Source organism: Enterobacter sp. PL_is511 (assembly GCF_055816065.1).
In genome coordinates this window covers 688,774-801,111 of record NZ_JBVPGP010000024.1, presented here as the reverse complement: position 1 = coordinate 801,111, position 112,338 = coordinate 688,774, and the positions used below count along the sequence as shown (strand labels likewise).

109 protein-coding genes, 2 tRNA genes, 1 pseudogene and 1 riboswitch (2 of these 113 cut by a window edge) are annotated in these 112,338 nt (G+C 56.9%); of the genes and pseudogenes, 54 read left to right on the top strand and 58 right to left on the bottom strand.

Annotated features, from left to right (window positions below; all coding sequences use genetic code 11):
- The 4 genes in view from hpxW to hpxZ are tightly spaced (at most 9 nt apart) and all read left to right on the top strand, a layout consistent with a single transcriptional unit that may run on beyond the window.
- Positions 1–1,085 carry the 3' portion of an oxamate amidohydrolase gene (hpxW, locus tag AC0TN7_RS19200; RefSeq protein ID WP_473702356.1) on the top strand. Its footprint begins 499 nt before the window's first position, so the window shows 1,085 of its 1,584 coding nt (coding positions 500–1,584); its start codon lies off the left edge, out of view; it ends in the stop codon at positions 1,083–1,085.
- Positions 1,086–1,094: 9 nt separating this feature from the next.
- Positions 1,095–1,283 carry an oxalurate catabolism protein HpxX gene (gene hpxX / locus AC0TN7_RS19195; protein ID WP_095442423.1) on the top strand — a complete coding sequence of 63 codons (189 nt, stop codon included), beginning with the start codon at positions 1,095–1,097 and terminating at the stop codon, positions 1,281–1,283.
- Positions 1,280–2,677: an AtzE family amidohydrolase gene (locus AC0TN7_RS19190; RefSeq protein ID WP_267216731.1), complete on the top strand. Its 1,398-nt coding sequence runs from the start codon at positions 1,280–1,282 to the stop codon at positions 2,675–2,677. Before hpxX ends, AC0TN7_RS19190 begins: the two co-directional genes overlap by 4 nt.
- Positions 2,674–3,060 carry an oxalurate catabolism protein HpxZ gene (hpxZ, locus tag AC0TN7_RS19185; RefSeq protein WP_023311059.1) on the top strand — a complete coding sequence of 129 codons (387 nt, stop codon included), beginning with the start codon at positions 2,674–2,676 and terminating at the stop codon, positions 3,058–3,060. Before AC0TN7_RS19190 ends, hpxZ begins: the two co-directional genes overlap by 4 nt.
- A gap of 115 nt (positions 3,061–3,175) precedes the next feature.
- On the opposite strand, the gene puuE is transcribed toward hpxZ, so the two are convergent.
- The 3 genes and pseudogenes from puuE to AC0TN7_RS19170 form a co-directional block, all read right to left on the bottom strand.
- The gene (puuE, locus tag AC0TN7_RS19180; protein WP_417927196.1) at positions 3,176–4,108 is read right to left on the bottom strand and encodes an allantoinase PuuE; all 933 of its coding nucleotides are present in this window, start codon (positions 4,106–4,108) and stop codon (positions 3,176–3,178) included.
- A pseudogene (locus AC0TN7_RS19175) lies at positions 3,996–4,864 on the bottom strand (aspartate/glutamate racemase family protein); the annotation flags it as partial. The gene puuE and the pseudogene AC0TN7_RS19175, both read right to left, overlap by 113 nt.
- On the bottom strand, positions 4,864–5,580 hold the full coding sequence (locus tag AC0TN7_RS19170; RefSeq protein ID WP_417927195.1) for a GntR family transcriptional regulator: 717 nt from the start codon (positions 5,578–5,580) through the stop codon (positions 4,864–4,866). The gene AC0TN7_RS19170 and the pseudogene AC0TN7_RS19175, both read right to left, overlap by 1 nt.
- Before the next feature lie 144 nt (positions 5,581–5,724).
- Between AC0TN7_RS19170 and AC0TN7_RS19165 the strand changes: the two genes are divergently transcribed.
- Both AC0TN7_RS19165 and guaD read left to right on the top strand, forming a co-directional pair.
- The gene (locus tag AC0TN7_RS19165) at positions 5,725–7,221 is read left to right on the top strand and encodes an NCS1 family nucleobase:cation symporter-1 (protein ID WP_008499855.1); all 1,497 of its coding nucleotides are present in this window, start codon (positions 5,725–5,727) and stop codon (positions 7,219–7,221) included.
- A gap of 99 nt (positions 7,222–7,320) precedes the next feature.
- Positions 7,321–8,640 carry a guanine deaminase gene (gene guaD, locus AC0TN7_RS19160; protein WP_473702355.1) on the top strand — a complete coding sequence of 440 codons (1,320 nt, stop codon included), beginning with the start codon at positions 7,321–7,323 and terminating at the stop codon, positions 8,638–8,640.
- Here guaD and uraH read toward each other — a convergent pair.
- Positions 8,620–8,943: a hydroxyisourate hydrolase gene (gene uraH, locus AC0TN7_RS19155; RefSeq protein ID WP_048989885.1), complete on the bottom strand. Its 324-nt coding sequence runs from the start codon at positions 8,941–8,943 to the stop codon at positions 8,620–8,622. The genes guaD and uraH overlap by 21 nt on opposite strands.
- A complete protein-coding gene (uraD, locus tag AC0TN7_RS19150; RefSeq protein WP_473702354.1) occupies positions 8,940–9,434 on the bottom strand; it encodes a 2-oxo-4-hydroxy-4-carboxy-5-ureidoimidazoline decarboxylase in 495 nt (164 codons plus the stop codon). Before uraD ends, uraH begins: the two co-directional genes overlap by 4 nt.
- 239 nt (positions 9,435–9,673) lie before the next feature.
- Here uraD and hpxO point away from each other — a divergent pair, with 239 nt between their 5' ends.
- The 3 genes from hpxO to AC0TN7_RS19135 are packed head-to-tail and all read left to right on the top strand — an operon-like array spanning position 9,674 to position 12,827.
- Positions 9,674–10,828, top strand: coding sequence for an FAD-dependent urate hydroxylase HpxO (hpxO, locus tag AC0TN7_RS19145; protein WP_420278030.1), 1,155 nt, complete (start codon positions 9,674–9,676; stop codon positions 10,826–10,828).
- Positions 10,829–10,842: 14 nt separating this feature from the next.
- Entirely contained in the window at positions 10,843–11,880 is a 1,038-nt protein-coding gene (gene hpxD / locus AC0TN7_RS19140; RefSeq protein WP_473702353.1) for a molybdenum cofactor-independent xanthine hydroxylase subunit HpxD, read from the top strand.
- Between the two features lie 11 nt (positions 11,881–11,891).
- The gene (locus AC0TN7_RS19135) at positions 11,892–12,827 is read left to right on the top strand and encodes a PDR/VanB family oxidoreductase (RefSeq protein ID WP_473702352.1); all 936 of its coding nucleotides are present in this window, start codon (positions 11,892–11,894) and stop codon (positions 12,825–12,827) included.
- 140 nt (positions 12,828–12,967) lie between these two features.
- Here the strand turns inward: AC0TN7_RS19135 and AC0TN7_RS19130 are convergent, their stop codons facing one another.
- Genes AC0TN7_RS19130 through AC0TN7_RS19120 form a run of 3 tightly spaced genes read right to left on the bottom strand, consistent with a single transcriptional unit; the run spans position 12,968 to position 17,287 of the window.
- On the bottom strand, positions 12,968–14,158 hold the full coding sequence (locus tag AC0TN7_RS19130; protein WP_024908237.1) for a glycoside hydrolase family 88 protein: 1,191 nt from the start codon (positions 14,156–14,158) through the stop codon (positions 12,968–12,970).
- A 13-nt stretch (positions 14,159–14,171) separates the two neighbouring features.
- Positions 14,172–15,452, bottom strand: a complete 1,281-nt coding sequence (locus AC0TN7_RS19125) for an oligosaccharide MFS transporter (protein WP_473702351.1) — start codon at positions 15,450–15,452, stop codon at positions 14,172–14,174.
- Positions 15,449–17,287 carry a DUF2264 domain-containing protein gene (locus AC0TN7_RS19120; RefSeq protein WP_417927189.1) on the bottom strand — a complete coding sequence of 613 codons (1,839 nt, stop codon included), beginning with the start codon at positions 17,285–17,287 and terminating at the stop codon, positions 15,449–15,451. The genes AC0TN7_RS19125 and AC0TN7_RS19120 overlap by 4 nt, the downstream gene beginning before the upstream one ends.
- 228 nt (positions 17,288–17,515) lie before the next feature.
- Here AC0TN7_RS19120 and AC0TN7_RS19115 point away from each other — a divergent pair, with 228 nt between their 5' ends.
- Positions 17,516–18,370, top strand: coding sequence for an AraC family transcriptional regulator (locus AC0TN7_RS19115; RefSeq protein WP_417927188.1), 855 nt, complete (start codon positions 17,516–17,518; stop codon positions 18,368–18,370).
- A 76-nt stretch (positions 18,371–18,446) separates the two neighbouring features.
- Here AC0TN7_RS19115 and cobT read toward each other — a convergent pair whose 3' ends face one another.
- Genes cobT through AC0TN7_RS19010 form a run of 21 tightly spaced genes read right to left on the bottom strand, consistent with a single transcriptional unit; the run spans position 18,447 to position 35,552 of the window.
- Positions 18,447–19,502, bottom strand: coding sequence for a nicotinate-nucleotide--dimethylbenzimidazole phosphoribosyltransferase (cobT, locus tag AC0TN7_RS19110; RefSeq protein WP_048989896.1), 1,056 nt, complete (start codon positions 19,500–19,502; stop codon positions 18,447–18,449).
- 11 nt (positions 19,503–19,513) lie between these two features.
- Positions 19,514–20,122: an alpha-ribazole phosphatase gene (gene cobC / locus AC0TN7_RS19105; protein WP_248273042.1), complete on the bottom strand. Its 609-nt coding sequence runs from the start codon at positions 20,120–20,122 to the stop codon at positions 19,514–19,516.
- A gap of 3 nt (positions 20,123–20,125) precedes the next feature.
- Positions 20,126–20,884 carry an adenosylcobinamide-GDP ribazoletransferase gene (gene cobS, locus AC0TN7_RS19100; protein WP_061715598.1) on the bottom strand — a complete coding sequence of 253 codons (759 nt, stop codon included), beginning with the start codon at positions 20,882–20,884 and terminating at the stop codon, positions 20,126–20,128.
- Positions 20,875–21,426 carry a bifunctional adenosylcobinamide kinase/adenosylcobinamide-phosphate guanylyltransferase gene (cobU, locus tag AC0TN7_RS19095; protein ID WP_024908230.1) on the bottom strand — a complete coding sequence of 184 codons (552 nt, stop codon included), beginning with the start codon at positions 21,424–21,426 and terminating at the stop codon, positions 20,875–20,877. The genes cobS and cobU overlap by 10 nt, the downstream gene beginning before the upstream one ends.
- On the bottom strand, positions 21,423–22,946 hold the full coding sequence (locus AC0TN7_RS19090; RefSeq protein ID WP_417927187.1) for a cobyric acid synthase: 1,524 nt from the start codon (positions 22,944–22,946) through the stop codon (positions 21,423–21,425). Before AC0TN7_RS19090 ends, cobU begins: the two co-directional genes overlap by 4 nt.
- Positions 22,943–23,761, bottom strand: coding sequence for an energy-coupling factor ABC transporter ATP-binding protein (locus tag AC0TN7_RS19085; protein ID WP_248163827.1), 819 nt, complete (start codon positions 23,759–23,761; stop codon positions 22,943–22,945). The genes AC0TN7_RS19090 and AC0TN7_RS19085 overlap by 4 nt, the downstream gene beginning before the upstream one ends.
- An 11-nt stretch (positions 23,762–23,772) precedes the next feature.
- Positions 23,773–24,450 (bottom strand): energy-coupling factor ABC transporter transmembrane protein, encoded by a 678-nt coding sequence (locus AC0TN7_RS19080; RefSeq protein ID WP_024908227.1) that lies wholly within the window; start codon positions 24,448–24,450, stop codon positions 23,773–23,775.
- Complete coding sequence (locus AC0TN7_RS19075; RefSeq protein WP_047040056.1) at positions 24,437–24,718, bottom strand: energy-coupling factor ABC transporter substrate-binding protein; 282 nt, start codon at positions 24,716–24,718, stop codon at positions 24,437–24,439. The genes AC0TN7_RS19080 and AC0TN7_RS19075 overlap by 14 nt, the downstream gene beginning before the upstream one ends.
- Position 24,719: 1 nt before the next feature.
- Positions 24,720–25,457: a cobalt ECF transporter S component CbiM gene (gene cbiM / locus AC0TN7_RS19070; RefSeq protein WP_024908225.1), complete on the bottom strand. Its 738-nt coding sequence runs from the start codon at positions 25,455–25,457 to the stop codon at positions 24,720–24,722.
- On the bottom strand, positions 25,454–26,167 hold the full coding sequence (locus AC0TN7_RS19065; RefSeq protein WP_024908224.1) for a cobalt-factor II C(20)-methyltransferase: 714 nt from the start codon (positions 26,165–26,167) through the stop codon (positions 25,454–25,456). The genes cbiM and AC0TN7_RS19065 overlap by 4 nt, the downstream gene beginning before the upstream one ends.
- Positions 26,164–26,958, bottom strand: a complete 795-nt coding sequence (cbiK, locus tag AC0TN7_RS19060) for a sirohydrochlorin cobaltochelatase (protein WP_473702350.1) — start codon at positions 26,956–26,958, stop codon at positions 26,164–26,166. The genes AC0TN7_RS19065 and cbiK overlap by 4 nt, the downstream gene beginning before the upstream one ends.
- Before the next feature lie 10 nt (positions 26,959–26,968).
- The gene (locus AC0TN7_RS19055) at positions 26,969–27,754 is read right to left on the bottom strand and encodes a cobalt-precorrin-6A reductase (protein ID WP_024908222.1); all 786 of its coding nucleotides are present in this window, start codon (positions 27,752–27,754) and stop codon (positions 26,969–26,971) included.
- A complete protein-coding gene (locus tag AC0TN7_RS19050; protein WP_024908221.1) occupies positions 27,751–28,476 on the bottom strand; it encodes a precorrin-3B C(17)-methyltransferase in 726 nt (241 codons plus the stop codon). Before AC0TN7_RS19050 ends, AC0TN7_RS19055 begins: the two co-directional genes overlap by 4 nt.
- Positions 28,476–29,531, bottom strand: coding sequence for a cobalt-precorrin 5A hydrolase (cbiG, locus tag AC0TN7_RS19045; RefSeq protein WP_463726884.1), 1,056 nt, complete (start codon positions 29,529–29,531; stop codon positions 28,476–28,478). The genes AC0TN7_RS19050 and cbiG overlap by 1 nt, the downstream gene beginning before the upstream one ends.
- On the bottom strand, positions 29,512–30,285 hold the full coding sequence (locus AC0TN7_RS19040) for a cobalt-precorrin-4 methyltransferase (RefSeq protein ID WP_024907721.1): 774 nt from the start codon (positions 30,283–30,285) through the stop codon (positions 29,512–29,514). The genes cbiG and AC0TN7_RS19040 overlap by 20 nt, the downstream gene beginning before the upstream one ends.
- Complete coding sequence (locus AC0TN7_RS19035) at positions 30,278–30,847, bottom strand: decarboxylating cobalt-precorrin-6B (C(15))-methyltransferase (RefSeq protein WP_024907722.1); 570 nt, start codon at positions 30,845–30,847, stop codon at positions 30,278–30,280. Before AC0TN7_RS19035 ends, AC0TN7_RS19040 begins: the two co-directional genes overlap by 8 nt.
- On the bottom strand, positions 30,837–31,442 hold the full coding sequence (locus AC0TN7_RS19030) for a cobalt-precorrin-7 (C(5))-methyltransferase (RefSeq protein WP_024907723.1): 606 nt from the start codon (positions 31,440–31,442) through the stop codon (positions 30,837–30,839). The genes AC0TN7_RS19035 and AC0TN7_RS19030 overlap by 11 nt, the downstream gene beginning before the upstream one ends.
- On the bottom strand, positions 31,436–32,575 hold the full coding sequence (gene cbiD, locus AC0TN7_RS19025) for a cobalt-precorrin-5B (C(1))-methyltransferase CbiD (protein ID WP_208763717.1): 1,140 nt from the start codon (positions 32,573–32,575) through the stop codon (positions 31,436–31,438). Before cbiD ends, AC0TN7_RS19030 begins: the two co-directional genes overlap by 7 nt.
- Positions 32,572–33,204, bottom strand: coding sequence for a cobalt-precorrin-8 methylmutase (locus tag AC0TN7_RS19020; RefSeq protein WP_463726886.1), 633 nt, complete (start codon positions 33,202–33,204; stop codon positions 32,572–32,574). Before AC0TN7_RS19020 ends, cbiD begins: the two co-directional genes overlap by 4 nt.
- A gap of 12 nt (positions 33,205–33,216) precedes the next feature.
- A complete protein-coding gene (cbiB, locus tag AC0TN7_RS19015) occupies positions 33,217–34,176 on the bottom strand; it encodes an adenosylcobinamide-phosphate synthase CbiB (protein WP_473702349.1) in 960 nt (319 codons plus the stop codon).
- Positions 34,173–35,552: a cobyrinate a,c-diamide synthase gene (locus AC0TN7_RS19010; protein ID WP_473702348.1), complete on the bottom strand. Its 1,380-nt coding sequence runs from the start codon at positions 35,550–35,552 to the stop codon at positions 34,173–34,175. The genes cbiB and AC0TN7_RS19010 overlap by 4 nt, the downstream gene beginning before the upstream one ends.
- Before the next feature lie 100 nt (positions 35,553–35,652).
- Positions 35,653–35,828, bottom strand: a riboswitch (cobalamin riboswitch).
- A 453-nt stretch (positions 35,829–36,281) separates the two neighbouring features.
- Between AC0TN7_RS19010 and AC0TN7_RS19005 the strand changes: the two genes are divergently transcribed.
- Positions 36,282–37,148 (top strand): L-threonine kinase, encoded by an 867-nt coding sequence (locus AC0TN7_RS19005; RefSeq protein ID WP_473702347.1) that lies wholly within the window; start codon positions 36,282–36,284, stop codon positions 37,146–37,148.
- On the opposite strand, the gene AC0TN7_RS19000 is transcribed toward AC0TN7_RS19005, so the two are convergent.
- Genes AC0TN7_RS19000 through cobA form a run of 3 tightly spaced genes read right to left on the bottom strand, consistent with a single transcriptional unit; the run spans position 37,140 to position 39,671 of the window.
- On the bottom strand, positions 37,140–37,787 hold the full coding sequence (locus AC0TN7_RS19000) for a precorrin-2 dehydrogenase/sirohydrochlorin ferrochelatase family protein (protein WP_248273056.1): 648 nt from the start codon (positions 37,785–37,787) through the stop codon (positions 37,140–37,142). The two genes, AC0TN7_RS19005 and AC0TN7_RS19000, sit on opposite strands and share 9 nt — an antisense overlap.
- 4 nt (positions 37,788–37,791) lie before the next feature.
- Positions 37,792–38,862 (bottom strand): threonine-phosphate decarboxylase CobD, encoded by a 1,071-nt coding sequence (cobD, locus tag AC0TN7_RS18995; RefSeq protein WP_473702346.1) that lies wholly within the window; start codon positions 38,860–38,862, stop codon positions 37,792–37,794.
- Between the two features lie 38 nt (positions 38,863–38,900).
- Positions 38,901–39,671 (bottom strand): uroporphyrinogen-III C-methyltransferase, encoded by a 771-nt coding sequence (cobA, locus tag AC0TN7_RS18990; protein WP_048989926.1) that lies wholly within the window; start codon positions 39,669–39,671, stop codon positions 38,901–38,903.
- A gap of 518 nt (positions 39,672–40,189) precedes the next feature.
- On the opposite strand from cobA, the gene glmS reads away from it, so the two are divergent.
- From glmS to cobO, 10 genes are all read left to right on the top strand, one after another.
- On the top strand, positions 40,190–40,639 hold the full coding sequence (gene glmS, locus AC0TN7_RS18985; RefSeq protein ID WP_024907732.1) for a methylaspartate mutase subunit S: 450 nt from the start codon (positions 40,190–40,192) through the stop codon (positions 40,637–40,639).
- Positions 40,639–42,027 carry a methylaspartate mutase accessory protein GlmL gene (glmL, locus tag AC0TN7_RS18980; protein WP_024907733.1) on the top strand — a complete coding sequence of 463 codons (1,389 nt, stop codon included), beginning with the start codon at positions 40,639–40,641 and terminating at the stop codon, positions 42,025–42,027. Before glmS ends, glmL begins: the two co-directional genes overlap by 1 nt.
- A gap of 18 nt (positions 42,028–42,045) precedes the next feature.
- Entirely contained in the window at positions 42,046–43,491 is a 1,446-nt protein-coding gene (locus tag AC0TN7_RS18975) for a methylaspartate mutase subunit E (RefSeq protein WP_024907734.1), read from the top strand.
- Complete coding sequence (locus AC0TN7_RS18970) at positions 43,491–44,732, top strand: methylaspartate ammonia-lyase (RefSeq protein WP_463726889.1); 1,242 nt, start codon at positions 43,491–43,493, stop codon at positions 44,730–44,732. Before AC0TN7_RS18975 ends, AC0TN7_RS18970 begins: the two co-directional genes overlap by 1 nt.
- A gap of 3 nt (positions 44,733–44,735) precedes the next feature.
- Positions 44,736–46,106: an acyclic terpene utilization AtuA family protein gene (locus tag AC0TN7_RS18965; RefSeq protein ID WP_473702345.1), complete on the top strand. Its 1,371-nt coding sequence runs from the start codon at positions 44,736–44,738 to the stop codon at positions 46,104–46,106.
- Positions 46,103–46,420 (top strand): DUF4387 domain-containing protein, encoded by a 318-nt coding sequence (locus AC0TN7_RS18960; RefSeq protein WP_370883916.1) that lies wholly within the window; start codon positions 46,103–46,105, stop codon positions 46,418–46,420. The genes AC0TN7_RS18965 and AC0TN7_RS18960 overlap by 4 nt, the downstream gene beginning before the upstream one ends.
- Positions 46,421–46,585: 165 nt before the next feature.
- Positions 46,586–47,878 (top strand): dicarboxylate/amino acid:cation symporter, encoded by a 1,293-nt coding sequence (locus AC0TN7_RS18955; RefSeq protein ID WP_024907738.1) that lies wholly within the window; start codon positions 46,586–46,588, stop codon positions 47,876–47,878.
- 54 nt (positions 47,879–47,932) lie between these two features.
- A complete protein-coding gene (glsA, locus tag AC0TN7_RS18950) occupies positions 47,933–48,934 on the top strand; it encodes a glutaminase A (protein ID WP_370883917.1) in 1,002 nt (333 codons plus the stop codon).
- A gap of 72 nt (positions 48,935–49,006) precedes the next feature.
- Positions 49,007–50,659, top strand: a complete 1,653-nt coding sequence (locus tag AC0TN7_RS18945) for a class I fumarate hydratase (RefSeq protein WP_473702344.1) — start codon at positions 49,007–49,009, stop codon at positions 50,657–50,659.
- 9 nt (positions 50,660–50,668) lie between these two features.
- Complete coding sequence (gene cobO, locus AC0TN7_RS18940; protein ID WP_024907741.1) at positions 50,669–51,271, top strand: cob(I)yrinic acid a,c-diamide adenosyltransferase; 603 nt, start codon at positions 50,669–50,671, stop codon at positions 51,269–51,271.
- A gap of 47 nt (positions 51,272–51,318) precedes the next feature.
- On the opposite strand, the gene AC0TN7_RS18935 is transcribed toward cobO, so the two are convergent.
- A complete protein-coding gene (locus AC0TN7_RS18935; protein ID WP_048989940.1) occupies positions 51,319–52,224 on the bottom strand; it encodes a LysR substrate-binding domain-containing protein in 906 nt (301 codons plus the stop codon).
- A gap of 463 nt (positions 52,225–52,687) precedes the next feature.
- A tRNA-Ser gene (locus AC0TN7_RS18930) sits at positions 52,688–52,775 on the bottom strand.
- Between the two features lie 277 nt (positions 52,776–53,052).
- Between AC0TN7_RS18930 and AC0TN7_RS18925 the strand changes: the two genes are divergently transcribed.
- The 5 genes from AC0TN7_RS18925 (at position 53,053) to AC0TN7_RS18905 (ending at position 58,094) form a co-directional block, all read left to right on the top strand.
- Positions 53,053–54,189 (top strand): D-alanyl-lipoteichoic acid biosynthesis protein DltD, encoded by a 1,137-nt coding sequence (locus AC0TN7_RS18925; protein ID WP_417927695.1) that lies wholly within the window; start codon positions 53,053–53,055, stop codon positions 54,187–54,189.
- A 128-nt stretch (positions 54,190–54,317) separates the two neighbouring features.
- Positions 54,318–55,436, top strand: coding sequence for an MBOAT family O-acyltransferase (locus AC0TN7_RS18920; RefSeq protein ID WP_024907744.1), 1,119 nt, complete (start codon positions 54,318–54,320; stop codon positions 55,434–55,436).
- On the top strand, positions 55,433–56,866 hold the full coding sequence (locus AC0TN7_RS18915; protein WP_473702343.1) for an AMP-binding protein: 1,434 nt from the start codon (positions 55,433–55,435) through the stop codon (positions 56,864–56,866). The genes AC0TN7_RS18920 and AC0TN7_RS18915 overlap by 4 nt, the downstream gene beginning before the upstream one ends.
- 17 nt (positions 56,867–56,883) lie before the next feature.
- Entirely contained in the window at positions 56,884–57,102 is a 219-nt protein-coding gene (locus AC0TN7_RS18910; protein ID WP_008499867.1) for an acyl carrier protein, read from the top strand.
- A 155-nt stretch (positions 57,103–57,257) separates the two neighbouring features.
- On the top strand, positions 57,258–58,094 hold the full coding sequence (locus AC0TN7_RS18905) for an alpha/beta fold hydrolase (protein WP_473702342.1): 837 nt from the start codon (positions 57,258–57,260) through the stop codon (positions 58,092–58,094).
- A 106-nt stretch (positions 58,095–58,200) separates the two neighbouring features.
- Here AC0TN7_RS18905 and AC0TN7_RS18900 read toward each other — a convergent pair whose 3' ends face one another.
- Positions 58,201–58,458, bottom strand: coding sequence for a YjhX family toxin (locus AC0TN7_RS18900; protein WP_021240841.1), 258 nt, complete (start codon positions 58,456–58,458; stop codon positions 58,201–58,203).
- A gap of 314 nt (positions 58,459–58,772) precedes the next feature.
- Here AC0TN7_RS18900 and AC0TN7_RS18895 point away from each other — a divergent pair, with 314 nt between their 5' ends.
- On the top strand, positions 58,773–59,177 hold the full coding sequence (locus AC0TN7_RS18895) for a GNAT family N-acetyltransferase (protein WP_024907748.1): 405 nt from the start codon (positions 58,773–58,775) through the stop codon (positions 59,175–59,177).
- A gap of 65 nt (positions 59,178–59,242) precedes the next feature.
- On the opposite strand, the gene AC0TN7_RS18890 is transcribed toward AC0TN7_RS18895, so the two are convergent.
- Both AC0TN7_RS18890 and AC0TN7_RS18885 read right to left on the bottom strand, forming a co-directional pair.
- Positions 59,243–59,330, bottom strand: a tRNA-Ser gene (locus tag AC0TN7_RS18890).
- Between the two features lie 130 nt (positions 59,331–59,460).
- A complete protein-coding gene (locus AC0TN7_RS18885) occupies positions 59,461–61,089 on the bottom strand; it encodes an ABC transporter substrate-binding protein (protein WP_473702341.1) in 1,629 nt (542 codons plus the stop codon).
- Positions 61,090–61,359: 270 nt separating this feature from the next.
- Here AC0TN7_RS18885 and yccA point away from each other — a divergent pair, with 270 nt between their 5' ends.
- Positions 61,360–62,019, top strand: a complete 660-nt coding sequence (gene yccA, locus AC0TN7_RS18880; protein WP_023335168.1) for an FtsH protease modulator YccA — start codon at positions 61,360–61,362, stop codon at positions 62,017–62,019.
- A 56-nt stretch (positions 62,020–62,075) separates the two neighbouring features.
- On the opposite strand, the gene AC0TN7_RS18875 is transcribed toward yccA, so the two are convergent.
- Together AC0TN7_RS18875 and AC0TN7_RS18870 are read right to left on the bottom strand one after the other, a co-directional pair.
- The gene (locus tag AC0TN7_RS18875; protein ID WP_024907750.1) at positions 62,076–62,552 is read right to left on the bottom strand and encodes a hypothetical protein; all 477 of its coding nucleotides are present in this window, start codon (positions 62,550–62,552) and stop codon (positions 62,076–62,078) included.
- Complete coding sequence (locus AC0TN7_RS18870; RefSeq protein WP_157188871.1) at positions 62,549–63,322, bottom strand: winged helix-turn-helix domain-containing protein; 774 nt, start codon at positions 63,320–63,322, stop codon at positions 62,549–62,551. The genes AC0TN7_RS18875 and AC0TN7_RS18870 overlap by 4 nt, the downstream gene beginning before the upstream one ends.
- A 300-nt stretch (positions 63,323–63,622) precedes the next feature.
- Here AC0TN7_RS18870 and AC0TN7_RS18865 point away from each other — a divergent pair, with 300 nt between their 5' ends.
- From AC0TN7_RS18865 to tusE, 6 genes are all read left to right on the top strand, one after another.
- Positions 63,623–64,369, top strand: coding sequence for a fimbrial protein (locus AC0TN7_RS18865; protein ID WP_050597748.1), 747 nt, complete (start codon positions 63,623–63,625; stop codon positions 64,367–64,369).
- A 75-nt stretch (positions 64,370–64,444) separates the two neighbouring features.
- Positions 64,445–64,951: a CS1 type fimbrial major subunit gene (locus AC0TN7_RS18860; protein ID WP_021240847.1), complete on the top strand. Its 507-nt coding sequence runs from the start codon at positions 64,445–64,447 to the stop codon at positions 64,949–64,951.
- 72 nt (positions 64,952–65,023) lie between these two features.
- A complete protein-coding gene (locus tag AC0TN7_RS18855) occupies positions 65,024–67,741 on the top strand; it encodes a TcfC E-set like domain-containing protein (protein ID WP_473702340.1) in 2,718 nt (905 codons plus the stop codon).
- Position 67,742: 1 nt separating this feature from the next.
- Positions 67,743–68,900 carry a CfaE/CblD family pilus tip adhesin gene (locus AC0TN7_RS18850; RefSeq protein ID WP_417927173.1) on the top strand — a complete coding sequence of 386 codons (1,158 nt, stop codon included), beginning with the start codon at positions 67,743–67,745 and terminating at the stop codon, positions 68,898–68,900.
- Between the two features lie 10 nt (positions 68,901–68,910).
- The gene (locus AC0TN7_RS18845) at positions 68,911–69,462 is read left to right on the top strand and encodes a LuxR C-terminal-related transcriptional regulator (RefSeq protein WP_023617861.1); all 552 of its coding nucleotides are present in this window, start codon (positions 68,911–68,913) and stop codon (positions 69,460–69,462) included.
- Positions 69,463–69,530: 68 nt separating this feature from the next.
- Complete coding sequence (gene tusE / locus AC0TN7_RS18840; protein WP_008499913.1) at positions 69,531–69,860, top strand: sulfurtransferase TusE; 330 nt, start codon at positions 69,531–69,533, stop codon at positions 69,858–69,860.
- Here tusE and yccX read toward each other — a convergent pair.
- From yccX to AC0TN7_RS18825, 3 genes are read right to left on the bottom strand one after another with little or no spacing between them, the layout of a single operon-like run.
- Positions 69,857–70,138, bottom strand: a complete 282-nt coding sequence (gene yccX, locus AC0TN7_RS18835; protein ID WP_024907755.1) for an acylphosphatase — start codon at positions 70,136–70,138, stop codon at positions 69,857–69,859. The two genes, tusE and yccX, sit on opposite strands and share 4 nt — an antisense overlap.
- A gap of 11 nt (positions 70,139–70,149) precedes the next feature.
- Positions 70,150–70,938 carry an AraC family transcriptional regulator gene (locus AC0TN7_RS18830; RefSeq protein WP_032649118.1) on the bottom strand — a complete coding sequence of 263 codons (789 nt, stop codon included), beginning with the start codon at positions 70,936–70,938 and terminating at the stop codon, positions 70,150–70,152.
- Positions 70,939–70,948: 10 nt separating this feature from the next.
- On the bottom strand, positions 70,949–71,506 hold the full coding sequence (locus tag AC0TN7_RS18825) for a kinase inhibitor (protein ID WP_248273072.1): 558 nt from the start codon (positions 71,504–71,506) through the stop codon (positions 70,949–70,951).
- 174 nt (positions 71,507–71,680) lie between these two features.
- Here AC0TN7_RS18825 and rlmI point away from each other — a divergent pair, with 174 nt between their 5' ends.
- Entirely contained in the window at positions 71,681–72,871 is a 1,191-nt protein-coding gene (gene rlmI, locus AC0TN7_RS18820) for a 23S rRNA (cytosine(1962)-C(5))-methyltransferase RlmI (protein WP_248163791.1), read from the top strand.
- 60 nt (positions 72,872–72,931) lie between these two features.
- On the top strand, positions 72,932–73,249 hold the full coding sequence (hspQ, locus tag AC0TN7_RS18815) for a heat shock protein HspQ (protein WP_008499919.1): 318 nt from the start codon (positions 72,932–72,934) through the stop codon (positions 73,247–73,249).
- 37 nt (positions 73,250–73,286) lie between these two features.
- Here the strand turns inward: hspQ and AC0TN7_RS18810 are convergent, their stop codons facing one another.
- A complete protein-coding gene (locus AC0TN7_RS18810; RefSeq protein WP_008499920.1) occupies positions 73,287–73,700 on the bottom strand; it encodes a CoA-binding protein in 414 nt (137 codons plus the stop codon).
- A gap of 173 nt (positions 73,701–73,873) precedes the next feature.
- Between AC0TN7_RS18810 and csgI the strand changes: the two genes are divergently transcribed.
- Complete coding sequence (csgI, locus tag AC0TN7_RS18805) at positions 73,874–74,536, top strand: curli synthesis inhibitor (RefSeq protein ID WP_061715624.1); 663 nt, start codon at positions 73,874–73,876, stop codon at positions 74,534–74,536.
- Positions 74,537–74,616: 80 nt separating this feature from the next.
- Positions 74,617–75,075, top strand: a complete 459-nt coding sequence (gene mgsA, locus AC0TN7_RS18800) for a methylglyoxal synthase (protein WP_024907760.1) — start codon at positions 74,617–74,619, stop codon at positions 75,073–75,075.
- Between the two features lie 58 nt (positions 75,076–75,133).
- On the opposite strand, the gene helD is transcribed toward mgsA, so the two are convergent.
- Positions 75,134–77,188, bottom strand: a complete 2,055-nt coding sequence (gene helD, locus AC0TN7_RS18795) for a DNA helicase IV (protein WP_024907761.1) — start codon at positions 77,186–77,188, stop codon at positions 75,134–75,136.
- 123 nt (positions 77,189–77,311) lie between these two features.
- On the opposite strand from helD, the gene AC0TN7_RS18790 reads away from it, so the two are divergent.
- Together AC0TN7_RS18790 and yccS are read left to right on the top strand one after the other, a co-directional pair.
- Positions 77,312–77,758 (top strand): YccF domain-containing protein, encoded by a 447-nt coding sequence (locus AC0TN7_RS18790; protein ID WP_032649128.1) that lies wholly within the window; start codon positions 77,312–77,314, stop codon positions 77,756–77,758.
- 19 nt (positions 77,759–77,777) lie between these two features.
- Positions 77,778–79,940: a YccS family putative transporter gene (gene yccS / locus AC0TN7_RS18785; protein ID WP_157188863.1), complete on the top strand. Its 2,163-nt coding sequence runs from the start codon at positions 77,778–77,780 to the stop codon at positions 79,938–79,940.
- Here yccS and AC0TN7_RS18780 read toward each other — a convergent pair.
- The gene (locus tag AC0TN7_RS18780) at positions 79,897–80,523 is read right to left on the bottom strand and encodes a TfoX/Sxy family DNA transformation protein (protein WP_023311030.1); all 627 of its coding nucleotides are present in this window, start codon (positions 80,521–80,523) and stop codon (positions 79,897–79,899) included. The two genes, yccS and AC0TN7_RS18780, sit on opposite strands and share 44 nt — an antisense overlap.
- Before the next feature lie 217 nt (positions 80,524–80,740).
- On the opposite strand from AC0TN7_RS18780, the gene sulA reads away from it, so the two are divergent.
- Complete coding sequence (gene sulA / locus AC0TN7_RS18775; RefSeq protein ID WP_024907764.1) at positions 80,741–81,250, top strand: SOS-induced cell division inhibitor SulA; 510 nt, start codon at positions 80,741–80,743, stop codon at positions 81,248–81,250.
- Between the two features lie 354 nt (positions 81,251–81,604).
- Positions 81,605–82,660 (top strand): porin OmpA, encoded by a 1,056-nt coding sequence (gene ompA / locus AC0TN7_RS18770; protein WP_024907765.1) that lies wholly within the window; start codon positions 81,605–81,607, stop codon positions 82,658–82,660.
- 66 nt (positions 82,661–82,726) lie between these two features.
- Here ompA and matP read toward each other — a convergent pair whose 3' ends face one another.
- A complete protein-coding gene (matP, locus tag AC0TN7_RS18765) occupies positions 82,727–83,179 on the bottom strand; it encodes a macrodomain Ter protein MatP (protein WP_008499929.1) in 453 nt (150 codons plus the stop codon).
- A gap of 186 nt (positions 83,180–83,365) precedes the next feature.
- Between matP and AC0TN7_RS18760 the strand changes: the two genes are divergently transcribed.
- Positions 83,366–85,126, top strand: a complete 1,761-nt coding sequence (locus tag AC0TN7_RS18760) for an AAA family ATPase (protein WP_024907766.1) — start codon at positions 83,366–83,368, stop codon at positions 85,124–85,126.
- 68 nt (positions 85,127–85,194) lie between these two features.
- On the top strand, positions 85,195–85,713 hold the full coding sequence (gene fabA / locus AC0TN7_RS18755; RefSeq protein ID WP_008499931.1) for a 3-hydroxyacyl-[acyl-carrier-protein] dehydratase FabA: 519 nt from the start codon (positions 85,195–85,197) through the stop codon (positions 85,711–85,713).
- A gap of 71 nt (positions 85,714–85,784) precedes the next feature.
- Here the strand turns inward: fabA and rmf are convergent, their stop codons facing one another.
- The 6 genes from rmf to rlmKL form a co-directional block, all read right to left on the bottom strand.
- Positions 85,785–85,952: a ribosome modulation factor gene (rmf, locus tag AC0TN7_RS18750; RefSeq protein ID WP_013097261.1), complete on the bottom strand. Its 168-nt coding sequence runs from the start codon at positions 85,950–85,952 to the stop codon at positions 85,785–85,787.
- A gap of 256 nt (positions 85,953–86,208) precedes the next feature.
- A complete protein-coding gene (pqiC, locus tag AC0TN7_RS18745) occupies positions 86,209–86,775 on the bottom strand; it encodes a membrane integrity-associated transporter subunit PqiC (RefSeq protein ID WP_024907767.1) in 567 nt (188 codons plus the stop codon).
- Entirely contained in the window at positions 86,772–88,412 is a 1,641-nt protein-coding gene (gene pqiB / locus AC0TN7_RS18740; RefSeq protein WP_061715628.1) for an intermembrane transport protein PqiB, read from the bottom strand. The genes pqiC and pqiB overlap by 4 nt, the downstream gene beginning before the upstream one ends.
- Before the next feature lie 4 nt (positions 88,413–88,416).
- Positions 88,417–89,670 carry a membrane integrity-associated transporter subunit PqiA gene (gene pqiA / locus AC0TN7_RS18735; RefSeq protein ID WP_024907769.1) on the bottom strand — a complete coding sequence of 418 codons (1,254 nt, stop codon included), beginning with the start codon at positions 89,668–89,670 and terminating at the stop codon, positions 88,417–88,419.
- Positions 89,671–89,683: 13 nt separating this feature from the next.
- The gene (locus AC0TN7_RS18730; protein ID WP_061715629.1) at positions 89,684–91,591 is read right to left on the bottom strand and encodes an ABC transporter ATP-binding protein; all 1,908 of its coding nucleotides are present in this window, start codon (positions 91,589–91,591) and stop codon (positions 89,684–89,686) included.
- 12 nt (positions 91,592–91,603) lie between these two features.
- The gene (gene rlmKL / locus AC0TN7_RS18725; RefSeq protein ID WP_008499936.1) at positions 91,604–93,712 is read right to left on the bottom strand and encodes a bifunctional 23S rRNA (guanine(2069)-N(7))-methyltransferase RlmK/23S rRNA (guanine(2445)-N(2))-methyltransferase RlmL; all 2,109 of its coding nucleotides are present in this window, start codon (positions 93,710–93,712) and stop codon (positions 91,604–91,606) included.
- Positions 93,713–93,810: 98 nt separating this feature from the next.
- Between rlmKL and AC0TN7_RS18720 the strand changes: the two genes are divergently transcribed.
- A complete protein-coding gene (locus AC0TN7_RS18720; protein ID WP_463726894.1) occupies positions 93,811–94,920 on the top strand; it encodes a YcbX family protein in 1,110 nt (369 codons plus the stop codon).
- On the opposite strand, the gene zapC is transcribed toward AC0TN7_RS18720, so the two are convergent.
- Positions 94,917–95,459 carry a cell division protein ZapC gene (gene zapC, locus AC0TN7_RS18715; protein ID WP_023311020.1) on the bottom strand — a complete coding sequence of 181 codons (543 nt, stop codon included), beginning with the start codon at positions 95,457–95,459 and terminating at the stop codon, positions 94,917–94,919. The two genes, AC0TN7_RS18720 and zapC, sit on opposite strands and share 4 nt — an antisense overlap.
- A gap of 166 nt (positions 95,460–95,625) precedes the next feature.
- Complete coding sequence (pyrD, locus tag AC0TN7_RS18710; protein WP_463726895.1) at positions 95,626–96,636, bottom strand: quinone-dependent dihydroorotate dehydrogenase; 1,011 nt, start codon at positions 96,634–96,636, stop codon at positions 95,626–95,628.
- A gap of 248 nt (positions 96,637–96,884) precedes the next feature.
- Between pyrD and ssuE the strand changes: the two genes are divergently transcribed.
- From ssuE to ssuB, 5 genes are read left to right on the top strand one after another with little or no spacing between them, the layout of a single operon-like run.
- A complete protein-coding gene (gene ssuE / locus AC0TN7_RS18705; RefSeq protein ID WP_023335146.1) occupies positions 96,885–97,460 on the top strand; it encodes an NADPH-dependent FMN reductase in 576 nt (191 codons plus the stop codon).
- Complete coding sequence (locus AC0TN7_RS18700) at positions 97,453–98,415, top strand: aliphatic sulfonate ABC transporter substrate-binding protein (protein ID WP_473702339.1); 963 nt, start codon at positions 97,453–97,455, stop codon at positions 98,413–98,415. Before ssuE ends, AC0TN7_RS18700 begins: the two co-directional genes overlap by 8 nt.
- The gene (gene ssuD / locus AC0TN7_RS18695; protein WP_024907776.1) at positions 98,412–99,557 is read left to right on the top strand and encodes an FMNH2-dependent alkanesulfonate monooxygenase; all 1,146 of its coding nucleotides are present in this window, start codon (positions 98,412–98,414) and stop codon (positions 99,555–99,557) included. The genes AC0TN7_RS18700 and ssuD overlap by 4 nt, the downstream gene beginning before the upstream one ends.
- 9 nt (positions 99,558–99,566) lie before the next feature.
- Entirely contained in the window at positions 99,567–100,358 is a 792-nt protein-coding gene (gene ssuC, locus AC0TN7_RS18690; protein ID WP_023311016.1) for an aliphatic sulfonate ABC transporter permease SsuC, read from the top strand.
- Positions 100,355–101,125 (top strand): aliphatic sulfonates ABC transporter ATP-binding protein, encoded by a 771-nt coding sequence (ssuB, locus tag AC0TN7_RS18685; RefSeq protein ID WP_090417511.1) that lies wholly within the window; start codon positions 100,355–100,357, stop codon positions 101,123–101,125. Before ssuC ends, ssuB begins: the two co-directional genes overlap by 4 nt.
- A gap of 49 nt (positions 101,126–101,174) precedes the next feature.
- Here ssuB and pepN read toward each other — a convergent pair whose 3' ends face one another.
- Positions 101,175–103,787: an aminopeptidase N gene (pepN, locus tag AC0TN7_RS18680; RefSeq protein ID WP_420277999.1), complete on the bottom strand. Its 2,613-nt coding sequence runs from the start codon at positions 103,785–103,787 to the stop codon at positions 101,175–101,177.
- A 254-nt stretch (positions 103,788–104,041) separates the two neighbouring features.
- Between pepN and pncB the strand changes: the two genes are divergently transcribed.
- From pncB to aspC, 4 genes are all read left to right on the top strand, one after another.
- Entirely contained in the window at positions 104,042–105,244 is a 1,203-nt protein-coding gene (pncB, locus tag AC0TN7_RS18675; RefSeq protein WP_473702338.1) for a nicotinate phosphoribosyltransferase, read from the top strand.
- 166 nt (positions 105,245–105,410) lie between these two features.
- Positions 105,411–106,811: an asparagine--tRNA ligase gene (gene asnS, locus AC0TN7_RS18670; RefSeq protein ID WP_024907781.1), complete on the top strand. Its 1,401-nt coding sequence runs from the start codon at positions 105,411–105,413 to the stop codon at positions 106,809–106,811.
- A gap of 606 nt (positions 106,812–107,417) precedes the next feature.
- Positions 107,418–108,578 carry a porin gene (locus tag AC0TN7_RS18665; protein ID WP_282439303.1) on the top strand — a complete coding sequence of 387 codons (1,161 nt, stop codon included), beginning with the start codon at positions 107,418–107,420 and terminating at the stop codon, positions 108,576–108,578.
- Between the two features lie 184 nt (positions 108,579–108,762).
- Positions 108,763–109,953, top strand: a complete 1,191-nt coding sequence (gene aspC / locus AC0TN7_RS18660; protein WP_473702337.1) for an aspartate transaminase — start codon at positions 108,763–108,765, stop codon at positions 109,951–109,953.
- A 49-nt stretch (positions 109,954–110,002) separates the two neighbouring features.
- Here aspC and AC0TN7_RS18655 read toward each other — a convergent pair whose 3' ends face one another.
- The 3 genes from AC0TN7_RS18655 to ldtD form a co-directional block, all read right to left on the bottom strand.
- Positions 110,003–110,650, bottom strand: a complete 648-nt coding sequence (locus AC0TN7_RS18655; RefSeq protein ID WP_473702336.1) for an MBL fold metallo-hydrolase — start codon at positions 110,648–110,650, stop codon at positions 110,003–110,005.
- A gap of 20 nt (positions 110,651–110,670) precedes the next feature.
- Entirely contained in the window at positions 110,671–111,222 is a 552-nt protein-coding gene (mepK, locus tag AC0TN7_RS18650; protein WP_023335137.1) for a peptidoglycan L,D-endopeptidase MepK, read from the bottom strand.
- 174 nt (positions 111,223–111,396) lie between these two features.
- Positions 111,397–112,338, bottom strand: the 3' portion of a protein-coding gene (ldtD, locus tag AC0TN7_RS18645) for a L,D-transpeptidase (RefSeq protein ID WP_090417519.1). The gene runs 882 nt beyond the window's last position; 942 of the gene's 1,824 nt are visible here — the last part of the coding sequence; its start codon lies off the right edge, out of view — the gene reads right to left on this strand; the stop codon is at positions 111,397–111,399.

Below are 112,338 nucleotides of genomic sequence, written 5' to 3'. Positions count from 1 at the left end.
AAACCTGGCTGGTGGACGGCAAGCCGCCGCAGGTCGGGAGCCGTTTTTATCAGCCCGCCATGGCCACGACCCTCACGCGCCTGGTGGAGGACGGCCTGGACAGCTTTTATCGCGGCCCGCTGGCGGAAGTCCTGGCGCGCGGCATGGAGACGCTGGATCTCCCCGTGACGCTGGCCGATCTCAACGCTCACGCCGCCCGACGCACCGCGCCGCTGAAGCTGCAGCATCAGCAGGGGGAGATCTTTAACCACGCCCCGCCGACGCAGGGGCTGGTCTCGCTGGCGATACTCGGCATTACCGACCGCCTGAACATGGCGGAAGCCGACGACGCCGAAACCCTTCACCGCATTGTTGAAGCCACCAAGCTGGCCTTTGGCCTGAGGGATGCCTACATCACCGACCCGCGCGCGCTGAAAACCGATATTCAGGGTCTGCTGGATCCCGCCGCCCTGCAGGCGCTTGCCGACAGGGTTGACGACGGCCGCGCCGCGCCGTGGGGAGCCGGCAAAGGCCCCGGCGATACGGTGTGGATGGGGGTAATGGATAAAAGCGGGCTCGCCGTGTCGTTTATCCAGAGTATCTATCACGAGTTCGGCAGCGGCGTGGTGCTGCCCGATACCGGCATCGTCTGGCAGAACCGGGGCGCATCGTTCAGTCTCGATCCCACCCATCTTCTGGCCCTCGCGCCGGGCAAACAGCCGTTCCACACCCTGAACCCGGCGGCGGCGCGTTTGAAGGACGGTCGCGTGATGGTCTACGGTTCGATGGGCGGCGACGGGCAGCCGCAAACCCAGGCCGCGCTCTTTACCCGCTACGTTGTTCAGGGCGTCCCCCTGCAGGAGAGCATCACCCGCCCGCGCTGGCTGCTGGGACGTACCTGGGGACAAACCTCGGACACCTTAAAGCTTGAAGGGCGTTTTTCACCCGAGACGGTCGCGCGCCTGCAGGCCCTCGGTCACGAGGTGGAGCTCTTCCCTGACTTTAGTGAAGCCATGGGCCACGCGGGTGCCATTGTTCGCCACCCCAACGGGCTGTTCGAAGGGGCATTTGACCCGCGCAGCAACGGCGCGACCGCCGGATTCTGAGGAGAAAAAATGACGACACCACAACCCGACTGGCAGGCGTATCTGGCGCAAATGGAAACCGTGCTCGGTGTGACGCTGGACGACGCCCGCCGCGCCGAGCTGCAGCTGCAGTTCAGCCGCATTGCCAGCATGGCCGCCCCGCTGATGGCGCTGCCGCTCGACGACCGTCTGGAGATCGCAGGAGTGTATAAAGCATGAGGCTACACGAGATGAGTATCGGCGCGATCCAGCATGCGCTGAACGCAGGCGAGCTGAGCGCGAGCGAGATTGCCCGCCAGACGCTGGAGGGGATTGCGCGCGTTAACCCGCAGATCAACGCCTGGACCGCCGTGACGGAAGCACGCATGCTCGCCGAAGCCGAGAACATCGACACTCTGCGCCGCGAGAAGCGCCCTCTGCCGCCGCTGGCGGGCGTGCCCTACGCGGTGAAAAACCTGTTCGACGTTGCAGGCCATACCACCCTCGCCGGGGCCGAGCTGTTCAGCCAGCGCCCCGCCGCGGCCGCTGACAGCTTCGCGGTGCGCCAGCTGCGCAGCGCGGGCGGGCTGCTGACCGGGATGGTGAATATGGACGCCTACGCCTACGGCTTTACCACCGAAAACAGCCACTACGGCACGACGCGTAACCCGCACGACCTGGCGCGCATTGCGGGCGGTTCGTCCGGCGGCTCAGCCGCCGCCGTGGCCGCCGGGCTGGTGCACTTCTCGCTCGGCACCGACACCAACGGGTCGATTCGCGTTCCGGCCTCCCTGTGCGGCATCTACGGCCTGAAGCCCACCTTTGGCCGCCTGTCGCGATCCGGCAGCCATCCGTTTGTCGCAAGCCTGGATCATATCGGCCCCTTTGCCCGCCGCGTGTGCGACCTGGCGTCCGTGTACGACGCGCTGCAGGGGCGGGACAGCAGCGACGGTTTTCAGGCAGAGAGCTCCCGCGAGCAGACGCGCCCCCTGCTCGATCGCGGGCTTGACGGCCTGCGCTGCGCGGTGCTCGGCGGCTACTTCACCACCTGGTGCGACACGGACGCCAGAGACGCCGTGGCGCGGGTGGCGAAGGCGCTCGACGTGCAGGATGAGCTGCAGTTCCCGGACGCCGAGCTGGCGCGCTCTGCGGCGTTTATCATCAGCGCCTCGGAAGGGGGAAACCAGTACCTGCCCGCGCTTCGCCGCGAGCCCGAGCGCTTTGAGCCGCACTCCCGCGAACGCCTGCTGGCCGGGGCGATGATCCCCTCCGCCTGGTACATTCAGGCCCAGCGGTTTCGCGCGCACGCCCGGCAGGCGTTTAAAACCTTATTTGCGCAGGCCGACGTGCTGATCGCCCCGGCCACTCCGCGCAGCGCCACGCTGGCGGGCGAGCAGACCATGGAGATTAACGGTCAGCCACTTCCCATTCGCGCCAGCATGGGGATGCTGACTCAGCCGATATCATTTTTGGGCCTGCCCGTGACCACCGTTCCGCTGCGTACCGCGCAGGGTGCGCCTATCGGCCTGCAGCTGATTGCCGCGCCGTTTAACGAGCAGGCCTGCCTGCGCGTCGCGCGGGTTCTGGAGGAGAGCGGCATCACCGATGCCCGTCCGGCGGAGATAGCAGCATGATGAATCACGATGATATTAACCTCCCGTGGGTGGTTGCCGAGGTGACGGCCGCGTTTTACCGCTATGAGGACGCGCTGGTGAGCAACAACGTTGCGGTGCTGGACGAGCTGTTCTGGCACGACAAAAACACGGTGCGGCTGGGGGCGGGTGAAAACCTGTACGGGATTGATGAAATCCGCGCCTTTCGCGCGGCGCGCCCCGCCGCCGGGCTGCAGCGGACGCTGCGCCACACCGTCATCACCACCTTCGGAGAGGATTATGCCGTGTGCAGCACCGAGTTTACGCGGGAGGGCACAGAACGTATTGGCCGCCAGCAGCAGACGTGGGTACGGTTTGCCTATGGGTGGCGGATCGTGGCGGCGCAGGTGAGTTTGATGGTGTAACGCTGAAAAACCTGCCCGGTGGCGCTGCGCTTACCGGGCCTACGATGTCCCGTATGCCCTGTGGGCCCTGTAGGCCGGGTAAGGCGCAGCCGCCACCCGGCAAAACACGGCTCAATTACTTCTGAAACGGATGCACCTCCCGCCAGTGGTCTGCAATCTGCTGGCGGGTACAGACCCACACCCGCTCGTGCTGCTGCACATAATCCAGGAACCGCTGCAGCGCGCGAAAACGCCCCGGTCGCCCCAGCAGGCGGCAGTGCATGCCGATGGACATCATCTTCGGCGCGCTTTCCCCCTCTTCGTACAGCACGTCAAAACTGTCCTTCAGATAAGTATAAAACTGCTCGGCGGTGTTAAACCCCTGCGCGGTGGCGAAGCGCATGTCGTTCGCATCCAGCGTATAGGGCACAATCAGGTGCGGTTTGCGGGCGCCGTCGCCGCAGGCCACTTCCGTCCAGAAGGGCAAATCGTCGCCGTAGTAGTCGCTGTCGTAGTCGAAGCCGCCGTGCTCCACCACCAGCTGGCGGGTGTTGGGGCTGTCGCGCCCGGTGTACCAGCCCGTTGGCGGCTTGCCAAACAGGTCGGTCAGAACATGCACCGCCTTGTGCAGGTGTTCGCGCTCCTGGCTGATGTCCATATTCTGGTAGTGGATCCAGCGCCAGCCGTGGCTGACCACGTCGTAATCCGCGGCTTTGATTGCCTCGACTATCTCCGGATGACGCGCCAGCGCCATCGCCACGCCGAAGACCGTCAGCGGCAGGCCGCGTTTCTCAAATTCATTGTGGATCCGCCAGAACCCGGCGCGGCTGCCGTATTCGTAGAGGGAGTCCATCGACATGTGTCTGTCCGGGTAGCTGGCCGCGCCGATGATGTCCGACAGGAACTGCTCGGAACCGGCATCGCCGTGCAGAACGTGGTTTTCCGCCCCTTCTTCGTAATTGAGCACAAACTGCACGGCGATGCGCGCCTGATTCGGCCACCGCGCGTGCGGCGGGTTGCCCGCGTAGCCGCGCAGATCCCGCGGATAATCCTGTTCGAAAAGCCCCATTGCCACCCCCAAAAATTAAAATGAATTCAATGCCTGAAAATGCCCGCTTAACGCTTTGTTCTCCGGGAACGCCAGATCCCCGTGCTTGCTGGTCGACAGCCCCAGCGCCACCAGCGATTCCACCATCTTCACCGCCGCGCTGACGCCGTCGATCACCGGCACGCGCAGCTCACGGGTCAGCTCCTGCGCCAGCATCGCCATGCCGCCGCAGCCCAGCACGATGGCGCCACAGCCATCCTCTTTCAGCGCCTGTATACAGCGCGCGCGCACTTTCTCCTGCGCCAGACCGCTGCCGTCTTCCAGCGCCAGCACCGGAAGGTCGATGGCGTGCAGCGCCGCACAATGGTCCTGAAAGCCATACTGGTGCAGCAGATGACGGGCAATGATCAGCGTGCGCGGAAGCGTGGTGACCACCGAAAAGCGCGTCGCGACCAGCGTCGCCATATGCATGGCGGCTTCGGCGATGCCGATTACCGGCCCCTGCGCCAGCTCGCGCGCCGCCAGCAGGCCCGGATCGCCAAAGCAGGCGATCACGTGACCGTCCACGCCCTGCTCCCTGCCTTTTTTGATCTGCTCCAGGACACCAACGGCGGCGATGGCCTCATCAAAGTGGCCTTCTATCGACGGCACGCCCGCGCTCGGGCAGACCGCGAGGATCTCCGTTCCCGGTGCCGCCACCGCACGGGCTGCCGCGCCGATGGTTTCCGTCATCGCGAGGCTGGTGTTGGGGTTGATCACTTGTATACAGACAGACATTACGACTCCTTGTGGCCGGCAAACAGCCGGGCAAAATCAGGCAGGCACTCGCCCGCCCGCTCGAAGCAGAGGCTGGCGACGATATGTTCAAAATGGTGCATTAAGGCATCGCTGAGCGGCTCAAGCGCCTTCTGGCGCAGCAGATCCACCAGCTGCTCGTGATCGTTGCAGCGGCAGCCCTGACGCCACGGCGCTCCCCAGGTGGCAATCACCAGCGAAGAACGCTGGCTCAGGCTGGTCACCATCTCAGTGAGCACCTGGTTGCCGGAGATGGCCTGCAGCTGAATGTGGAAATTGGCGGAGTGGCGAATCGCCGCCGGGCCGTCATAGGCCTCGTGCGCCTGCTGCTCCTGGCGAATAATGGCCTCCAGCGCGACAAGATGCGGCGGCTGGCAGTGCGCCAGCACGTCCGGCAGGTTGGCGACCTCCAGCAGGGCGCGGGTGCGGAAGATGTGCCTCGCCTCTTCCACCGTCGGGCTGGCAACGTGTGCACCACGCTTGGGCGTCAGGGTGACCATTTGCACAGCGGCGAGTCGTTGAAGCACCTTGCGGATGCCCGTGCGGCTCACGCCAAAGACCTCGGCCAGCGCCTCTTCCGGCAGTTTGCTCCCCGGCAGCAGCTGGTGTTCGACAATTGCGGTCATCAGCGCCTGAAAGATCGATTCGTCTTTGTCATGCAGGTCTGGCGCGGTCTGCAGGGCGTTTATGTTGTTCATCTACCACTCCGAATTTTACTTTCCGTTATCGAATCGTATACATAAAAATAAAATATTGCATACAAGATTTATTATTTTGGCCTGGATCCTGCAACACCGTTTGCACTCCCACTCAACGGGTTTTCATTCACAGGAGCAGGTTTCATGCCAAACAGTCAAAACGCGCAGCAGGGTACGGCCGCTGATTCCGGTGCGGTTTACAGCCCACGTCTTTGCAATGAGGATCTGGCACCGACGCGTGACCAGAACTGGAGCTGGTACAACATCTTTTCGTTCTGGATGTCGGACGTTCACAGCATGGGGGGTTATGTTGTCGCCGCGAGCTTCTTTACGCTCGGGCTGGCAAGCTGGCAGGTGCTGCTCTGCCTGCTGGTGGGGATTTGCATCGTGCAGCTGTGCGCCAACCTGGTGGCCAAACCGAGCCAGATGGCGGGCGTGCCCTATGCGGTGATCAGCCGTCAGGCGTTTGGCGTCTTCGGGGCCAATATTCCAGCGGTGATCCGCGGGCTTATCGCCTTTGCGTGGTACGGCATTCAGACCTATCTCGCCGCCAACGCGCTGATGCTGGTGGCGCTGAAGTTCTGGCCGTCGCTCTCTTCGCTCACTACCGGCGCGTTCCTGGGCCTGTCGCATCTGGGCTGGATCTGCTTTGCCATTATGTGGGTCCTGCAGGCGATGGTCTTCTGGCACGGCATGAGCGCCATCAAGCGCTTTATTGATATCGCCGGCCCGGCGGTCTATGTGGTGATGCTGGCCCTCGCCGGCTGGATTGTATACAAGACCGGCTTTGACGGGATCTCCTTCACCCTTGCCAGCAAATCCCTGAGCGCGGGCGAGCAGACCTGGCAGATGATCACCGCGACCGCGCTGGTGGTCTCCTACTTCTCCGGCCCGCTGCTCAACTTTGGCGACTTCTCCCGCTACGGCAAAAGCATGGGCGAGATCCGCCGCGGCAACCGCTGGGGCCTGCCGTTTAACTTCCTGCTGTTCTCCATCGTCACCGTGGTGATTGTGTCCGGCACCCAGTCGCTGTTTGGCCGCATGATCACCGACCCGATTGAGACCGTCAGCCGCGTGGGCAACGATCTGGCCGTGGCGATTGGCCTGCTGACGATGATCACCGCCACCATCGGGATCAACATCGTGGCGAACTTCGTCTCCCCGGCGTTTGATTTCTCGAACTGCTCGCCGCAGAAGATCAGCTTCCGCACCGGGGGCATGATTGCCGCCGTCGGCTCGATCCTGCTCACCCCGTGGAACCTGTTCAACTCGCCGGAACTTATCCACTACACCCTGGACGTGCTCGGGGCGTTTATCGGCCCGCTGTTCGGCATTCTGATTGCCGACTTCTACCTGATTAAACGCGGCAAGGTGTCGGTCGACGATCTGTTCGACGACACGCCAAAGGGCAAATACTGGTACCGCAACGGCTTTAACCCGAAAGCCATTGGGGCGCTGATCCCGTCCGTTGCCGTGGGCCTGGTCATTAGCTTTATTCCGGCCCTGCATGAGGTGGCGAACTTCAGCTGGTTTATTGGCGTCTTCCTCGGCGGCGTGACCTACCGCTGGCTGGCGCGGGAAGAGCGCGAAACGGCAGGCGCGACGTCGTTCGGTTCCCGCGTGGCGACGCAAAAAGAGTAACCCCTCCCTCCGGCCGCAGCGTATCTGCGGCCCGTTCATTCTGGCACCGTTCTTGCTGAGCCTTCTTACCCCCGCTACGCAAACACGAAGGCAGGAACCATGATGGAATACCAGACTGCGATACGCGGTGCTTTTTTTGATATTGCCCGGGTCTGCGACAGCGCAGACGCCATTGCCCAACACGCGCGCTACCTTGAGGACGGCCTGCTGTTTATCCAGAACGGAAAAATTCTGGCACAGATGCCGTGGCATGAGGGCGAGCAGTATCTTGACCCGCACAAAGGCTATACCGACCTGCGCGGCAGGCTGCTGCTGCCCGGTTTTGTTGACACCCACGTCCACTATCCGCAAACGGAGATGATCGGCGCCTTTGGCGAACAGCTGCTGGAGTGGCTGACCACCTACACCTTCCCGGTGGAGAGCCAGTTTTCCGATGAGGCCTACGCGAAAGAGATCGCCGAATTTTTCATACAGCAGCTGGTGAGCAACGGCACCACCACCGCGCTGGTGTTTTGCACGCTGCATCCGGAATCGGTCGAGGCGCTGTTTACCGAGGCCCTGCGCCTGAACATGCGCCTTATCGCCGGAAAGGTGATGATGGACAGACACACGCCGGACTACCTGAGCGAAGACGCGAAGCAGAGCTACCGACAGACGCGGGCGCTGATCCAGCGCTGGCATCACCGTGGACGCCTGGGCTACGCCATTACGCCGCGCTTTGCCCCGACCTCATCCCCCGAGCTGCTTGCGGCGGTCAGCCTGCTCAGAGAGGAGTTTCCGGACACCTGGCTGCAGACCCACCTGAGCGAAAACCCCAACGAAGTGGCCTGGGTAAGCGACCTCTGGCCGGAGCACGAGCGCTATCTGGACGTGTATCACCACTACGGCCTGACCGGCGAGCGCAGCGTGTTTGCCCACGCGATTCACCTTCACCACAGCGAGTGGCAGTGCCTGCATGACACCGGTTCGGCGGTGGCGTTTTGCCCCACCTCGAACCTGTTTCTCGGCAGCGGGCTGTTTCGCCTGCCCGCCTGCTGGCAGCACAGGGTGCGGATGGGCATCGGCACCGACGTCGGTGCAGGCACCACCTTCAGCATGCTGCGCACCCTGGGGGAAGCCTACAAGGTGGGCCAGCTTCAGAGCTACCGCCTGCGCGCCAGCGAGGCGTTTTATCACGCCACGCTGGGCGGCGCGCACGCCCTCCGGCTGGACGATAAGATTGGCAACTTCGCGCCCGGCAAAGAGGCGGATTTCGTGGTTATCGATCCTGACGTAACGCCGCTGCAGCGCCTGCGCAATCGCCGCTGTCAGAATATCTACGAGCAGCTCTTTGTGCTGATGACCCTGGGCGACGAGCGCAACATCAGTGAGACCTGGGTCAACGGCGAGCGGGTGTGGTCAACTGCCCCGGTAGGTTGACCACCCGCCGGGCGCAATCACAAACGGCAGATGGAAATGCTCGTCTGCCGTTTCTCCCGTCACAAAATCAATTTGCGCACAGGGGTAGAGCGTGTCGCGACCGGTTTCGCGAAACCACGCGCCGATCTCCGCCACCAGTTGGTAACGGCCCGCGGGCAGAGAGGGAACGAACGCGGCGATGCGCCCCTGGGCGTTGGTCACCCCCGTGGCCAGCGTCTTCCCGCCCTGTTGCAGATGAACCGTTACGCCCTCTGCGGGTTTGCCCGTCGAAATATCAAGAATATGGGTGCTGAGTGTGCTCATTCGCTAATGACTCCTTCCAGCCGTAGCAGCGTAATTTCCCGCAGCTGTTCCAGCGCGGCACGGATTTCCTGCGCGTCGCTGTTTTCCAGCCTCGCGTGCAGGGCCTGTAATATCTCCTCGCCGCTGCGGCCCTTCGCGCGGATCAGAAAGACGCGCCCAAAGCGGGCCTCGTAGCGGGCATTGCCTTCACGCAGCGCCTGCGCAAGGGCGGCATCGCGATCGTTCACCGCTCCCTGCTCCTGCCGCGACAGCGCCGCCTGCGCGCCCGCGGGCTTTTCCCCGATGCGCGGATGGGCGCTCAATGCTTGCGTTAATGCCGCTTCGTCCCAGCGTTGCGCCAGGGCCTGCGCCGCAATGAACAAGGCTTCCCGGCTCGAATAAGGCCGTCCGTCAACCAATGCGTCGGCCCAGCCGGGTATCGCCACGCAGGGCTGAAGCAGCGTAAGAGCGTCTTTCTCAGGAAGCTGATTGAAGTCGTGCAGTGCGATCATAGGTTCTCCTTGATTATCCTCCTTCAGGTTATTGCACAAACCACGCCACTCTTGAGGCAGATGTGAAACAGTCGATTCCGGATGGCTGACCAGGAAATTTTTGATTCAAAAAAAGGCACGCTCACCGCGTTTGCGCACCTTAGCAGTGCAAACCTCTCACTCACAACGCCGTTTTCGCCACTCTGCAGCCTGGTACGCAAATTGCTGAATGTCTTTACACCCTGCAAAAGGAGAGAAGCATGAGAGCAATCGTTATTGGTGCGGGTATTGGCGGCCTGAGCGCCGCCGTCGCGCTGAAAAAAGCGGGCATCGACTGTACCGTATTTGAAGCCGTAAAGGAGATCAGGCCCGTCGGGGCGGCCATCTCCATCTGGCCTAACGGCGTGAAATGCATGCAGCACCTCGGCATGGGCGACATCATCGAGACCTACGGCGGACCGATGCGTTTTATGGCGTATAAGGATTACCGGCGCGGCGATACCCTGACCCGCTTTAGCCTTGCTCCGCTGGTTGAGCGTACCGGCGGGCGTCCCTGCCCCGTCTCGCGCGCTGAGCTTCAGCGCGAAATGCTGGACTTCTGGGGGCGCGACAAAGTGCAGTTCGGCAAGCGCGTCGAACGCGTCCATGAAGACGACTCGGGCGTGAGTGTGACCTTCACCGACGGCACCACGGCATCCGGCGATTTCCTGATTGCCGCCGACGGCAGCCACTCGGCGGTTCGCCCGTACGTGCTGGGGTATACCCCCGAGCGCCGCTACGCGGGCTACGTGAACTGGAACGGGCTGGTGAAGATTGACGAAGAGATCGCCCCGGCGCACCAGTGGACCACCTTCGTTGGCGAAGGCAAACGCGTGTCGCTGATGCCCGTCTCCGGCGGGCGCTTCTACTTCTTTTTTGACGTGCCGCTCCCTGCGGGCCTGGCGGAGGATCGCACCACCCTGCGCGCAGACCTCACGGGCTACTTCCGCGGCTGGGCGCCGCCGGTGCAGAGGCTTATCGCCGCGCTGGATCCTGACACCACCAATCGCATTGAGATCCACGACATCGAGCCGTTCGACAGCCTGGTGCGCGGCAACGTCGCGCTGCTCGGCGATGCCGCTCACAGCACCACGCCGGATATCGGCCAGGGCGGCTGCGCAGCGATGGAAGACGCCGTGGTGCTAGGGGAATGCCTGCGTGAAAACCACAGCATCACGCTGGCGCTGCGGCAGTACGAGGCGCTGCGCTGCGACCGGGTGCGCGACCTGGTGCTGAAGGCGCGTAAGCGCTGCGACGTCACCCACGGGAAAGACATGGCGTTGACGCAGGCCTGGTATCAGGAGCTTCGAGAGGAGACCGGAGAGCGCATCATCAACGGTCTGTGCGAGACCATTCAGGGCGGCCCGTTAGGCTGAACGTAAGAGGGATAATGATGAAAAGAGAACCGACTCCACCCGCCCACTGCACGTTTGAGCCAGAGGACTGGCTGCGCCTGGCGAAATGCTGGCATCCGGTCGCGCGCGCCTGCGACGTCGGTCCGGCGCCGGTCAAGGCGACGCTGCTGGATGAACAGCTGGTGATTTACCGGATTAACGACCAGGTCGTGGTCGCCCGTGACGTCTGCCCGCACCGCGGCGTGCCGCTGACGCTCGGCTTTCACGACGAGCACGGAATCGTCTGCCCCTACCACGGCCTCCGCTTTGGGGAGGACGGGCGCTGCAACCGCATTCCCTCCAGCCCCGACCAGCCCGTTCCGGCGAAGCTTAACCTGATTAACTACGCCGTGGAGGAGCGGTTCGGGCTCATCTGGACCTGCCTGGCGTTTGATCCGGAAAACCCCGCGCCGCTGCCCACCATGCCGCACTGGGATGACGCCGGATTTCAGCAGATTAACTGCCCGGCGTTTGAGGTCAACGGCTTTGCCGGACGTCAGGTAGAGGGGTTTCTGGACGTGGCGCACTTCGCCTGGATCCACACCGATACCTTTGCGGACCCCAATAACCCGCTGGTGCCCCACTATCAGCCGCAGGAGACGCCGTTTGGCTTCGTGGCGGATTACTGGAGCTCCGTGAGCAACTATCCCGCCAGTTCCCCCGTGCAGGCTCCGGAAGGGTTCCAGTGGTTGCGCCATTTTGAGATGCACCTGCCGTTCACCGCCACCCTGACGATTCATTTTCCGGGTGAATCGAGACTGGTCATTATGAACGCCGCGTCGCCCGTGTCATCGCGCGTGACCCGCATGTTCGCCCCTATCGCCCGCAATTTTGACCTGCATATTCCGGTGGAGGACGTGCATGCCTTCAATTTGCGCATTTTTGAAGAGGACCGTCTGATGGTGGAAACCCAGCGCCCGGAAAGCCTGCCGCTGGACCTGACCCTGGAAGCCCATATTCCCGCCGATAAAAGCTCAATTGCCTACCGTCGGGGACTGAAGAAGATGGGCTTTGGCGAATTTTTCCTGGTATGACGGAGGCCGCTATGCTGAGCGTAATTGTTGACGGGCTGTGGCGCGAGGGCGACAAAAGCCTCGCCGTCAGGCTGGTGGCTGAAGACGGCGAAGTGCTGCCGCCGTGGCAGCCCGGCGCGCACATTGATGTCCACCTGCCCTGCGGCGTGGTGCGCCAGTATTCCCTGACCGGGGCCTGTGAGGAAGAGAGCTATCTTATCTGCGTGGGGCGGGAAACCGCCTCGCGCGGCGGATCGCGCTACGTTCACGAAACACTGCGTCCGGGGCAGAAGCTGCTAATTTCAGCCCCGCGCAATCTGTTTCCGCTGGTTCAGGCAGAACGGGTTTTATTGCTGGCGGCGGGGATTGGCATTACGCCGCTGTATGCGATGGCCCTGCAGCTGAAGGCCGCCGGCACGTCGTTTTCGCTGCACTATTACGTCAGGAAGCGCGAAAGCGCGGCGTTTGCGCGCGAACTTTCGCAGTGCGGTGAGTGCATCATTCATACTATCAGCCCGCGCACAGCGCTGGCAGAGCATCTCCCCATGCCTGAAGCGGGTTTGCGAGCCTGGGTCTGCGGACCTGCGGGGTTTATGGAAAAAGTGCGTGAAGTCGCCAAGGCGAAGGGATGGGATGACGCCCATCTTCACAGCGAGGCGTTTCAGCCCGCCGCCCCTGCCGCAGGCGGTGTCGCGGGCGAGATCTTTACGGTCAAGCTGGCCTCCACCGGGGAGCGCTGGCCGGTGCCTGCGGACAAAACCATTGCCCAGGTGCTGCAGGCAAACGGCGTGGACGTTCCGCTGTCCTGCGAAATGGGGATCTGCGGCGCCTGCCTGACGCCGGTGATTGACGGCGTGGTGGATCACCGGGATAGCGTGCAGTCGGAGGCGGAAAAAAGCGCAGCGGACCAGCAGGTGGCGCTGTGCTGTTCGCGGAGCCATTCGGGAGAGCTGGTGATCGGGCTGTAAACCGTCTGCACACGCTTTCTTGCCGGGTGGCGCTGCGCTTACCCGGCCTACAATCCGTAACAATATCAATATATTGCACTATTCATTGTAGGCCCGTGCAAGCGTAGCGCCGGCGGGCGAAACGCACAAGCGCTTAAGGATTACCAGTACGGGTGCCAAATCTGTCGCAGCCGCGCCAGCAGCTCAAGATAGAAATAGTCCCCCCAGCTACAGCACTGATCGACCCCCTTACCGCTGCCCATATGATAAACCGAGTGCTGCAGTAGCCCTTCAGTCGGATCGTCGTCATGAGCAAGGTAGTTATCGGTCAGCGACAGCGCGATACGCAGCGCCATCTCTTCATAATATGCACGGTTTGCGTCGAGCGTCGGCAGCGCCTTAACCAGCTCCAGCAGGCCACAGGCGGCAATCGCCGCCGCTGAACTGTCGCGCACGGCGTCGGTACCGAGCAGCGCCAGATCCCAGTGGCAAACATCATCTTCCGGCAGACGGTTGAGGAAGTAATGCGCCAGGCTGCGCGACAGCTCAACCATCTGCTTATCGCCGGTGTGCTGATAGCTGAGCAGGAAGCCGTAAATGCCCCATGCCTGGCCGCGCGACCAGCACGAGGTATCGCTGTAGCCCTGATGGGTGTTGCCAAAGCGCGGCTCGCCCGTTTGCACGTCCATATAGTAAGTGTGATAGGTCGAGGCATCTTCACGCACGATATAGGCCGCGGCCTGTCCTGCGTGCGCCGTCGCCGCCTGCGCATAGCGCGGATCCCCGGTCTGTTCGCTGGCCCAGTACAGCAGCGGCAGGTTCATATTGCAGTCGATGATCATTCTCCCCTGCTGCTCCGGGTCGTTTAAATCACCCCACGCCTGAATAATGTTGGCCGTCGGGTTAAAACGCTCCATCAGGTGCTCGGCAGCCAGCAGCGCCGACTGACGAGCGGCTTCGTTGCCGGTGAGCCGCCAGGCGCTGATGCAGGAGAGCGAATAGAGGAACCCGAGATCGTGCGTGGCGGTGTCGATGCGCTGCTCAATACGCCGGGCGAACGACGGTAAATAGCGCTCGGCAGCTTTGCGATAGTGCGCTTTGCCGGTCATCTCCCACGCCAGCCACAGCTGGCCAGGCCAGAAGCTGGTGGTCCACTCCACGTTATCGGTGCGCGGCCAGACCCCCTTCTCACAGGCCTCTCCGGGGAACTTATCGCCGAAGGCAACAATATTTTTGTCGAGCTTGCGCGTGACGCGGGTTAACGCCGCCTCCAGCTTCTGGCTCAGTGCCAGGCGATCGACCTGATGCAGTTCGATTGGCCGCAGCGCTTCGGTGATAACAGATTTGGTCATAACAACTCCTGAATTAATGTTTGGCCGGTTCAACCGGGGCGGTATCTAAAGCCGGAGCAAAGGATCGTGAGTCATCGCGCGTCGACTGGCAGCGCGACAGCGTAAAGGCGGAAATCAGCGTAAATACCAGGGCGCAGCAGCCCATCAGCAGATAGGTATGCTCAAAGCCAATCCTGTCGTACAGATAGCCGGCAGGTGGGGCGACCACAATCGAACCCACGTAAATCATCGCCTGGTAGCCCAGCAGGTACATCGTGGCGTTAACCCGACTATGGAAATGCTCCGCGATGTATTTGAAGACCGAGATGAGCAGCAGCGCGATCTCGACGCCATAAAACGGTTTGATGATGGAGATAACAATCGGGTCGCTGGTCAGCCCGGAGGCGATCAGCCGCGCTCCGACCACACAGCCGCAGAACAGCAGGCCGCGCTTGGCGCCGTAGTGATTCACCAGCCACGGGATAAACATCATCATCACGAATTCCATCCCCGACTGGACGGTACTCAGGTAGCCGTACCAGGCATTCCCCTGCTCTTTGGTGGAGAAGAACGACACGAAGTAGCGCGGGAACTGCTGTTCGGCGATAAACATCATCCACGCCACCCCGGCGACGTAGAGGCTGAACATCCAGAATTTGCGGTTTTTCAGGAGCATCAGCACGTCGGCGAAGACGATCTTATTTGCGGAAATAACGCTGTTATTGCGCAGCTGCTCGTCGCCGATTTTGAGGCTAATCAGCACCAGCAGCATCAGTACCGAGGTCCCGCTGCTAAGCAGAAAGTTGGCCAGCGGGGTGACGTTAAACAACAGCCCGGAGACCGACGCCGCCATCGCCCAGCCCAGTGAACCCCACATTCTGATGCGGCCAAACTCCAGCCCGTACAGGCGGCTAAAGCGGTCGGCGTAAGATTCAGACGCCGCCACGCCGGCGTACCAGCCCAGGCTCAGATACAGCGCGCCGATGATAATCCCCGCCATCGCATGGCTTTGCAGCAGCGGCTGGTACACCAGCGCGAAGAATGGCGCCATCAGCGCGGAAATGGCGCAGACAAAATAGAGCAGCCACTTGCTCATGCCGATTTTGTCCATGATGTAGCCGTACACCGGCTTCAGAACCACCGCGAAGACACCGTTGATGGCGAACACGCTGCCGATGGTGACGCTATCGAGGCCCACTTTCTGGCTCAGCCACAGGGCGTACAGGCCAAAGCTGGATGACCACGTGAAGAAGTAAAGGAAAATAAAGGTACTCATTTTGTACTGCGCGGCGCGTACGGACGATGATGTGCTCATAGCGATGCCTCCGAAGCCAGAACGAGCGTCGTTTCTTGTCGTGCCGTCACGAAGCGTACCGCGTCATCGCTAATGAAGGCCTGCGGGCAATGTTGCGGTTCGAAGTCGGCGGCATTTCCCGCCCACACCGCGCTGATTAACATATGCGTGCCGGGGTCAAGCTCGCCGCGCAGCACCGGCACCGCCGCGCGCTCGGCGAACAGCAGATTACTGTTTGGCGGCGTCACCACCGTCTCGCCGCGGCGAGCGTGCGGATGTAAACAGAAAATGGAGGAGACATCCCGGGCACTGCGTAACCAGCAGGCACCGTTACTCTCGTGTACCTGCGGCTGCGGGCGGTTCGCCAGGCTAAAGCCACCCTCCGCGCAGTCCAGCGCGCGCCGGGTATTGATGCGATGGACGCGTAGCTGCCAGTCGCCCAGCGCCAGCAGCCAGCTCTCAATCTCCACGTCGCGCCACGGCAGCCAGCGGCTGTAAATGGTGCCGTCAGCGGTGACCACGTGCTGGCATTCGCGGCGGCCACGCCAGTAGTTATCCTTTTCGGCCAGCAGCAGCATCGAATCGGGCGAGGCATGATTCAGGCCGTAGCGCCCGCGTTCGATGGTGAAGCCAAAGCGGGTGGAATAGGCAAATTTGCAGTATTTCGCTTCGGTGTTCACGAAGTTGTTCAGCTCCAGCTGGCCGGACGTCAGCATCCACAGGTGATCGTCCTGATGCACCACCACCTGATCCGCGTGGGCTATCGTGTGCTGCGCGGGCAGCGGCGGCAGCGGCAGCTCGGCCGCCTGCCAGAAAGCATCGCCCTCATCTAATGCCAGCACCAGCAGGGTCTTCAGGCCCCAGTACGGCGACCCCGGCGCGTTGTAGTCTTCCGCCATCGCCAGATTCGGGTAGCTGTAACCGACGCTCAGCACGCCGTCGCGGTCGAATATCGGCTGCTTTAGCCACCAGCGCAGATGACGCAGAACGATGCCCTTAATCGCGCCGGGCGAAAAGACCTCCAGCCCGGCGAAGGCCGCCGCACTCCAGAACGCCGCCTCGGCAAAGCGGTAGGTCAGGCTACGGCCAAACGGGATCGCCGCGCCGTCTTCGGCAAAGAAATGGATGAAGTCAGAGGAGAAACGCGCGGCCCGGTCACGCAGCGTTGCACAGCGCTGTGGATCGACCCCGGCCATGAGCTTCGCGTAAATCAGGCCATAGAAATGGAAGCCCATCGAGATGTAATAGTCGCGCGGCCGTCCCGGACCATCGGCGTACCAGCCATCGCCGAGGTAGTAGTGCTCCATGGCAGCAAAATGATCTTCCAGCGCCTGGGGGTTGGTCGGCATGCCGCAATAATGGAAGCCGACCTGCACCAGAATCGGGAAGAAGTGCCAGTTGTTATCGGGGATTTCCCGGGTCTCGCACTGCTTTAGCCAGCGCCATAAATTCTCTTTCTCCGTCTCGGTGAAGTGTGCCAGTACGGTTTCACCCGCCAGCGCCAGCAGCAGCCCGTAGGCCGCCATCTCGACGATTCGCTGATCGTAAGGCCCGACGTCGCCCCAGTAATCGGCATGCTGCGGATCGGTGCCGTTTTTTATCGCCTGTAAATAGAATGAGAAGTGCTGCGGCTCGCTGCCGCCAGCCAACAGCGGCGTCACGCCCCACAGCAGGCGGGAAAACGTTTCCATGTTCGCCACCTGCTGGCCGTAGTGAGCGGTAAAGTTCGCTAAATCAATGCGGCTGGCGTCTTTTTTAAACCAGGGCGACACCGCGTTCAGCATGTCGTTAACCAGCCGTAGCACCTCTTCCCGGCTTGTCAGTGGGTTATCCAGATGAATATTTTCAGGTTGCACAGGGTCCTCCCGCATTACACGAGGGTAGAGATAAGTTATTGTTATTAGGCTTTTTAAAGCCACGAGTGCGACGTCTGAATGAAGAGTAACTGCTTTTATTCCCGGCGCTGAGTGAGCAGAATCACAAAATTAAACCGCCATTTCATTTTTTCTGGATTTTGTCGAACGCGAGGGGGATAAATTACAAATGATGGCCTAAAAATTTAAATCTGTTGTCCTGGAGGTAATATGGGTGAAACGCAGCTGCTGGAACGAATTACGCTCGATCGGCAGGCCATTTCTTTTAACCGCATGTCCACCACCAGCGCGATTTACTACCACTGGCATCAATGCGTTGAATTGCTCTATATATCCAGCGGCTACGGCATCGTGGTGGTGGATAATCAGCACTACACCGCCCGTCCGGGGCGATTATTTATCTTCCCGCCCTTCCGTTTGCACAAAGTGCAGGTCGATCATAGCGATAAGAATCCCTATCACCGCACCACCATGCACATTGAGCAATCGGTGGTCGAAAGTGCGCTCGGCGCCTTCCCGCGCCATCAGGCCCGGTTCGCCGCGCTGGCCGCCAGCAATCTTCCGGCGCAAATCTACGATCTCAGCGAGCACGCAGCGTTTATCGAAAGGATCCTAGAACAGTTTCAGCGCCTGGAGGGCAACGAGCAGACCGAGGCCTGCGAGGTGGCCTTTCTGATGATGCAGCTCATGACGTTTCTGCCCGAGCAGCCGCAACCCTACCCGCCGCGCCAGCAGACCGTCGCCTCGCGGATTATGAGCTGGGTCGAAGCCCACTATGCCAGCAAGTTTTCGCTCGACCAGCTAGCCCACGACCTGGGGCTTTCGCGCAGCTATACCTCACGCATTTTCCGCCAGCAGACCGGCGGTAGCATCCACGAATATTTGCTGACCCGGCGGATAAAAAGCAGCTGCGAGCTGTTGCGGTACAGCGAAGAGCCAATTGACGCTATTGCGCTGGCAGTCGGGTTTAGCGAGGTGACCTATTTCATTACCTGCTTTAAAAAAATGATGCGTCAGACGCCGCTGCAGTATCGGCGCAGTATCCGCTGCACCAGAATGCCCTGATAAGGGGGTCTTGACCGCTGGCCCAAAGCTGGACGCTTTCCGGCGTCCAGCCTGGCTGGTGGTTTTTGCCTTTCCGTCATGCCGGAACGGGCAACTCAATGCCGCTTTGCGCCAGTTGCCCCATCTCGCAGTACATTGCGCAGGCCGCGCTGACGATAGACATTGCCAGCGCGGCACCGCTCCCTTCGCCAAGACGCATGTCAAGATGGATAAACGGCGCCAGCCCAAGGTGCTCCAGCGCGCGCCTGGCCCCCTTTTCGGCGGAAAAATGAGAGGGAATACAGTAGTTCTTCACTTCTGGCGCAATCTGACAGGCGGCGATGGCGGCGGCATACGAGAGAAAACCGTCTAACACAACGGGCAGTCCGCATGCGCCAGCGCCCAATATCACCCCGGTCATGCCCACCAGGTCATAGCCGCCGACTTTGGCCAGCACATCAACCGCATCGCGCGCATCCGGCTGGTTTATGCGTATCGCCTGCCGGACTATGGTTTCCTTATGCTGCACCCGGTCCTGCGGCAAATTGGCTCCAATCCCCACCACATCATGCGGATCGCTGTCGGTCAGCACGCTGATGATTGCCGAGGCTGGCGTGGTATTGGCAATACCCAGCTCGCCTACGCCAAAGACGGAGATCCCCTCCTGCGCGCGTTTTTTAACGAGGCTGGCACTCGCCAGCAGCAGGTGCTCGGCATCCTGACGGCTCATCGCCGGACCCTGAGCGATATTCCCGCAGCCACGCGAGAGTTTAAGGCTGAGCATATTGTCGATAGGCTCGCCGTCAATACCGATGTCAACGGGCAGTACAGACGTCTGGCTATTGCGGGCCAGCACGCACACTCCGGTCAACCCCTTTTGCATATTGACGGCCTGAAGCCAGGTCACCACTTTCGGCGTCACGGCCACGCCTTCATCAAACACGCCATGGTCGGCGCACATGACGATAATCTCTTTTTGCAGATTATCGAGCCTGTCGATGCCCCACATTCCCGAAAGCTGTATTGCCAGACTTTCCAGCCGACCCAGGCTGTTTGTCGGCTTTATTAAGCCATCAACATGCCTTGAGGCCGCCTGAATCTTCTGTTTATCAAGCGGTCTGATGGCCGCCGCCAGCGCCTTCACTGTCCCCATCCTCATCACCCTCACTCTTCTGTTTGCCAAACGCTTCCGCCATTAAATACCCGTAACACCCAATGCCCGCCCCGATTTTCAACGACCGTGTAGGCATCGTGACTGAACGGGAAATGCCACATCGCCGCCACGGGCATCCCTAACCAGGTTGCCAGCAGCAGGCTCAACACGCCCTGATGCGCCACAATGAGCATGTCTTCGCGCTGCTGCAGCTGACTCATCTCATCCGCCGCCGCCCTGACGCGCGCGGCGAAATGCGGGAAGGCTTCGCCGCCGTCTGGCGTTGCGTTTTGCCAGTCATCCATCCAGTGCTGCCACGACGCGGGACTTTCTTTTTCGATGTCGCTGAAGTGACGCATCTCCCATTCGCCAAAATCCAGCTCGTTAAGCCGCGCATCGACGTGGACATCATGGGCTGTCGGCACGATAAGCCGCGCCGTTTGCTGCGAACGCTGCAGCGCGCTGACGCGCGCGTGCCCGAACGCGACCCCGGACAGGTACCCGGCAACACGCTGGCTTTGGGCAATGCCCTGCGGTGAGAGCGCCAGATCGGTACTCCCGTAAAATACGCCGCTGATGTTAGCGGCTGTTTGACCGTGACGAACCAGAAAAAGACGCATACATCAGACCCACAGTAGCGACAGCAGGAAGACCATTTCACCGATCTCCTCCATCGCGCCCAGGGTATCCCCCGTCAGCCCGTTCAGTCGGCGGCTTAAAAAGGTCTTTACCGCGTTGACGACAATCCAGGTGATGACGCTGGCGATAAGCCCGTGCGCCCCGGCCAATAGCCCCACGAGCGCCACGCCGATGCAGAGGGTGATGACCGTCTCTTTGCCGCTGATATGGCCAAGATAGGCGTTTGCCATTCCAGCCCCTTCGCGCGCATAGCGCTGCCGGTACATGGCCAACACCATTGCCGTTCGCCCGACGATCGGCGCGCAGACCAGCAGCGCAAACAGGGTATTAACCGGAAGGTGGGCCAGGGAAATTACCGCAGCGACTTTGATAAGGATGCAGAATACGATGGCCAGACCGCCATAGGTTCCCAACCGGCTATCGCGCATAATCTCCAGCATCCGTTCGCGGGTGCGGGCAGAAAAGACGCCATCGCAGGTGTCCGCCAGACCGTCCAGATGAAACCCGCCGGTCAGCAGCACCAGCGCCAGAACCCAGGCGACCGCGCCGATATAGATCCCCCCGCCGGTCTGGCTCACCGCCAGATAGCCCAGGGCAGCCAGCACGCCAACGATCAGACCCACTACCGGGAACCAGGGGACGCCACGGCCATACTGCGAAAATTCAACGCCGTCGCTCCACTTTTGCGGCACCGGAATGCGGGTAATGAATCCCAGCGTCGCCCACAACATTTTTAACGGCATTTAATCTTTACTCCAATTCCCGAGACAACCAGCCACACTTCCTGCGCCGCCTGCGCCAGCCTTTGGTTCGCGCGCCCGGCAATATCAACAAAATGACGCGCCAGCCGATTCTCTGGCGTGATGCTCATGCCCAGCTCATTGGTCACAATATAAACCGGCGCCGCCGACTGCTGGCAGGCCGCAATCAGGTCGTCCACCTGCTGTTGCAGCACCGCCTCAAGCGCGGAAAAATCGAGGGTCTCCGGCGACGCGCCGCCGCTGGCGTCATAGAGCAGGTTCGACAGCAGGGTGGTGACGCATTCCAGAACCACGCCTTCGCCCGGCTGCACCTGGTGGCGAATCACGTCGCCCAGATCGCGATACCCTTCCCAGGTTCGCCAGTGCGCAGGACGCTGGGCGCGGTGCTTGTCAACGCGCAGCGCCATCTCTTCATCGGTAATCACCGACGTCGCGATATACAGCACGCGCTCGCACTGCTGCGCCGCCAGCTGCTCGACGTGCGCACTTTTCCCGCTGCGCGCGCCTCCGGTGACCAAAATCATGCGCCTTCCTCCTGATGCTCCCGCATTATTTGATAGATCTTTTTAATATCAATATGTTCTCTCATCGCGCTCGCCAGGATATCAAACTGTTGCGCTTTCCAGGCGGCGTAATCTACCGCAACGTCTAAGGGCGCCAGTCCTTTGCGCTGGCGCAAGCCGTCCACCATCGCGCGCGTGAAGGCATCGTTATCGAATAGCCCGTGTAGATAGGTCCCTATCACCTGCCCGTCAGCGCTGATGGCACCGTCCGCGATGCGCTCGCCCTCTTTTTCCAGAAACAGCGCCGGGCTACCGTCGGATGTCAGTTGGGTCTCTCCCATATGGATCTCGTAGCCCTGCACCTTAATGCCCGCTGCCGACTTAAGCCACGCCGGGAGCGCCGACGCCATCTGCGCCGAGACCTGCGTCGTGGTTTTTCGCTGCGCGAAGCGGGTCACGGTATGGAGCAGACCCAGCCCCGGCTGGGTTCCCAGCCCCGACTCCACCTCATCAATGATGGTATCGCCAAGCATCTGGTAGCCGCCGCAAATGCCCATGACGGGCACGTTCTGCTGGTGGGTCTGGAGCACCGCGTGCGCCATGCCGCTTTCCCGCAGCCAGGCCAGATCGCCCAGCGTATTTTTACTGCCGGGGAGAATCACGAGATCGGCCCCCGCCAGCTCCTGGGGATAACGGACATAGCGCACGCGAACATCGGGCTGCGCCGCCAGGGCGTTAAAATCGGTGAAGTTGGAGATATGCGGTACCTGCACCACGGCAATGTCGATATCGCGCTGGGCGGTTCGCAGGTATTTTCCCTTTTGCAGCGCCACGCCGTCTTCATCTTCCAGATCCACATCCAGCCATGGCATCACGCCCAGCACCGGCACACCGGTCAGGTTTTCTATCTGCTCAATACCCGAGTAAAGCAGCGCAACATCGCCACGAAATTTATTGATGATGACCCCTTTCACCCGCGCCCGCTCGCGATCGTGCAAAAGCGCCAGCGTGCCGTAGATGGCGGCAAACACGCCGCCTCTGTCAATGTCCGCCACGAGGATCACCGGGCACTGCGCCATTTCGGCCATCCCCATGTTGACGATATCGCGATCGCGCAGGTTAATCTCCGCCGGGCTGCCCGCGCCTTCCAGCACCACCACGTCATACTCTCCGGCCAGGCTGTTATAGACATCGCGGATCTGCTCCCGCAGGCGCGGTTTGTACTCGTGGTAGCTGACCGCGTCCATATCGGTTGCCACCTGCCCCATCAGCACCACCTGCGCTTTACGATCGCTGGTCGGCTTTAACAGCACCGGATTCATCCGTACGTCCGGCGTTATCCCCGCCGCCTGAGCCTGAAATATCTGCGCGCGGCCCATCTCTTTTCCCTCCGGCGTAATACCGGAGTTGAGCGCCATATTCTGCGACTTAAACGGTGCGGTACGCAGGCCATCCTGATAAAAAATCCGGCACATCCCCGCCACCAGGACGCTTTTACCCACGTCAGAAGCGGTGCCCTGCAACATAATTGCCTGCGTCATGAGGCCTCCTTCATTACGTTTTTTTGTCGCATACGGCTGAAAAATTCATCTTCGGTTTTACATAACGGCAGGCCAAGCTGCGCGTGCAGCTTGACGAGCCAGGGCTGCGTTAATCCGGCCCGTTCAATCAGTTCGTCGCGGGCAAAGACCTCACCCGGCGCGCCGTGCGCCAGCACTTCTCCCTGACGCAGCACGTAGACGGCATCGCTCACTTCGTATATCAGGTCAATATCATGACTGGAGATCACCACGTGGTTCCCCTGCGCCACAATGCGCCTGATAATCTCGATCATCTGCGTGCGTCCTGAAGGATCAAGCCCGGCCGTGGGCTCGTCCAGCAGAAGATAGCGGGCGCCCAGCACCAGCGCCCCGGCAATGGCGACGCGCTTCTTTTGCCCGTGGCTCAGGCACTGGATCGGCTGCTGGCGAAAACGCTGCGCGTCAACCAGCGTCAGCGCATCGTCGACGCGCCGTGCAATCTCCGGTTCCGCCACGCCCAGATTGCGCAGGCTGAAGGCGATGTCGCTATCAATATCGGTATAAAAGATCTGCTGATCGGGATCCTGAAACACCGTTGCCACCTGCTGACGGAGCGCCAGCAGTCCGCGCTTGCTGTAGTCCAGCGGCTTCCCCTGCCACAGCACCGCACCCTGCTGCGGCTTCAGCAGGCCGCTCAGATTCATAAATAACGTCGACTTTCCGCAGCCGTTAGCTCCGACCAGCCCGGTGACGGGATGGGCCGAAAAATCCAGCGTCAGCCCTTTGAGCACCTGCGCCTCCTGATAGCGAAACCAGAGATCGGCGGTGGTAAGCATGGCGCGATTCCTTACAGGGGAAAATCACCCTGGTAGAGTTTAATATCCAGCGTGGTCGCCATCTGCTGATAGCGAATCAGCACCCGGGTAAACAGCAAACCAACCAGCATCGCCAGCGAGCGATAGCCCTTTGGCAGGCTACGATAGCCAAAACGCAGCGTCTGCGCGCGGTGAATTGCCAGCGCTTCGTCTAACAGAATAAAAATAAAGCGCCAGGTCAGCAGGATCTGCTCGGTAAGCAGGCGCGGCACGCGCGCCCGCTTAAGCAGCACAATCAGCTGCGGAAACGGCAGGTTCAGCACCAGCCAGAAGGTCGCCGCCAGCGCGGCAAGGCTGCGCCAGAAGGTTTCATTGGCGGCAGTCAGCCCGGACGCGGTTATCCCCAGCCAGTAGTGCCCCACCGGGACGCCTGCCGCCAGCGTGTTCGGGTCACGGGTGACGCTAAAGAGGATCGTCAGCACGCCGACCAGCAGAAAGCCAAACGGCAGCGCCATCCAGCGGCACCAGCGCCAGAAGGTCATCCGCAGCAGCCAGCAGGTCAGTCCCGCCGTCAACGCCAGGACGATCCCCTGCCCCAGCGGCGGCAGCGCAAACGCCAGCGTCATCAGCGCCAGCCAGAGCAGAAACTTGCGTTCCGGCGCCACGTGAGCCCAGCGGCTCTGATAGCTTAGCCTGTCAAGCCCGGTCATCACGGCGCTGTCTGCCTTTGGTGTAGCCCAAAATATAGAAAATCACCGCTGCGCCAATGGAGCCCTGGAGCGTAAACAGCAGGCTTTCAATTTCGCCGCTGGCGGGTTCATAGAGCGGCGTGAACCACGGCGTGTAATGCGGCGCCACAACCTGAATTTGATTTTCGGCTTCACCATCCGAGCCGCCAAACTCCCCCCCGTGATCGATAAAAAATGGTAGTACGATCAGAGCAACCACCATCGCCAACAGCATCAGCGTCTTTTTCATCTCAGTGTCCTTGTGCGGTAATCAGCTGACGTTTGGTCAACTGGTCATAAATCATGACGGTTAACAGTCCCTCCGCGATGGCGATGGGGATCTGCGTCAGGCAGAAAATGCCCATGAATTTCACAATCGACCCCGTTGCACCTGTCGCCGGGTCCGGGAACGCCGCGCCAAGCTGGACTGAGGTGACAAAATAGGTCACCAGATCCGCCAGCATCGCGCACAAAAATACCCCGACATCACGACGGAGCCCGGCACGGCAGGCCATTTTCCACACCATGTACCCGACAACCGGCCCAATCACCGCCATCGACATGCCGTTCGCGCCAAGCGTGGTTAACCCGCCGTGCGCCAGCAGCAGCGCCTGAAACAGCAGCACGATGGCGCCGAGAATAGCGACGACGCCCGGCCCGAACAGAATCACGGCGAGCCCGACGCCGGTCGGATGCGAGCAACTGCCGGTCACCGAGGGGATCTTCAGCGCCGACAGCACGAAAATAAACGCCCCGCACAGCGCCAGCAGGACTTTCTGGTGGCTATCCTCCTGCACGATACGGCGCAGGCGCACCAGTCCATACCACAGACACGGTAAGAAGATCAGCCACCACGCCAGCGCCCACATGGGCGGTAAAAAGCCTTCCATGATGTGCATCGCGAACGCCTGCTCCGGCACCACCATCAGCAATAGCGCCGCCGCCAGGCCACTTAATGACAGCTGTTTAAGCTGTTGTTCGAGTTTCATTGCGCATACTCCCACTGTTTGTTGACCAGAATGGTCGAGAAATAGGGTAACGGCTGGTCGTCAGCAACCTCATCCAGATGCCGCCAGCACTGCTCGCCGGGGAGCGTGGCCTCTGACATCATCAGCGCGCAGTTCAGCAGCCCGGCCTGCGTCAGCAGCGCTTTGATGCGCGCAAACCGGCCATAGACCTTCATCAGCACCAGGCTGTCGTGCTGCTGCAGCGCCTGCGCAATCTCCGCTTCCGGCGCGGTGCATGCGATCACCGCCAGCGACTGCTGTTCCATCGCCAGCGGCGTTTTGGACCGCGCGGCAATCGCGGCAAACGACGTCACGCCGGGCACAATTTCCAGCCAGTCCGGGCTGCCGATGCGCTGAAGTAAGAACACCCAGGTACTGAACAGCATGGCGTCGCCCAGGGTGATAAAGCCAACCTGTTTTCCGTCGTTCACCTCCGTTACTAACGCGTCGGCCACCGCATCCCACACCGCCTCCTTTTCAGCGCTGTCGGCGCTCATGGGAAAGTGGCAGCAGCGGATTTCAGTCTGCTCGCCGACATATTCACGAACGATAGAAAGCGCCAGACTGTCGCCCCCTTTTCGTCCCGCCGGGGCGTAGAGAATATCGAGCGAACCGAGGATCCGTGAGGCGCGCACGGTGATAAGGTCCGACGCGCCCGGCCCGGTACTGAGGGCGTACAGTTTGCCGCTCATGCTGCCTCCTCCATCGCCACGCTCAGCGCCTGCTGAAGATGGGCGACGAACATCGCGCGCACCGCCGGGTTTTCGCCCAGCCCGCTCAGCCACGGCGTTGCCGGGATCCCGGCAGCGTTAAACAGCGTCTTCCAGGAGTCCTCGTCATCAGAGGCCATATCGTTAATGGCGTGATCGCCCGCCACCAGCATCAGAGGCATCAGATGCACGGCGGTGACGCCTTGTTTACCAAGGCTCTCAATCAGGATGTCGACTTCCGGATAGCTCTCCACCGCGCCGACGCGGGCCGGGAAGCCCTGGACCATCATCATGTGGTCGAGACAGGCATAGGCCGCAAAGGCGTGATGGCTGGCGCCGTGGCCCATAAACACCACTTTTTCCGTGGCCCCAAGCGTCGGCATCTGCTGTTGCAAGGCGCACATCAGCTGCGCGTAATCGTCGTGGCTGCTCAGCAGCGGTACCCCCAGCGTCAGGCGGGTAAAGAGCGGGCGCAGGCTCTGCACTTCACGGACGATTTTCTCGTACTCATCGCCGTTGATGATGTGCAGGGACTGGATCGCCACGTCCTGATATCCCTGAGCCGCAAGCTTTTTCAGCGCCTGCAGCGGCGTATCGATCTCAATGCCGTCACGCTGTTTGAGCTTGCGAATGATCATCCCGGAGGTGAATGCCCGAAACAGCTCGCGGTCAGGGCAGCTTTCCGCCAGCGCACGCTCGCAGGCCACAATGTTTTTCTCGCAGGTATCGTGGTAGCTGGTACCAAAGCTGACCACCAGAAGCGCCTTTTTCATCTCTAACTCCTTAAGCAGCGGCCAGCCAGCGGGCTAAGCGCCCGGCGAATGCGGCCTGACTTTCCAGTAACTCTTCTCCCGTCACCAGCGGCGCCGGGCGTGTAATCACGATGCAGGGGATGCCCGCATCCAGACAGGGTTGAACCTTTTCCCGATAGCCGCCTTCCGCACCGGACGCTTTGGTGATCATCACGTCAGCCCGGCACTGGCGATAAAACGCCGCGTTAAACTCAGCGCTGAATGGCCCGCACATCGCGAAGATCTCGGTAACGCCAAAGCCAAGCCCGGCGCATTGCTCAAGGACCTCGGGCACCGGCAGCACCCGGGCCAGCAGCGTTTTCTCCGGCAGCCCGGCGCGCCAGCGCGCCAGATCTTTACTGCCGGTGGTCAACAGCACGCGTTCGCCCAGCCGCCGCGCGATGTCGCAGGCCTCTTCTATGCCCGGCACGCTGTAGAGCAGCGGATGCGTCAGCTCGCTGAGCTGTTCGGGGCGCTGATAGCGGCTAAGCAACACGCCCACCGTTTCACAGGCCGCCAGGATGTTGCGGCTGACCACCTCAGCGTAGGGATGCGATGCGTCAATCACCCAGCGGGTCCTGTTTTGCGCAAGCCAGTCAACCATCTGCTGCGGCTCCAGGCGGCCACAGCGCACCCGGCCGTTAATGTCGCCCGCCAGCCGCTGCCCGGTGGCCGTCGCCACCGACAGGGTGTAGGCCACGCCGGCCGCATCCAGCTGCTGGCAGATCGCGCGGGCATCGCTGGTGCCGCCCATGACCAGCACGTCGCCATAGTTCACAGCACATAGCCCCGGGGTGTGATCATCAGCCCCTCCTGCACATAGGTGGCCTTATTTCCGACGATCACCAGGCTTGTCATATCGACCGGCTCAAAGTCCATGTCGCCCAGCGTGGTCAGCCACTTCTCCTGCTTTTTGCGCCCGGCAGACTTCACTACCCCTACCGGCGTTTGCGGGCTTTTGCTGGCGGACAGCAGCTCAAACGCCCGTGCCAGATGGCCCTCGCGACCCCGGCTGCGCGGGTTATAGAAGCAGATGACGAAGTCCGCTTCTCCCGCAGCAACAATGCGTTTTTCAATGACCGGCCACGGCGTCAGCAGATCGCTTAAGCTGATGTGGCAAAAATCGTGCATCAGCGGCGCGCCAAGCAGAGACGCGGCGGCGATACTGGCCGTCATCCCGGGGATCAGGCGAACCTCAACGTCCAGCTTCTGTTTGCTGACCAGTTCCAGCACCAGCCCCGCCATGCCATAAATACCGGCGTCGCCGCTGCTGATAAGCGCGACGTTATGCCCGGCCTGCGCCAGCTCGATCGCCGCCTGACAGCGTTCAATCTCTTTGCACATCCCGGTTTTGATCACCTGTTTGTCGCCGGTGAAGGCCTTCACCAGATGGGTATAGGTTTTGTAGCCAACGATGATTTCTGCCGCCTGCAGCGCGTCTACGGCTTCCATGGTCATCATGGCCTGCGAGCCCGGGCCGATTCCAATTACGGTTAACATCAGTGTGAAACTCCCAAAGTGATAGTGACGCCCTGTTCGCGCAGGGTTTCTCCTCGTAGTTGCCCATGGCTCAGCAGCCACGCTGCCGGTCCCGAGACGCTCCCCACCCCAACCGTCTGGCGTACAAACGGTGAAGTCGGAAAGCGGTGTTCGTGCTCACGCAGCGCGTCAGCGGTAAAGGTTTCAAACGGCACACCCCAGCAGGCGGCAAGCTGAAGCAGGCCCGCTTCGTCTTTTTTAAGGGAGACGCTGCCAATCGCTTTCAGCGCCAGCGGATCGAACTGCTGCGCCGCAAGCTGGCGCATCAACAGGGTCGCCAGCAGCGGATACGGCGTGTCGCGTCGACAGCCGATGCCCGCCACGACCCGCTGGGGAACCAGCGTCCAGTGCGGTAACGGCAGTTCCGGCAGCGCGTTGCGCAGCGTAATGCACACCAGCGCATCCAGTTCCGGGAGGTGCTGCAGGTCGCTCACGGTGATAAACCCGCGCCGATCGCACCGGCTGACGTCGTCGTCGAGTTCCGCATCCCACCACAGCCCTACCCGCTGATGGCTCACCAGCATCTGGTTGACGATTTTCACCGTCGTTCGGAAATCGCGCATTCGGGCATTCAGCTGGAAGGCAAGGGTATCCAGCGCGGCCATCTCGTTGACGTCCGTGGCGGTGGTAATCACCGGATCCGCCCCCAGCATTTCCGCCAGATAGCGGGTCAGCGCATTCGCCCCGCCAGCATGGCCGGAAAGCAGGCTAATCACGTGCTGCCCACGCTCGTCGATCACCACCACCGCCGGGTCGCTCAGCTTGTCGTGGATGAGGGGTGCCAGAACGCGCACCGCAATGCCGGTGGCGCCGATAAAAATCAGCGCCGGGTAGCGCGTGAACGCCTCGCGCACCGCCGGGGCAAAGCCGCCGTCGAAGGAGATAAAGCCCTCTTCCCGCAGGCCCTCGCTGGTAAAGCAGGTGACCGGCAGCATTGCCGCCAGACGCTTCGCCAGCCGCACGCCGCCCGGCGTCAGGCAAAACAGCGCGATGGGCTCAGGCTTTACGGTATTCATGGCTAAAATCCGCGGCATAGAGTTTTGAGTAGTGATACTCCTCGCCCAGGAACTTCCCGACCAGAATGAGCGCCGTTTTGCGGATCCCCGCCTCGCGTACTTTGTCGGCGATATCCGCCAGCGTGCCGCGTACGGTGTGGCTTTCCGGCCAGGTCGCTTTATAAATGACGGCAACGGGCGTGGTGGCCGGATAACCGCCTTCAATCAGGCGTTCCGCCACCCGGTGAATACGCTGGACCGAGAGATAAATCGCCATGGAGGTCTGATGGCTGGCAAATGACTCCAGCTGTTCACGTTCCGGCACCGGCGTGCGGCCTTCGAGGCGGGTAATAATCAGGCTCTGCGAGACTTCAGGCACGGTGTATTCCACCCCAAGCTCCGCCGCGGCGCCGAGGAAAGCGCTGACGCCGGGCACCACCTGCCAGGCAATGCCGCGTTTGGTCAGCTCTTCGCCCTGCTCGCGAACGGAGCCGTAGAGCGAGACATCGCCGGTCTGTAAACGTACCACCGTTTTTCCGGCCTTCACGCCCGCCGCCATCAGGTCGATTATCTGTTCTAAATGGAGTTCCGCGCTGTCGTGGCATTCGGCTCCCTGCGGGCAATACGCCAGCAGCTCGGTATTGATCAGCGAACCGGCATAGATAACCACCTGCGCCTGCTGCAGCAGCCGGTAGCCCTTGAGCGTGATGAGCTCACGGTCACCAGGACCGGCACCGACAAACCACACGCAACGGGAATCAAACGTCTCAGACATGGTGTTCTTCCTTCTGACAGGCGATAACAAAAACGGGATTATTCGGTTTGAAATAGTGACCGCTGCCGAGCGGGGTCAGCGCGGAGACCTGCATTTGCAGGCAATCAATGTTCTGGACGCCGATCTGCTGCAGATGGGCCAGTGCGGTAGTGAGGTTTTCCTGCAGGATAAACGTCATCACCAGACGTCCACCCGGATGTAGCTGGCGCAGGGACCAGTCGATAAGCGAGGTCAGATGGCCGCCGCTGCCGCCCATAAAGACCGCATCGGCCTTATCCGCCACGGGTAAGGGCGCAACGCCCGGCAAAATCGCGATATTGCGACAGGCAAAATGCTGGCGATTTTCCGCAAGCAGCTGCAGAGCTGCAGGGTTACGCTCTATGGCCGTCACGTGCAGCGAGGGAAACAGCAGCGCCGCCTCTATCGACACGCTCCCGGTTCCCGCACCGACGTCAATCAGGTGGCTGGCGCGATGCAGCTCGAGCTTCGTGAGGGCCAGCGCGCGTACCGCCTCTTTGGTCATCGGCACCGTTTCGCCGCGCAGAAACAGTTCATCTTTCATCGAGGATCACCACCGCATTCATCTCATAGTCGGCACTGACCTCACTGACGGGCAGCCAGTGGATCCGTTCATTTTCCATCGCCAGGTTTTCACCAATCACCATCCAGCGATGGCCCTTCCCGCGCGCCACCAGCTGCGCGGCAATCTCTTTCGGCCCATACTGGCTATCGGTGACCATCGCCACTTTGCGATGCCGTGCCAGCTCGTCAACGTTCACGTTGCGGCCATGGCTGCTGGTGAGCCACATCTCATTCATATCAATGCCCGCCTGCGCGCACAGGTACTGCACCGCGCTGATACCGGGAATAATGCGCACGCGCGCCATACCGAAATGCGCCACCATCCGCGATCCGATGCCGTAAAAGAGCGGATCGCCGGAGGCCACAATCACCACCTTTTTCTCCTGACGCGCCTCAACCCAGGCCAGCAGCGCCGGAATGTTGGCCCCCAGGACAAACGTCTCGCCGCAAAACGCCGGGAACTGCAGCAGATGGCGTTTTCCGCCGACCAGCGCATCGGCGCGATCGATAGCTTCACGCGCGGCGGGCGTCATCAGGCGCAATCCCGCAGGCCCCATTCCCACGACCGTTAACATTGCAGCGCCCGGGCAATCGCCTCGACCGGGCGGTTGCTGCCCAGCACCTGGTTATCAAAGGAAAACAGAATGGCGTCACAGGTCGGCGGATTTTTGGTAAAGCGCAGCATCTGCATTACGCGCAGGCAGATCCGTTCGGCGAGATGGCTGTAAAGCGCCTGAAAACCCCAGGTGTCGATGTGTTCCATCGCCGCTTCGGTGGTATCGCACTCGCTGACGACGGTGAGTAATTCCAGCGGCGCACCGAGCAGCGCCAGATGCGCCACCAGCGTTTCCATGCGCGCATCGGCGATATGGCTGTGGGTGTGGAATATCCCGGCGGCAATTTTGATGAGCTTGCCGGGATGGCCGACCAGCACTATCTGGCGAAACCCCAGCCGCACCGCCTCTTCGATCATGTAGCCGACAAAGTTGCTCATGGTGACCACGACATCTTTATCGATACCCATCTGCTCGCGCACAAAGCGCTCGCCATGATTGCCCGGCACCAGCACGACCCGCTCCAGCCCGGCCGCGCGTTTAATCTCCAGCTCCAGAGAAAGCGAGCGTTTCCAGCTCTCCTCTGACATCGGCGTGACAATGCCGGTGGTGCCGATGATCGAAATACCGCCCAGGATCCCGAGGCGTGAGTTGTAGGTTTTCTGCGCCCGCTCTTCGCCTTCAGGGGCGAAGATTTCCACGTCGGCCCCGCGCGTCGGGCCAATCGCCTCGCGCACGGCGGACTCAATGGTGTGACGCGGCGTGCGGTTGATCGCCGCGCTGCCGATGGGCAGGCCGATGCCTTTGCGCGTCACGGTCCCCACGCCCTCGCCGCCCGCCAACGTAATCTCGCCGCTGTCGTTGAGCGTCACACGGGCGAAAATCAGCATGCCGTGGGTGGCGTCAACGTCATCACCGCCGTCTTTGCGGATGGCCGCAATCGCCTGCTGCCCTTCAATGTGCGGCGATTCCACGTTCAGACACAGCGTGACGCCGGAGGGTGTCACAATGGAGACCTGATGAATGAGGTGCTGGCGCAGCACCATCAGTGCGGCGACTTTCGCTGCCGCGGTCGCGCAGGAGCCGGTGGTGTAGCCTTTACGTAATGCCTTCCCGTTATGCCATACCGGGGCATCGAAGGTGGAATCGCTCATTGCGCCCCCTGCAGGTAATAGAGCATGGCGTTCACAATCGCCGCCGCCACATTGCTGCCGCCTTTGCGCCCGAGTGCCGCAATCGCGGGCAGATGGCTGTGCGTCAGCGCCTCTTTCGATTCCGCCGCCCCCACAAACCCCACCGGGACGCCCACCACGCCGCTGACGGCAACATCATGCTCAAGCAGGCGAAACAGCGCCGTGGGCGCATTGCCAAAGACAAAGATCTTCTCGCTCTCTTCCGTCACGGCGATATCCACGGCCGCCATCGAGCGGGTGATTCCCTGGGCCTTTGCCTGCGCCACCACCCTCGGGTCGCTGATATAGCAGCGACATTCGCCCCCGAACGTGGCCAGCAGCGTTTTGTTGATCCCGGAGAGCGCCATCGTGGTATCGGTATAGATAACGGACGGGCGACGGAGCGCCGCGCAAAGCTGTTCCAGCGCGTCATCTGAAAACCAGAGAATATCCAGCCAGTCGAAATCTGCGGTGGTATGGATCACCCGCTTGACGATCGCCTCATGCAGCGGGCTGGCGAACCGGTACTCCGGCCGCGTTTCGCGAACGATCTCGCCAATGATGTCGAAACTTTTGGCTTCAATCGCCTGGGGTTGCTGGATGTATTGCATTGTCTTTTGTCCTCAGGCCGCGCCAGCCATCAGCCAGCGTGCTGCGATAAACAGCGCCAGCGCCAGGGTGGAGGAAACCCACATCAGTCGAATCGTTCGGGAAATGTCGTCTACCGCAATCGGGCGCAGGGCGTCGCCGATCCACGGCTTTTCCACGCGCTGGCCAAAATAGGTGTTGGGTCCGCCAAGCCGGATGCCCAGCGCACCGGCAACCGTTGCTTCAGACCACGCGCAGTTGGGGCTGCTGTGGTTATAGCGGTCGCGCCAGCCGACGCGCAGCGCGCGGGAGGGCTCCTCGCGGCATAGCCACGCCGCAACGCTCAGCAAGAGCCAGCTCAGGCGCGCGGGGATAGCGTTCGCCACGTCATCCATACGGGCGCTGATCATGCCGATCGCGCGGTATTTTTCATGCTTGTAGCCCACCATTGAATCGAGGGTATTCACCGCCTTATAGGCCATCACCAGCGGCGCGCCGCCCAGCAGGAGGAAGAACAGCGGGGCGATAACGCCGTCGACCGTGTTCTCCGCGACGGTCTCCACCACCGCCCGGTTGATCTGTTCCGGCTGAAGCTGAGAGGTATCGCGCCCCACTATCCAGGAGAGCTTTTCGCGGCTTTCATCAAGGTCGCCTGCCCGCAGCGGGCGTTCAACGTCCCGCGCGGCGTTTGCCAGACTGCGCCCGGCCAGCACGGTAAATATCATCCACACCTCAATCGCCCAGCCCAGCCAGGGATGCACCCACCGTCCGAACGCCAGCACGCCCCAGGCTATGCCCCAGGTCAGCCCCACGACGGCCAGCCACATGACGCCGCCGCCAATGCGTAACGCCGCGTCGCTATGGCAGCAGCGGCGAACACCCCGCTGCACCGCATTGATCAGGTTGCCTATCCAGCGCACCGGATGCGGCCAGCGTTGCGGGTCGCCGATGATGACATCGAGCAGCCACGCGACGCACCATGCCATCAGGGTCATAGCGCCCCCCTCGCCGCCGTCAGCCAGCGGCTGAGCATCGTGGGGCGTTGGGCAAAGTGGAGGTGCAGGTAGCTTGCGAACGTGTTGCCAACCTGCCAGCCCCCCGCCCATTCCTGCATCGTCACGCCATCACGCACTTTGCGGCACGCCAGTACCGCAGGGGTTTGGGGGGAGAAGTCGGAATAGTGAAACTCATGCCCACGCAGCACCTCCCCGCTATCGGCCAGCAGCGTGGGCTGGCGCGCCTGCGCCTCACAATAGCCAAAACGGGTCAGCCGTTTACCCATCCTGCTGTGGCCGGGGATAATATTGGCCATCCGGTGGGTAACCCCCTCGCTATCTTCCAGCGTGCTGCCGAGGTACATCAGCCCACCGCATTCGGCGTAGATCGCCACCCCGCGACGATGCGCCTCCCGCAGGCTGGCGAGCATCGCGGTGTTTTCCGCAAGCCGTGCCGCATGCAGCTCCGGGTAACCGCCCCCGAGCCAGACCATCTGGCAGTCAGGTAAGCGGCTATCGCGCAGCGGGCTAAAGCGGATAATGTCGACCCCGGTACGTTCAAGCAGCGTGATGTTATCCGGGTAATAGAAATTGAAGGCCTCGTCATCGGCCATCGCGAGCGTTAACCCGCGCCCGGCGTCCCCGTCAGGGCGCGCGGGCCAGGCGCCCTGCGGTAGCGACGCCATCTGGCTGAGCGCGAGAAGTTGTTCGATATCCAGCGTACGTTCGAGAATGGCGGCAAAATTTTGCCAGGTCTGCGGGTCCGCGGCCGACTCCCGGGCGGTGACCAACCCAAGATGGCGTTCGGGCAACCCGACGCCCTCAACGTGCGGCACATAGCCCAGGACGGGTAGCGTGCAGTAGTGCTCAATGGCCGTTTTGAGCAGCTGATAATGTGATTCGCTGTTGACGCGATTGACAATCACCCCGGCAATATTGAGGGTAGAATCGAACCGCTGAAAGCCCATTACGGTCGCGGCAATCGACGTAGAAACCGCCTTGCCGTCCACCAGCAGAACCACCGGACAGCCCAGCTGTTTTGCCATCGCGGCGGTGCTGCAATAGTTCGGATCGGTGCCGTAGCCGTCATACAGCCCCATCACGCCTTCAATGACCGCGATATCCGCCTGCTGCATATGCTCGCAAAACAGCGCGTTGAGTATTGGCTCAGGAAGCATGAAGCTGTCGAGGTTGCGGGAGGAGGTGCCGCTGACTTTGGTATGCCAGCCGGTATCAAGATAGTCAGGGCCCACTTTATACGGCTGGACGCGTAACCCACGCTGTTTTAACAGACTCAACAGGCCAAGCGTCACCGTGGTTTTACCACAACCGCTTCCGGTACCTGCCAGAACAAACGCGTACTGCTTTGCCGCCATGACCCCGATCCTGTCCAGGGTGGTTGGGAGGTATAGATACACGTCGTCCCAGTCTTTCGACTGTATGATGCATCAGTACAACCCACTTCCCACCGAAGTTGTTGAACGTTCCCGACAGGCAGGTCTTCTGGCTTAGCGTCCTCCTCGCCCGTCCTTCCCAATCTCGCGATCAGTGGTCATTACGGGGTCGTCAGCATCACAGCAGCGGGGGCTGCGGGGGATTGTCACCCCCTTCCCTGCCACAAATGTGGCAAAACCTGTCGGCTTACATTATGAGAAAGAGTTCGTTCTCAAAACAGCAATGCTATTTACGGCGTTTCAATTCACCTTAGGCAATTACTTAACCGCAAATGAAAACCATGCTGAGTAAAACGTGGCGCCAGAATAATTGACGCCTTTCTCAATAACTCAACGTTTTATCACAAAAAATAAAAAGCAAAGATAATCACGCTTAAAATCTCAATATTTATTGTTCTATGACAAGTTATTGCACTACTTGATATTTTTTCATTTTATTGTGATCAAAATTCATCAGGATATTAAAGCCCGGCAAAAACATAATATTGCTGCCCAACGTAAGTCAGTGTGATTTCATTGATGCATTACGCGTTCAGCAGGATCGCAAAATAATATGGAGACTATCCAGGTCGGAATTTGCGGTATATCAAGGTAAGAGGAATATCCTCATGACACTATGCTCCAGAAATTTCTGACCAGTAAGGTGGAAACGTGGCTGTTGCGCAATGCCCCGCGTCGTGCGGTGAGCTTATCCAGGGCTGGATTTTGGGCAGTGAGAAGCTGGTCTCCTGCCCTGTCGAATGGTACAGCACCGTTGAGGTGAGCCACGGCTCACCCGTGGCGGATGAACGCCCGCTTTCGCGCGCGATGGTCGAGCGATTGTTGCAGCACTGGCATTATCCGGCGCAGCTAAGCCAGGATATCCGCATTGACGTGCACTCGACCATCCCGGTTGCCAAAGGGATGGCCAGCAGCACCGCGGATATCGCCGCCACCGCCGTCGCCACCGCCCACCATCTGGGGCGTCAGCTCGACGAAAGCACGCTGGCAACGCTTTGCGTTTCGCTCGAACCCACCGACAGCACCGTGTTTCGCCAGTTGACCCTTTTCGATCATAACGACGCTTCCACGCAGATCGCCTGCAACGCCCAGCCCGCTCTCGACCTGCTCGTTCTTGAAAGTCCGCAAACGCTGCGTACGGCAGATTACCACCGCATCCCGCGTCAGGCGGGGCTACTGGCCGGTGCGCCAGCGCTGGAACGCGCGTGGGAAAAAGTCCAGGAGTCCTGCATAACGCAAAACCCTTATCGGATGGGCGAAGCGGCCACCCTCAGCGCCATTGCCAGCCAGACGCTGTTGCCTAAACCGGATTTTGACGCACTGCTCTCACTGGTGGAGGAGTGCGATATTTACGGGGTGAACGTGGCGCACAGCGGCAGCGTCGTGGGTCTGATGCTGGACAGAAATAAAGACGATGTCGATTATGTGAAATGGCTGCTGGTAAAAAAACAGCTCACCCGCCACTGGCCTGAACAACACCTTCTGCGGATGGTAAAAGGCGGCGTGACGCTACTCTGACAGCAGCCTGTGCTGAATGAGCCACTCGACCTGCTGCCTGACCTCTTGCTCGTGCTCCTGCGCTAAAGCCTGCTGCAGCGGAGCATGCCGGAAGAACGCGGCCCAAAATGCACGCTTGCGCTCCCGGTCACCGCATGCGCGATTAATCCGTTCACGCAGCGTCCCCGCCAGCCGCACGCTTTCCCGCATGCCCGGAGGAAGGTGGGCGGCGACATGCGCTTTGAGGATCTTGCTGTACACCGGCGCGTTGCCCCCGCAGCTCAGCGCAATAATGACCGGCGAATGGTCGATTATGGCCGGTGAGATAAAGGTGGCAGCAGAAGGGTCGTCCGTGACATTGCAAAAGATACGCTCCGCGCTGGCGGCCGCGGCGACCTGACGATTCACCTGCGGATCGCTGGTCGCGGCAATGACCAGCCAGCACGACTGCAGATACTGCGGCGAAAACGTCGCCGGAAACCACTCGATGTCACCGCTCGCGTGCAGGCTGGCGAGTTCCGGCGTCAGGGTGGGCGCAACCAGATGCAGCACCGCCCCGGCCGCCAGCAGCCCCTTTGCCTTATGCGTCGCCACCTGCCCGCCACCGACGATCAGGCAGCGTTTCCCCTTCAGGTTGCAAAAAATCGGGAAATAGTCCATCGCCTTAGCCTTGTAAAACGTGAGTCAGCGCGGCAATAAACCGGCGGTTCTCCGCCTCGGTACGCACGGCAATCCGGTAGTAGTCGCGATCGAGCCCTGGATAGTTTTCGCAGTGGCGGATAAGGATGTGATGGCCGAGCAGCGCCGCCTTCAGGTCGAAACCCGGACGCAGACAGCGGAAGAAAATAAAGTTGGCCTGCGGCTTCCAGACCGCCAGCGATGAAAAGCGCGCCATCGCCTGCCACAGGAAATCCCGCTCCCGGGCGATAAAGGCGTGGCTGCGAGCAATATAGTCCTCATCCGACAGCAAATATTGCCCCACAAGCGCCGAGAAGGCATTCACGGACCAGGGCTCACGGGTGCGTTTCAGCTGGTGAATGGTTTGCGTATTGCCGCTCAGCAGATACCCAAGACGCAGCCCGGGAATAGCAAAAAACTTGGTCAGGGATCGCAGCAGGTAAAGATAGCGTGACTCCGCCAGCCGCGGCGCCAGCGTGGAGCCCTGCGGCAGAAAATCGATGAACGCCTCATCCACAATCAGCGCAATCTGCAGCGATTCGCACAGCGAGGCCAGCCGGTCGAGAAGACCGGCATCAGGCATGAGTCCGGTAGGGTTGTTTGGCGTCGCGATAAACAGGCAATCGGGCCTGTGCGCGCGAACGGCGTCCAGTATGGAAACATCCACCTGGAACCCGTTCTGCTCACTCAGCGCATAGTCAATTATCTCGCAACCCTGCTGCTGTAATGCCCGGCGATATTCGGCGAAGCCCGGTACCAGCAGCATCGCCCGGCGAGGGGCAAGCGTTCGCACCAGGCCATAGATCAGCTCCGTTTCGCCATTCCCGGCAATCGTCTGGTCATAGTCACACCGGCTGGCGGTGGCCAGCGCCTGATGAAGATGGCGGTATTCAACGTCCGGGTACTGCATGATGATATCCAGGTGGGACACAATGAGCGACCTGACGCGATCGGGCAGCCCTAACGGATTGATGTTCGCGCTAAAGTCCACCAGCAGCTCGGGAGCGATCCCCAACTGCAGCCCCGTTTCCAGAACGTTACCACCATGCTCACTCATTCGTTTCACTCGTCCATTTCGAAAATGTCAGGATAACATCAGACCACAACCTGATTCAGCGCGATATGTGATGCGGTAAACGCCAGTATCTCCTGCAGACTGACCACCTCACCGATGACGATAAGCGCCGGAGCATGCAGTTTTTGACGTTCAACCTCGAGGTGGATATCGGTCAGCGTACCTTTGGCGATCTGCTGACGAGACTGGCTGGCATACATCACCACCGCCACCGGCGTTTCAGCGGACATGCCTCCCTCGATGAGCTGCTGGCAGATTTCCGTCAGCCGCGTCATTCCCATCAGAACGATCAGCGTTCCGTTGATTTGCGCCAGGGCATGCCAGTTTTGCGGGTCGTTCCCCTGGCACATATGACCGGTCACAATATGAAAGCTGGAGGCGTAATGACGGTGCGTGACCGGGATCCCGGCATAGGCCAGTCCGCCAATTGCGGAACTGATCCCCGGCACAATTTCGAACGTCAGGCCGGCTTTCGCCAGCTGCTCGGCCTCTTCGCCCCCGCGGCCAAAAACGTAGGGGTCCCCGCCTTTCAGGCGCACCACCTGGCGCCCTTCCCCGGCATGCTTGACCAGCAGGGCATTGATTTGTTCCTGAGGCACCGGATGATGGCTTGGGGTTTTACCGACATCAATAATCAGACAGCCTGCCGGAGCCTGAGCCAGAAGTTCAGGGTTTACCAGGCGATCGTGAACAATCACCTCCGCATGGCGGATACAGTGCAAACCTTTTACCGTAATCAAAGACGCATCGCCAGGCCCTGCCCCTACAAGCCAAACCTTCCCTTTACTCATCGTTATATCCTCAGATTAAATATTTAAAGACGCAAGAAAGCGGGTAATTAAAATTAGTGCTGAATTATACATCCCCTCCACACGTCAAAAATTTGATGTATTTATCACTCTTTCTTAATTTTACGAATGGCGTTTATGACCAATATCAATAAAACAGTGAATACCGCCTTCCCTCTGCCATTACGACATTATTGCTTTGGTCATCATGCTTAAAAAAACATATAAATCGCCTTCAGCAATAAAACAGGCGCGCGATCACAAATATTAAAATGGTTTTGTCAGCGACGTTTACAGATAAATATCAACCCTAAAATAAAGCGCACACAAGTAACTGATATAAATCATTTTTCAATGCAACATCATTACCATCATCATTTTTGGAAGGATTTTTTGAAAATAGATCAATTGCATCCCTTTCGTCTTCAAAACACACTCCAACACCATCAACAGACCCAATGTACATTAATCGTTTTTAATACCCATTTTATTTTTACTATCAGCCCTACAGAGGATTACCCATGAAGAAATCAACACTTGTTATTGGCGTCATTGGTGCTGACTGCCATGCGGTAGGCAATAAAGTTCTGGATCGTGTTTTTACTTCCCATGATTTTCACGTCATCAATCTTGGTGTGATGGTGAGCCAGGATGAATATATTGATGCGGCCATCGAAACGGGTGCTGATGCTATTGTCGTTTCATCCATCTACGGCCATGGCGACATCGACTGCCTGGGGCTGCGCGAGCGCTGCATCGAACGCGGTATCGGCGACATTCTGCTTTTTGTTGGCGGTAACCTGGTCGTGGGTAAGCACGATTTCGCCGATGTCGAAGCCAAATTCAAAGAGATGGGTTTCAACCGCGTGTTCGCTCCGAGCCACGACCTGGAGGACGTCTGTCAGCTGATGGCGAACGATATACAACAGCGTCAGCGCGTTGAAGAGCTCTGTCTTGAAGAGGGCTTCTGATGCAAATCGTCTCAGTCGACATTGGCTCGACGTGGACCAAAGCCGCACTCTTCACGCCGGAGGGTGATGCGCTAACGTTGGTCAACCACGTTCTGACCCCGACGACGACCCACCATCTGGCGGAGGGTTTCTTTACCAGCCTGAACCAGGTGCTAAACGTTGCCGATGCGCGACCGTTGCTGAACAGCGGGGACGTTACGCTGAAATACTCGTCGTCGGCAAAAGGCGGGCTCGCCGTTGCCGCAATGGGTCTGGTGCCGTCAATAACCCTGGAATCAGCCAAAGTCACCGCCCATTCAGCGGGTGCCAAAATCGCCCAGTACTACTCGTACAAACTGAACCGTCACGATATCCAGGCGCTGGAGGACTCCCCGCCGGACATTCTGCTGTTCACGGGCGGTACGGACGGCGGCGAAGAGAGCTACGGACTGGCCAATGCCCGCGCGCTGGCTGCATCAACGCTGGACTGCGCCATTATTTACGCCGGAAATCGCGATATTCAGGACGACGTGCAGGCCATTCTTGGCCACAAAGATCTGATCGTGGTCGACAACGTTTTGCCTGACCTCGATCACCCGAATCCGTATGCCGCCCGCAAGGCTATCTGCGATGTCTTTCTCTCCCGCATCGTGAAGGGGAAAGGGCTGGACGTTATCGTCGGGGAAACCGGCGAAGAGCCGATGCCCACGCCGTGGACCGTCTACGAGCTGGTGAAAGCGATAAGCGACATCGACAGCGCGTGGAAAGAATTCATGCTGATCGACATGGGCGGAGCCACCACCGACGTCTATTCCGCCAGCGCCAACATGCTCTCCCCGGATACCGTCCTGCACGGCGTGCCTGAGCCGTTTGTGAAACGCACCGTAGAGGGCGACCTCGGCATGCGCGTCTCGGCGGTGGTGGTTGGCGAAAGTACACAGGAACTGGTGAACGCGGTGTTCGCCCACCAGCCTCAGCGCAGGGAAGCGTTCTATGGCTATCTGCGCCATCTGGTCGCGCATCCGGACTACCTCCCTGCTACCGAAGAAGAAAAGCATTTCGACACGCTGCTGGCCGGGCTGTGCGTGGGGTACGCCAGCGAGCGCCATGCCGGCACCAAAAAACAGGTCTGTACCTGCGTAGGCAACGTCGATTTGCAGATGGGGCGCGATCTGACCACCGTGCGCAAAGTGGTGGGTTCCGGGGGATGGCTCTCCCGCGCCAGCCAGTTCGATATTCACCGCTGGCTGAAGTACCGCGAGCTGGACGACAGCAGCAGACGCGTTCTTTTACCCGGGCAGTTTGACTATTACCGCGATGCAAAAGGTCTGCTTCCTCTGCTGGCGAACGTCGCCAGGCTGGACCCGCAGGCGGCGGCTCGCACCAGTATTCAATGTTTAACCCTATAAAACCTAAGGCAGCAACGAATGGAACTTCGAAATAAAAAGCTAACCCATGACGAATTCATGACTGAGCGGCAACAGGTCTTGCAGACCTGGCAAACCGGCAAGGACGTTGAGAACTTCGAAGATGGCGTGAAGTACCAGCAAACCATTCCTGAGCAAAAACGCTTTTCTCACGCCCTACTGAAGGCGGACCAGGAAGGTAAAACCCTGAGCCAGCCGCGCGCAGGCGTAGCGCTGATGGATGAACATATCGCCCTGCTCAAAACGCTGCAGGAAGATTGCGATTTGCTGCCCAGTACCATCGATGCCTACACCCGTCTGAATCGCTATGAAGAGGCGGCGGTAGGGATTCAAAAATCCATCGAAGCGGGCACCTCCAAACTTAACGGCTTACCGGTCGTCAACCACGGCGTCGCCGCCTGCCGCCGCATGACTGAAGCGCTGGAGAAACCGATTCAGGTACGTCACGGCACGCCGGATGCGCGCCTGCTGGCGGAGATCGCGATGGCCAGCGGCTTTACCAGCTATGAAGGCGGCGGTATCTCCTACAACATTCCGTACGCCAAGCGCGTCACTCTGGAAAAATCTATCCGCGACTGGCAGTACTGCGACCGCCTGATGGGCCTGTACGAGGAGAACGGCATTCGCATTAACCGTGAACCGTTTGGCCCGCTGACCGGCACCCTGATCCCGCCGTTTGTGTCCCACTCGGTGGCGATTATCGAAGGTCTGCTGGCGCTGGAACAGGGCGTGAAGTCAATTACCGTCGGCTACGGCCAGGTCGGTAGCCTGACGCAGGATATCGCCGCGATTCAGGCTCTGCGCGAGCTGTCCCACGAATATTTCCATAACCACGGCTTTGACGATTACGAGCTGAGTACTGTCTTCCACCAGTGGATGGGCGGCTTCCCGGAAGATGAGTCGAAAGCGTTTGCCATTATCTCCTGGGGCGCAGCGGTTGCCGGTATGTCCGGGGCGACCAAAGTGATCACCAAGAGCCCGCACGAGGCGTTCGGTATTCCGACCGCTGCCGCAAACGCCCAGGGGCTGAAAGCCTCGCGTCAGATGCTCAACATGGTCAGCGATCAGAAATTCCCGCCGTGCGCCGCCGTCGAGCAGGAAGTCGAGCTCATTAAGAGCGAAGTCCGCGCCGTGCTGAAGAAAGTCTTCGAACTGGGCAACGGCGATGTCGCACGCGGGACGGTGCTGGCGTTTGAAGCGGGCGTGCTGGACGTACCGTTCGCCCCTGCCTCCTGCAACGCAGGCAAAATTCTGCCGGTGCGTGATAACGCCGGTGCCATTCGCGTGCTGGAAGCCGGTGCGGTTCCGCTGCCGAAAGATATCCTCGCCCTGCATCACGATTACGTCGCCGAGCGCGCGCGTTTTGAAGGCCGTAAGCCCTCATTCCAGATGGTTGTTGATGACATCAACGCGGTATCCCACAGTAAATTAATAGGAAGACCATAATGAAAATTAAGCAGGCCCTTTTCACCGCAGGCTACTCCTCGTTCTATTTCGACGATCAGCAGGCCATCAAAAACGGCGCCGGTCATGACGGGTTTATCTATACCGGCAATCCGGTAACGCCTGGATTTACGTCCGTTCGTCAGGCGGGTGAATGCGTATCCGTACAGCTGATTCTGGAAAACGGCGCGGTGGCGGTGGGCGATTGTGCAGCGGTGCAATATTCAGGGGCAGGCGGTCGTGATCCGCTGTTCCTGGCTGAACACTTCATTCCGTTTCTCAACGATCACATCAAGCCGCTGCTGGAAGGCCGTGACGTTGACCGGTTCCTGACGAATGCCCGTTTCTTTGACGAACTGCGTATAGACGGCCATCTGCTGCATACCGCCGTACGCTATGGTCTGTCGCAGGCGCTGCTCGACGCGGCGGCACTGGCGACCGGCCGCCTGAAAACGGAAGTCGTGTGTGATGAATGGCAGCTGCCGTGCGTTCCGGAGGCCATTCCGTTATTTGGTCAGAGCGGCGACGACCGCTATATCGCCGTCGACAAGATGATCCTCAAAGGCGTTGACGTACTGCCACACGCGCTTATCAACAACGTGGAAGAGAAGCTGGGCCTGAAAGGGGAAAAACTGCGGGAGTATGTGCGCTGGTTATCCGACCGCATCCTGAGCCTGCGCACCAGCTCGCGCTATCGCCCGACGCTGCACATTGACGTGTACGGCACCATCGGTCTGATTTTCGATATGGATCCGGTACGTTGCGCCGCCTATATCGCCAGCCTCGAAAAAGAGGCCCAGGGCCTGCCGCTGTACATTGAAGGGCCGGTGGATGCGGGTAACAAGCCGGATCAGATCCGCCTGCTGACCGCCATCACCCACGAGCTGATGCGTCTGGGTTCCGGCGTGAAAATCGTTGCCGATGAGTGGTGTAACACCTATCAGGACATTGTGGACTTCACCGATGCGGGCAGCTGCCACATGGTGCAGATTAAAACCCCGGACCTGGGCGGTATTCACAACATCGTTGATGCGGTGCTGTATTGCAACAAGCACGGCATGGAAGCCTATCAGGGCGGTACCTGTAACGAAACGGAAATCAGCGCCCGCACCTGCGTGCACGTGGCCCTCGCCGCTCGCCCGATGCGCATGCTGATCAAACCGGGCATGGGCTTCGATGAAGGTCTTAACATCGTGTTTAACGAAATGAACCGCACCATCGCACTGTTGCAGACTAAGGATTAAAAGATGGCACGTACATTTAAGATCTTATCGCCAACGGCTATCCTGGGCTATGGCTTCCCGGAAGAGAGCTTTCGGAAGGCCATGGAAGCGTCGCCGGATCTTATTGCGGTCGACGCAGGCTCTTCCGACCCTGGCCCGCACTACCTGGGGGCAGGTAAGCCTTTCACCGACCGGGCGGGGGTAAAACGCGATCTGCGCTATATGATCGTGGCTGGCGTTAAGCACAACATTCCGGTGGTGATCGGTACCGCCGGTGGGTCCGGCGCCGCGCCTCATCTGGAGTGGTGCCGCCAGATAATCCTTGAGATTGCTCAGGAAGAGAAACTCTCATTCTCCATGGCGCTGATCCCGTCGGATGTCGATAAAGCCACCGTGCATCAGGCGCTGGATAACGGGAAAATCACCGCCCTGGATTTCGTCCCGGAACTGACCCACGAGGCTATCGAAGAGAGCACCTATATCGTGGCGCAGATGGGTATCGAGCCTTTCCAGCGGGCGCTGGCGGCCGGGGCGCAGGTGGTGCTGGGCGGACGGGCGTACGATCCGGCCTGCTTTGCCGCGCTGCCCATCATGCAGGGCTTCGATGAAGGTCTGGCGCTGCACTGCGGTAAGATCCTCGAGTGCGCGGCGATTGCCGCTACGCCGGGGTCCGGCTCCGACTGCGCGATGGGCATCATTGACGATAACGGCTTTACGCTGAAAACGTTTAACCCGAAGCGTAAATTCACCGAAACGTCGGCGGCGGCGCACACCCTGTACGAGAAATCTGATCCGTACTTCCTGCCGGGGCCGGGCGGCGTCCTGAACCTGAAAGGGTGCAGCTTCAAAGCGGTCAATGAGGGCGAAGTGTACGTCAGCGGTTCCCGCCACGAAGAAACGCCGTACGCGCTGAAGCTGGAAGGCGCACGCCGGGTCGGCTTCCGCTGCCTGACCATTGCCGGTACGCGCGACCCGATCATGATTGCCGGGATCGATAATATCCTCGAAGAAGTGCAGGTCAGCGTGAAGCGCAACCTCTCGCTGAATGACGACAGCATCCGCATGACGTTCCACCTGTACGGAAAGAATGGCGTGATGGGCAACCATGAGCCGATGCACTCCGCCGGGCACGAACTGGGTATTTTGCTGGACGTAGTGGCCCCCACCCAGGATATCGCCAACAGCGTCTGTTCGCTGGTGCGCTCTACCCTGCTGCACTACGGCTATGAAAACCGGATCGCAACAGCGGGCAACCTCGCGTTCCCGTTCTCCCCTTCCGACATTCAGAGCGGCCCGGTGTATGAGTTCTCAATCTACCACCTGATCGAAGCGAGCGACGCGCTGCGTTTTGATTTCCACCTCGAGCAGGTCACGCCAGAAGGAGTTCAGTTATGAAAAAGGGTATTTGCTCACTGGCGCAGGTCATTCGTTCTAAAAACGCCGGACCGTATGAGCTGGTTCTGGATATTTTATTTAAAACGCGTGAAGACTATCAGCGGGTAAAAGCCTCGGAGCAATTAACGCCGCAGCTTATTGCCCGTTTATATAATGTTAAGCCTGACTTTATTCATCGCATTATCTGGTTCGATCCGGCCAATGCGGTCAAAATCGTCATGCCTCGCGATATTATCTCCGGAAACGTCGGTGATAATGATGTCTATGGTGCCCAGCAGCATGCACCGTTATTAAGTATCGAGTTTGATCTGTAACACTACAAATACAACAACGTCCATTGGGATATAGATATTTGCTGTATCACTGTATTCCAGATAATTCATGCGGTTGGTCACAACAAACGTGCGTCCGAGCGGTTCATCAGGGCTCAGGCGCACGCGACCCTACACATTAACCAACCTTTATCCGATGGAGTAAACATGAAAAAAATAAGCTTAACGAAAATGATCATATTAGGTTTGATACTCGGCATGATTGCCGGGGTGGTCATTAATAATATGGCATCAGCAGATACAGCAAAAACGTACGCACAGGATATCTCTATTTTCACTACCATATTCTTACGCATGGTGAAAATGATTATCGCCCCACTGGTCATTTCCACCCTGGTGGTCGGCATAGCCAAAATGGGTGATGCTAAAACGCTTGGCCGTATATTCTCCAAAACCTTTTTCCTCTTTATTTGCGCCTCGCTGCTGTCCATCGCCCTGGGGCTGGTTATCGTCAACATCTTCCAGCCTGGCGCAGGCATTAACTTTGTTCCCCATGACGCCGGGGCCGTTGCGGCCGTTCAGTCCGAGCCGTTCACGCTGAAAGTGTTTATTTCTCACGCGGTACCGACCAGCATCGTTGATGCGATGGCCCGCAACGAGATTCTGCAAATCGTGGTGTTCTCGATTTTCCTCGGCTGCAGCCTGGCAGCCATTGGTGAGAAAGCCGACCCCATCATTAAGGTGCTCGACTCTCTGGTGCATGTGATGCTGAAGCTGACGGGTTACGTCATGCTGTTTGCCCCGCTGACCGTATTTGCCGCGATCTCCGGACTGATTGCCGAACGCGGTCTGGGCGTGATGGTCAGCGCCGGTATTTTCATGGGCGAGTTCTACATGACGCTCGGCCTGCTGTGGGCGATTCTGATTGGCCTGTCCACGATGATTGTCGGTCCGTGCATCAGTCGTCTGACTAAAGCGATTCTCGAACCTGCGCTGCTGGCCTTTACGACCTCAAGTTCAGAAGCGGCTTTCCCGGGCACGCTGAACAAACTGGAAAAATTCGGCGTCTCCTCCAGGATTGCCAGCTTTGTCCTGCCCATCGGCTACTCCTTTAACCTGGTCGGCTCAATGGCCTACTGTTCGTTTGCGACCGTGTTTATCGCCCAGGCTTGCAACATCGAACTGAGCATTGGCGAGCAGATCACTATGCTGCTGATCCTGATGCTGACCTCTAAAGGGATGGCGGGCGTGCCGCGCGCATCGATGGTGGTTATTGCCGCCACCCTCAACCAGTTCAACATTCCGGAAGCGGGTCTGATTCTGCTGATGGGCGTCGATCCGTTCCTCGACATGGGCCGTTCCGCTACCAACGTGATGAGTAACGCAATGGGTGCCGCTATCGTCGGTCGCTGGGAAGGCGAGCACTTCGGCGCCGGCTGCCGCGGCAAGGTTCCGGCCAAAGAAAGCACTGCTTCAGAAACTGAAATCGCCATGTATTGATTACAAAGGCCAACCGTGGTTGGCCTTTCGTCTTCAGATGTACAGGAAAGCCCCATGAAGATAAACATTTTCGGCGTCAGCCTTTTATCCGTCAGCCTGATGTTTAGCGCTGCCACGCTGGCGCAAACCGCGCCGGACTATGCGCAGCTGCTTGAACAGGCTCACCAAAAATTCAAAGGTAATCATGAGGGGAAGGTCGCCGACTACATCCCTGCCCTGGCGACCTATAGCCCCGACAATTTCGCCATCACCCTCGCCACGGTCGACGGCAAGATTTACCAGGTTGGCGACGTGAAAAAAGCGTTTCCAATGGAGTCGCTGAGCAAGGTTTTCACCCTGGCGCTGGCGATGGAGCAGCGCGGTCCGCAGGAGGTGCTGGATAAACTCGGCGCCAGTGCGACCGGTCTGCCCTTCAACTCCGGTTTAGCCATTGAACTGAACAAAGGTGCGCCGGAAAACCCGCTGGTGAATGCGGGGGCGATGAGCACGGTTAGCCTGATTGAGGCGAAAGATAAGACCGACCGCTGGAACACGATCCTCAATAACCTGAACGCGTGGGCGGATGCCTCGCTGACCGTCAACGAGCCGGTGTTCAAATCGGAAATGGAAACCAATCAGCATAACCAGGCGCTGGCGATGCTGATGGCCTCCTATAACAGCTTTTATGGCGATACCCGTGAAGCCGTCGAAATCTACACCCGCCAGTGTTCCGTAGACATCACCGTTGAGCAGCTCGCCAAAATGGGCGCGGTGCTGGCGAACAAGGGCAAATCGCCTTTCAACGGTAAGCAACTGCTGAATGAACGCTACGTGCCGCAGGTTCTGGCGGAAATGGCGATTGCCGGGCTGTACGACGGCAGCGGCAAATGGCTGTACACCGTTGGGATCCCGGCGAAGAGCGGCGTCGGCGGCGGCATGGTTGCCATCGTGCCCGGTCAATACGCCATCGCGGTCTACTCGCCACCGCTGGATGCCGCCGGGAATAGCGTCCGCGCCCAGCAGACGATTGCGTATGTTGCCGGGGCGACGCAGGCCAGCCTCTTTTTAGCCCATTGACTGTGATTTTGTCAGCCGGGCGCGGCAGCTGCGCCAGCGCCCGGCAAAAACAACCACAAAGTGAGAAGTACTATGTCTAAACCATTTGTCTGGCAGGAACTGTTTGTTCAGAGTAACGATACGACGGAATATGAACTCCTCAGCACGCAACACGTTACGGTGACGGAGTTAGAGGGCGAAGAGGTCATTAAGGTGGCGCCTGAGGCATTGACCCTGTTGGCCCAGCAGGCCTTTTATGAAGCCTCATTTTTCCTGCGCGCCGGACATTTAACGCAGATAGCCAGCATTCTGCACGACCCGCAGGCCAGCAATAACGATAAGTATGTCGCCCTGCAGCTGCTGCGCAACGCCGAAGTGTCGGCAAAAGGCGTCCTGCCAAACTGTCAGGATACCGGCACGGCCACCGTTGTGGCGAGCAAAGGCCAGCACGTCTGGACCGGCGGTGATGATGCCGAAGCGCTGAGCAAAGGGATTTATACCACCTTTAGCGAGTGTAACCTGCGCTACTCGCAAAACGCACCGCTGGACATGTATACCGAGGTTAATACCCAAACCAACCTGCCGGCGCAGATAGACATCAGCGCGACGCCGGGGAGCGAATATCGCTTCCTGTTTGTCAATAAAGGCGGCGGATCGGCTAACAAAGCCGCGCTGTTCCAGGAAACGAAATCGATTCTGCAGCCGGAGAAGCTCACCGCGTTCCTGATCGAGAAGATGAAGTCGCTCGGTACCGCGGCCTGTCCACCGTATCACATTGCCTTTGTGGTCGGCGGCCTCTCTGCCGACCAGGCGCTGAAGGTGGCGAAGCTGGCCTCAACAAAATATTATGACAACCTGCCCACCAGCGGGAACGAGCTGGGCCAGGCGTTCCGCGATACGGCGCTGGAAGCCACGCTGCTCAACGCCAGCCGCGAATTCGGCATCGGTGCCCAGTTTGGCGGCAAGTATTTCGCGCACGATATTCGCGTCATCCGCCTGCCGCGTCACGGCGGCTCCTGCCCTGTCGCCATGGCGCTTTCCTGCTCCGCCGACCGCAATATCAAAGCGAAAATCAACAAGCACGGTATCTGGCTGGAGAAGCTGGAACATAACCCAGGGAAATACATCCCCGACGCCAGCCGTGAGGAACACGACGCCAGAACCGTACAGATCAACCTGAACCGCCCGCTGCGCGAGATCCTGCGCGATATGTCTGCCCTGCCGATCGGCACCCGGCTGTCGTTAAGCGGCCCGATCGTGGTCGCACGCGATATTGTTCACGCAAAAATCAAAGCCCGGCTGGATAACGGCGAGCCGATGCCGGAGTACATGAAAAACCATATCGTCTATTACGCCGGTCCGGCGAAAACACCGGAGAATCAGGCCTGCGGCTCCCTCGGTCCGACCACCGGCGGGCGCATGGACGGCTACGTCGATGCTTTCCAGGCCGCAGGCGGAAGCCTGATCATGCTTTCCAAGGGCAACCGCAGCCAGAAGGTTACCGATGCCTGCCATAAGCACGGCGGCTTCAACCTCGGCAGCATCGGCGGTGCGGCGGCGCTGCTGGCGCAGCAGTATGTGAAAAGCCTGCGCTGCCTTGAGTATCCCGAACTGGGCATGGAGGCGGTATGGATGATGGAGGTCGAGAATCTGCCCGCCTTTGTGCTGGTTGACGACAAAGGGAATAATTTCTTCAGCCAGTTTGAGCAGCAGCATCGCTGTGCATCCTGCCCTGCCGGACATTAAGGAGCCACTATGGAAGCGCGAGCTAACGCAGAAAAACACCGCCAACGACAGCAAAAGCGCAAAGAGCAGGTTGATATCCGCGTGGCGGCGGCAACAGAGAAGAAAGGCATTCTGATCGTCTTCACCGGCAACGGAAAAGGCAAGTCCACCGCCGCCTTCGGTACGGCGACGCGTGCCGTCGGCCACGGTAAAACCGTTGGCGTCGCGCAGTTTATTAAAGGCCAGTGGGATAATGGTGAATACAACACCCTGCATCCGCTCGGAGTCGAGTTTCACATTATGGGCACCGGCTTTACCTGGGAGACACAAAACCGGGAGACGGATATTCAGGCCGCAGCGGCGGTGTGGCAGGAGAGCAAGCGCATGCTGGCTGACCCGAGCTACGACCTGGTGGTTCTGGATGAGCTCACCTATATGCTGGCTTATCACTATCTGGATACTCAGGAGGTGATCGCGGCAGTTGAGAACCGTCCGGTGCAGCAGACCGTAATCGTCACCGGACGCGGCTGTCACTCGCAGTTACTGGCGCTTGCCGACACGGTCAGCGAAATGCGCCCGGTAAAACACGCATTTGACAGCGGTATTCAGGCGCAGGAGGGCATTGACTGGTAAGCGTGTCGGTACCGGATGGCGCGCCGCACTGCCGCCATCCGGTGTTATTACGCGGCCGGCGATACCACTGATTTTTGTAATAGCCACTCGCGGAAGGTTTGTAACGGCAGGGACTGAGCCTTTTCCTCCCGCCACGTCATGATGAAGCGGTTGCCGGTGCGGATAGGAACATCACAGGGGATCACCATCTCGCCGCAGTCCAGGTCATGCTGGATGGCGAAGCGGGGAAGCAGCGCGACCCCAAGATTCGATCGTACTGCGGCAATCAGCATCGAGAGGAGGTCAAAACGCGGGCCAAGATTCACGTCCGGACTGGTGATACCGGACAGCGCAAACCACTCCTGCCAGCCATTGATGCGAGTGCTTTGGTGTAACAGCGGAAACTCACTGAGCAGCTCCTCAACCCCCAGCTTCTGCTCCGCGCTGGGGAGCAAGCTTCGGCTGCAGACCGGCAGGATCTCCTCTTCAAATAAATAATCGACTTCCGACCACGGGGGACAAAAATCGGCGCGCATAATAGCCGCATCGTATTCGCGATTTAAAAAATCGCCGATATTGGCCAGCGAGTGAATGTTAACAATAATATCAGGATTTAATTTATTAAACTCCCATAAATTAGGGATCAGCCAATGCGTACTGAAGGTGGGATTTACCGCCAGCTCCACAACCTGAACGGCAGGCTGCCAGGACATTATCATATTTGTATCGCGTTCCAGCTTATTAAGCGTCTCTTTGACGATATTCAAATAATGCTTGCCTGCTGCATTCAGAAAAATCCGCTTTTTGGCATGATTGAATAATGAGGTGTGTAAAAACTCCTCCAGGGCCGTCACCTGTCTGAACACTGCACTCTGCGTTAACGCCAGCTCTTCTGCCGCGCGGGTATAGCTTTCGTGACGCGCCACAACTTCGAACGTCACCAGCAACTCGCTCTTGGGGATTTTTCCTCTCATCATGTCTTCCATTCATGGTGGGTAACAGTAATTTTTTGAAGCGAATAAACCCTGCTTCAGAACGATACCGCCATTATATTTTAGTTATGCTCTGTCGGCAGTGATCCACACCATGATTTAATGAGTTTTGCGCGTCAGGCCAAACTACTTGCAGAAAATGAAATGAAACATGAAAGATTATTAAGAACCTGTTCTCTTTTGTGCCTCGTGTAATGGAGACAGCGTCTTATTATATGAAAAATCATATGGCCATTAAAAACAGGAATAGCATAGGGCTGGACGTTAAAAAATATAAAACAAAACGTTGTGCTAAAAATAGAACAGGGTTCTGTGTACGTCTTTTGATCAGCGGCGCACCCGCGTGACGGATGCCAGAGCACCGTTCCAGCGCCTCTTCAGCACGCAAGCAGAAACCGGCTCAAAACAAAAAACCCAGATCGCATAACGATCTGGGTTTCGAATTTGGCGGAAGCGTAGAGATTCGAACTCTAGAACCCTTTCGGGTCGCCGGTTTTCAAGACCGGTGCCTTCAACCGCTCGGCCACGCTTCCAAAGTGAGGCGCACTATAAACATCTATTAGCGCCTTGTAAAGCAGGAATTTTTCTATTTTTAGCCACCGGCGTTTGACTGCGCAAAAATCACCCAGACGCTTGCCGCGCATCGGTCTCTGCTCCCTTGTACATACCGTTACACAGCAACGCTCATCCTTTTAAATCGCTCTGGTATAGAATGCCACAAAAATAGACGGCCATTTGTTGTGTAATTGTTATAAATCTGAGTACCGACAGATTTTAGAAATTACTGCCATGCAGTGTTACTGGTTGATGATGAAAATCAAAAATACGCTTTGCTTACATATCCTGATGGCGACCCTGGCCATTTTGTTCCTGTGTGTTCACCCGCTGGTGACGAGCTTCGATCCGCCCCTCACCTTCCAGCCGCTGATTAAATCAATGGAGGGCACGCCGAAAGAACAAGCGGAAAAAATTGCGACTATTTCCCATGCCTTACAAGGTAATGCGATTTTCTTCATTGGCGCGTCTGAGGTTGCCACCTCAGAAGATGAACATTACGCTGTATATAATTACTTTAATAAGCAATTGCACACACCCGTTGTGGCGTATGGCGATGCGTTTGTCGATGACGAAACGCAGTTTTTACTGTTCTCGCGTTTTAAAAATAGCCTTAACGCAAACAGTAAAGTTGTTTTACTTCTGGCACCTGACAGCTTTTACTCAAAAGGGCTGCCACCGGCTATCTATGCCGATAATTTCCCCGGTTCTATTTTTAATCCGCTGATGAAGGACCCGCAGGCGCGCCCGCTGCTGGTTAATTATTTAAAGCATATTAATAGTAAAGAGATAAGCCATTTAACCTTTGGCCAAATGCGCGTCTTTGGCTGGCACCCCGATCTGATGTGGGAGGAGCTGAGCTTCCAGTTTGCGAACGTCTGCACAATGATAAAAAACGACTGGCTGGCGCTGCTCAACGTCACGCCCCAGACGGTACAGCCGTGGCCGCAGCAGCCCAGCGCCCACATTACCCCTGACTGGGATAAAGAGCTGGCGAACGCGCGCGAGTTAAATAAAAAACGCCAGCAGAGCGCGGCCACGCTGTGGATGGACAAAACGATTTACGAAGAGGACGGTAAGCCGCAACAGTGGGATGACACGCCGGTCGTGCCTGCGCAAATCGCTGCGTTCAGTAAAACCGTCCAGCTGCTGAAGGAACGTCACGTGCAGGTAATTGCTATCGTCGACCCGGTTAACCCCTGGGCGCTTTACAATACCGATACCTTCCGCCCGGTTGATAAGCAAATTAAAACCATTCTGGAAAAGAACCAGATCCCTTATTTAGATATGTACGCCATGCCTTATCAGAATGGCTGGAACTGGGATCGTTTGCACCCTTCCGAACTGGCCTGGGTTCCTATGATTCGCTTTATTGCACAGAGCTTTAAATAATGAAAATCGCGATCCGTCTTTTTTTCCTTTATCTCCTGCTGGCGATCACTATCGTCGCGTGGACCTCTGTCGATGACAGCATGAGTATGCAGCTGCATTTTGAATATCAAAAGTTCTGAGGCCGAATGATGTATAGCTCAGGAATGTTTTTTGTCTATTTGTTTTCATCCGCTCTGGTGTTTGCGCTGGTCAATCGCGTATTACGTCATCGCCTGACTTATTTATCGGCCTTATCTGTCCTGGCGGCATTAGGCTGGGGCTATATTTTTCAGGGTGATTACCGTGTTCCCGCGGTCGTTTTTATCAGTTTTTACCTTGTCGCCGCGTTAAAAGAAAAAGGATGGTTAAAAACCTGGCAAGCTATTGTATTAACGCTGCTTCCTTTATTTTTAGTGAAATTACACGTTAATCATCATCTCGGCATGATCGGCCTCTCTTTTATGACGTTCCGCGCAGTGGACGTGCTGCTTTATCGCAGTAAAAAAGAAGGCCAGAATTTCCTGCACTATTTCTGCTATCTGTTTATGCCCTTTATCATCCTGGCAGGCCCCATGTACCGCTGGCGGACATGGATGAGTGACGTCAGCAAGCCCGTGTTTGCCCTTAACCGTGAACAGTTTTTAGTCGCGTTAGAGCAAATCATTACCGGCATTATCCAGAAGTTCCTGTTTGCCATGCTGGTTGATTCACTTGTCGTGCAGCCCTGGAGCCATAAGCCGTTTACGCTGACCGTGGGCGTGGTGATGTCGATTGCCTATAGCGCCTACCTCTACTTTGATTTTGCGGGCTACAGCAATATGGCCATCGGTGCGGGCCGCCTGTTTGGGTTGAACATTCCGGCAAACTTCAATATGCCCCTTCTGGCAAAGAACCCGCAGGACTTCTGGCGCCGCTTCCACATCAGTTTGTCTGAATGGCTGCGCGATGTAGTCTTTATGCCCGTCTATATGAACCTGATGAAGTTCAACTTTTTCCGTCAGAACAAAACGCTGGCGCAAAATATCGGTATTTTTTGCACCCTGTTCTGCATGGGGGCATGGAATGGCCTGGAACGCCATTACGTCATCAGCGGCGCGCTGTTTGGCGCGATTTCCGTTACTCATAACATGCTGCTGTGGTCAGCCAAGCGCAGCCCGGCATTGCACCGCGGTTTGCAGTATCCGGCCGTTGCGTTTTTAGGGAGAATTCTGACGCTGGGAAGCGCCGCGGGATCCCTTTACATCTTTAGTGGAATGTCACCTCTATGAAAAATCACTCCGATCTTCAGGAACTGCAGGATTTCTTACGTGCGGCATTATGCGATCCCGCCTCCCCGCAGCAACTGGCCATCAGCGGCAGCGACGAAGCCTTAAGCTGGCTACAGCTTTCTGCTGCCGTGACGGACTGGGCACAGCGCTATCAGCGTTGCCAGCCTGTTGCCGGTACGCCGGTCGTCTTGTACGGACACCAGCAGGCCGAGTTCGCCGTGGCGATTTATAGCTGTCTGCTGCACAACATTCCGTACATCCCGGTGGACTGCATCTACCCACAGGAGCGCCTGCGGGAGATCTGCCATCTGGCCAATGCCCCTTACTATTACGACGTTGCGACCCGGCAGTTCATCGCCACGGGTGAACCGGGCAAGGTGCTGGAGGAGAAGGATCTGGCCTATATCATGTTTACCTCAGGCAGCACCGGCAAGCCTAAAGGGGTGCAGATTGGGCGTGAAAGCGTATGGCACTTCATGAAATGGGTCAGCCAGGACTTTTCGCTGCCGGAAAAACCGGTGCTGATGAACCACGCGGTGTTCAGTTTTGACCTCTCCCTGATCCCTTTGCTGGCGAATCTGGCGATGGGCGGACACATTGTGCTGAACGCCAAAGACGATATTCAGAAAGAGAACTGGCTGGAGCGACTGAAAAGCAACGCGGTCTCCGCCTGGGTTTCCACCCCCTCTTTTGCATACCAGCAGCTGCTTTCCCCGCAGTTCAACAGCGAGTATTTGCCTGCGCTCAACGTCTTTATCTTCATTGGTGAAGTGTTAAATAAGGCGCTGGTTAAACAGCTCCGCCGCCGTTTCCCGCAGGCCAAAATCATCAACTCCTATGGCCCGACGGAAGCGACCATCGCGACGACCGTGGTTGAAATCACGGATGAGATCCTGAACAGCGACAGCGCCGTGCTGCCGGTGGGGGTCATGATGCCTGAGAGCAGAATGGAAATTTCCTCTGAGGGCGAGCTGATTATCTGGGGTAAAAACGTCATGCGCGGCTACCTCGGCCTGCCGCAGGAGAATGCAGAAAAATTACTCCGTCGGGAAAATGAAGCATTTCGCGGCTACCGGACAGGCGATCTGGGCTATGAAGCGGGGCTTATCTATTGCCAGGGCCGCAACGATAGCCAGGTCAAACTGAATGGCTACCGTATTGAAATCAATGAGATTGAAAACCGCCTGCTGGCGATGTCCGGCATCAACGAAGCGGTGGTTCTGCCGCTGATGAAATCCTGCGGCAGCGTGCTGCGCATTGCCGCATTCTGCGTGACGGAGTTGGCGCCGGATACCATCAAAACCTCGCTGTCAAAGGTGGTTCCCCACTATATGGTGCCTTCACAAATTATCGTAAAAGACGCTTTGCCGCTGAATCCTAACGGCAAAATTGACCGCAAGCTGCTGGACGCTTACGCCCGCACAAATTAATGACCCCAGGAAAAATTATGGAACAAGAAATTCTCGCCCTGTTCGAAAAAGTGTTATCCCGCAAGGTGGGCTTTCACGATGAACTGATTGAATCCGACATTCTCGACTCCATCCTGGCAGTCGATATGGTGCTGGAAGTTCAGGACGTTTATGGCTGTATGATCCCGCCAACTGACGTGGCGACGGTGCTGAAGACCCCGGCGGACCTGGCCCGCTATATTGAAGAAAACCGCTAAACGCCCCTGCTGTTAATCCTGTCCTGAAGGCTCTGGCGCATCGCGCCAGAGCCCAGACGCAAAATGAATATCCATCACCGGAATTAAACCAACCGCTTTTGTGATTTCTCCTACACTTTAGGGGTCGTGTTGTTCTTAACAGAGGAGTCTGCGGTATGGCATTCGTAACCACGAAAGACGGCGTCAATATTTACTACAAAGACTGGGGCCCAAAAGAGGCCCAGCCCATTGTCTTCCACCACGGCTGGCCGTTGAGTGCCGATGACTGGGATAACCAGATGCTCTTCTTCCTTGCAGAAGGCTTTCGCGTTATCGCTATCGATCGCCGCGGACATGGTCGATCGGACCAGGTGAGTGAAGGCCACGATATGGATCATTATGCGGCCGATGCGTCAGCCGTGGTTGAAAGCCTGGATCTGCACAATGCCGTGCACGTCGGTCACTCCACCGGCGGCGGCCAGGTCGCCCGCTATGTTGCGCGGTATGGACAACCACAGGGGCGCGTCGCCAAAGCGGTGCTCGTGAGCGCCGTCCCGCCTCTGATGGTCAAAACCGAAACTAACCCCGGCGGCACGCCCATTGAGGTTTTCGACGGCTTCCGCAAAGCGCTGGCGGCTAACCGCGCCCAGTTTTACCTCGACGTTGCCAGCGGTCCTTTCTACGGCTTTAATCGCGATGGCGCGGACGTTTCACAGGGCACGATCCAGAACTGGTGGCGTCAGGGGATGATCGGGAGCGCTAAGGCCCACTACGAGGGGATTAAGGCGTTTTCAGAGACCGACCAGACGGAAGATTTGAAAACCATCACGGTTCCCGTTCTGGTGTTGCAGGGCGATGACGATCAGGTCGTGCCTTATAAAAATGCTGCCCTGCTGCAGGACAAGCTGCTGGCGAACAGCGTGCTGAAAATTTATCCGGGCTTCCCGCACGGGATGCATACCACTCATGCGGATACCATCAACGCGGACATTCTGGCTTTTATTCGCTCATAACGCCGCGTTTCTTGCCGGGTGGCGCTGCGCTTACCCGGCCTACATTCCGCCACGATATCCCGTTCAATGCATGAACGCCACCCGAGGGTGGCGTTGTTTATTCTGCTCAGCGATTATCCAGCTGGGCGCGAACGTTGTTCAGCCCGGTGGTGTTGATGCGGTAAGGCTGCCCGTTCACGGAACGGATCAGCTTTTTGGTGCGGAGTTTTTTAAAGACGCTGAGCGTACAGTCGCTCAGCACCAGCCCTTCACGGGTATAGCACTCAACGGACGTGACGCGGCCAGAACTGTCGCGGACGTGCACAATACGTCCACCTTTGGCGAGAACGTGTAAGGTACGTTGTTCCTGACGGGATAAATTCATACTGGAAAACCTGTGTAATCATCATGCGTAAAAACGAGCCCACACCCGCAGGTGCGTGCGTAAGGTTTAAGCGCAGCGATAACCAGTCCGTCCTGAAAAGGGCGGGAAGCTGATTATCTGATGAAAACATTCTCCAGCATCAAAGCCTCGGTAAGAGATGAAAAGGTATTTATGGGGTGAATGATAACGCGAGTTTTTTACAGGGGAATAGCGGGAAGTTAAAAGTGTGAACGGGAGCGGTCCGTAAAATCGTCTTTCGTCAATTTTACTGCCAGACTGAAACCCTTTCCTGAACACCGACTGGAGCTCCTCTTATGCCTGATAACTATACCGTGGTTGAAACCGTCCCCACTGCAGAAGCGTTTTGCCGGCTGCGCGAAATCTCGGGTCTTAGCCCTCGCCCGCTGGAAGCGGCACAAAAAGCGCTGCCCGGCAGCTGCTATGGCATGCATATAGTGTTTCAGGGAAAACCGGTCGGTATGGGGCGCATCGTGGGGGATGGTGCGTTGAATTTTGATATTGTCGACGTCGCGGTTGATCCGCTTCATCAGGGGAAAGGGCTGGGCAGAATCATTATGGAAACGCTTGTTGCCTGGCTGGATAACCACGCCTGTAAAGGAGCGTACGTTTGCTTAATGGCCGATGTTCCTGAGCTTTATGCAAAATTTGGTTTTACGCTCGTTCGCCCGGCAAGCGAAGGGATGGCCAGAGTCTGGTGAAGGGCAAATCCGCGTTAAGACAAAAAGAAAAACCCCAGGTTAACAAGTAACCTGGGGTTTATATCTGGCGGAAGCGCAGAGATTCGAACTCTGGAACCCTTTCGGGTCGCCGGTTTTCAAGACCGGTGCCTTCAACCGCTCGGCCACACTTCCTAAGTGAGGCGAACTATAAACACCTCACCGCGTGCTGTAAAGAGTGGTGGCACTCGTTCGCTGTAAAAATAGTCAAAACGTGTTTAATCGGTTGAACTGACGACACATCGACGATTTTATCAGCACAGGCTTAGTGTTTTTTGATGTACATGTCTTTCGTGTAATAGTACCCGAGCTTATCCGGCGTAAATCCACCGACCCACGGTTTAACCAGGTGCGTGCGGACATAGTGATAAACCGGAATGGCAGGCACATCACGACCCAGCAGATCTTCCGCCTGCTGGTAGTACTTACCCCGCTCTTCCGCAGTTTTGGCTTTTGCGGCATTGAGCAGCGCCTGGTCGTATTCCGGATTGCTGTACTGACTGGTGTTTTCGCTGTCGCCGGTGCGGAAGTTGTTCAGGAAGGTCGCCGCATCGTCGTAATCGGCAATCCACGCGTACCGCACCGCGTCAAAATTGTGGGTGTGCATGGTATCCAGCATGGTTTTCCACTCCTGATTTTGCAGCTTCGCGTCCACGCCGAGGTTTTTCTTCCACATGGAGCTGGCCGCAATCGCGATGCGCTGGTGCGATTCAGAGGTGTTATAGAGCAGGTTGAAGCTCAGAGGATGGCTGGCATTATATCCGGCCTCGTTCAGCAGCTTTTTCGCCTCCGCGATGCGCTTGTCCAGCGGCCAGCTGGCGTAATCCGGGTTCTGGAGCTTAACGCCGCCAATATCCGGCTGGCTGATGAGCCACGCCGGGCGCTGCCCCTGCCCTAATACTTTTCCGGCAATGATGTCTTTATCGAGCGCCATGTTCAGCGCCTTGCGCACGCGCGCGTCGTTGAACGGCGGACGGGTGGTATTGAATTCGTAGTAATAGGTCGCAAGCTGAGGTGAAACGTCAAGTTGGCTGCCCAGGGTTTTCTTGAGCTGGGCAAACTGGTTAATCGGCACCGTGTAGACAATGTCAATTTCGCCCGCTTTATAGCGGTTCACATCCGCGGCCTCGGAGGTGATAGGCAGATAGGTGACCTTATTAATCACGGTATGCGCGTTATCCCAGTAGCGCGGGTTACGCTCCGCCACGATGCGTTCGTTGACAACCCACTGGGATAGCTTATAGGCCCCACTGGTGACGATATGTTCAGGCTTGGTCCACTTGTCGCCAAAGCGGCCAATCAGCACTTTATCCACTGGCACCAGCGACGGGTGCGCCAGCATCGCGAGGAACGCCGCGTTAGGCTGCGTCAATGTCACTTCCAGGGTGGTGTCGTTAATGGCTTTCACGCCCAGCGTATCGGGGGCTTTTTTCCCCTGCGCGATGTCCGCACCATTTACGATGTGCATGTTGCCTGGATAGCTGGCATACGGTGAAGCGGTTTTAGGATCAACCAGACGCTGCCAGCTCCAGACCACATCTTCCGCGGTAATGGCAGTGCCGTCGCTCCAGGTGATGCCCGGACGCAAATGGAACGTCCAGACGGTGTTGTCCTTGTTCTCCCATTTTTCCGCCAGCCGTGGCTGAATGTCCCCCGACGGGGAAACGCTGACCAGTCCGTCGAATAAATCACTGATAATATTGAATTCGACGTCGCTTTCGACTTTATGCGGGTCGAGCGAAGCGGGCTCATTACCGTTGTTCCTGACCAGTTCCTGCTTATCGGCCAGCTGCGTTCCTGCCGGCACGTTAGCCGCCCAGGCTGTCGTGCTGGCGCACAGGATCCCGGCGGTTAACAAAGAGAGCGTAAAGCGCGTGCGTGTTTGTGGTTTCATTTCCTTCGCCTTATTGTCTGTTTTTGTGACGATCCGGAAATAACTCTTAGCGGCCTTAGGGTAATAACGCAATAATTTTCAGTAACCTATAAGAGGTTGATCTGATTAATCGTGTCAAACCGCTGTTCATACTGGTGAAACGTATTTATGCAGAAGAAACAACCAGCTCCCGCGCTAACCTGCTGAGTAAAGATGGGTAAAACCACTTTGAGAGTGACGCGCCGTTTCCTATTCTTTCCGTTAATTACATCTGTCATAAGAGAGTGACTCATGGATCGTATAATTACTTCCTCACGCGACCGCACATCGCTACTCAGCACCCACAAGGTGCTGCGCAATACCTATTTCATGCTCAGCCTGACGCTGGCGTTTTCCGCGATCACCGCCACCGCCAGCACCGTGCTGATGCTGCCGTCTCCGGGGCTGATCCTGACCCTGGTGGGTATGTATGGTTTGATGTTCCTGACCTACAAAACCGCTGACAAACCGGTCGGTATTCTGTCCGCGTTTGCCTTCACCGGCTTCCTGGGCTACATCCTGGGGCCGATGCTGAACGCATATCTGTCTGCCGGTATGGGCGATCTTATCGGCATGGCGCTGGGCGGTACTGCACTGGTGTTCTTCTGCTGTTCGGCCTACGTGCTGACCACCCGTAAGGACATGTCCTTCCTCGGCGGCATGCTGATGGCGGGTGTTGTGGTGGTGCTGGTGGGTATGGTGGCCAACATCTTCCTGCAACTGCCTGCCCTGCATCTGGCGATCAGCGCCGTGTTTATTCTGATTTCTTCCGGCGCGATCCTGTTTGAAACCAGCAACATCATTCGCGGCGGTGAGACGAACTATATTCGCGCCACCGTGAGCCTGTATGTGTCGCTGTACAACATCTTCGTCAGCCTGTTGAGCATCCTGGGCTTCGCCAGCCGCGATTAAGCCGACCTGCTGAAAGAAAAAGGAGAATGCCCCTGGCATTCTCCTTTTTTTATGCCTTAATCTTCGCGGCAAATATAGGTGGGATAAAGTCGATCCTGAATAAGCCACACAGAAGGGGAAAGTTTAGAGAGGGTAATATAGTAACGCGCTCCCGGACGCGCAAAGCTTCCCCACAGCGCATCGGGCGTATTGTCATTATGTCGACGCAAAGTGTTCTTATAGGTTAACATAATAACATGGTCATTCGTTCGACGCTTCCAGGTAAAATTCACGTCGCGATCCACAATCATCTCTTTCCCTTTTATCTTTGAAGCGCCTTTATAGGTTGTTAAGCCGGTACCATCCGCGCGTACATAGAACTGAGCTATGGCATTTACCTTCACTTCGCTTGGTTTTCCCTCATTTCGGGTAAAATTAAATTCGGTAGTACAAGCCAGGACATCTTGCGTATCGTTTTGGGAAGGAGAGAAAGCCACCACCATTAAGCTTCCGACCATAGCCCCCCCGAGCCCAAACAGGAGTTTTATTTTCATTCTTCGGGACCACTTTTATAACGAATACTTTTGCACGGGCTGCTTTTATTTACCGGACACGCCCCAATAAAAATCTCATCCGCAGCAGAAAGTGTAAGTCGTTCACTAAAATAATAAATATCGTATTCCTCCTGTTGGCACATGACATTATTTTCCTCAAGCATCCTTGATATTTTTGACATTTTTAATGGCCGATCCTGTTCGTTGATAAACCAGAATCTACAGCTTCCGATTTTTTCATTAATTGCTTTAAGTTCTACGGGCGCGATGACGTAATGTAAACGATATAATAAAAACCCAATTCCTATAGTTGCAGCAGTGAGCACGAAAAGACCTGCCCGTCTTGTGAGACGAGCCCGATTCCATATTTTCGATATTTTACTGTTGAACGATACGGGAACCGGTGTAGGCTCCGGGTTGGGTTCGCAAAAAAGCAGCTTTGGGTGGCTAACAACTTCCGCATCAAAACGAAAACCAAAACGAGGCAAGGTAACGATCATCTCCTGACACTCACCCAAAACCTGAAAACTCTTACGTAGTTCACTCACCGCCTTATTAAGATTATTGCCTGATGGGGTAAAGCCATATGCTTCCCAGACACGTGTGATTAACACCTCCCGGCTGAGATCGCATCCTTTATTACGAATGAACTCCTGTAAAAGCCGGGCAGCGGGAGCCGAGAGAGTTAATACCGACTCTGGTTGTCCGACCAGGCTAATTGCATGTGTCTCTGGATTAAATAATAACGAATTATTGCATATAAAAAACATATTTAGTTCTCAGGTTATGCCACCTGTCTTTGTTCCACTCGAAAGTACAAAAGACATAAAAACAGCCCTGATTCGATTAATTTTTGAGCAGGTGCGTTTTTTTCCAATATTCACGATGGCGGCATTTAATATTAACTATACATCCTTTAGACCAGAAAATCAGGATAAAAAACTGTATATATCGAGTTAACTAATACAAATTTTCTCAAGATATTGTTCTGGTTAAAGTTTCTCTGCCCTGAAGCGATTCACAAGCAGACGGCCACTGGCAATAAACCACTCAGTAACCAGAGCAGACAGATGTTGAAATTAAAATTTGTAAAGAAAAGGCCCTATGCTTTTTACGCCATTGTACTCTCACTGTCTTTTTTCTCACAAATTTCAGTGGCTAATATGAGCGTGTACCCGATGGAACTTAATGTAGATAGCTCCGGAACGGCGCAAATAACAGTGGCGTCGAAGAGCGATGATATTCAGTTCATTCGGGTGAAGCAAAAGAAAATTCTTAATCCCGGCACAGCCCAGGAAAAAGAGATTGATGTGGCCTCGTGGAAAGAAGGTGGCGTGGTTGTCACGCCGGAAAAATTCGCCCTTGCGGCAGGCGCAATGCGCGTGGTTCGCCTGGTATCGCTTACGCCCCCGGAAAAAGAGACGACCTGGCGCGTCTATTTTGAAGGGGTCAAGCAGCCTGACAGCATTATTCCGGGCAAGGCCGAAAGCCCTGCTGCGATGGCAAGACTGGGCGTCAATGTAATCTGGGGCGCCCTGATCCATCTCGCACCGGAAAAAAGCGTGGTTTCGCTGTCGATTGACCCTCAGAGGGGAACGTTAAAAAACAACGGCACGTTGCGCGTGCCGCTGAGAGAGATCGGTATTTGTGATGCGGATTCGTCGTGCAGATGGATTAAAGAAGACGCGACGATTTATCCGGATACCGAACGGAAATTAAAAACGCTCGCGAAGGCACAAGGCCAGAAATATAAATTCCGCTACTTCAACTGGCTGAATAAAACCGCTGAAGAAGCTGATTTACCCGTCGTGCAATAACACGACGTTACCGTAAAGACCCCAAAGGGTTTGTTTAAAGAGCCAGGGTGCTCATTTGTAAATATGGAGATATCAATGCGTAAGTATTTTAAACCTCTCATGATTGTTGCAGCGATGACCACGTCCGTTAGCGCGCTGGCGATTCAAAAAGATATTACCGTCAACGCCAGCGTTGATTCACAGCTGGATATGACCCAGGCCGATAACACGCCGCTGCCGGCAAGCATCGATATGCAGTACCTGCCTGGCCGTGGCCTGGAAAGCTACCGCCTGAATACCAAGGTGTGGTCTAACTCCGCGACCAGCAACGTAAAAGTCCGTCTGGTAAGCGCCGCGAAGCTGGCGAATGCCGACGGTGCTGAGACCATCCCAATGACGGTGAAGCTGGGCGATAAAACCCTCTCTACCGCAGATGTTGAATACACCGGTACAGAACTGTTCCCGGGGAGCATTGAAAACGGTTCTGCGGTACTGCCGCTGACCATTTCCCAGACCACCAAAGGCATTCTGAAAACCGGTCAGTACAGCGGCGTTGTCAGCCTGATGCTGACGCAGGCGACGACCACGGAAGGCGGTGCGTAACACCACAGCACCTAAGGAATAACGTCAGAGGGTGCTCACCCTCTGACGTCAGGATGATGTCGAGGCTCGTTCATGGCGTTTCACAGAAATACCCTCCTCTTTGTTGCTTTGTTACCCGCTTCCATCCAACTCGCCTGCGCAGGGATGGCCGTCCCGCCAGGTTTTGAAGACCTGGCGAAGACGCAGCGCCTGTGGACAGAGGTGAACCTCTACGGCGAGGCGCTGGGCCTTTTTGAAACGGATATCACGCTTGAAACGGTCAGCTTTGTCGCACCTGAAACCGTGGTAGCGGCCATCAAACGCCGGTTTAATGACGACCCATCCCTCGTTGCCACCGCGTCTGCCGCGCTGGCCGTTCCGCTTGCCCGTAACGGCAACCTGGCCTGCAGCAGCAACGGCTCCGCAACGGGCTGTGATTACATCAATACCGACCGCGCGGCCATTATTTATGACGAGAATAACGCCCGCATTAACCTGTTCCTGGACAAGAAATTTCTGCCTAAGCTGACGGCAGAGAATCAATGGTATCAGCCCACTCAGGGCACCGAAAATGCGCTGATCCATCAGCAGAACATTAACTTCGTTGCCGACAGGGATTATCAGTCGGCAACCGTGCAGGGCAACGGCGCGCTGGCGCTCACGCAGGACGGCTATGCGAATCTCGACTGGACCTGGCTGGGGCAGCGTTCACGGCAGAAGCATCTGCAGGAGGTCACCGTCAACAACGCCTGGTTCCGCCAGGATATCCTGCGTCAGTACTATGTTCAACTGGGCGAGATGGATACCCGCGATCTGTTCAGCAACGCCGGTGGGAATATCAACCTCAGCCAGCTGCCGCTGGGCAAAATTCGCGGCCTGCGCACGGGTTCAACAAGGGCATGGATGAACCCGGTTCAGCAGTCGAAGGGAACCCCTGTGACCGTGCTTCTTTCCCATGACGCGCGTATCGACGCCCGCCGGGGCAATCAGCTGCTGGCGAGCTTCTATCTGAATGCCGGGGCGCAAACCCTGGACACGCGATCGTTCCCGGACGGGAGCTACACCGTGACGCTCTCCATCTATGAAAATAACCGGCTGACGCGCACCGAGCAGGTGCCGTTTACCCGAACCGGCATTACGCCATTTGACCGCGTCGAGTGGTTCCTGCAGGCGGGCGAAACCGATAATAGCGATCAAAACGAAGAACGCCGCGCGGTTGCGCAGGCGGGCGTTCGTCTGCCCGTCACCCCCACGCTGGCGCTGACCAGCGGGGCAACGTTCAAGAAAAACCAGCGTTTTCTGGAAAACGCGATCGACTGGAGCCGGGGCTTCAACGCGGGCCCGATCGATGGCGTGCTGAGTACCCGGTTTAGCTACCTCTACGGCAGCGAAGGCCAGCGCGGCAATATTCAGCAAATCAGCTACAACGACGGTTTTTCTTTGAGCGTCTATCGCAACGCGTTATCCGCTGAAAACTGCACCACCCAAAGCGCGGGATTTGACGCCGTGAACGGCTGTTATCGCACCCTCTCGGTGATGTTCTCCGTCCCGGTCGGCGCCTGGTATGCAAGCCTGGGGTATTCGGATAACCGCAACGAAGGCCGGTACGTTTCACGCCGGGAGCTGCCGGACAGTGACGATCGCCACGATGCGGGTCTGCCGTGGGAATCGGTCTATATGACCCGCTCGCGCACGCGGGCCTGGCAGGCTGGCCTGAGCAATGCCTTCAGCACCCATGGCCTGAACATTAACAGCAGCATTAACCTGTTTATGCGTAACGATGACGCCCGCGACGGCAGGGATAAAGGCGGCTACCTGAGCGTGAGCCTGTCCATGGCGCATAACCGTCAGGGTGATGCCTCAAGCTACACCTCTCTGGGCGCGACATGGCAGCACCAGCAGCGTGAAAAAAACCAGCTGAGCTACAGCGTGGCGCATAACTGGTATGCCGATGCCCGCGGTGAAAATGAGTATGGCCTCAGCGCGTCGGGCATTAACAGCGACTCGCTGAATACCTCAGCCTATACGCGCCAGGGCGGGCGATATGGCAACGGAAGCCTGACGGTCAGCGACGCCTGGGATCGTCAGGACCGCCGCCATACGCTGAGCAGCAGCGGCAACTACAGCTCAACGCTCGCGCTGTCCCGTTCTGGCCTGTGGCTGGGCCGCTGGAGCGACGGTCGCCCTGCTTCCGCCGTCGCGGTGAACGTGGCGACGCCGGAAGATGCTCAGGCTCCGCGCGTCGCCGTGTCGCTGGATAATAGCGGGAGCGCAGACATTCCGGGCAATAGCCGCGCCCTCTTCGCGGTACCGGGCTATCAGCAGACGACGTTGACGATTAACGAATCGCTGGACGTTTCCCGGGGAGCCAGCAGTGAAATCACGCAAGGGTCAGGCAGCAGAACGCTGTTTATGGTGCCAGGCAAACTGCTGCGCCGGGACGTGCAAACGACCGCAAGCTACACCTGGCTTGGCCAGTTAACCGACGAGCACCATTCGCCGTTTATCGGCGGCGTGCCGCTGAACGTGAACGGCTGGAGCGACCTTGGCAACGGCGGGTTTAGCGCCCAAAGCGACGCCCTGCTGCATAACCTCTACCTGGTGCGTCAGCAGCAATTTTATCAGTGCGCGCTGAGCGTGAAGAGTATGCGCGACGTCGTGCGTTACGTCGGTTCGATTCCCTGTAAGGAATTAACCTTCTCCGCCCTGCCGGATGCCGTCCAGCAGCAGGCGCAACTGATGCTGGCCGGACGGTCGGTCCCTGCTGGCCCGACAGCCATGAATACCGATAGCCTCACTAAAGGGAAATGATGTGATTAAACGCCTCTTTATTTTACTGTTATTAAGCCTGTGGGCCGGCCAGACGCTGGCGGGCGCCCCCGCGGGACGAAACTCCAGCGTTGGGATCAGCTTCGATCGTATGGCACCGCCTGCGCGTTTTGACATCTGGTTTCATGAATCGGGTGGTTATGACCCCGCCGATCCTCAAAAGTGGGGACGTAACACCCTGACCTGTGAGTCCCGGACTGACACCACGAACGGCGCCTGCATGAACGCCCCGGTCTGGTGGACGAGTAACCCGGCCGCACCCTATGCCATCAATTTACGTTTTACGCATGCCCTCACCAGCAAGACGGTGGATATCAAGGTGTATGGCGATCATTACATATTTATCAAAAACATAGTGTTTACCTCTGCCAGCTTCGTAGCAAGGGGATCGGACACAATCGCTGACTGGAACAGAGAGCCTTATTTCGATTTCTATATCGTAAAAAGCGAACTGGATAAGCTCGCCCTGCCGGGGATCTGGACCGCCACGCTGAAGCAAAACCTGCGCCAATGGGATAGCGCCGACTGCGGCGGAAACTGGGGTGACGTGAATGTCGGATGTCCGGGTTATCTCACCATCGCCAAATGGCAGGCAAATATTCGCATTGAGGTGGTCGATCCGGGTAATCAGCAGATCTATCTGCCGGCCTTTCCGCACTCCACGCCTATCGTTAACCTCAACCTGACCAACTTCCCGGGGCGCCCCGGGGGGAGCGAGATCCAGGGGGAAAACACGCTGGATATGTGCCTGTACGACGGCAAAAACAGTACCAGCACCCGCGCCTATCTTCGCTTTGAGGACGACGGACTGACGTCAGCGGACCGTGCCGAAGGCGCATTTTCTATCCGGCGGCGCGGCGGTAGCCAGACCGATGCGCGGGACCGTCTCGATTATCGGGTCTCCGTCACCAATCCAATCACAGGCGCAACCGAAACGGTCGCGAACGGTAAAACCGTGGTCTGGCAGGGCACTAACGATCCGCAGTATCTGCGTCAGGTCGTGCTGCCCGGCGGACGCGAGAGCGTACTGTGCATTCCTGCGCCAATTATCCTGAAAACGCCTGCGTTTGCTGCCAGCAGCAAAAACGCAGGCGACTATACCGGCACGCTGCGCGTTATCTATACGCCCAGCACGTTATAACGAGGTCACCGTGAGTTACGCCATTCTCGACAATAATCGATTTTACGCCGAAGGGTTGCGCTATGCGCTGCTGCGTCGGGGCGTCCAGCCAGAGGTCATAAGCGATACCGTACAATGGCAGCCAACGCTGCTTACCCGCCGCGTGGTGGTCGTCCGCTGCCGTTTTTCCGTGGCGGCGACGCATCAGGCGCTGATCAACATTTTGCTCAGGCTTGAAGCCGCCCGCTGGAAAGGCAGCCTTTATCTGGTCTGCAACGAAAAGGGGTGGGCGCTGGCGACGCATTTACGCAAGCGTTTCGGTACGCTAACGCTTTATATCATCGACGACAGGATCGCCGTTGCCGATGCGGCGTATTTGCTGGCAAAAGAGCCGCGTCGCGTTCGAAGCCTGGACTGTTGCCTGACCGTTCCTGAATTCAACGTGCTCGATCTGATGCTGACCGGGTTGCCGGTCCGCCACATTGCCATCGTGACGCACATGTCGGAGAAACAGGTTTCAACCCATAAATGCAACGCGCTGAAGAAGCTCAATGCCAACAACCTGCTTCAGCTGCTCCTGTAGGTCACGGTTTATCCTGAGCCCGCTTTTTTGCTACACTGTCGCTGATTTTTTACCTACGACAGAAGATTATGTTCATTTTTGCAGGCCAGGAAATTGAGACCGATAGCGAAGGCTATCTGAAAGATACGACGCTCTGGAGCGAACCGCTGGCGGAGAAAATTGCGGAAAACGAAGGGATTACCCTCTCCCCCGAACACTGGGAGGTGGTGCGTTTTGTCCGCGAGTTTTACCTTGAATTCAACACCTCTCCGGCCATCCGCATGCTGGTCAAGGCGATGGCCAATAAGTTCGGTGAAGAGAAAGGCAACAGCCGCTATCTCTATCGTCTGTTCCCGAAAGGCCCGGCAAAACAGGCCACCAAAATTGCCGGCCTGCCAAAACCGGTGAAGTGCATTTAGTAGCGAATACCGAAGTTCATATATTCCCGCCCGGGCTGATGCGGTTCTGTTAAGACCTTATCAACCCGTGCGCTACGCGGCCCACCCGCTTTCAGCCACGCCACCAGCTTGTCGACCTGCTCCGCTTCGCCGCAGGCGACCACCTCAACGCTGCCGTCGTCCATGTTTCGCGCGTATCCCGTTAGCCCAAGCTGAACGGCCTCGCGCTGGGTGCTGTAGCGGAACCCCACGCCCTGAACAACGCCGTGAACCCAGGCAATGGTGCAGACTTTAGACATTTTTCTTCTCCTTAACGTAGCGTTTTCGGCAAACAGCCGTAGTGCTGCCGGAAACGGGCGGTGAAACGAGAGCTGGAAAGATACCCACATTGTAATGCGATTTCGCCGATCGGTAATCGGGTTGACTGTAGCTGTGATAAAGCAACGGCCATCCTCACCTCCTCCACAATCTGGCGAAAACTCTGTGACTCCTCGCGTAACCGCCTGCGCAGCGTCGGTACGCTTAAGGCCAGACGGCTGGCGACGTCCTGCGCGCTCCAGGCTCTGGCGGGCGACAGCATAATGAACTGCCGCACCTGCTCGGTCAGGTTACTGTGTCGCTCAATAAGCAGCGGACCTGCCACGCCGTCATGCAGCAAGGCCAGCAACAGACCGAAAGCCTGATGCTTTTGCAGCGCCTCCGGTAAATCCTGACGCACGGCGTGCAGCAGGTTATCCCACATAAACGCCAGCCCCTCGCTCAGCGGCGCGCAGAGCGAATGCAACGTCGTGCGCGGCCAGGATTTCAGGTAATGCGCTTTAAACTCGGCAACGATCTCCGGAGATAACATGAGCAAGTCCGAGCGAAACATGCCGTTCGCGGGCTGATTGATAATCTCCATCACCGTATTGGCAGGGATAATGATGAGTTGATCCCGTGTCGCCTCCAGGCGGTTATCGTCCTGAACAATCACCTTACTGCCGTGAGTGATATGACAAATAGCCGGAAAGAAGAGTTTAACCTGGTGCAGGCGATGCATTTTGCTGGCAGTCACTTCACCCGCAGTAAGATGTTTATGTCGAAAATGGAACTCCTGCACCCTGTCATCCTTATCTGCTGTAGGTTGCTGTTAACTGAGCCTTTGCCAGAGTGTGACTATTAATCATAAAACCGACCAGCGCGCCGCTGGCATTTTTGTCGACGGGCAGTGTATCCACGTCCAGCGCCCAGACTGTAACCTGATAGCGATGAGGTTTATCCCCGGCGGGTGGACATGCGCCGCCGAATCCAGAATAGCCGAAATCATTGCGCCCCTGCACCACGCCGGCAGGTAATTTCTCGCCGTTCGGGTTACCGGCATCAGCGGGCAGCGTCATTGTATTCGCCGGTATATTGGCTACGGTCCAGTGCCACCAGCCACTGCCGGTGGGCGCATCAGGGTCATAGACCGTAACGGCAAAACTTTTTGTACCGGCGGGCGGATTTTTCCATGCCAGCTGGGGAGAGGTATTCCCACCATGGCAGCCAAATCCCTCAAATACCTGCTGCTGCGCCAACCGCCGATCGCCGGAAATATCCCGGCTGGTGATGCCAAAAGGCGTTGCCGCGAAAACCTGAAAACTTATCGCCGCCAGAGCGGCTATTGTGATGACACTGCGCTTTTTCATGGGTGCTTCCTCTGCTGAACTGGAGGCCCTACTGTAAAGCCTGCTGCAATGCCGTAATGTGCCTAAGCGATTCGATTTTGTGCCGAAACGCTCAACGGCATCCGCAGATGATTGCGCCTTGCTGAATGTGGTAATCTACGCGCCATTTCCCTGAAATCGACAGAACAGCAAATTATGAGTGTACGTTTAGTGTTAGCCAAAGGGCGCGAGAAATCATTACTGCGCCGTCATCCCTGGGTCTTTTCCGGCGCGGTTGCCCGTATGGAAGGCAAAGCCAGCCTCGGTGAAACCATTGATATCGTTGACCATCAGGGGAAATGGTTAGCGCGAGGCGCTTACTCGCCAGCGTCCCAAATCCGCGCGCGCGTCTGGACCTTCGATAAAGACGAAACCATCGACATCGACTTCTTCGTGCATCGTCTGCAGCAGGCGCAGCAGTGGCGTGAGTGGCTGGCAAAACGCGACGGGCTGGACAGCTACCGCCTGATTGCTGGTGAGTCCGACGGTCTGCCGGGCGTGACCATCGATCGTTTCGGTAACTTCCTGGTGCTGCAGCTCCTGAGCGCCGGAGCGGAATACCAGCGTGCCGCGCTGATTAGCGCGCTGCAAACGCTGTTCCCACAGTGCGCCATTTACGACCGCAGCGATGTGGCGGTGCGCAAAAAAGAGGGCATGGAGCTGACGCAGGGTCCGGTCACGGGTGAACTGCCGCCTGCCCTGCTGCCGATTGAAGAGCACGGCATGAAGCTGCTGGTGGATATTCAGGGCGGGCACAAAACCGGTTACTACCTCGACCAGCGCGACAGCCGTCTGGCTACGCGTCAGTACGTTGCCGACAAACGCGTGCTGAACTGCTTCTCCTATACCGGCGGTTTTGCCGTTTCGGCACTGATGGGCGGCTGTGCCCAGGTGGTGAGCGTGGACACCTCACAGGAAGCGCTCGACGTGGCAAAACAGAACGTCGAGCTGAATAAGCTGGATCTGAGCAAAGCGGAGTTTGTACGCGATGACGTGTTCAAGCTGCTGCGTAAATATCGCGATCAGGGCGAAAAGTTCGACGTTATCGTGATGGATCCGCCAAAGTTTGTGGAAAACAAAAGCCAGCTGATGGGCGCGTGCCGTGGATATAAAGATATCAACATGCTGGCTATCCAGCTGCTGAACCCGGGCGGGATTCTCCTCACCTTCTCTTGCTCAGGCCTGATGACCACAGATTTATTTCAGAAAATCATCGCCGATGCCGCAATAGATGCTGGCCGTGATGTACAATTTATAGAGCAGTTCCGTCAGGCAGCCGATCACCCCGTGATTGCTACCTACCCGGAAGGACTGTATCTGAAAGGGTTTGCCTGTCGCGTCATGTAACTTGAAAAGAGAAATATTGCCCGCACATAACGTGTAAGTCGTATTTCCCGGGAGGTGACTATGATTGCCAGCAAATTCGGTATCGGCCAGCAGGTCCGCCACACTTTGCTCGGGTATTTGGGTGTGGTCGTGGATATCGACCCGGAGTATTCCCTTGATGAACCGTCAGCAGACGAGCTGGCGGTGAATGCAGAGCTTCGCGCCGCGCCCTGGTACCATGTGGTGATGGAAGGTGATGATGGACAGCCCGTTCACACCTATCTTGCTGAAGCGCAGCTGAGCAGCGAGCTGCAGGAAGAGCATCCGGAGCAACCCACTATGGATGAACTTGCTCAGACTATCCGCAAACAGTTACAGGCTCCGCGCCTGCGGAACTAAGCGTGTAAAAAAAGCCCGATGAACGGGCTTTTTTTTATTATTTCGCCAGCCCCAGACGGGGGATGTCGATCGCCGGACAGCGATCCATGACGACGTTTAACCCCGCATCCCGCGCCAGCACCGCAGCCTGCTCGTTAATCACGCCCAGCTGCATCCACAGCGTTTTCGCCCCGACGGCGATAGCGTCCTGCGCCACTTCCCACGCCGCCTCGGAATTACGAAAGACGTCGACCATATCAATTTTTTCCGGCACGTCAGCGAGCGTGGCGTAACCCTGCTGGCCCAGTAAGGTTTTCCCCGCCACTTTTGGCGAGACCGGGATGACGTGGTAGCCCTGATCGAGAAGGTATTTCATCACCCGATAGCTTGGACGATCGGGTTTATCGCTCGCGCCCACCAGCGCAATGGTACGCGTGGATGTCAGAATCTCGGCAATATCGTTCTCTTTCATGGTTTTTCTCCTGGCTTTTTTAAAAGTGTACGCCAAACCGCACATCTCAACCATCCATCCCATACCGACGCATGAGGGCAAAACGGCGAAATATGTCTATATGTTAGTAAACATGATTCTCGAAAAATTTAGATACATTAATGCGGCGACAGGATTTCTGACGGGAGCCTTCTATGAAAACCGGTATTGCCACTGCTCTGATTGCGTTAGTGATGCCGGTCTGCGTTTTTGCGACCACGCTCCGGCTCTCTACCGATATTGATCTCCTGGTACTGGACGGAAAAAAGGTTTCCAGTTCGTTATTGCGCGGTGCGGACAGCATCGAGCTGGATAACGGGCCGCATCAGCTGGTATTCCGGGTGGAAAAATCGATCGGTCTGGCGAATCACGAGCAAAGGATGTATATCTCCCCGCCGCTGATCGTCAGCTTTAATACCCGGCAAATCAGTCAGGTCAACATTACCCTGCCTCGTATTGAAACGGAGAAAGAATCGGCGGCCTTCGACGCATCTCCCCGCATTGAACTGCTGGACGGGGATGCGATGCCGATTCCGGTGAAGCTGGATATTCTGGCGCTGACGACCTCACCAAAAGGTCCGGATTACGAGGCCGCGACCCAGACCTATAACAAAGCGGGTAAACGCGCGTCGCTTCCTCAGTTTGCCACCATGATGGCTGACGACAGTACGCTGCTTTCCGGCGTCTCTGAACTGGACGTCATTCCTCCCCAGTCACAGACCCTGACGGAACAGCGCCTAAAATTCTGGTTCCAGCAGGCCGATCCCGACACGCGGGCCCGGTTTTTACAGTGGGCAAAACAACAACCTTCATCATAAGCCACATTTTTTACGCCTTTCTCTTGCAGCGTCAGACGGTTCCCGTCATCGTGTAGGCAGTTAACCTGATGGATATGATTATGGAACTGACAACACGCACGCTACCTGAACGCAAACACATTGCGCTGGTGGCGCACGATCACTGTAAACAAATGCTGCTTAACTGGGTTCGCCGCCATCAGTCTTCGCTGGAAAAGCACGATCTGTCGGCGACCGGTACTACCGGTAACCTGATCCAGCGCGAAACGGGTCTGCAGGTGAATGCCATGCTGAGCGGCCCGATGGGCGGCGATCAGCAGGTCGGCGCGCAGATCTCCGAAGGGAAGATTGATGTGCTGATCTTCTTCTGGGACCCGCTGAACGCGGTTCCGCACGACCCGGATGTCAAAGCCCTGCTGCGTCTGGCGACGGTGTGGAATATTCCGGTGGCGACAAACCTGTCGACGGCGGATTTCATCATCGAATCGCCGCAGTTTAATTCGCCGGTTGATATCCTCATTCCGGACTATCAGCGTTATCTTTCCGACAGATTGAAGTAGCTTTTTTGCCGGGTGGCGGCTACGCCTTACCCGGCCTACAAAACCTTCCCTGACGTCGTTATGGTTTACGCGCTACCGGCACATCAATACTCTTCAGGATATCGACAAACACGGATGGCTCCTCTTTATTGAACAGCAGCCACACGCGATGGCGCGCGCGGGTGATAGCCACATACAGCAAACGCCGCTCTTCGGCATCCGGGAAGTCTTCCGGCACCGGCAGCAAGGCCTGTTCCATTACCGACTCGCGGGCCGGAGCCGGGAAACCGTCGCTGCCCTCTTTCAGCCCCATGACAATCACATAGTCGGCCTGCTGCCCTTTGCTGGCGTGAATCGTCATAAATTCAAGCTGCAGCTTCGGCCAGCGGGTGGCCGCCTTTTCCAGCGCCTCGGGTTTGAGGTGATGGTAACGCGCCAGCACCAGGATACGCTCATCGGGCTTCGCATAGCCGCTGAGCTTGTCCAGCAGCGGTTCCAGCTGATCGTCCGCCAGCAGGGTCACGGCTTTTTTATCCCCTGCCCGCAGGCTATTGAGCGGTTTTGCCAGCTGATGCGGGTTCTGCTGGATAAAGCGGTTGGCGATTTCACCAATCCGTGAATTGAAGCGGTAGGTCGTGTCCAGATCGCTGCGATCGCCTTCGCCAAAATAGTGGTGGAATGCGGTTGTCAGGGAGAGCTGCGCCCCGCTGAAGCGATAGATGGCCTGCCAGTCGTCCCCCACCGCAAACAGCGAGGTATGCTTATTTTGCGCCCGCAGCGCTGAGAGCAACGCTGCACGCTGCGGAGAGATGTCCTGGAACTCATCCACCAGAATATGCTTCCACGGGCTGACAAAACGCCCCTTCTCAAGAATGATGATGGCCTGATGGATCAGGCCGGAGAAATCAACGGCATTTTCCTCTTTCAGCGCGGTTTTCCAGGCTTTCAGTAGCGGAGCCATCAGCTTGACCCGCTTCGAAAACAGATCGCGGATCGCCTCCGGCGCGCTTTCAATCATCTCTGCCTGCGATCCACCGTGCATTCGCATCAGGCTGACCCAGCGGTCAAGTCGCGAACCCAGCCGACGCGCCAGCTTATCATCCTGCCAGAAGCTACCCTCTGGCACGTCCCAGCTGAGCTCCTCCTCCAGCCACTGACGCCACCCTTTTGCCTGCGCCTTTTTCTCACTGCACTGCTGGCGCCACGTTTTGATGAACAGCGCCTGACGCGCCTGCGCGTCGTTTTCCAGCTTACTGATGGAAGGTACTTTTTTACTGCCCTGCTGAATAATATGCAGCGCAAGGGCATGAAAGGTTCTGGCCGTGATATCCCGGGTGTGCAGGCGTTCCTGGATACGTTCGTCCATCTCCTGGGCAGCCTTGCGGCCAAAAGCCAGAAGCAGAATTTGATCGGCTACCGCTTCCCCGGTCGTCAGCAGCCAGCCGGCACGCGCCACCAGCACCGATGTTTTACCACTACCGGCCCCCGCCAGCACCAGCAGCGACTGCTCGCCGTTGACCACCGCGCGCGCCTGGGCCGGATTGAGCGGTGACGATTCCACCGTACTGAAAAAGTCGGCATATTGGGTGAGCATGGCGTCCGTCCAGGCCTGATTATGGGCGAGACGGCTTTTATCCTTATCATTCAGCCAGGCCTGACACTGGCGCCAGGCGTCGCGACAGTTGTCAAACTCGTCGAGACGCGTCACGGAGAGCGGCAGCGCCGAGAGTGCCTGTCGGATCTTTTGCTGCAGCCCGGCGGTCTGCTGACGGGTCAGCCACGCGTGTTGCGCGTTGCTTTGCGCGATATCGTCCAGCACCTGCTGGAGCACCTGGGCGGCAATCACGCTCATATCCTGGCTCCACTGCTGCCAGAGCGCGTTCAGGTGATGGTGGAAACGCTGAGTTTCCGCCCACTCGGTGCCGTGAAGACGCACGACTTTATCGTCAGGGAGAACGAACTCCAGCTCGCCCCACACCAGCCCGCGTTTGCAGTGGATAGCCAGAAGCTGATTAAACGGAATAAGGTATTCGTGGCGTTCCCCGGAGACTTTCACCCCGGCATTAAGGAGAACAACCCTGTCGTAAGGGTGTTGCGCCAGGCGTTTGCCTAACGACGTTGCTTTCAGTTCCATGTTCCGCCAAATCCACGAAGAGATAATTTACCTGACAGTTTAACTGCCAGTTTTAAGGTGCTCCAGCCTAAAAAAACGTTACAATCATTGGGCGTTAATTTTATCGAAAGGAAGTGAGGGTTTATGCGTACCGTTCTGAATGTGTTGAATTTTGTGCTGGGCGGTTTTGCCACCACCCTTTCCTGGCTTTTTGCCACGCTGGTGAGCATCGTCCTGATTTTCACGCTTCCCCTGACCCGTTCCTGCTGGGAAATCACGAAACTCTCCTTAATCCCCTACGGGAATGAAGCCATCCACGTTGACGAGCTGAATCCGGAGAACAAAAACGCCCTGATGAATACGGGCGGAACCCTGCTGAACATTCTGTGGCTCATTTTCTTCGGCTGGTGGCTGTGCATCATGCATATTTTTGCCGGTATTGCACAGTGCATCACGATTATTGGTATTCCGGTGGGGATCGCGAACTTTAAGATCGCCGCTATCGCCCTTTGGCCCGTCGGTCGCAGGGTTGTTCCGGTAGAAGTGGCCCAGGCGGCGCGTGAAGCAAACGCTCGTCGTCGTTTTCAGTAAATAAGGACTGGCCGCGTTTATGCTAAGCCCACTGCTTCGCCGTTATACCTGGAACAGCACCTGGCTTTATAACGTCAGGATATTCATCGCGCTTTGCGGCACGGTTGCTCTGCCCTGGTGGCTGAATGATGTCAAACTCACTATTCCGCTCACGCTGGGAGTGGTGGCCGGGGCGCTGGCGGACCTGGACGATCGTCTGGCCGGGCGTTTGCGTAATCTGGTTATTACGCTTGTCTGCTTTTTTATTGCGTCAGCGTCCGTTGAGCTGCTTTTCCCGTGGCCCTGGCTGTTTGCCCTGGGTCTTACCCTCTCAACCAGCGGGTTTATTTTGCTGGGTGGCCTTGGGCAGCGCTATGCCACCATCGCTTTTGGTGCATTGCTGATCGCCATCTACACCATGCTGGGCGTTTCCCTGTACGACCAGTGGTACCAGCAGCCGGTTCTGCTGTTGCTGGGCGCCATCTGGTATAACCTGCTGACGCTAACCGGTCATCTGATCTTCCCGGTTCGCCCTCTGCAGGATAACCTTGCCCGCAGCTTTGAGCAGTTAGCCCACTATCTGGAACTGAAATCCCGGCTGTTCGACCCGGATATCGAGGAAGAAAGCCAGGCTCCGCTCTACGATCTGGCGCTGGCAAACGGCCAGCTGGTTGCCACCCTTAACCAGACAAAAGCCTCTCTGCTGACCCGTCTGCGCGGCGATCGCGGTCAGCGCGGAACGCGAAGGACCTTACACTACTATTTTGCCGCCCAGGATATTCATGAACGTGCGAGCTCCTCGCACGTTCAGTATGCCGCCCTGCGCGAGAGGTTCCGCTACAGCGACGTGATGTTCCGCTTCCAGCGCCTGCTCTCCATGCAGTCTCAGGCGTGTCAGCGGCTCTCGCGCTCCATTCTGCTGCGCACGCCCTATCAGCATGATCCCCGCTTTGAACGCGTATTCAGCCACCTTGATGCGGCGCTCGACCGCGTTCAGGCCAGCGGAACGTCACCGGAACACATCAAAGCGCTGGGCTTTCTGCTGAACAACCTGCGGGCTATTGATGCACAGCTGGCAACCATTGAGTCCGAACAGGCGATGGCACTGCCGGGCAGTGAGGTGGAAAACCAGCTTGCTGATGACAGCGTGCACGGCGTTAGCGATATGTGGCTACGCCTGAGCCGCAACTTTACGCCGGAGTCGGCTCTCTTTCGCCACGCGGTGAGAATGTCGCTGGTGCTGTGCGTGGGGTATGCCTTTATCCAGATAACCGGGCTGCACCACGGCTACTGGATCCTGCTCACCAGCCTGTTTGTCTGCCAGCCGAACTATAACGCCACCCGACATCGTCTTGCGCTGCGTATTATCGGTACGCTGGTTGGCGTCGCGATCGGCCTTCCGGTGCTCTATTTCGTGCCTTCCGTCGAAGGTCAATTGATTCTGATCGTGATCACCGGCGTGCTGTTCTTCGCGTTTCGCAACGTGCAGTATGCCCACGCCACCATGTTCATCACGCTGCTGGTGCTGCTCTGCTTTAACCTGCTGGGTGAAGGCTTTGAAGTCGCCCTGCCCCGCGTGATCGATACCCTGATTGGCTGCGCAATTGCCTGGGCCGCGGTCAGCTTTATCTGGCCGGACTGGCGTTTCCGTAATTTACCGCGCGTGGTCGACAGGGCGATGAATGCCAACTGTCGATACCTTGACGCTATCCTGGAGCAGTACCACCAGGGGCGCGATAACCGCCTGGCTTACCGGATAGCACGTCGTGATGCGCACAACAGTGATGCAGAACTGGCCTCCGTTGTCTCTAACATGTCAACGGAGCCTCGCGCCACGGCGGAAATTCGTGAGACTGCGTTCCGCCTGCTCTGCCTGAACCATACGTTTACCAGCTATATTTCGACGCTGGGTGCCCACCGTGAGAAGCTCACCAACCCGGGTATTCTCAACCTGCTCGATGACGCCGTCTGTTATGTCGATGACGCGCTTCATCACCGCCCAGCCGATGAGCCACGCGTGCAACAGGCGCTGAATGAACTGGCGCAACGCATTGCGCATCTTGACCCGGGAAACGACAGCAAAGCGCCGCTGGTTCTTCAGCAGATAGGCCTGCTTATCGCTCTGCTGCCTGAAATTTGCCGGCTGCAACAGCAAATCGCTACCTGGAGGAGTGATTCTCCTGTGGCTCAGGCAGCGCATTAAACCACTCCGTCAGCTCCCGGCGAATGCCTGCCGGGAGTGCCGCCTCATGCAGCCCTTCAATAGCCCCTTCGAGCGCGAAGAGGACTTTAATACTGAGCGCTTTATTTTTCGCCCGCATCTTCAGCCAGCTGGCTCTGGCACCCAGCGCCCGGAGTGTTTCTTCATTGGTAATACCGGCTTCAAAAAGCAAGACTTCAAGCTGAAAGGTCAGGTTTGGCAGATCCTTGAGTCGGTTTCGTTGATGGCGCTGATAGCGCTCTTTTCTTGCCGCACTGAGCGCAAACGAGGAGAGCTGAAGCAACCGCTCCCTGTCCTGCCATAATCCGTCATCCACACGATAATAGTTGAGCAGCACCGGGCGGCCTCGCTTCATCAATGTCAAAAATGAGGAGGCATTCTTTACGCAGTATTTCGCACTCTCCTCACAAGCCCGAAGATAAAGCTCGCCATCAGACACCATGGCAAAAACCGCATCATCCACCGCCAGGGTGTAGCCTCCAAACAGCGCACGATGATGAATCTCACCCAACGGGGAGAGGTATTCCTGGGATTTATAAATCCGTTCATAAGATATCTTTTTCATGATATTTCCCTTCAAAATCATAAAATAACAACGAAATTTCTTACTAGCGGATCCGTTAGCAGGAAAATAGGCAACTTATCGCCGTTGAGCAAGATGATTTTTCCAGGGGCATCAAGATTGAATGAATTTTGCGAGTCGCTTTCCGAAAATGAGGTTGATCTTTATGCATACAGGGGTTACTGTATATCCATACAGTAACTACAGGGCTGGAATGAATATGCACACTTCAGGCTATGCAAATCGCGCAATCTCTCTCTCTTCTGCCGCAGGCAATGTCGCGCAGAATTCCGTCGAGCGTGTTTCCACAGGGCTTATCAGTGAAGTGGTGTATCGTGAAGACCAGCCCCTGTTGACGCAACTTCTGCTGTTGCCGTTATTACAACAGCTTGGTCAGCAATCGCGCTGGCAGCTTTGGCTCACGCCTCAACAAAAACTGAGCCGTGAGTGGGTTCAGTCCGCTGGCCTTCCGCTGACCAAGGTCATGCAGATTAATCAGCTCTCGCCGTGCGATACCGTTGAGTCGATGATCCGCGCGTTACGCACCGGAAATTACAGCGTGGTAATTGGATGGTTACCCGAAGAATTGACGGAAGAGGAACATTTCCGTCTGACTGAAGCCGCTGAAGAAGGGAGTGCGATCGGGTTCATTATGCGTCCGGTTCGATCGGATTCTTACCGCAGAGGACAACTTTCTGGGCTAAAAATTCACTCAAATTTGTATCATTGAGTGAAATTAAGATTTTTCCTGGAATTTTTTTCGACCACAAGATGGCATTAAAGTTCCCGGTCTGAAAATTGCGGCAAGGCTTGTCTGGTGCGGTTCTCCTTCATTTTATTGCACAAAATTCGTTCTAAAAATGTTAAATAATCGGTATACGGAACTTTTTTTTTCATATGCCTGACAGACTTCACACTTGTAAGTTTTCAGCTACGTTGTAGACTTTACATCGCCAGGGGTGCTCGGCCTAAGCCGAAGATATCGGTAGATTTATATTTGACCACGCCCCCCGGTGAAGGATTTAACCGTGATTCTCTCTTGAGACTTTCATGGCGAATTTTGGATGATAACGAGGCGCAAAAAATGAAAAAGACAGCTATCGCGATTGCAGTGGCACTGGCTGGCTTCGCTACCGTAGCGCAGGCCGCTCCGAAAGATAATACCTGGTATGCAGGTGGTAAACTGGGCTGGTCTCAGTTCCACGACACCGGCTGGTACAACAAAGACCTGAACAACGATGGCCCGACTCACGAGAGCCAGCTTGGTGCAGGTGCGTTCGGTGGCTATCAGGTTAACCCGTATGTTGGTTTTGAAATGGGTTACGACTGGTTAGGTCGTATGCCATACAAAGGCGACACCGTAAACGGCGCTTTCAAAGCACAGGGCGTTCAGCTGACCGCTAAACTGGGTTACCCAGTAACTGACGATCTGGACGTGTACACCCGTCTGGGCGGCATGGTATGGCGCGCTGACTCCAGCAACAACCAGGTTGGTAGCGACCATGACACCGGTGTTTCCCCAGTATTCGCTGGTGGCGTTGAGTGGGCTATGACCCGTGACATCGCTACCCGTCTGGAATACCAGTGGGTTAACAACATCGGCGACGGCAACACCGTTGGTGTTCGTCCAGACAACGGCATGCTGAGCGTAGGTGTTTCCTACCGTTTCGGCCAGCAGGAAGAAGCAGCACCAGTTGTTGCTCCAGCGCCGGCTCCAGCTCCAGAAGTACAGACCAAGCACTTCACTCTGAAGTCTGACGTTCTGTTCAACTTCAACAAAGCAACTCTGAAACCAGAAGGTCAGCAGGCACTGGATCAGCTGTACTCTCAGCTGAGCAACCTGGATCCTAAAGACGGTTCTGTAGTGGTTCTGGGCTTCACCGACCGTATCGGTTCTGACGCTTACAACCAGAAACTGTCTGAGAAACGTGCTCAGTCTGTTGTTGATTACCTGATCTCTAAAGGTATCCCAGCTAACAAGATCTCCCCACGTGGTATGGGCGAATCTAACCCAGTTACTGGCAACACCTGTGACAACGTGAAAGCTCGCGCTGCACTGATCGACTGCCTGGCTCCAGATCGTCGCGTAGAGATCGAAGTTAAAGGCATCAAAGACGTTGTAACTCAGCCAGCGGCATAAGTTATCGTCTTATAAAAAAACCCCGCCATGCGGGGTTTTTTATTGTCTGAAGAAAAGTAAAAAAATCTACTTTTTACCCAACAGCGCCTGAAGGTCGTTCTTCAGCGTCGACATCTGGTTGGCGTACTTCTCTTTATGTTCGGCATCCTCAATCAACTGCACGATGGTTTCCGAAAGCGTTTTACCCCGTCGTTGTGCCAGCCCAGCCAGACGTTGCCAGACAACGAACTCCAGGTCGATTGATTTTTTTCGAGTGTGCTGATGCTCAGCATTAAAATGCCGTTTGCGTCGCGCACGGATAGTTTGCTTCATCCGGTTTAACAAGGCAGGATTGATGTGTTTCTCAATCCAGCCGTTAACCTGTACCGGTTCATTTTCGAGGGTCAGCAAAATATCCACGGCTTCTTGTGCAGCGCTGGCTTCGATGTAGCAGGTGATCAGCTCCCCTTCACGGTGCTTTTTGACCAGGTACTTCCATTTCCAGCCGCTTTCGAGATTTTCCAGTTGTTGATATTTCATTGCGATCTCAGTGTTACCACGTAACTCTGTTCAGAATATCAGTTTTTTAGCAATCTGCTGAAAAGAAATCATATCCTGTGAGTGAATGCAGCCAATCACCCTGTCGAAATCCCCAATCCTGCTTGGGTACAGCCCCCCGCTTACGGTATACTCCACGCTTTTACATCTGACTAAAAAACATCAACTTTGACCATTACGAAACTTGCATGGCGTGACCTTGTTCCGGATACCGAAAGTTATCAGGAACTGTTTGCACAGCCCGAACTCGCAAAAGAACACGAATTCATCCTTAGCGATACGCAGCCCCGTTTGCATTACGCGCTGGAGCAGGTCTTAAGCCCATGGGCAACTGCGCCTTTCATGCTGCTCAAAGCCCCGGAAGAAGCGGAATACCTGACGTTGTTCGGGGATGCCGTGCGTCAGTTAAAGCCGGAAGCGAACGCCGTTTTTGGCGGCCAGTATCGTATCGCGGGACATGATGTCACTTTCGAACCGGCGGCACAGGCCGACGGCCATTTTGCCGCTAAGGGCGAGGTGATTACCGCTAACTGGGTTGAGGCTGAACAACTTTTTGGTTGTCTGCGCCAGTTTAACGGCGAGCTTTCGCTGCAGCCTGGGCTGGTACATCGCGCAAATGGCGGTGTTCTGATCATTTCACTGCGCACCCTGCTCTCGCAGCCGCTGCTGTGGATGCGTCTGAAAACCATCGTGCACCAGCAGCGTTTCGACTGGGTCGGCTACGATGAGTCTCGTCCTCTGCCCGTCTCTGTTCCCTCTATGCCGCTGTCGCTGACCGTCGTGCTGACGGGCGACCGTGAATCGCTGGCGGACTTCCAGGAAATGGAGCCGGAACTGGCTGAGCAGGCCGTGTATAGCGAATACGAAGACAACATCCAGATTGCTGACGCCGACGATATGGCGCAGTGGTGCCAGTGGGTGATGGCTGTAGCAGAACGTTTTGCGCTGCCAACGCCTGCGGCTGACGCGTGGCCAGGCCTGATCCGCGAAGCGGTGCGCTATACCGGTGACCAGGAAACGCTGCCACTCTGCCCGCTCTGGATCGGCAAGCAGTTGCGTGAAGTGGGTGTGATTAGCGGTGACGGGGCGTTCACCGGCGAACAGCTCACTCAGATGCTGGCTCAGCGTGAGTGGCGAGAAGGCTATCTTGCTGACCGCATGCAGGATGAAATTCTGCTCGAACAAATTCTGGTGGAAACCGAAGGCGAACGCGTCGGGCAGATTAACGCCCTGTCTGTGATTGAATTTCCAGGCCATCCGCGCGCATTCGGGGAGCCGTCCCGTATCAGCTGCGTTGTGCACATTGGCGATGGCGAGTTTACCGATATTGAACGGAAAGCCGAGCTGGGCGGCAACATACACGCCAAAGGCATGATGATCATGCAGGCGTTTTTGATGTCAGAGCTGCAGCTTGAGCAACAGATCCCCTTCTCCGCCTCGCTGACGTTTGAGCAGTCCTACAGCGAAGTGGATGGCGACAGCGCCTCTATGGCCGAGCTGTGCGCCTTAATCAGCGCCCTGGCGGAAGTGCCCATCAATCAGAACATCGCGATCACCGGTTCGGTGGATCAATTTGGTCGTGCGCAGCCTGTGGGTGGCCTCAACGAGAAAATTGAAGGCTTCTTCTCTATCTGTCAGCAGCGCGGTTTAAACGGCAAGCAGGGTGTGATTATTCCGGCTCCCAACGCACGCCATTTAAGCCTCAGTCAGGAGATCCTGGATGCGGTTGAACAAGAGCAGTTCGCTATCTGGGCCATCGAAGGGATTGAGGATGCACTACCCTTACTGACAAACCTGGTATGGGACGGCGAAGGGCAAACCACCCTGATGCAGACTATCCAGGAGCGTATTGCTCAGGCGACACAGCAGGATGCTCGTCATCGTTATCCATGGCCGTTACGCTGGCTGGGCTGGTTTAGTTCGAACTGATCGGACTTGTTCAGCGTACACGTGTTAGCTATCCTGCGTCCTTCACTAAAATAAGGCTTACTGAGAACATGGTAGATAAACGCGAATCCTATACAAAAGAAGATCTTCTTGCCTCTGGTCGCGGTGAACTGTTTGGCGCGAAAGGCCCACAGTTACCGGCCCCGAACATGCTGATGATGGACCGTGTCGTGAAAATGACCGAAACCGGCGGCAACTTCGATAAGGGTTACGTAGAAGCAGAACTCGATATCAACCCGGACCTGTGGTTCTTCGGTTGCCACTTTATCGGCGATCCGGTAATGCCTGGCTGTCTGGGTCTGGATGCGATGTGGCAGCTGGTTGGCTTCTATCTGGGCTGGCTGGGTGGTGAAGGTAAAGGCCGCGCGCTGGGCGTAGGCGAAGTAAAATTCACCGGCCAGGTTCTGCCTACAGCGAAGAAAGTGACCTATCGTATTCACTTCAAGCGCATCGTTAACCGCCGCCTGATTATGGGCCTGGCAGATGGCGAAGTGCTGGTCGACGGTCGTCTGATCTATAGCGCAAGCGACCTGAAGGTTGGCCTGTTCCAGGACACGTCCGCGTTCTGATCGTGCTTTTTGCACCCCCGGAAAGGCGAAACCTCCGCATTGCGGAGGTTTCTTTTTTAAAAGAGACGTTATCAGGCTATGAGTGCCCTGTCGCCGATGGCTTCTCGCCAGCCTCCAAGCCATTGTGACCTTTGATTTATCGTCTGATAAGGACACATTTCTTTAGAACGTCCAGCGATGCCGGCCTGATAACCACGTTGATGAGCCCGTTCCAGGCGATCTCGTTTCTGTCTCTTCATGCCTCGTTTCCCTCATTCTTTTGTCTGGTGGAAAGAAAACAGTGTCTGCACTCAATGTACAGGCACAGATAACGAATACCCCGAATTAGCCCCATCGTCAATGTTCAAAATTCATACGGGTGTCATATTTGTGAGCTACCTGGAAGTTCATTTGTACAAAAATTGTGACGCAGCACAAGTAACAAACTGAAGTGAAAACGAAAAAAAAACCGCAATCAGCGAGAGGCCAACTGCGGTTTTTGATGATGAATTTTACTTATGGCAGCCGGGAAATTTCCCTCGCGATGCTGGCTGACTCCTGTGCCCAACCCTGAGCCAGGACTTTAACCATTTCGTCATAGCCATCTTTCTGCTGCTTCAGCTCCAGATGGAAAGGACGCTTAATCAGCTGTCCCTGATGATTCAGCAACCACTCCCCGCTGATCACCACCGCACCATCATAACGGCCGTGGAAGCCCGTTACGGTGACGTTCAGCGTATCCTGGTCGTTACCCAACGGCTGCGACGCGACAACCCAACCCGGTAGCTGACTGCCCAGATTGGCCACCAGCGTGTTGCGCAGCTGTTGATCCAACGGGCTGGCCCACAGGTTGTTCGTCGCAATCACGTATTTAACGTCGCTGGTCTGATAGACCACGCCGTTTCCTGCCAGATAATCCGGCACCGCAACCTGCTCAACCCACAGCTGACGGTTTCCCTGACTGGCCGTGCTTTGCCCACCGCTGTGGGTCGCCACAGGCAGCTGATAGTAGCTTTTATTATCTACTCCTGAACTGCACGCCGTTAACAGCAGAGCACCAACCATCAATAGCCACTTTTTCATTCTTTTGCCCTCTTCGGCTCAGGATCCTTTTTATCTTTCGCTTCGAACACCAGCGCATTGCTCTTCTCGTTGAGCGTTTTCAGCACCGGCTGCAGTTCACGTAAGACCTGATCAAGACGCTGCATATCTGCCACCATCTTGTTGTAGGCCGCTGAACCCGGCTGGAAGCCCTGCATACTGCGGTTCAGCTCACGCAGCGTTTTCTGCATGTCCTGCGGAAGCTGCTGCATGCTCTGGCTCGCCGTAATCTTGTTGATGTTATCCAGCGTGGTTTGCAGACGACGCATCGTTGCCTGGCTTTCGCTCAAAGAGTTCGTCGCCGCTTCAATCATCGGATTCAGTGGCAGATTGTTGATCTTATCCAGCGTCTCCATCAGACGCTGCTGGATCTGCGCCAGGCCGCTACTCACCGTTGGGATGATCTTATATCCACCGAATTCACGGATACCGGTAATCGGCGGTGCTTTCGGGTAGAAGTCCATATCCACATACAGCGCACCGGTCACCAGGTTACCCGTCTTCAACGATCCACGCAGGCCGCGTTCCATCAGTTGAGAGATATGGGCAGCAATATCCTGATTTTCGCCAATCTGGTTTAGCAGACGCTCCGGTTCGATGCGGATCAGCACCGGAATACGATAGTCATCATCCAGCATCTGGCTCAGGCCCGGGACGAAGAACGGAACTTGTCCAACCGTACCGAGACGAATACCGCGGAACTCAACAGGTGCCCCCGGCTGCAGACCGCGGACAGAATCTTTGAAGAACATCAGGAAGTCGACGTGATCGGTATAGAGCGCATCCTGAATACTTTTTTGATCGTCAAAGAGACGGAAAGCGGTGTTCTCTGCGACCGGCTGCCCTAAATCCAGGCCTTCCGGCACGTCAAAACTTACGCCGCCGCCAAACAGCGTGGTCAGCGACCCCATTTCAACGCGCATACCTGCCGAGGTCAGATCCACCGCGATCCCGCTGTCTTTCCAGAAACGGACATTGCTGGTGACCAGCCGATCGTTTGGCGCATTGATAAAGAGCTGATAGCTGATCGCGCGTTTCTGCGGATCAAACGTGCTTTTCTCAACCGATCCCACGCGGTAGCCGCGGAACAGGACCGGGTCGCCCGCCGTAAGCTGACCTGCTTTTTTACTGTCGAGGATCACGCGGATACCCTTGGCATCAGGTGGTGCAAGCGGCGGTGAATCCAGAAGCTGGTATTTGGCTGGCTGGTTACCCTTAGCGCCAGGCTGCAGCTCAATGTAGGCGCCCGAAAGCAGCGTCCCTAAGCCGCTGATTCCCTCACGCCCCACCTGCGGCTTAACGACCCAGAAAACGGAATCGCCGTGCAGCAGTTTTTCCATGCCGGCATTAAGGCGCGCCTTGATCTCCACATGGGTTAAATCGTCGGTCAGGGTTGCACTTTCCACCACGCCCACATCCACGCTTCGGCTTTTGATTGTCGTTTTACCGCCCTCAATCCCCTCGGCATTGGTGGTTATCAGCGTGACTTCCGGTCCCTGATGGCTGTAATGATAAAACAGGATCCATGCACCGATCAGCGCAGTCACGATGGGGAAAATCCACACCGGCGACCAGTTTTTGACCTTCTGCACTTTCGCCTCTCCACTCTTATTTTCCATGCTCTTACTCTTCCTCATGGCTTGATTCAGGCTCACGGTCCCACGATAAACGAGGGTCGAAGGTCATGGCCGCAAACATGGTCATAATCACGACCAGTGCAAACATTAAAGCCCCCATCGCGGGATAAATACTCATCAAACCGCCCATCCGCACCAGTGCAGAGAGAACGGCGATGACAAACACGTCAATCATTGACCAGCGTCCGACAAACTCGACCACTTCATAAATCAGGTGCATGCGTTCGCTATCGCGTTTTCCATGCCCTTTCGCATCCCAACAGAGCCAGGCAATGGCAATCATTTTTAAGGTGGGCACCATAATACTGGCGATAAAGATGACGCCGGCGACCGGATAAGAACCTTCGCCCCAGAGCAGTATCACCCCGGCGAGGATCGTCGAGGGCATTTTGTCGCCGAGCAAATCGGTGATCATGATCGGCAGAATATTGGCTGGCAGATACAGCATGATGGATGTGACCAGCAGCGCCATCGTCCACTGCAGGCTATTTTTACGGCGTACGTGCCCCTTTGTTTCGCAGCGCGGACAAACGTCGAGATCGGCGGGCAGCACGGCGGTACAGCACGGGCACGAGCGAAGCCCCTGACGAATACCGGGTACGCCGACCTTCACCGTCTGTGCAAGCGTCGGCGCTGGCGCGATATCGTCCCACGCCCAGCGCCTGTCCACGCACTGGAAGGCGCGCAGCTGCAGAACGCAGTACAGACACCAGGGAATAAAGCTGCTGCCAATCCCCACGTCGCCGTATGCCATGAGCTTCACGAAGCTGACCAGAATCCCCGCCAGAAAGATCTCGGCCATCCCCCAGCTTTTGAGCTGAAAAAGGATACGCGCCAGTCGGATTTTCAGCGGTGCCGGCATCCTGACGCGGTTGACCAGCAAAAGGATGACGACCAGGCAAAAAGCCGGGACTATCTGGACAAACAGGAGAAAAAAGGTACCGAGGCTGGCGTAATCTTCCGAGAACATCACGCCCGGAATTTCAAGCAAATCTACCTGGCTGGTGATCCCCCCCACCTTCATATAGATGAAGGGGAAGAGATTGGAGAGCAGCAGCATGAACAATGCTGCCAGAGCGTAAGCAGTGGGACGCTGCCGCGGCGCGTCCCACTCGGTTGTCAACGTCGCACCGCAACGTGGACACAGGGCTTTATGTCCGTGACCAAGCTCTGGCAACGCCACGAGCATATCGCATTGCGAGCATAAAATATGCCTGTCGGCATGGTGCTGGTCACACATATGTTATCCCTGTTTATGCGCCGTTTTTCAGAGACTCAAGGTACTCCCAGCGCTCAAATGCTTCTTCCAGGGCTTTTTCAGCCGCGGACATTTCTGACAGTACTTTCTGAGTATAGTCATGCGATTGAGTAAAGAATGACGCATCAGCAACCTGTTTTTGCAGATCCTCAAGCGCGGCTTCCAGCTCTTCAAGACGCTGCGGTAGCCCCTCCAGTTCGCGCTGCAGGTTATAGCTTAGTTTAGCCGAGGTTTTCTTGACAGTTTCTGCTTTTGTTACAGCAGGTTCAGAACTTATTTTGGACTTTGACTGTTTCTGCGCCTGAGACTGCAATTGCTGCCCTTTTGCATCATGATAACCGCCTACGTATTGTCCAATTCGCCCTTCACCTTCGAAGATCCAGCACTCGGTCACGGTGTTGTCCACGAACTGACGATCGTGGCTGACCAGCATCACGGTACCCTGATAGCCGTCAATCAGCTCTTCAAGCAATTCCAGCGTTTCGACGTCCAGGTCGTTCGTCGGTTCATCGAGGATAAGCAGGTTGCTTGGCTTCAGGAACAGGCGCGCCAGCAGAAGGCGGTTTCGCTCACCGCCGGACAGCGCGCGCACCGGCGTCATGGCGCGTTTCGGATGGAACAGGAAGTCCTGCAGGTAGCCCAGCACGTGACGCGGCTTACCGTTTACCATCACCTCCTGCTTACCTTCGGCGAGGTTGTCCATCACCGTACGGTCCGGATCCAGCTCCGCGCGGTGCTGGTCGAAGTAGGCGACCTCCAGCTTGGTCCCGCAGTGAATACGTCCGCTGTCGGCCTGCAGCTGGCCCAGCATCAGTTTCAGCAGCGTGGTTTTACCGCAGCCGTTCGGGCCGATGAGCGCAATTTTGTCGCCTCGCTGCACCTGCGCGGAGAAATCGTTCACCAGCACTTTACCGTCGACCTGATAGTTGACGTTTTCCATTTCGAAGACAATCTTGCCGGAACGGGACGCCTCTTCCACCTGCATTTTGGCGCTGCCCATCACTTCACGGCGTTCGCTGCGCTCGCGACGCATCGCCTTCAGGGCACGTACGCGGCCTTCGTTACGGGTACGACGGGCTTTGATGCCCTGGCGGATCCAGACCTCTTCCTGCGCCAGCTTGCGGTCGAACTCGGCATTCTGCAACTCTTCCACGCGCAGGTTTTCTTCTTTCTCCAGCAGATACGTATCGTAATCGCCGGGATAGGTCACCAGCTTGCCGCGGTCGAGGTCGACAATGCGCGTCGCCATGTTGCGAATAAACGAACGGTCATGCGAGATAAAGATGATGGTGCCGCTGAAGGTTTTCAGGAAACCTTCCAGCCAGTCGATCGCTTCGATATCCAGGTGGTTGGTCGGTTCGTCCAGCAGCAGCACCTTCGGCCCGCTGACCAGCGCGCGGCCCAGAGCCGCTTTACGCAGCCAGCCGCCGGAGAGCGCCGACAGTTCCATATCGGGTTCCAGACCGAGCTGCGCCAGTACTTCATTAATGCGGTTTTCAAGCTGCCACAGACCGTGGTGATCGAGCATCTCCTGCACTTTCGCCAGTTCGTTGAGGTTTTTGTCGCTCGGATCGGTCATCACCAGATGCGAAATCTCGTGATAGCGCTTCAGGTATTCAGCCTGCTCGGAGATCCCTTCCGCCACGAAATCGTAAACGCTGCCGGTCACGTGACGCGGTGGATCCTGCTGCAGGCGGGAGACAATCAGATCCTGCTCGTAAACAATACGCCCGTCATCCAGACCCTGTTCACGGTTGAGGATTTTCATCAGCGTGGATTTACCCGCGCCGTTACGGCCCACCAGACAGACGCGCTCGTTATCTTCGATGTGCAGTTCCGCATTGTCGAGAAGCGGTGAGTCGCTGAAAGAGAGCCACGCGCCGTGCATACTAATTAAAGACATTTATTTTTCCTTTCAGACCGCGGTAATCAACCAGCAGTTATGGATTTGACGGTTACGGGCAAAGTCCTGAGACAGCGTTTTTTGGCTGATTTCTTGTGCTTTCAGTCCCAGGGCTGCTAAGCCGTCATGATCCATACGGAAGCCGCGTTTGTTGTTCGAGAACATAATGGTGCCGCCTTTGCGCAGCAGGCGCTTCAGGTCGGTCATCAGGCGCAAGTGATCGCGTTGTACATCAAAGCTATCTTCCATACGCTTGGAGTTGGAGAAGGTCGGCGGATCGATAAAGATCAGGTCAAACTGCTCGTCGGTGTCGCGCAGCCAGCCCAGCACGTCAGCCTGCATCAGGCGATGCTGACGTCCGGTTAAGCCGTTAAGACGCAGGTTGCGCTCCGCCCATTCCAGATAGGTGCGGGACATATCCACCGTGGTGGTGCTCCGCGCGCCGCCCAGACCGGCATGCACGCTGGCGCTGCCGGTATAGGAGAAAAGGTTGAGGAAATCTTTGCCTTTACTCATCTGGCCCAGCATGCGACGAGCGATACGGTGGTCGAGGAACAGACCGGTATCCAGATAGTCGGTCAGGTTGACCCACAGGCGCGCGTTGTATTCGCCCACTTCGATGAAGTCACCCTTTTCACCCATCTTCTGATACTGGTTTTTCCCTTTCTGACGCTCGCGGGTTTTCAGCACCAGCTTGTTCGGCGCAATGCCGAGCACGGCGATGGTGGCGGCAATGACGTCCAGCATGCGCTGACGCGCTTTTTGCGCATCAATGGTTTTCGGTGGCGCATATTCCTGAATCACCACCCAGTCCGCGTAGCGGTCAACCGCCACGTTGTATTCCGGCAGGTCGGCATCATACAGGCGATAGCATTCAATGCCCTCCTGCTTCGCCCACTTCTCAAATTTCTTCAGGTTCTTGCGCAGGCGGTTGGCGTAATCTTCCGCCACGCCGGACGGCTTGCTGTCGGCCGCCTTCTCCGCCAGATGGTAGTTCTTCTGCACGCAGTCCAGCGGGCCGTTTTTGGCCTTAAACTGGCGATCGGCGCGCAGCTGGAGGCAGCTCAGCAGCTCCGGCGAGGCGCTAAACAGAGACAGGTTCCAGCCGCCGAAGTGGTCCTTCATATTGCGGCCCAGCAGGCTGTGCAGGGCAATCAGCGCCGGCTCGCTGTCGAGACGCTCGCCGTATGGCGGGTTGCTGATCACGGTACCGTACGGGCCTTTTGGCAACGGGTTGGTCAGGTTCGCCACGTCTTTCACTTCGAAGGTGACCAGCTCGCCGATACCGGCGCGACGGGCGTTGCTGCGCGCGCGTTCAATGACGCGCGGGTCGCTGTCCGAACCGTAAAAGTGGGAGGTGTACTCCGCCAGGCCTTTGCGTGCGCGGGTTTGCGCGTCGTCTTTGACCTCTTTCCAGAGCGCTTCATCGTGCTGTGCCCAGCCTTTAAAGCCCCAGTGACCGCGATGCAGGCCCGGCGCGCGATCGGTTGCCAGCATGGCCGCCTCAATCAGCAACGTACCGGAACCACACATCGGATCGAGCAGCGGCGTGCCCGGCTGCCAGCCGGAGCGCATGACAATGGCAGCCGCCAGCGTTTCTTTAATTGGCGCCATACCGGTACGATCGCGGTAGCCGCGCAGATGCAGGCCTGCACCGCTCAGATCAAGAGAGATGCTCGCCGTGTCACCGTTCAGCCAGACGTTAATACGCAGATCGGGGTTTTCACGATCGACGTTCGGACGTTCCTTATTTTTACGCGTGAAGCAGTCCACAATGGCGTCTTTTACGCGCAGGGCACCGTACTGGCTGTTGCGGATCTCGTCGTTCACGCCGTTAAAATGCACCGCAAAGGTGGCATTCGGGGTGAAGATCTCTGTCCAGTCGATCATCTGTACGCCGGTATAGAGGTCAAGGTCGCTATAAACCTTGCACTCCTTCATCGGCAGCATGATGCGCGACGCCAGACGGCTCCACATCAGGCTCTGGTAAATAAGCCGTGTGTCGCCCTCAAAATGGACACCACCCTGAACCACCTGGCACTCTTGTGCGCCCAGGCTTTCCAGTTCAGTTTTTAACAGCTCTTCCAGCCCACGGGCCGTACTGGCAAACAGAGAATTCATATCGTCACTTTTACTCTTAGAAAATTGTCGCGCATTATAGCTAATATGGCGTGTATGTCATAAAGTTGAAGGCTTATTTTCATTTGTGGGAGTGTGCAGTGGCGACGTTATCCAGGCTTTTTATTCATCCGGTGAAATCCATGCGCGGCATCGGCGTCTCTCACGCGCTGGCCGACATGAGCGGATTCGCCTTCGATCGTATTTTTATGGTCACCGAGCCTGACGGTACGTTCATTACCGCACGTCAGTTCCCTCAGATGGTTCGCTTTACCCCTTCCCCGCTTCATGACGGTTTGCACCTGACCGCGCCGGACGGTTCCAGCGCGGTGATTCGCTTTGCTGATTTTGCGCTCGTCGATGCGCCAACGGAAGTGTGGGGTAACCATTTTACCGCGCGCATCGCCCCGGATGAGATTAACCGCTGGCTGAGCGGCTTCTTCTCCCGCGACGTTCAACTACGCTGGGTTGGGCCTGAACTGACGCGTCGCGTGAAGCGCCACGACGCCGTTCCCCTCTCCTTCGCCGATGGCTTCCCGTTCCTGCTGACTAACGAAGCCTCGCTGCGTGATTTACAACGCCGCTGCAAAGCCAGCGTTCAGATGGAACAGTTTCGTCCGAACCTGGTGGTGACCGGTGTTGACGCCTGGGACGAAGACACCTGGAAAGTGATCCGCATTGGCAGCGTCATCTTTGATGTCGTAAAACCCTGTAGCCGCTGCATTTTCACCACGGTGAGCCCGGAGAAAGGCCAGAAGCACCCTTCCGGCGAACCGCTGAAGACGCTGCAGTCATTCCGCACCGCGCAGGACAACGGCGATGTGGATTTCGGCCAGAACCTGATCCCGCGCTCCAGCGGTGCAATCCGCGTTGGTGATGAGGTAGAGATCCTTGCCCGAGGGCCTGCAAGAGTGTACGGCTCAGGTCAGGAAGAAGAAATGGTCGACGTTGTGACGAATGTCGCCTCTGCGGTAGATATTCACTGGCAGGGAAACATCATCCGTGGCAACAACCAGCAGGTATTACTGGAGCAACTGGAGCAGGCAGGTATTCGCGTCCCCTATTCCTGTCGCGCAGGCATTTGCGGATGCTGCCGCATCAGGCTGGTGGATGGCGAAGTAAGTGCGTTGAAAAAATCGGCAATTGGAAATGATGGCACAATTCTGTGCTGTAGCTGCATACCGAAAACGTCCGTACAGCTGGAAGCTTAAACCGCCTGTTCGAGGCTGAAAGAATCTACGCGCAGCTGTGGCTTCAGCCTGTCGTTCATCACTTTAATGGCATCGCCAAGCTGCATCGTCCGCCCGGCAATGGTTACGCCGGGCTGGGCCAGCAGGCAGAGCGCAGCATTTTCACCAGGCTCAACCACCAGCAGGCTTACCTCTTCTGCGGTATCGCTCAGATTGACGCTCGCCGCATCACCCGTTGCCGGGGTCCAGCTCATACCGTGCGCAAGAAAATGCCAGCTTTTTGGCATTTGCGGTTTCAGGAAGCGGATAGCCACCAGCGCATTTAATACCAGCTCGGCACGCTGCTCTTTAGAAAGCACCAGATCGCGGCATTTTTCCTCAAAGGAGAAATAAAGCGCCGCATCGTCAACGCAAAAGCCCGACGGGGAAAACGCGTCCGGGGTTAACATTCGGCGGGCGAAACGAGAGCGAAACAACATGCCATTGGCTAAATCGAGCATCATTCGATCATGCTCGTCGCAAAAATACCAGCGCCAGTTATCGTCAGGTTTAATTCGCATGTTTCTCTCCCGTCCCCGAAACGTCCTGTACTAAAAATGTCCTGATCGCCGCTTCGTTTATAACACCATTAATAAAAGACTATAATGTCTAAATAAGCAACAGTGACGGAATATAAAACAACCAGGGCTGGAAATAAAGCCCTGGTTGTCTGATTAAGAGAAAAGATTAGATATGAGTAACGATTTCTTTAATCAGCGGCGGTCCTTTAAAAATAAAGCCGGAATAGATTTGCACCAGTGACGCACCCGCCGCCATCTTCTCGCGCGCAGCAATCACGGAGTCGATGCCACCGACGCCAATAATCGGCAGGCGTCCTTTTAATTCCGCAGACAGGGCGCGAATAATCTCGGTGCTTTTTAATTGTACCGGACGTCCGCTTAACCCACCCGCTTCGTCACAGTTTTTCATTCCCTGCACGAGGGAGCGATCGAGGGTGGTATTGGTTGCAATCACACCATCAATATTATGGCGAACTAAACTGTCGGCAACCTGGATCAATTCTTCGGCAGAAAGATCCGGGGCGATCTTAACCGCGACCGGAACATATTTATGGTGGATCGTCTGGAGTTCATTTTGTTTATTTTTAATGGCGCCCAGAAGATCGTCCAGCGCTTCGCCATATTGTAAGGAGCGCAACCCCGGAGTATTGGGTGAAGAAATATTCACCGCAATATAACCGGCATAGGCGTAGACTTTTTCCATACAAATCAGATAGTCATCTTTACCCTGCTCGACCGGCGTGTCTTTATTTTTGCCGATATTGATGCCCAGAATTCCGTCAAAGTGGGCTTTTTTAACGTTCTCAACAAGGTGATCAACGCCAAGGTTATTAAAGCCCATACGGTTGATCAGCCCTTCGGCTTCAACCAGGCGGAACAGGCGCGGCTTGTCATTTCCCGGCTGCGGGCGCGGCGTGACGGTCCCGATTTCAATAGAGCCAAAGCCCATCGCGCCCAGGGCATCAATACACTCGCCATTTTTGTCCAGACCAGCCGCCAGACCCAGCGGATTTTTAAAGGTCAGACCCATGCACTGCACAGGTTTTTCCGGCACATTCTGACGCACAAGAGCGGCCAGCGGCGTTCCGGTAATACGACGTAATTGCTGCATTGTAAATTCATGAGCGCGCTCAGGGTCGAGCTGGAAAAGAGCTTTACGAACGAAGGGGTAGTACATGAACTCTCCTGGATTCCCGGTGTGCAAACCGGGAGGGGATTATGGGCGATCCACGCGCGAAAGGGAATTGACCTGCGGCAAAAAATCAGCGTAAAACGCAATCGTTTACCTCCCTGTCTATTTCTTATGCACTTTTTCGCATTTTAATTGCAGATAAATCATTTAGTGGAATAACCGCGCGGTGTCACACTCCTGAAAATTGTTATGAATTTTAGATAAAAGCAAACAATTAGTTATAAGGAGGAAGTATGCGCGTCATTACCCTGGCCGGAAGTCCACGATTCCCTTCGCGCTCCAGCGCCCTGCTGGAATATGCCCGCGAAAAACTCAATGCCCTGGATGTGGAAGTGTGCCACTGGAACCTGCATAACTTCGAACCTGAAGATCTGCTTTATGCCCGTTTCGACAGCCCTGCGCTTAAAACGCTCATCGAGCAGCTTAACGGCGCTGACGGCCTAATTGTGGCAACGCCCATTTATAAAGCCTCTTTTTCCGGGGCGCTGAAAACCCTGCTCGATCTGCTTCCGGAACGTGCCCTGGACGGCAAAGTCGTGCTGCCGCTGGCAACGGGCGGTACGGTTGCCCATTTACTGGCCGTGGATTATGCCCTGAAGCCGGTGCTCAACGCGCTGAAAGCGCAGGAGATCCTCCACGGCGTTTTCGCCGATGACTCCCAGGTTATCGATTATCAACATAAACCTCATTTTACGCCGAACCTGCAAACCCGCCTCGATACTGCCCTGGAAACCTTCTGGCATGCTCTGCACCGCAGGGATATCCAGGCGCCGGCGTTTGGTCAGCCTCAAGGAGTCGCACATGTTTAAAACGTTAACCCGTATCGGCCTGGCAGGTCTGATGGCGCTTTCCTCGCTGGCCCATGCCGCCGAAACGGCTCCGGAAAGTTTACGCATTGGTTATCAGAAAGGCAGCGTCAGCATGGTGCTGGCGAAAAGCCACCAGCTTCTGGAAAAACGCTTCCCGGACACCAAATTCTCCTGGGTGGAGTTCCCGGCTGGCCCGCAGATGCTGGAGGCCCTGAACGTCGGCAGTATCGATCTCGGCAGTACGGGTGATATTCCGCCGATATTCGCCCAGGCGGCGGGAGCGGACCTCGTCTATGTTGGCGTTGAGCCGCCCAAACCGAAGGCCGAAGTGATTCTGGTGCCAGAAAACAGCGACATTAAAAGCGTCGCCGATCTTAAAGGGCATAAAGTTGCTTTCCAGAAAGGTTCCAGCTCACACAACCTGCTGCTGCGTGCCCTGCAAGAAGCCGGACTCAAGTTCACTGACATTCAACCTGTTTACCTGACGCCTGCCGACGCGCGCGCCGCATTCCAGCAGAAGAACGTTGATGCCTGGGCCATCTGGGATCCGTACTACTCCGCCGCATTACTGCAGGGCGGCGTTCGCGTGCTGAAAGACGGCACCACGCTGAAGCAGACCGGTTCGTTCTATCTGGCCGCACGTCCTTATGCGGAAAAGAACGGCGCATTTATTCAGGGCGTACTGGATACCTTTACCCAGGCCGATGCGCTGACCCAGACCCAGCGCCAGGAGAGCATTACCCTGCTGGCGAAAACCATGGGCTTACCTGAGCTGGTGATCGCGAGCTATCTCAACCACCGTCCACCGACCACCATCACGCCCGTGGACGCCCACGTCGCCGCGCTTCAGCAACAAACGGCTGACCTTTTCTATCAAAACCACCTGGTGCCGAAACAGGTCACTATTCGCGAACGCATCTGGCAGCCCGCAGGCAAAGAAGGAGCTAAATCATGAGTCTGAATCTTTTCTGGTTTTTACCCACCCACGGTGATGGACACTATCTTGGTACAGAAGAGGGTTCGCGCCCGGTTGACCACGGCTACCTGCAGCAGATTGCGCAGGCGGCGGACCGAATCGGTTTCACCGGGGTGCTGATCCCGACCGGACGTTCATGTGAAGATGCCTGGCTCGTGGCCGCGTCGATGATCCCGGTCACCCAGCGTCTGAAGTTCCTGGTTGCGTTACGCCCGAGCGTTGTCTCCCCCACCGTGGCGGCGCGTCAGGCGGCAACGCTGGACAGACTGTCCAACGGCCGCGCCCTGTTTAACCTGGTGACGGGCAGCGATCCGCAGGAGCTGGCGGGCGATGGGGTATTTCTCGACCATACCGAGCGCTATGAAGCCTCCGCCGAGTTCACCCGCGTCTGGCGACGTCTGCTGGAAGGTGAAACCGTTACCTTTGAAGGCAAGCATATCCACGTTCGCGACGCGAAACTCTACTTCCCGCCAGTGCAGCAGCCGCGCCCGCCGCTCTATTTTGGCGGATCGTCGGATGTGGCCCAGGATCTGGCGGCAGAGCAGGTCGATCTCTATCTGACCTGGGGCGAACCGCCTGCGCTGGTGAAAGAAAAAATTGCCCAGGTCCGCGCTAAGGCGGCCGCCCATGGCCGCAAGGTGCGCTTCGGCATTCGCCTGCATGTGATTGTTCGCGAAACCAATGAAGAAGCCTGGCAGGCGGCGGACCGCCTGATCTCGCATCTGGATGATGAAACGATCGCCAGAGCCCAGGCTGCATTTGCCAAAACCGACTCCGTCGGACAGCACCGAATGGCGTCCCTGCACAACGGCAAGCGCGAGAACCTGGAGATCAGCCCGAACCTGTGGGCGGGCGTCGGCCTGGTACGTGGCGGTGCGGGCACAGCGCTGGTCGGCGACGGCCCGACCGTGGCCGCGCGAATTAATGAATACGCCGAGCTGGGCATCGACAGCTTTATTCTCTCCGGCTATCCGCATCTGGAAGAGGCGTACAAGGTGGGCGAGCTGTTATTCCCGCATCTGGATGTCGCCATTCCGGAAATTCCACAGCCGCAGCGGCTTCAGCTTCAGGGCGAAGCCGTGGCGAACGAGTTTATTCCACGCAAAGCCGCACAGAGCTAAGGAGTGACCATGTCTGCCACCTCACAAAAATGGCTGCTGCGCGCCGCGCCGTGGTTTTTACCCGTCGGCATTGTGGCACTCTGGCAGCTCGCGTCGTCCACCGGCTGGCTGTCGAGCCGTATTCTGCCCTCCCCGGAGGGCGTTGTAGAAGCGTTCTGGTCGCTGAGCGTGAGCGGTGAGCTGTGGCAGCATCTGGCGATCAGCTCCTGGCGCGCCGTGATTGGGTTTTCCATCGGCGGCAGCATCGGTCTGGTTCTGGGCCTGATCAGTGGCCTTTCCCGCTGGGGCGAGCGGCTGCTGGATACCTCTATTCAGATGCTGCGCAACGTGCCGCATCTGGCGCTGATCCCGCTGGTTATCCTGTGGTTTGGGATTGATGAGAGCGCCAAAATCTTCCTCGTGGCGCTGGGCACATTGTTCCCGATCTACATCAACACCTGGCACGGGATCCGCAATATCGATCGCGGTCTGGTGGAGATGGCGCGCAGCTACGGCTTATCGGGTTTTTCTCTCTTTATACACGTGATCCTGCCGGGCGCCCTGCCCTCCATTATGGTCGGGGTGCGTTTTGCGCTCGGCCTGATGTGGCTGACGCTGATTGTAGCAGAGACTATCTCGGCCAATTCAGGCATTGGTTACCTGGCGATGAACGCCCGCGAATTCCTGCAAACGGACGTGGTGGTGGTTGCCATCATTCTGTATGCCCTGCTCGGCAAACTCGCCGACGTTAGCGCCCAGTGGCTGGAGCGCAGCTGGCTGCGCTGGAACCCGGCCTACACCCTTCAGGAGGCGAAAGCATGAATACTGCACGACTGAACCAGGGAACACCGTTACTGCTGAACGGCGTGACCAAACGCTACGGCGAAAACACCATTCTTAACGGGCTGGATCTGCATATTCCCGCCGGACAATTTGTGGCCGTTGTCGGGCGCAGCGGCGGCGGCAAGAGTACCCTGCTAAGGCTGCTGGCCGGACTGGAAGCCCCTAACGGCGGCGACATTCTGGCAGGAACAACGCCGCTTTCGAATATTCAGGACGATACCCGCATGATGTTTCAGGACGCGCGGCTGCTGCCGTGGAAAACGGTTATCGACAATGTCGGGCTCGGTCTTAAGGGCAGCTGGCGGGATGAAGCCCGCCAGGCACTGGCCGCCGTTGGGCTGGAAAATCGAGCCGATGAATGGCCTGCCGCCCTCTCGGGTGGGCAGAAGCAGCGCGTGGCGCTGGCGCGGGCGTTGATTCACCGTCCTGGCCTGCTGCTGCTTGATGAACCGCTCGGCGCGCTGGACGCCCTGACGCGAATCGAAATGCAAGATTTGATTGGATCCCTGTGGCAGGCGCACGGCTTTACGGTACTGCTGGTGACGCATGACGTGAGCGAAGCCGTCGCGATGGCGGACCGGGTGCTGTTAATAGAGGACGGGAAAATAGGTCTGGATCTGACGGTGGATCTTCCGCGGCCTCGTCGCGTGGGCTCGGCAAGACTGGGGGAGCTCGAAGCTGAGGTATTAGATCGAGTGATGAAGCGCGGGAGCACGGAGTTACAGCGAGCTAAGGCTAATGCCTGATGCCCTCACCCAGGCCCTCTCCCACAGGGAGAGGGAGGGTTAACTTATATTACGCTAACGCTTTAGCAATCTTCTCGTACAAATCACCAGACAGATTTTCCAGCCCTTTCAGCTGCTCAAGCGCGGCACGCATCTTCGCCTGACGCTTCGCATCGTAACGCTTCAGACGGATCAGCGGCTCAATCAGGCGCGACGCCACCTGCGGGTTACGGCTGTTCAGCTCGGTCAGCATTTCCACCATGAACTGATAACCGCTGCCGTCTTCGGCGTGGAACGCCGCCGGGTTGCTGCTGGCAAACGCGCCAATCAGCGAACGCACGCGGTTTGGGTTGCTCAGGGTAAAGGAACGATGCTTCAGCAGGCTGCGTACGTTGCTGAGTGCATCGGCCGCCGGGCTGGTCGCCTGCAGGATGAACCACTTGTCCATCACCAGGCCATCCTGATGCCACTTGTCGTCGTACTCCTGCATCAGCGCATCGCGGCACGGCAGTTCAGCAGCAACGCTTGCGCCCAGCGCGGCCAGGGCGTCGGTCATGTTATCCGCCTCGTGATACTGCTTGCTCACCAGGGTGTTCGCCAGCTCGGTTTCACCAAACGCCAGATAGCGCAGGCAGGTGTTGCGCAGAGAACGTTTACCAATGTCCGCGTGCTCAACGCGATAAGCGTCAAGCTTGTTGGCGTTATAAATGGCGAGGAACTCGTCCGCCAGCTCAGTAGCCAGCGTACGGGTCAACGCTTCACGCACCGCCACGATCGCGATCGGATCGATAATCTCGAACAACTCCGCGATTTCAGTCGCTGACGGCAGAGTCAGAATTTCTGCGGCCAATGCCGGGTCAATCTTCTCATCCAGCAGGATCGCGCGGAACGCGTCAGCTACGTGAACAGGCAGCGACAGCGGCTGGCCCTGCTGATGACGGTTTACGTTGAGCTTGATGTAGGTCGCCAGCAGGCTTTGTGCGGCATCCCAGCGGGAGAAATCGTTACGCGCGTGACGCATCAGGAACGTCAGCTGCTGATCGCTCCACTTGTACTCCAGCTTCACCGGCGCGGAGAATTCACACAGCAGCGCAGGCACCGGCTGGAAATAGACGTTATCGAAGATAAAGGTCTGCTCGGCCTGGGTCACGTTCAGCACGTGGTGTACCGGGTGACCGCCCTTCTGCAGTGGAATGACTTTGCCTTCGTTATCGTACAGCTCAATGCTGAACGGAATATGTAGCGGGTATTTCTCTTCCTGCTCTGCCGTCGGCGGCGTGCGCTGGCTGATGGTCAGGGTGTACTGCTCGGTTTCCGGATTGTAGTCGTCTTTGACGGTAACAATCGGCGTACCGGCCTGGCTGTACCAGCGGCGGAAGTGAGAGAGATCGACATTAGAGGCATCTTCCATTGCCTGCACAAAATCGTCGCAGGTGGCCGCGCTGCCGTCATGACGCTCAAAGTACAGCTGCATCCCTTTCTGGAAGTTCTCTTCCCCCAGCAGGGTGTGGATCATGCGGATAATTTCGGCGCCCTTCTCGTACACCGTCAGGGTGTAGAAGTTGTTCATCTCGATGACTTTATCCGGGCGTATCGGATGCGCCATTGGGCTGGCATCTTCCGCAAACTGCAGGCCGCGCATGGTACGCACGTTGTTGATGCGGTTTACCGCGCGTGAACCCAGATCGGAGCTGAACTCCTGGTCACGGAAGACGGTCAGGCCCTCTTTCAGGCTGAGCTGGAACCAGTCGCGGCAGGTGACGCGGTTGCCGGTCCAGTTGTGGAAATATTCGTGGCCGATGACGCGTTCGATATCGAGGTAGTCTTTGTCCGTTGCGGTATCGGTACGCGCCAGAACGTATTTGGAGTTAAAGACGTTCAGGCCTTTATTCTCCATTGCGCCCATGTTGAAGAAATCGACGGCGACGATCATATAGATGTCGAGATCATATTCGAGGCCGAAGCGCTCCTCGTCCCACTTCATGGAGTTGATGAGGGAGGTCATCGCCCACGGCGCGCGGTCAAGGTTGCCGCGGTCAACAAACAGCTCCAGCGCCACCTCACGGCCTGAGCGCGTTTTGAAGGTGTCACGCAGCACGTCGAAGTCCCCCGCCACCAGCGCAAACAGGTAGCACGGTTTCGGGAACGGATCCTGCCACTGCACCCAGTGACGGCCATTCTCCAGCTCGCCTTCACCTACGCGATTACCGTTGGAGAGCAGGAAGGGATAGAGGGTTTTATCGGCGATGATTTTGGTGGTGAAGCGCGCCAGGACGTCCGGGCGGTCAAGATACCATGTAATGTGGCGGAACCCTTCCGCTTCACACTGGGTACACAGCGCCACGCCTGACTGATAAAGCCCTTCCAGCGCGGTGTTGGCGGCCGGGCTGATTTCATTCACGATGCGCAGCGTAAACTGTTCCGGCAGGTTGTCGATGACCAGCTGGTTGTTTTCTTCTTTATAGTCTGACCAGGCTTCATCATTAATATGCAGGGAGACCAGCGTCAGGTCTTCACCATCCAGACGCAGCGGCACCGCAGTTGCGCTGTGGCGCGTCACCTTGCTTACCGCCGTGACAACGGTTTTAGTGGCATCCAGGTCAAAAGTCAGATCGATTTCGCTAATCAGGTAATCCGGCGCACGGTAGTCGTGGCGGTATTTGGCTTGTGGCTGTTGTGTCATAGAAAACCTTATGCATCGTTTGTCGAGTAACGTTTCAATATATTCCTGTTGCGCAAAACGCGCTATGCAGAATGTTCATCTTTTCAGGGTCAAAACCTTTTTTTGCTACATTTGTATAACACGGGGCACAAAATGCCCTCGACCATAAAACGCGCTTATGTTGTGATCGGGGTTCAATAAATCACTAAACAAGGTATACTCCGGAGTTGTTTATTGTACTAAACGCTCCTGTGAGAGGATGCTACTGCGCACCTATGACTCAATTCGCTTCTCCAGTTCTGCATACGTTGCTGGATACCGACGCGTATAAACTGCATATGCAGCAAGCCGTTTTCCACCATTACTATGACGTTCATGTCGCGGCGGAATTCCGCTGCCGTGGCGACGACTTGCTCGGTATCTACGCAGACGCCATTCGTGAACAGGTCAATGCTATGCAGCATCTGAGGCTGCAGGACGAGGAATATCAGTGGCTTTCTGGCCTGCCTTTCTTCAAAGCCGACTATCTGAACTGGCTGCGCGATTTCCGCTATAAGCCGGAGCAGGTCACCGTGCTTAACGATAACGGCAAGCTGGATATTCGCCTTGAAGGTCCGTGGCGGGAAGTGATCATGTGGGAAGTGCCGCTTCTGGCGGTGATCAGCGAACTGGCTCACCGCTACCGTTCGCCGGAAACGGGCGTCGAGCAGGCGGTCGCCGCGCTGGAAAATAAACTCGCTGCCTTCTCCACGCTGACCGAAGGGTTAGACATGTCCCGCTTCCGCCTGATGGACTTTGGCACCCGCCGTCGTTTCTCGCGCGACGTTCAGGAGGCCATCGTTAAACGTCTTCAGCAGGAGCCGTGGTTTGTAGGCACCAGTAACTACGATCTGGCACGTCGCCTTAGCCTGACGCCAATGGGTACCCAGGCGCACGAGTGGTTCCAGGCGCATCAGCAGATCAGCCCCGATCTGGCTAACAGCCAGCGCGCGGCACTGGCCGCATGGCTTGAGGAGTACCCGAATCAACTCGGGATCGCCCTCACCGACTGTATTACGATGGATGCCTTCCTGCGCGACTTTGGTCCCGAGTTCGCTGAACGTTACCAGGGATTACGCCACGACTCCGGGGATCCGGTTGAATGGGGCGAGAAGGCCATTGCCCATTACGAGAAACTCGGCATTGATCCGATGAGCAAGGTGCTGGTCTTCTCCGATAATCTCGACCTGGCGAAAGCGGTCGAACTCTATCGCCATTTCAACACCCGGGTGAACCTGAGCTTCGGCATTGGTACCCGTTTGACCTGCGATATTCCTCAGGTAAAACCTCTGAATATTGTCATCAAACTGGTGGAATGTAACGGCAAGCCGGTGGCGAAGCTCTCCGACAGCCCGGGCAAAACCATCTGCCATGACAAAGCGTTTGTTCGCGCGTTGCGCAAAGCCTTCGATCTTCCTCAGATCAAAAAAGCCAGTTAAGCGCTTACGGGAGCCTTTATGGCTCCCCTCTTCTTATTTATTTCTTAATTCTTCTCTTTTGACTGCGAAATTTACTTGTCTGATAGCGGATGGCAGGTAACATAGATATCCCCCCATAAGGGTGGACAAGTATTTATTTTTTCCGACTATTAACAGAGAGAATATTATGAGCGTTGTGCCTGTAGCCGACGTACTCCAGGGCCGTGTCGCCGTTGACCAACAGGTCACCGTGCGCGGATGGGTGCGTACCCGCCGAGATTCTAAAGCTGGCATCTCCTTCCTTGCCGTCTATGACGGTTCCTGCTTTGATCCTGTACAGGCCGTCATTAATAATTCTCTGCCCAATTACAATGATGACGTTCTGCGCCTGACGACGGGCTGTTCCGTTATTGTCACCGGCGTGGTTGTGGCATCCCCGGGCCAGGGCCAGAGTTTCGAAATTCAGGCCTCAGCCATTGAAGTCACCGGCTGGGTTGAAGATCCGGATACCTACCCGATGGCAGCAAAACGTCACAGCATTGAATACCTGCGTGAAGTGGCGCACCTGCGTCCACGTACCAACCTGATTGGTGCGGTGGCGCGCGTGCGTCATACGCTGGCGCAGGCGCTGCATCGTTTCTTCGACGAGCAGGGTTACTTCTGGGTGTCTACCCCGCTGATCACCGCGTCCGACACAGAAGGTGCGGGTGAGATGTTCCGCGTCTCGACGCTGGACATGGAAAACCTGCCGCGCACGCCGGAAGGTAAAGTGGACTATGACAAAGACTTCTTTGGTAAAGAAGCTTTCCTGACGGTATCCGGTCAGCTCAACGGCGAAACGTACGCCTGTGCGCTGTCTAAGATCTACACCTTTGGCCCAACCTTCCGTGCCGAAAACTCCAACACCAGCCGTCACCTGGCGGAATTCTGGATGCTGGAGCCGGAAGTGGCGTTCGCCGACCTGGACGATGTTGCGGGTCTGGCGGAAGCGATGCTGAAGTATGTATTCAAAGCGGTGCTGGAAGAGCGTCCTGACGACATGAAATTCTTCGCAGAACGCGTAGACAGCGATGCTGTGGCGCGTCTGGAGCGTTTTGTGTCTGCCGACTTTGCGCAGGTGGACTATACCGACGCGGTGGCGATCCTCGAGAAATGCGGTGAGACGTTCGAGAACCCGGTTTACTGGGGCGTTGACCTGGCGTCTGAACACGAACGCTATCTGGCCGAGAAACATTTCAAAGCGCCGGTTGTCGTTAAAAACTACCCGAAAGACATTAAGGCCTTCTATATGCGCCTTAACGAAGACGGTAAAACCGTGGCAGCGATGGACGTCCTGGCGCCGGGCATCGGTGAAATCATCGGTGGCTCTCAGCGTGAAGAGCGTCTTGACGTGCTGGACGCGCGTATGGAAGAGATGGGGCTCAACCCAGCTGACTACAGCTGGTACCGCGATCTGCGTCGTTACGGTACCGTACCGCACGCCGGTTTTGGTCTCGGCTTCGAGCGTCTGATCGCCTACGTTACCGGAGTTCAGAACGTTCGCGACGTGATTCCATTCCCACGTACACCACGTAACGCCAGCTTCTAATCGGTAAAAAACTAAAATGGCCAGCCTGTGCTGGCCATTATTTTATTCTGCATTGTCAGTTTTCGTCAGCGCAAAGTCAGCATCTTTAAACCTTCACCCCGTCACAACCACTACCTGTTACGTTTTGTTTCCGCGAAATATTCAGCCACAAAAAATAAACCCCATTCTTATTGCGATTATTACATCCTCAAGCGTTAGCACAAATTTCAACCACTTTTACAGCCATCCAGAAGGCTTTCTGGGGTCATAAGAAAAACTGAGTCGTTTAGCCTCTGTTTATATGAATCGCCGTTATCTCAATTAATCATAAGGAATTCATATATATAGGATATGTCCTGTCGCTTAATTCGCCAGGGCACTCTGAAGTTTGAGGTGGTTCACAAAGTTCCCAAAAATACATATTTAGTTACACATATTTTCTTTCGGTTACTTAATCTTGAGAATTGTAGCACTTTCAGGCTAGCGAAACGCTTCGCCGAATGGAAAGATGCCTGTCAGATACATAAAGACACCAAACTCTCATCAATAGTTCCGGAAATATTTATTGACAGAATTTATTGACGGCAGTGGCGAGTGTCATAAAAAAACCAATGAGGGTAATAAATAATGATGAAGCGCAATATTCTGGCAGTGGTTATCCCTGCTCTGCTGGTAGCTGGTGCAGCTAACGCTGCAGAAATCTATAACAAAAACGCTAACAAGCTGGACTTCTACGGTAAAGCTGTAGGTGAGCACATCTGGACCACTAACGGTAAATCCAGCAACGAAGATACCACCTATGCCCGTATCGGTTTCAAAGGTGAAACCCAGATCAACGACCAGATTACTGGTTACGGTCAGTGGGAATACAACATGGACGCGTCTAACGCAGAAGGTTCTCAGGGTACTAAAACCCGTCTGGCATTTGCTGGTCTGAACTTCGGCGACGCGGGTTCTCTGGACTACGGTCGTAACTACGGCGCTATCTATGACGCGGCAGCGTATACCGATATGCTGGTAGAATGGGGCGGCGACTCATGGGTTGCAACGGATAACTTCATGAACGGTCGTTCTTCTGGCCTGCTGACCTACCGTAACAAAAACTTCTTCGGTCTGGTTGATGGCCTGAGCTTTGCCCTTCAGTATCAGGGTAAAAACGAGCGCAGCAATGCTGTTGCTGCAACTTATACTGACGATGGTCAGCTGATCAACGTTGGTCGCGGCGGTAACGGCGCTAAAGCTAATGGCGACGGCTTCAGCTCCTCTGTTCAGTACGAACTGGGCGAAGGTTTCGCACTGGCAGCGGGCTATGAAACTGCTGACCGTACCAACGAGCAGGTTGCCGCTGGCAATTCCGCTGACTGGGCAAGCGCAGGCGGCGATCGTGCTGAAGCATGGTCTACTGCTGCGAAATACGATGCGAATAACATTTATGCAGCGGTTCAGTATGCTGAAACCACTAACATGACGCGTGAAGCTGATAACAACTTCGCGAACAAAACTCAGAACATCGAAGCCGTTGTTCAGTACCAGTTCGACTTCGGTCTGCGTCCATCCCTGGGCTACGTCCAGTCTAAAGGTAAGGACCTGAAAGCACGCGGAACCTTCACCGGTGGCGATGCTGACCTGGTGAAATACATCGAAGTGGGTACCTGGTACTACTTCAACAAGAACATGAACGTGTACGCCGCGTACAAATTCAACCTGCTGGACGACAATGCCTACTCTGAATCTGCTAAGCTGGCAACTGACGACCAGGCTGCGGTTGGTATCGTTTACCAGTTCTAATCAGAACACCACTTTGTTATATGCTTAATGAACAGGGCTTCGGCCCTGTTTTTTTATGTGTGATAGAAAATAATGGCGACTTTTGAAAAGCCGCACGCTTTTCGTCGCAAACGGTTGGCATTTTGTAAATCTACCGTTAACCTGATAGCGGATTTCACTTCTGTAATCACAATGGAACTTCGTCATGTTTGAGAACATTACCGCCGCTCCTGCCGACCCGATTCTGGGCCTGGCCGATCTGTTTCGTGCCGACGACCGCCCTGGCAAAATCAACCTGGGTATTGGTGTATATAAAGATGAAACCGGCAAAACTCCGGTACTGACCAGCGTCAAGAAAGCTGAGCAGTATCTGCTGGAAAACGAAACCACCAAAAACTACCTCGGTATTGATGGTATCCCTGAATTTGGTCGCTGTACCCAGGAGCTGCTGTTCGGTAAAGGCAGCGCAATTGTGAGTGACAAACGTGCCCGTACAGCACAGACTCCGGGCGGTACCGGTGCGCTGCGCGTGGCGGCGGATTTCCTTGCGAAAAACACCTCTGTTAAGCGCGTATGGGTAAGCAACCCAAGCTGGCCTAACCACAAGAGCGTGTTTAACTCTGCGGGTCTGGAAGTGCGTGAATACGCCTACTACGACGCGGCAAACCACTCTCTCGACTTTGACGGCCTGCTGGCGAGCCTGAGCGAAGCGCAGGCGGGTGACGTGGTGCTGTTCCACGGCTGCTGCCACAACCCAACCGGTATCGATCCGACGCTTGAGCAGTGGCAAAACCTGGCGAAGCTGTCCGTAGAAAAAGGCTGGCTGCCGCTGTTTGACTTTGCCTACCAGGGCTTCGCCCGTGGTCTGGAAGAAGATGCCGAAGGCCTGCGCGCGTTCGCAGCCGTGCATCAGGAGCTGATTGTCGCTAGCTCCTATTCCAAGAACTTCGGTCTGTACAATGAGCGTGTGGGTGCCTGTACGCTGGTTGCTGCTAACGAAGAGACCGTCGATCGTGCGTTCAGCCAGATGAAATCGGTTATCCGCGCTAACTACTCTAACCCACCGGCACACGGTGCGTCTGTTGTTGCCACTATCCTGAGCAACGATGCGCTGCGCGCTATCTGGGAACAAGAGCTGAACGATATGCGTCAGCGTATTCAGCGCATGCGCCTGCTGTTTGTGAACACCCTGGCTGAGAAAGGCGCAGACCGCGACTTCAGCTTTATCATCAAACAGAACGGCATGTTCTCGTTCAGCGGCCTGACCAAAGAGCAGGTTCTGCGTCTGCGTGAAGAGTTTGGCGTGTACGCCGTGGCCTCTGGCCGCGTGAACGTTGCAGGCATGACGCCTGACAACATGGCGCCACTGTGCGAAGCGATTGTCGCCGTACTGTAATTTGCGCCCATAAAAAAGCCTGCGTTACGCAGGCTTTTTTTTATTCGGGTTACCAGACAGGCATTTCATCCTGAAGGAACGGGTTATGGAGCCGTTCATAGCCCAGCGTCGACATCGGACCATGTCCAGGAATAAACGTCACATCATCACGCAGCGGCAATAGCTTCTGTTTAATCGACTGAATCAGCTGCCCGTGATCGCCGCGAGGAAAATCACTGCGTCCTACGCCACCTTTGAAAATCACATCGCCGGAAATCAGCAGACGAGACTGGTCATCAAAGAAGGCAATATGGCCTGGCGTATGTCCAGGACAATGCAACACCTGTAAAGTCACATTCCCTACGTTAACGCGCTCTCCGTCGTTCAGCCAGCGATCGGGCGTCAGGGGCTGACACTCATCAAGGCCAAACATGCGGCTTTGGGCAGGTAATCCCTGCAGCCAGAACTCATCTTCTTTTTCCGGACCGACAATCGGCACGCCGTAGTGTTCAGCCAGTTCAGCCGCTGCGCCCACATGGTCGAGGTGACCATGCGTCAGTAAAATCTGCATGAGCGTCACGCCACTGTCGGCGACTTCCTGCTTGATCTTCTCAGCGTCACCGCCGGGATCGACAAGCGCGGCCAGTTTAGCCTGTTCGCACCAAATGAGTGAACAATTCTGGGAGAACGCGGTAACCGGAATAATACGATAGTTCATACTGCTCCTGTGTTTCGTTATTACCAGTGCCGAACCGGACCGGTATCAATATGCACAAAGTTGCTGCTGGGGTAATATCCTACACCACCTGCGCGCATAGATAACGCAGCTTTGCGAATATTGGCTAACGAAACGCCTTCAATATGGAAATCCATTGCCTGTCCCTTCGTGTGATAGCTTTTTTTCGCTACCCCGCGACTGTGGGCGCGCAGTTCATTGTTGGTATCAATCGAGCGATAGCCAGAAATGAGCTGCACCGGCTTGCTGGTGCCCAGCAGGCCCTGAAGGCGGAAAATCTGATCAAACAGTCCAGGATCGATGGCTTTTATTTTATTCGCGCGGAAATCACGGAAAAAATGGTTAAGTCTTGCTAATTCATCCTGAATATAGCCTCTGCCATCGAAAAACTCCGCTTTTAGCGACTCACCGGTATGAAGATTGTTGAGCGTTAAAACTCGCGGACGAGGTGTCGAGAGGGTGGCAAATGCTGGCGTCGGCAGGATGGCCGCTGCGCCGAGCGCAACGCCACCTAACGCCAGCAGTTTGCGGCGATTAGCGTCAAATTTGTCCATGATAATCAGGTCTACAGGTAAAAGAAATCGTAATATGCTTAGCGCACGAAGGGCACCATAACTGGCAAAACCAGGTACGTCAAGGCGCCCAACCCCAGTGAATACGCGGCTTGCGGCGATATAGCCGCTTATTCACCATAACTTACGACAATCATTTTTCCCGAACTGCTTCATTTACCTGATTAATTGTTCCGCTTTTGGCAAAATTTGTGCGCCGGATCGCGCGGTGAGATCATAATTGTAAATATCTGTACGATACTGGGTACGCCCATCCTCGCCCACAAACGCCGTCAGATAGTAAAGATTGACCGGAATATTGTGGCGAATATTAACGTAACGTGTATCCCCCTGCTTCAGGGCATCCGAAATACGCGTATCGTTCCAGCCCGCATCCTGAAGCAGCATATTGGCCAGCTCCGAGGCTTTGTTCACGCGCACGCAGCCAGAACTCAGCGCGCGGGTATCTTTCTGGAACAGGTTGTGGTTCGGCGTATCGTGCAGATAGATAGCTTCTGAACTCGGCATATTGAATTTGTAGCGCCCTAAAGAGTTATGCGCCCCGGGAGCCTGCTGGAAACGGAACGGCAGATTTGACGCTGTGATCGTCGACCAGTCGACCATATAAGGATCGATGGCCTCTTTACTGTTCCATCCACGCATCACCGTATAACCATGACGTTCCAGATAACCCGGGTCGTTCCAGACCTTCGGCAGAATGTCTTTTCGCGCCAGAGTCGGCGGCACGTTCCACGGCGGGTTTACCACCACGTTATTCAGCGCGCTGCTCATCATCGGTGTTTTACGATCCGGACGCCCGACAATCACGCGCGACGCCAGTTTTTCGCTACCGTCCTGGTAATAGACCAGGGAATACGCCGGGATGTTAACCATAATCCCGGTAGAGAGCGTTCCCGGCAGCAAGCGCAAACGCTGGATATTGAGCGCCAGCACCCCTGCCCGCTGCGCAGGCGATACGTTCAGCCAGTCACGCGTCGTCTGGCCAATGACGCCATCGGCCCCCAGCCCCTGAGCGGCCTGGAATTGCTTAACGGCCGCAACCAGCTCGCGATCGTAAGCCGCGGGTTTGTCGCTCAGGACAACGGCTTTCTTCTCTTT

What these genes read in the sequence shown, in the direction of transcription:
- AC0TN7_RS18885 (WP_473702341.1), bottom strand. Translation starts at nt 61,089, where the DNA reads ATGAAACCACAAACACGCACGCGCTTTACGCTCTCTTTGTTAACCGCC.
- puuE (WP_417927196.1), bottom strand. Translation starts at nt 4,108, where the DNA reads ATGGGGCTTTTCGAACAGGATTATCCGCGGGATCTGCGCGGCTACGCG.
- matP (WP_008499929.1), bottom strand. Translation starts at nt 83,179, where the DNA reads ATGAAATATCAACAACTGGAAAATCTCGAAAGCGGCTGGAAATGGAAG.
- AC0TN7_RS19165 (WP_008499855.1), top strand. Translation starts at nt 5,725, where the DNA reads ATGCCAAACAGTCAAAACGCGCAGCAGGGTACGGCCGCTGATTCCGGT.
- AC0TN7_RS19125 (WP_473702351.1), bottom strand. Translation starts at nt 15,452, where the DNA reads ATGAGCACATCATCGTCCGTACGCGCCGCGCAGTACAAAATGAGTACC.
- hpxZ (WP_023311059.1), top strand. Translation starts at nt 2,674, where the DNA reads ATGATGAATCACGATGATATTAACCTCCCGTGGGTGGTTGCCGAGGTG.
- AC0TN7_RS18780 (WP_023311030.1), bottom strand. Translation starts at nt 80,523, where the DNA reads ATGAAAAAGATATCTTATGAACGGATTTATAAATCCCAGGAATACCTC.
- AC0TN7_RS18810 (WP_008499920.1), bottom strand. Translation starts at nt 73,700, where the DNA reads ATGAAAGAGAACGATATTGCCGAGATTCTGACATCCACGCGTACCATT.
- rlmKL (WP_008499936.1), bottom strand. Translation starts at nt 93,712, where the DNA reads ATGAATTCTCTGTTTGCCAGTACGGCCCGTGGGCTGGAAGAGCTGTTA.
- AC0TN7_RS18910 (WP_008499867.1), top strand. Translation starts at nt 56,884, where the DNA reads ATGGAACAAGAAATTCTCGCCCTGTTCGAAAAAGTGTTATCCCGCAAG.
- mepK (WP_023335137.1), bottom strand. Translation starts at nt 111,222, where the DNA reads ATGGACAAATTTGACGCTAATCGCCGCAAACTGCTGGCGTTAGGTGGC.
- cobS (WP_061715598.1), bottom strand. Translation starts at nt 20,884, where the DNA reads ATGCCGTTAAAAATGTTGTGGGCGACGCTGGGATTCATTACCCGCATT.
- AC0TN7_RS18825 (WP_248273072.1), bottom strand. Translation starts at nt 71,506, where the DNA reads ATGAAAAAGCGCAGTGTCATCACAATAGCCGCTCTGGCGGCGATAAGT.
- AC0TN7_RS19130 (WP_024908237.1), bottom strand. Translation starts at nt 14,158, where the DNA reads ATGACCAAATCTGTTATCACCGAAGCGCTGCGGCCAATCGAACTGCAT.
- AC0TN7_RS19090 (WP_417927187.1), bottom strand. Translation starts at nt 22,946, where the DNA reads ATGACGCAGGCAATTATGTTGCAGGGCACCGCTTCTGACGTGGGTAAA.
- AC0TN7_RS18955 (WP_024907738.1), top strand. Translation starts at nt 46,586, where the DNA reads ATGAAAAAAATAAGCTTAACGAAAATGATCATATTAGGTTTGATACTC.
- yccA (WP_023335168.1), top strand. Translation starts at nt 61,360, where the DNA reads ATGGATCGTATAATTACTTCCTCACGCGACCGCACATCGCTACTCAGC.
- cbiM (WP_024908225.1), bottom strand. Translation starts at nt 25,457, where the DNA reads ATGAAACTCGAACAACAGCTTAAACAGCTGTCATTAAGTGGCCTGGCG.
- AC0TN7_RS19020 (WP_463726886.1), bottom strand. Translation starts at nt 33,204, where the DNA reads ATGCAATACATCCAGCAACCCCAGGCGATTGAAGCCAAAAGTTTCGAC.
- cobT (WP_048989896.1), bottom strand. Translation starts at nt 19,502, where the DNA reads ATGGGGACAGTGAAGGCGCTGGCGGCGGCCATCAGACCGCTTGATAAA.
- rmf (WP_013097261.1), bottom strand. Translation starts at nt 85,952, where the DNA reads ATGAAGAGACAGAAACGAGATCGCCTGGAACGGGCTCATCAACGTGGT.
- pqiA (WP_024907769.1), bottom strand. Translation starts at nt 89,670, where the DNA reads ATGTGTGACCAGCACCATGCCGACAGGCATATTTTATGCTCGCAATGC.
- AC0TN7_RS19085 (WP_248163827.1), bottom strand. Translation starts at nt 23,761, where the DNA reads ATGCTTACCACCGCCGATCTCTGGTTTCGCTATCAGGAGGCGCAGGTG.
- cbiK (WP_473702350.1), bottom strand. Translation starts at nt 26,958, where the DNA reads ATGAAAAAGGCGCTTCTGGTGGTCAGCTTTGGTACCAGCTACCACGAT.
- ssuB (WP_090417511.1), top strand. Translation starts at nt 100,355, where the DNA reads ATGAATACTGCACGACTGAACCAGGGAACACCGTTACTGCTGAACGGC.
- csgI (WP_061715624.1), top strand. Translation starts at nt 73,874, where the DNA reads ATGAAAACCGGTATTGCCACTGCTCTGATTGCGTTAGTGATGCCGGTC.
- AC0TN7_RS18965 (WP_473702345.1), top strand. Translation starts at nt 44,736, where the DNA reads ATGGCACGTACATTTAAGATCTTATCGCCAACGGCTATCCTGGGCTAT.
- AC0TN7_RS19065 (WP_024908224.1), bottom strand. Translation starts at nt 26,167, where the DNA reads ATGAGCGGCAAACTGTACGCCCTCAGTACCGGGCCGGGCGCGTCGGAC.
- uraH (WP_048989885.1), bottom strand. Translation starts at nt 8,943, where the DNA reads ATGAGCACACTCAGCACCCATATTCTTGATATTTCGACGGGCAAACCC.
- AC0TN7_RS18945 (WP_473702344.1), top strand. Translation starts at nt 49,007, where the DNA reads ATGTCTAAACCATTTGTCTGGCAGGAACTGTTTGTTCAGAGTAACGAT.
- yccS (WP_157188863.1), top strand. Translation starts at nt 77,778, where the DNA reads ATGCTAAGCCCACTGCTTCGCCGTTATACCTGGAACAGCACCTGGCTT.
- cobA (WP_048989926.1), bottom strand. Translation starts at nt 39,671, where the DNA reads ATGAGTAAAGGGAAGGTTTGGCTTGTAGGGGCAGGGCCTGGCGATGCG.
- AC0TN7_RS18900 (WP_021240841.1), bottom strand. Translation starts at nt 58,458, where the DNA reads ATGAATTTATCCCGTCAGGAACAACGTACCTTACACGTTCTCGCCAAA.
- AC0TN7_RS18875 (WP_024907750.1), bottom strand. Translation starts at nt 62,552, where the DNA reads ATGAAAATAAAACTCCTGTTTGGGCTCGGGGGGGCTATGGTCGGAAGC.
- AC0TN7_RS19075 (WP_047040056.1), bottom strand. Translation starts at nt 24,718, where the DNA reads ATGAAAAAGACGCTGATGCTGTTGGCGATGGTGGTTGCTCTGATCGTA.
- AC0TN7_RS18935 (WP_048989940.1), bottom strand. Translation starts at nt 52,224, where the DNA reads ATGAGAGGAAAAATCCCCAAGAGCGAGTTGCTGGTGACGTTCGAAGTT.
- glmS (WP_024907732.1), top strand. Translation starts at nt 40,190, where the DNA reads ATGAAGAAATCAACACTTGTTATTGGCGTCATTGGTGCTGACTGCCAT.
- cobD (WP_473702346.1), bottom strand. Translation starts at nt 38,862, where the DNA reads ATGAGTGAGCATGGTGGTAACGTTCTGGAAACGGGGCTGCAGTTGGGG.
- hpxX (WP_095442423.1), top strand. Translation starts at nt 1,095, where the DNA reads ATGACGACACCACAACCCGACTGGCAGGCGTATCTGGCGCAAATGGAA.
- glsA (WP_370883917.1), top strand. Translation starts at nt 47,933, where the DNA reads ATGAAGATAAACATTTTCGGCGTCAGCCTTTTATCCGTCAGCCTGATG.
- AC0TN7_RS19050 (WP_024908221.1), bottom strand. Translation starts at nt 28,476, where the DNA reads ATGTTAACCGTAATTGGAATCGGCCCGGGCTCGCAGGCCATGATGACC.
- cbiD (WP_208763717.1), bottom strand. Translation starts at nt 32,575, where the DNA reads ATGAGCGATTCCACCTTCGATGCCCCGGTATGGCATAACGGGAAGGCA.
- cobC (WP_248273042.1), bottom strand. Translation starts at nt 20,122, where the DNA reads ATGCGTCTTTTTCTGGTTCGTCACGGTCAAACAGCCGCTAACATCAGC.
- hspQ (WP_008499919.1), top strand. Translation starts at nt 72,932, where the DNA reads ATGATTGCCAGCAAATTCGGTATCGGCCAGCAGGTCCGCCACACTTTG.
- cbiB (WP_473702349.1), bottom strand. Translation starts at nt 34,176, where the DNA reads ATGACCCTGATGGCATGGTGCGTCGCGTGGCTGCTCGATGTCATCATC.
- AC0TN7_RS19010 (WP_473702348.1), bottom strand. Translation starts at nt 35,552, where the DNA reads ATGGCGGCAAAGCAGTACGCGTTTGTTCTGGCAGGTACCGGAAGCGGT.
- pncB (WP_473702338.1), top strand. Translation starts at nt 104,042, where the DNA reads ATGACTCAATTCGCTTCTCCAGTTCTGCATACGTTGCTGGATACCGAC.
- AC0TN7_RS19190 (WP_267216731.1), top strand. Translation starts at nt 1,280, where the DNA reads ATGAGGCTACACGAGATGAGTATCGGCGCGATCCAGCATGCGCTGAAC.
- AC0TN7_RS18970 (WP_463726889.1), top strand. Translation starts at nt 43,491, where the DNA reads ATGAAAATTAAGCAGGCCCTTTTCACCGCAGGCTACTCCTCGTTCTAT.
- AC0TN7_RS18865 (WP_050597748.1), top strand. Translation starts at nt 63,623, where the DNA reads ATGTTGAAATTAAAATTTGTAAAGAAAAGGCCCTATGCTTTTTACGCC.
- hpxO (WP_420278030.1), top strand. Translation starts at nt 9,674, where the DNA reads ATGAGAGCAATCGTTATTGGTGCGGGTATTGGCGGCCTGAGCGCCGCC.
- AC0TN7_RS19040 (WP_024907721.1), bottom strand. Translation starts at nt 30,285, where the DNA reads ATGTCTGAGACGTTTGATTCCCGTTGCGTGTGGTTTGTCGGTGCCGGT.
- AC0TN7_RS18920 (WP_024907744.1), top strand. Translation starts at nt 54,318, where the DNA reads ATGTATAGCTCAGGAATGTTTTTTGTCTATTTGTTTTCATCCGCTCTG.
- AC0TN7_RS18855 (WP_473702340.1), top strand. Translation starts at nt 65,024, where the DNA reads ATGGCGTTTCACAGAAATACCCTCCTCTTTGTTGCTTTGTTACCCGCT.
- AC0TN7_RS18905 (WP_473702342.1), top strand. Translation starts at nt 57,258, where the DNA reads ATGGCATTCGTAACCACGAAAGACGGCGTCAATATTTACTACAAAGAC.
- guaD (WP_473702355.1), top strand. Translation starts at nt 7,321, where the DNA reads ATGATGGAATACCAGACTGCGATACGCGGTGCTTTTTTTGATATTGCC.
- hpxD (WP_473702353.1), top strand. Translation starts at nt 10,843, where the DNA reads ATGATGAAAAGAGAACCGACTCCACCCGCCCACTGCACGTTTGAGCCA.
- AC0TN7_RS18975 (WP_024907734.1), top strand. Translation starts at nt 42,046, where the DNA reads ATGGAACTTCGAAATAAAAAGCTAACCCATGACGAATTCATGACTGAG.
- ssuE (WP_023335146.1), top strand. Translation starts at nt 96,885, where the DNA reads ATGCGCGTCATTACCCTGGCCGGAAGTCCACGATTCCCTTCGCGCTCC.
- AC0TN7_RS19080 (WP_024908227.1), bottom strand. Translation starts at nt 24,450, where the DNA reads ATGACCGGGCTTGACAGGCTAAGCTATCAGAGCCGCTGGGCTCACGTG.
- AC0TN7_RS19115 (WP_417927188.1), top strand. Translation starts at nt 17,516, where the DNA reads ATGGGTGAAACGCAGCTGCTGGAACGAATTACGCTCGATCGGCAGGCC.
- AC0TN7_RS18790 (WP_032649128.1), top strand. Translation starts at nt 77,312, where the DNA reads ATGCGTACCGTTCTGAATGTGTTGAATTTTGTGCTGGGCGGTTTTGCC.
- fabA (WP_008499931.1), top strand. Translation starts at nt 85,195, where the DNA reads ATGGTAGATAAACGCGAATCCTATACAAAAGAAGATCTTCTTGCCTCT.
- ssuC (WP_023311016.1), top strand. Translation starts at nt 99,567, where the DNA reads ATGTCTGCCACCTCACAAAAATGGCTGCTGCGCGCCGCGCCGTGGTTT.
- pqiC (WP_024907767.1), bottom strand. Translation starts at nt 86,775, where the DNA reads ATGAAAAAGTGGCTATTGATGGTTGGTGCTCTGCTGTTAACGGCGTGC.
- AC0TN7_RS19030 (WP_024907723.1), bottom strand. Translation starts at nt 31,442, where the DNA reads ATGTTAACGGTCGTGGGAATGGGGCCTGCGGGATTGCGCCTGATGACG.
- mgsA (WP_024907760.1), top strand. Translation starts at nt 74,617, where the DNA reads ATGGAACTGACAACACGCACGCTACCTGAACGCAAACACATTGCGCTG.
- yccX (WP_024907755.1), bottom strand. Translation starts at nt 70,138, where the DNA reads ATGTCTAAAGTCTGCACCATTGCCTGGGTTCACGGCGTTGTTCAGGGC.
- cobO (WP_024907741.1), top strand. Translation starts at nt 50,669, where the DNA reads ATGGAAGCGCGAGCTAACGCAGAAAAACACCGCCAACGACAGCAAAAG.
- AC0TN7_RS19135 (WP_473702352.1), top strand. Translation starts at nt 11,892, where the DNA reads ATGCTGAGCGTAATTGTTGACGGGCTGTGGCGCGAGGGCGACAAAAGC.
- ompA (WP_024907765.1), top strand. Translation starts at nt 81,605, where the DNA reads ATGAAAAAGACAGCTATCGCGATTGCAGTGGCACTGGCTGGCTTCGCT.
- cobU (WP_024908230.1), bottom strand. Translation starts at nt 21,426, where the DNA reads ATGATTTTGGTCACCGGAGGCGCGCGCAGCGGGAAAAGTGCGCACGTC.
- helD (WP_024907761.1), bottom strand. Translation starts at nt 77,188, where the DNA reads ATGGAACTGAAAGCAACGTCGTTAGGCAAACGCCTGGCGCAACACCCT.
- AC0TN7_RS19000 (WP_248273056.1), bottom strand. Translation starts at nt 37,787, where the DNA reads ATGGACTATTTCCCGATTTTTTGCAACCTGAAGGGGAAACGCTGCCTG.
- AC0TN7_RS18925 (WP_417927695.1), top strand. Translation starts at nt 53,053, where the DNA reads ATGAAAATCAAAAATACGCTTTGCTTACATATCCTGATGGCGACCCTG.
- AC0TN7_RS18895 (WP_024907748.1), top strand. Translation starts at nt 58,773, where the DNA reads ATGCCTGATAACTATACCGTGGTTGAAACCGTCCCCACTGCAGAAGCG.
- aspC (WP_473702337.1), top strand. Translation starts at nt 108,763, where the DNA reads ATGTTTGAGAACATTACCGCCGCTCCTGCCGACCCGATTCTGGGCCTG.
- rlmI (WP_248163791.1), top strand. Translation starts at nt 71,681, where the DNA reads ATGAGTGTACGTTTAGTGTTAGCCAAAGGGCGCGAGAAATCATTACTG.
- AC0TN7_RS18700 (WP_473702339.1), top strand. Translation starts at nt 97,453, where the DNA reads ATGTTTAAAACGTTAACCCGTATCGGCCTGGCAGGTCTGATGGCGCTT.
- ssuD (WP_024907776.1), top strand. Translation starts at nt 98,412, where the DNA reads ATGAGTCTGAATCTTTTCTGGTTTTTACCCACCCACGGTGATGGACAC.
- sulA (WP_024907764.1), top strand. Translation starts at nt 80,741, where the DNA reads ATGCACACTTCAGGCTATGCAAATCGCGCAATCTCTCTCTCTTCTGCC.
- glmL (WP_024907733.1), top strand. Translation starts at nt 40,639, where the DNA reads ATGCAAATCGTCTCAGTCGACATTGGCTCGACGTGGACCAAAGCCGCA.
- AC0TN7_RS19035 (WP_024907722.1), bottom strand. Translation starts at nt 30,847, where the DNA reads ATGAAAGATGAACTGTTTCTGCGCGGCGAAACGGTGCCGATGACCAAA.
- tusE (WP_008499913.1), top strand. Translation starts at nt 69,531, where the DNA reads ATGTTCATTTTTGCAGGCCAGGAAATTGAGACCGATAGCGAAGGCTAT.
- pyrD (WP_463726895.1), bottom strand. Translation starts at nt 96,636, where the DNA reads ATGTACTACCCCTTCGTTCGTAAAGCTCTTTTCCAGCTCGACCCTGAG.
- AC0TN7_RS18870 (WP_157188871.1), bottom strand. Translation starts at nt 63,322, where the DNA reads ATGTTTTTTATATGCAATAATTCGTTATTATTTAATCCAGAGACACAT.
- cbiG (WP_463726884.1), bottom strand. Translation starts at nt 29,531, where the DNA reads ATGAATACCGTAAAGCCTGAGCCCATCGCGCTGTTTTGCCTGACGCCG.
- AC0TN7_RS18665 (WP_282439303.1), top strand. Translation starts at nt 107,418, where the DNA reads ATGATGAAGCGCAATATTCTGGCAGTGGTTATCCCTGCTCTGCTGGTA.
- AC0TN7_RS18655 (WP_473702336.1), bottom strand. Translation starts at nt 110,650, where the DNA reads ATGAACTATCGTATTATTCCGGTTACCGCGTTCTCCCAGAATTGTTCA.
- AC0TN7_RS18915 (WP_473702343.1), top strand. Translation starts at nt 55,433, where the DNA reads ATGAAAAATCACTCCGATCTTCAGGAACTGCAGGATTTCTTACGTGCG.
- AC0TN7_RS18960 (WP_370883916.1), top strand. Translation starts at nt 46,103, where the DNA reads ATGAAAAAGGGTATTTGCTCACTGGCGCAGGTCATTCGTTCTAAAAAC.
- AC0TN7_RS18860 (WP_021240847.1), top strand. Translation starts at nt 64,445, where the DNA reads ATGCGTAAGTATTTTAAACCTCTCATGATTGTTGCAGCGATGACCACG.
- uraD (WP_473702354.1), bottom strand. Translation starts at nt 9,434, where the DNA reads ATGATCGCACTGCACGACTTCAATCAGCTTCCTGAGAAAGACGCTCTT.
- AC0TN7_RS19170 (WP_417927195.1), bottom strand. Translation starts at nt 5,580, where the DNA reads ATGAACAACATAAACGCCCTGCAGACCGCGCCAGACCTGCATGACAAA.
- pqiB (WP_061715628.1), bottom strand. Translation starts at nt 88,412, where the DNA reads ATGGAAAATAAGAGTGGAGAGGCGAAAGTGCAGAAGGTCAAAAACTGG.
- AC0TN7_RS18730 (WP_061715629.1), bottom strand. Translation starts at nt 91,591, where the DNA reads ATGTCTTTAATTAGTATGCACGGCGCGTGGCTCTCTTTCAGCGACTCA.
- asnS (WP_024907781.1), top strand. Translation starts at nt 105,411, where the DNA reads ATGAGCGTTGTGCCTGTAGCCGACGTACTCCAGGGCCGTGTCGCCGTT.
- pepN (WP_420277999.1), bottom strand. Translation starts at nt 103,787, where the DNA reads ATGACACAACAGCCACAAGCCAAATACCGCCACGACTACCGTGCGCCG.
- zapC (WP_023311020.1), bottom strand. Translation starts at nt 95,459, where the DNA reads ATGCGAATTAAACCTGACGATAACTGGCGCTGGTATTTTTGCGACGAG.